The 107,045-nt window shown below is 57.3% G+C and carries 84 protein-coding genes and 2 pseudogenes (1 of these 86 only partly in view); 50 read left to right on the forward strand and 36 right to left on the reverse strand.

Going from position 1 to position 107,045, the window contains the following annotated elements:
* On the reverse strand, nt 1-92 hold the start of the coding sequence (ald, locus tag AB5Y83_RS14245; protein WP_058059143.1) for an alanine dehydrogenase. 1,024 nt of this gene lie to the left of the window's left edge; 92 of the gene's 1,116 nt are visible here — the first part of the coding sequence; its start codon is at nt 90-92; its stop codon lies beyond the left edge, outside the window.
* A gap of 150 nt (nt 93-242) precedes the next feature.
* Here ald and lrp point away from each other — a divergent pair, with 150 nt between their 5' ends.
* The 5 genes from lrp to serS all read left to right on the forward strand — a co-directional run bounded on the left by lrp (nt 243) and on the right by serS (nt 7,158).
* Nucleotides 243-734, forward strand: coding sequence for a leucine-responsive transcriptional regulator Lrp (lrp, locus tag AB5Y83_RS14250; protein WP_005300047.1), 492 nt, complete (start codon nt 243-245; stop codon nt 732-734).
* 202 nt (nt 735-936) lie between these two features.
* Nucleotides 937-3,453 carry a DNA translocase FtsK gene (locus AB5Y83_RS14255; protein WP_236322370.1) on the forward strand — a complete coding sequence of 839 codons (2,517 nt, stop codon included), beginning with the start codon at nt 937-939 and terminating at the stop codon, nt 3,451-3,453.
* 80 nt (nt 3,454-3,533) lie between these two features.
* On the forward strand, nt 3,534-4,142 hold the full coding sequence (lolA, locus tag AB5Y83_RS14260; RefSeq protein ID WP_041202312.1) for an outer membrane lipoprotein chaperone LolA: 609 nt from the start codon (nt 3,534-3,536) through the stop codon (nt 4,140-4,142).
* Nucleotides 4,143-4,218: 76 nt separating this feature from the next.
* Nucleotides 4,219-5,556 (forward strand): replication-associated recombination protein A, encoded by a 1,338-nt coding sequence (locus AB5Y83_RS14265; protein ID WP_021230553.1) that lies wholly within the window; start codon nt 4,219-4,221, stop codon nt 5,554-5,556.
* Between the two features lie 306 nt (nt 5,557-5,862).
* Nucleotides 5,863-7,158: a serine--tRNA ligase gene (gene serS / locus AB5Y83_RS14270; protein ID WP_368175381.1), complete on the forward strand. Its 1,296-nt coding sequence runs from the start codon at nt 5,863-5,865 to the stop codon at nt 7,156-7,158.
* Between the two features lie 2 nt (nt 7,159-7,160).
* Here the strand turns inward: serS and AB5Y83_RS14275 are convergent, their stop codons facing one another.
* Nucleotides 7,161-7,337 (reverse strand): hypothetical protein, encoded by a 177-nt coding sequence (locus AB5Y83_RS14275; RefSeq protein ID WP_155395816.1) that lies wholly within the window; start codon nt 7,335-7,337, stop codon nt 7,161-7,163.
* An 8-nt stretch (nt 7,338-7,345) separates the two neighbouring features.
* On the opposite strand from AB5Y83_RS14275, the gene AB5Y83_RS14280 reads away from it, so the two are divergent.
* The 9 genes from AB5Y83_RS14280 to AB5Y83_RS14320 all read left to right on the forward strand — a co-directional run bounded on the left by AB5Y83_RS14280 (nt 7,346) and on the right by AB5Y83_RS14320 (nt 15,505).
* The gene (locus tag AB5Y83_RS14280; protein WP_005337086.1) at nt 7,346-7,834 is read left to right on the forward strand and encodes a CvpA family protein; all 489 of its coding nucleotides are present in this window, start codon (nt 7,346-7,348) and stop codon (nt 7,832-7,834) included.
* A 21-nt stretch (nt 7,835-7,855) separates the two neighbouring features.
* A complete protein-coding gene (gene purF / locus AB5Y83_RS14285) occupies nt 7,856-9,376 on the forward strand; it encodes an amidophosphoribosyltransferase (protein WP_005351229.1) in 1,521 nt (506 codons plus the stop codon).
* A gap of 218 nt (nt 9,377-9,594) precedes the next feature.
* Nucleotides 9,595-10,353 (forward strand): tRNA-(ms[2]io[6]A)-hydroxylase, encoded by a 759-nt coding sequence (gene miaE / locus AB5Y83_RS14290; protein ID WP_005346385.1) that lies wholly within the window; start codon nt 9,595-9,597, stop codon nt 10,351-10,353.
* 303 nt (nt 10,354-10,656) lie between these two features.
* Nucleotides 10,657-11,301, forward strand: a complete 645-nt coding sequence (gene adk / locus AB5Y83_RS14295; protein WP_005337083.1) for an adenylate kinase — start codon at nt 10,657-10,659, stop codon at nt 11,299-11,301.
* Nucleotides 11,302-11,399: 98 nt separating this feature from the next.
* Nucleotides 11,400-12,374, forward strand: a complete 975-nt coding sequence (gene hemH / locus AB5Y83_RS14300) for a ferrochelatase (protein WP_279487818.1) — start codon at nt 11,400-11,402, stop codon at nt 12,372-12,374.
* Between the two features lie 34 nt (nt 12,375-12,408).
* On the forward strand, nt 12,409-12,801 hold the full coding sequence (locus tag AB5Y83_RS14305) for an MAPEG family protein (RefSeq protein ID WP_064338136.1): 393 nt from the start codon (nt 12,409-12,411) through the stop codon (nt 12,799-12,801).
* Nucleotides 12,802-12,987: 186 nt separating this feature from the next.
* Nucleotides 12,988-14,292, forward strand: coding sequence for an inosine/guanosine kinase (locus tag AB5Y83_RS14310; RefSeq protein WP_005337079.1), 1,305 nt, complete (start codon nt 12,988-12,990; stop codon nt 14,290-14,292).
* Nucleotides 14,293-14,472: 180 nt separating this feature from the next.
* Nucleotides 14,473-14,835, forward strand: coding sequence for a DUF2750 domain-containing protein (locus AB5Y83_RS14315; RefSeq protein ID WP_005337077.1), 363 nt, complete (start codon nt 14,473-14,475; stop codon nt 14,833-14,835).
* A gap of 175 nt (nt 14,836-15,010) precedes the next feature.
* The gene (locus AB5Y83_RS14320) at nt 15,011-15,505 is read left to right on the forward strand and encodes a hypothetical protein (RefSeq protein ID WP_042055706.1); all 495 of its coding nucleotides are present in this window, start codon (nt 15,011-15,013) and stop codon (nt 15,503-15,505) included.
* Here AB5Y83_RS14320 and AB5Y83_RS14325 read toward each other — a convergent pair.
* A complete protein-coding gene (locus AB5Y83_RS14325; protein WP_227273520.1) occupies nt 15,468-17,108 on the reverse strand; it encodes an EAL domain-containing protein in 1,641 nt (546 codons plus the stop codon). The genes AB5Y83_RS14320 and AB5Y83_RS14325 overlap by 38 nt on opposite strands.
* A 189-nt stretch (nt 17,109-17,297) precedes the next feature.
* On the opposite strand from AB5Y83_RS14325, the gene glgC reads away from it, so the two are divergent.
* Nucleotides 17,298-18,572, forward strand: coding sequence for a glucose-1-phosphate adenylyltransferase (gene glgC / locus AB5Y83_RS14330; protein ID WP_064338134.1), 1,275 nt, complete (start codon nt 17,298-17,300; stop codon nt 18,570-18,572).
* An 84-nt stretch (nt 18,573-18,656) separates the two neighbouring features.
* Here the strand turns inward: glgC and AB5Y83_RS14335 are convergent, their stop codons facing one another.
* Nucleotides 18,657-20,654 carry a hypothetical protein gene (locus AB5Y83_RS14335; protein WP_368175382.1) on the reverse strand — a complete coding sequence of 666 codons (1,998 nt, stop codon included), beginning with the start codon at nt 20,652-20,654 and terminating at the stop codon, nt 18,657-18,659.
* Between the two features lie 195 nt (nt 20,655-20,849).
* Complete coding sequence (locus AB5Y83_RS14340) at nt 20,850-21,401, reverse strand: lipoprotein (protein ID WP_005337065.1); 552 nt, start codon at nt 21,399-21,401, stop codon at nt 20,850-20,852.
* Between the two features lie 241 nt (nt 21,402-21,642).
* Here AB5Y83_RS14340 and AB5Y83_RS14345 point away from each other — a divergent pair, with 241 nt between their 5' ends.
* Entirely contained in the window at nt 21,643-22,413 is a 771-nt protein-coding gene (locus AB5Y83_RS14345) for a hypothetical protein (protein WP_368175383.1), read from the forward strand.
* Nucleotides 22,414-22,425: 12 nt separating this feature from the next.
* Here AB5Y83_RS14345 and AB5Y83_RS14350 read toward each other — a convergent pair whose 3' ends face one another.
* The 3 genes from AB5Y83_RS14350 to AB5Y83_RS14360 form a co-directional block, all read right to left on the reverse strand.
* On the reverse strand, nt 22,426-22,887 hold the full coding sequence (locus AB5Y83_RS14350; protein WP_042023947.1) for a DUF2919 domain-containing protein: 462 nt from the start codon (nt 22,885-22,887) through the stop codon (nt 22,426-22,428).
* A 148-nt stretch (nt 22,888-23,035) separates the two neighbouring features.
* Complete coding sequence (gene corA, locus AB5Y83_RS14355; protein WP_005337059.1) at nt 23,036-23,983, reverse strand: magnesium/cobalt transporter CorA; 948 nt, start codon at nt 23,981-23,983, stop codon at nt 23,036-23,038.
* A gap of 293 nt (nt 23,984-24,276) precedes the next feature.
* Complete coding sequence (locus AB5Y83_RS14360; RefSeq protein WP_368175384.1) at nt 24,277-25,920, reverse strand: electron transfer flavoprotein-ubiquinone oxidoreductase; 1,644 nt, start codon at nt 25,918-25,920, stop codon at nt 24,277-24,279.
* A gap of 169 nt (nt 25,921-26,089) precedes the next feature.
* On the opposite strand from AB5Y83_RS14360, the gene AB5Y83_RS14365 reads away from it, so the two are divergent.
* From AB5Y83_RS14365 to aroG, 5 genes are all read left to right on the forward strand, one after another.
* Entirely contained in the window at nt 26,090-26,842 is a 753-nt protein-coding gene (locus AB5Y83_RS14365; protein ID WP_069553891.1) for an electron transfer flavoprotein subunit beta/FixA family protein, read from the forward strand.
* Nucleotides 26,839-27,765 carry an electron transfer flavoprotein subunit alpha/FixB family protein gene (locus AB5Y83_RS14370; protein ID WP_069527231.1) on the forward strand — a complete coding sequence of 309 codons (927 nt, stop codon included), beginning with the start codon at nt 26,839-26,841 and terminating at the stop codon, nt 27,763-27,765. Before AB5Y83_RS14365 ends, AB5Y83_RS14370 begins: the two co-directional genes overlap by 4 nt.
* 225 nt (nt 27,766-27,990) lie before the next feature.
* Nucleotides 27,991-29,079 (forward strand): 3-phosphoserine/phosphohydroxythreonine transaminase, encoded by a 1,089-nt coding sequence (gene serC, locus AB5Y83_RS14375; RefSeq protein WP_368175385.1) that lies wholly within the window; start codon nt 27,991-27,993, stop codon nt 29,077-29,079.
* Nucleotides 29,080-29,306: 227 nt separating this feature from the next.
* Nucleotides 29,307-30,590: a 3-phosphoshikimate 1-carboxyvinyltransferase gene (gene aroA, locus AB5Y83_RS14380; RefSeq protein WP_368175386.1), complete on the forward strand. Its 1,284-nt coding sequence runs from the start codon at nt 29,307-29,309 to the stop codon at nt 30,588-30,590.
* A 220-nt stretch (nt 30,591-30,810) separates the two neighbouring features.
* On the forward strand, nt 30,811-31,866 hold the full coding sequence (gene aroG, locus AB5Y83_RS14385) for a 3-deoxy-7-phosphoheptulonate synthase AroG (RefSeq protein WP_335839793.1): 1,056 nt from the start codon (nt 30,811-30,813) through the stop codon (nt 31,864-31,866).
* 126 nt (nt 31,867-31,992) lie between these two features.
* On the opposite strand, the gene AB5Y83_RS14390 is transcribed toward aroG, so the two are convergent.
* A complete protein-coding gene (locus AB5Y83_RS14390; RefSeq protein WP_005351270.1) occupies nt 31,993-33,588 on the reverse strand; it encodes a methyl-accepting chemotaxis protein in 1,596 nt (531 codons plus the stop codon).
* Nucleotides 33,589-33,844: 256 nt separating this feature from the next.
* Between AB5Y83_RS14390 and hutW the strand changes: the two genes are divergently transcribed.
* Nucleotides 33,845-35,206, forward strand: a complete 1,362-nt coding sequence (hutW, locus tag AB5Y83_RS14395) for a heme anaerobic degradation radical SAM methyltransferase ChuW/HutW (RefSeq protein WP_368175387.1) — start codon at nt 33,845-33,847, stop codon at nt 35,204-35,206.
* Nucleotides 35,207-35,306: 100 nt separating this feature from the next.
* Here hutW and AB5Y83_RS14400 read toward each other — a convergent pair whose 3' ends face one another.
* Together AB5Y83_RS14400 and AB5Y83_RS14405 are read right to left on the reverse strand one after the other, a co-directional pair.
* A complete protein-coding gene (locus AB5Y83_RS14400; protein WP_021230569.1) occupies nt 35,307-36,710 on the reverse strand; it encodes a DEAD/DEAH box helicase in 1,404 nt (467 codons plus the stop codon).
* A 182-nt stretch (nt 36,711-36,892) separates the two neighbouring features.
* Nucleotides 36,893-37,369: a glutathione peroxidase gene (locus tag AB5Y83_RS14405; protein WP_278166715.1), complete on the reverse strand. Its 477-nt coding sequence runs from the start codon at nt 37,367-37,369 to the stop codon at nt 36,893-36,895.
* 350 nt (nt 37,370-37,719) lie between these two features.
* Between AB5Y83_RS14405 and AB5Y83_RS14410 the strand changes: the two genes are divergently transcribed.
* Nucleotides 37,720-38,328, forward strand: coding sequence for a 2OG-Fe(II) oxygenase (locus tag AB5Y83_RS14410; protein WP_362783778.1), 609 nt, complete (start codon nt 37,720-37,722; stop codon nt 38,326-38,328).
* 204 nt (nt 38,329-38,532) lie between these two features.
* Entirely contained in the window at nt 38,533-39,522 is a 990-nt protein-coding gene (locus AB5Y83_RS14415) for a D-alanine--D-alanine ligase (RefSeq protein ID WP_368175388.1), read from the forward strand.
* Nucleotides 39,523-39,691: 169 nt separating this feature from the next.
* On the opposite strand, the gene mngB is transcribed toward AB5Y83_RS14415, so the two are convergent.
* Together mngB and mngA are read right to left on the reverse strand one after the other, a co-directional pair.
* Nucleotides 39,692-42,346 carry a mannosylglycerate hydrolase gene (mngB, locus tag AB5Y83_RS14420; RefSeq protein ID WP_368175389.1) on the reverse strand — a complete coding sequence of 885 codons (2,655 nt, stop codon included), beginning with the start codon at nt 42,344-42,346 and terminating at the stop codon, nt 39,692-39,694.
* Nucleotides 42,347-42,432: 86 nt separating this feature from the next.
* Entirely contained in the window at nt 42,433-44,379 is a 1,947-nt protein-coding gene (mngA, locus tag AB5Y83_RS14425; protein ID WP_368175390.1) for a PTS 2-O-a-mannosyl-D-glycerate transporter subunit IIABC, read from the reverse strand.
* 247 nt (nt 44,380-44,626) lie between these two features.
* On the opposite strand from mngA, the gene AB5Y83_RS14430 reads away from it, so the two are divergent.
* Nucleotides 44,627-45,346 carry a GntR family transcriptional regulator gene (locus tag AB5Y83_RS14430; RefSeq protein WP_043851054.1) on the forward strand — a complete coding sequence of 240 codons (720 nt, stop codon included), beginning with the start codon at nt 44,627-44,629 and terminating at the stop codon, nt 45,344-45,346.
* A gap of 116 nt (nt 45,347-45,462) precedes the next feature.
* Here AB5Y83_RS14430 and xseA read toward each other — a convergent pair whose 3' ends face one another.
* Nucleotides 45,463-46,842, reverse strand: coding sequence for an exodeoxyribonuclease VII large subunit (xseA, locus tag AB5Y83_RS14435; protein ID WP_368175391.1), 1,380 nt, complete (start codon nt 46,840-46,842; stop codon nt 45,463-45,465).
* A 289-nt stretch (nt 46,843-47,131) separates the two neighbouring features.
* On the opposite strand from xseA, the gene AB5Y83_RS14440 reads away from it, so the two are divergent.
* From AB5Y83_RS14440 to AB5Y83_RS14460, 5 genes are all read left to right on the forward strand, one after another.
* Nucleotides 47,132-47,683 carry a cytochrome b gene (locus AB5Y83_RS14440; protein ID WP_368175392.1) on the forward strand — a complete coding sequence of 184 codons (552 nt, stop codon included), beginning with the start codon at nt 47,132-47,134 and terminating at the stop codon, nt 47,681-47,683.
* A gap of 443 nt (nt 47,684-48,126) precedes the next feature.
* Nucleotides 48,127-49,590, forward strand: a complete 1,464-nt coding sequence (gene guaB / locus AB5Y83_RS14445; RefSeq protein ID WP_005360033.1) for an IMP dehydrogenase — start codon at nt 48,127-48,129, stop codon at nt 49,588-49,590.
* Nucleotides 49,591-49,674: 84 nt separating this feature from the next.
* On the forward strand, nt 49,675-51,264 hold the full coding sequence (guaA, locus tag AB5Y83_RS14450) for a glutamine-hydrolyzing GMP synthase (protein ID WP_033115210.1): 1,590 nt from the start codon (nt 49,675-49,677) through the stop codon (nt 51,262-51,264).
* A gap of 379 nt (nt 51,265-51,643) precedes the next feature.
* Entirely contained in the window at nt 51,644-51,916 is a 273-nt protein-coding gene (locus AB5Y83_RS14455) for a hypothetical protein (RefSeq protein ID WP_005337011.1), read from the forward strand.
* 569 nt (nt 51,917-52,485) lie between these two features.
* On the forward strand, nt 52,486-56,310 hold the full coding sequence (locus AB5Y83_RS14460; RefSeq protein WP_368175393.1) for a hypothetical protein: 3,825 nt from the start codon (nt 52,486-52,488) through the stop codon (nt 56,308-56,310).
* Nucleotides 56,311-56,727: 417 nt separating this feature from the next.
* Here the strand turns inward: AB5Y83_RS14460 and AB5Y83_RS14465 are convergent, their stop codons facing one another.
* Both AB5Y83_RS14465 and AB5Y83_RS14470 read right to left on the reverse strand, forming a co-directional pair.
* Nucleotides 56,728-57,555, reverse strand: coding sequence for a bifunctional transcriptional activator/DNA repair enzyme AdaA (locus AB5Y83_RS14465; protein WP_368175394.1), 828 nt, complete (start codon nt 57,553-57,555; stop codon nt 56,728-56,730).
* Between the two features lie 51 nt (nt 57,556-57,606).
* Entirely contained in the window at nt 57,607-58,371 is a 765-nt protein-coding gene (locus AB5Y83_RS14470; protein ID WP_368175395.1) for an SDR family oxidoreductase, read from the reverse strand.
* A gap of 319 nt (nt 58,372-58,690) precedes the next feature.
* Here AB5Y83_RS14470 and AB5Y83_RS14475 point away from each other — a divergent pair, with 319 nt between their 5' ends.
* Together AB5Y83_RS14475 and AB5Y83_RS14480 are read left to right on the forward strand one after the other, a co-directional pair.
* On the forward strand, nt 58,691-60,061 hold the full coding sequence (locus AB5Y83_RS14475; protein ID WP_111900064.1) for a leucine-rich repeat-containing protein kinase family protein: 1,371 nt from the start codon (nt 58,691-58,693) through the stop codon (nt 60,059-60,061).
* 283 nt (nt 60,062-60,344) lie between these two features.
* The gene (locus tag AB5Y83_RS14480; protein WP_111900065.1) at nt 60,345-60,992 is read left to right on the forward strand and encodes a thiopurine S-methyltransferase; all 648 of its coding nucleotides are present in this window, start codon (nt 60,345-60,347) and stop codon (nt 60,990-60,992) included.
* A 331-nt stretch (nt 60,993-61,323) separates the two neighbouring features.
* Here AB5Y83_RS14480 and AB5Y83_RS14485 read toward each other — a convergent pair whose 3' ends face one another.
* Entirely contained in the window at nt 61,324-64,110 is a 2,787-nt protein-coding gene (locus AB5Y83_RS14485) for an insulinase family protein (protein WP_368175396.1), read from the reverse strand.
* Nucleotides 64,111-64,272: 162 nt separating this feature from the next.
* On the opposite strand from AB5Y83_RS14485, the gene sixA reads away from it, so the two are divergent.
* From sixA to AB5Y83_RS14500, 3 genes are all read left to right on the forward strand, one after another.
* Complete coding sequence (sixA, locus tag AB5Y83_RS14490; RefSeq protein WP_021230584.1) at nt 64,273-64,740, forward strand: phosphohistidine phosphatase SixA; 468 nt, start codon at nt 64,273-64,275, stop codon at nt 64,738-64,740.
* Between the two features lie 133 nt (nt 64,741-64,873).
* Nucleotides 64,874-65,080 (forward strand): DUF1107 domain-containing protein, encoded by a 207-nt coding sequence (locus AB5Y83_RS14495; protein WP_005336998.1) that lies wholly within the window; start codon nt 64,874-64,876, stop codon nt 65,078-65,080.
* A gap of 164 nt (nt 65,081-65,244) precedes the next feature.
* Nucleotides 65,245-66,162 (forward strand): DMT family transporter, encoded by a 918-nt coding sequence (locus AB5Y83_RS14500; protein WP_107683106.1) that lies wholly within the window; start codon nt 65,245-65,247, stop codon nt 66,160-66,162.
* Between the two features lie 104 nt (nt 66,163-66,266).
* Here AB5Y83_RS14500 and AB5Y83_RS14505 read toward each other — a convergent pair whose 3' ends face one another.
* Nucleotides 66,267-67,883 carry a peptide ABC transporter substrate-binding protein gene (locus AB5Y83_RS14505; RefSeq protein WP_368174443.1) on the reverse strand — a complete coding sequence of 539 codons (1,617 nt, stop codon included), beginning with the start codon at nt 67,881-67,883 and terminating at the stop codon, nt 66,267-66,269.
* Between the two features lie 382 nt (nt 67,884-68,265).
* Between AB5Y83_RS14505 and fbp the strand changes: the two genes are divergently transcribed.
* On the forward strand, nt 68,266-69,300 hold the full coding sequence (gene fbp / locus AB5Y83_RS14510) for a class 1 fructose-bisphosphatase (RefSeq protein ID WP_005336993.1): 1,035 nt from the start codon (nt 68,266-68,268) through the stop codon (nt 69,298-69,300).
* A 241-nt stretch (nt 69,301-69,541) separates the two neighbouring features.
* Here the strand turns inward: fbp and mfd are convergent, their stop codons facing one another.
* Both mfd and AB5Y83_RS14520 read right to left on the reverse strand, forming a co-directional pair.
* Nucleotides 69,542-73,009 carry a transcription-repair coupling factor gene (gene mfd, locus AB5Y83_RS14515; protein ID WP_368175409.1) on the reverse strand — a complete coding sequence of 1,156 codons (3,468 nt, stop codon included), beginning with the start codon at nt 73,007-73,009 and terminating at the stop codon, nt 69,542-69,544.
* Nucleotides 73,010-73,065: 56 nt separating this feature from the next.
* Complete coding sequence (locus AB5Y83_RS14520) at nt 73,066-73,641, reverse strand: hypothetical protein (protein WP_064336238.1); 576 nt, start codon at nt 73,639-73,641, stop codon at nt 73,066-73,068.
* A gap of 76 nt (nt 73,642-73,717) precedes the next feature.
* On the opposite strand from AB5Y83_RS14520, the gene AB5Y83_RS14525 reads away from it, so the two are divergent.
* The 3 genes from AB5Y83_RS14525 to lolE all read left to right on the forward strand — a co-directional run bounded on the left by AB5Y83_RS14525 (nt 73,718) and on the right by lolE (nt 76,990).
* The gene (locus AB5Y83_RS14525; RefSeq protein WP_368175397.1) at nt 73,718-74,953 is read left to right on the forward strand and encodes a lipoprotein-releasing ABC transporter permease subunit; all 1,236 of its coding nucleotides are present in this window, start codon (nt 73,718-73,720) and stop codon (nt 74,951-74,953) included.
* Between the two features lie 97 nt (nt 74,954-75,050).
* Nucleotides 75,051-75,749: a lipoprotein-releasing ABC transporter ATP-binding protein LolD gene (lolD, locus tag AB5Y83_RS14530; RefSeq protein ID WP_368175398.1), complete on the forward strand. Its 699-nt coding sequence runs from the start codon at nt 75,051-75,053 to the stop codon at nt 75,747-75,749.
* On the forward strand, nt 75,749-76,990 hold the full coding sequence (gene lolE / locus AB5Y83_RS14535) for a lipoprotein-releasing ABC transporter permease subunit LolE (RefSeq protein ID WP_005360064.1): 1,242 nt from the start codon (nt 75,749-75,751) through the stop codon (nt 76,988-76,990). The genes lolD and lolE overlap by 1 nt, the downstream gene beginning before the upstream one ends.
* A gap of 88 nt (nt 76,991-77,078) precedes the next feature.
* Here lolE and yfbR read toward each other — a convergent pair whose 3' ends face one another.
* Nucleotides 77,079-77,669: a 5'-deoxynucleotidase gene (gene yfbR, locus AB5Y83_RS14540; RefSeq protein WP_151286560.1), complete on the reverse strand. Its 591-nt coding sequence runs from the start codon at nt 77,667-77,669 to the stop codon at nt 77,079-77,081.
* A 92-nt stretch (nt 77,670-77,761) separates the two neighbouring features.
* The gene (locus AB5Y83_RS14545) at nt 77,762-78,196 is read right to left on the reverse strand and encodes a YccF domain-containing protein (RefSeq protein ID WP_158110079.1); all 435 of its coding nucleotides are present in this window, start codon (nt 78,194-78,196) and stop codon (nt 77,762-77,764) included.
* 441 nt (nt 78,197-78,637) lie between these two features.
* On the opposite strand from AB5Y83_RS14545, the gene tig reads away from it, so the two are divergent.
* From tig to ppiD, 6 genes are all read left to right on the forward strand, one after another.
* Nucleotides 78,638-79,948 carry a trigger factor gene (gene tig / locus AB5Y83_RS14550; RefSeq protein ID WP_005345092.1) on the forward strand — a complete coding sequence of 437 codons (1,311 nt, stop codon included), beginning with the start codon at nt 78,638-78,640 and terminating at the stop codon, nt 79,946-79,948.
* Between the two features lie 86 nt (nt 79,949-80,034).
* Nucleotides 80,035-80,658: an ATP-dependent Clp endopeptidase proteolytic subunit ClpP gene (gene clpP / locus AB5Y83_RS14555; protein WP_005336979.1), complete on the forward strand. Its 624-nt coding sequence runs from the start codon at nt 80,035-80,037 to the stop codon at nt 80,656-80,658.
* A 70-nt stretch (nt 80,659-80,728) separates the two neighbouring features.
* The gene (gene clpX / locus AB5Y83_RS14560) at nt 80,729-82,003 is read left to right on the forward strand and encodes an ATP-dependent protease ATP-binding subunit ClpX (protein WP_005336977.1); all 1,275 of its coding nucleotides are present in this window, start codon (nt 80,729-80,731) and stop codon (nt 82,001-82,003) included.
* Nucleotides 82,004-82,144: 141 nt separating this feature from the next.
* Nucleotides 82,145-84,499, forward strand: a complete 2,355-nt coding sequence (lon, locus tag AB5Y83_RS14565; RefSeq protein ID WP_005336976.1) for an endopeptidase La — start codon at nt 82,145-82,147, stop codon at nt 84,497-84,499.
* 240 nt (nt 84,500-84,739) lie between these two features.
* A complete protein-coding gene (gene hupB / locus AB5Y83_RS14570; protein WP_005315375.1) occupies nt 84,740-85,012 on the forward strand; it encodes a nucleoid-associated protein HU-beta in 273 nt (90 codons plus the stop codon).
* Nucleotides 85,013-85,162: 150 nt separating this feature from the next.
* Entirely contained in the window at nt 85,163-87,076 is a 1,914-nt protein-coding gene (ppiD, locus tag AB5Y83_RS14575) for a peptidylprolyl isomerase (RefSeq protein WP_368175399.1), read from the forward strand.
* Nucleotides 87,077-87,266: 190 nt separating this feature from the next.
* Here ppiD and AB5Y83_RS14580 read toward each other — a convergent pair whose 3' ends face one another.
* From AB5Y83_RS14580 to AB5Y83_RS14600, 5 genes are all read right to left on the reverse strand, one after another.
* Entirely contained in the window at nt 87,267-88,859 is a 1,593-nt protein-coding gene (locus tag AB5Y83_RS14580) for an ABC-F family ATPase (RefSeq protein ID WP_005351341.1), read from the reverse strand.
* Nucleotides 88,860-89,026: 167 nt separating this feature from the next.
* Nucleotides 89,027-90,679, reverse strand: a complete 1,653-nt coding sequence (locus tag AB5Y83_RS14585) for a cation acetate symporter (protein ID WP_335848737.1) — start codon at nt 90,677-90,679, stop codon at nt 89,027-89,029.
* Entirely contained in the window at nt 90,676-90,987 is a 312-nt protein-coding gene (locus tag AB5Y83_RS14590) for a DUF485 domain-containing protein (RefSeq protein WP_040068110.1), read from the reverse strand. Before AB5Y83_RS14590 ends, AB5Y83_RS14585 begins: the two co-directional genes overlap by 4 nt.
* Nucleotides 90,988-91,092: 105 nt before the next feature.
* Nucleotides 91,093-91,719, reverse strand: coding sequence for a 3'-5' exonuclease (locus AB5Y83_RS14595; RefSeq protein WP_368175400.1), 627 nt, complete (start codon nt 91,717-91,719; stop codon nt 91,093-91,095).
* A gap of 2 nt (nt 91,720-91,721) precedes the next feature.
* Nucleotides 91,722-93,509: a putative nucleotidyltransferase substrate binding domain-containing protein gene (locus AB5Y83_RS14600; RefSeq protein ID WP_368175401.1), complete on the reverse strand. Its 1,788-nt coding sequence runs from the start codon at nt 93,507-93,509 to the stop codon at nt 91,722-91,724.
* Between the two features lie 168 nt (nt 93,510-93,677).
* On the opposite strand from AB5Y83_RS14600, the gene AB5Y83_RS14605 reads away from it, so the two are divergent.
* Nucleotides 93,678-94,484, forward strand: a complete 807-nt coding sequence (locus AB5Y83_RS14605) for a crotonase/enoyl-CoA hydratase family protein (RefSeq protein WP_368175402.1) — start codon at nt 93,678-93,680, stop codon at nt 94,482-94,484.
* Nucleotides 94,485-94,502: 18 nt separating this feature from the next.
* Nucleotides 94,503-95,029, forward strand: a pseudogene (locus tag AB5Y83_RS14610) (phage portal protein); the annotation flags it as partial.
* Nucleotides 95,030-95,275: 246 nt separating this feature from the next.
* Here AB5Y83_RS14610 and AB5Y83_RS14615 read toward each other — a convergent pair.
* The 5 genes and pseudogenes from AB5Y83_RS14615 to AB5Y83_RS14635 form a co-directional block, all read right to left on the reverse strand.
* Complete coding sequence (locus AB5Y83_RS14615; RefSeq protein ID WP_368175403.1) at nt 95,276-96,268, reverse strand: hypothetical protein; 993 nt, start codon at nt 96,266-96,268, stop codon at nt 95,276-95,278.
* A 220-nt stretch (nt 96,269-96,488) separates the two neighbouring features.
* Complete coding sequence (locus AB5Y83_RS14620; protein ID WP_368175404.1) at nt 96,489-96,965, reverse strand: hypothetical protein; 477 nt, start codon at nt 96,963-96,965, stop codon at nt 96,489-96,491.
* A gap of 49 nt (nt 96,966-97,014) precedes the next feature.
* Nucleotides 97,015-97,875: a hypothetical protein gene (locus tag AB5Y83_RS14625; protein WP_368175405.1), complete on the reverse strand. Its 861-nt coding sequence runs from the start codon at nt 97,873-97,875 to the stop codon at nt 97,015-97,017.
* Between the two features lie 209 nt (nt 97,876-98,084).
* Nucleotides 98,085-99,341: pseudogene (locus AB5Y83_RS14630) on the reverse strand (replication endonuclease); the annotation flags it as partial.
* A 289-nt stretch (nt 99,342-99,630) separates the two neighbouring features.
* A complete protein-coding gene (locus AB5Y83_RS14635; protein ID WP_005336959.1) occupies nt 99,631-101,130 on the reverse strand; it encodes a sodium:alanine symporter family protein in 1,500 nt (499 codons plus the stop codon).
* A gap of 348 nt (nt 101,131-101,478) precedes the next feature.
* On the opposite strand from AB5Y83_RS14635, the gene AB5Y83_RS14640 reads away from it, so the two are divergent.
* Together AB5Y83_RS14640 and AB5Y83_RS14645 are read left to right on the forward strand one after the other, a co-directional pair.
* Nucleotides 101,479-101,916 (forward strand): GNAT family N-acetyltransferase, encoded by a 438-nt coding sequence (locus tag AB5Y83_RS14640; protein WP_103252200.1) that lies wholly within the window; start codon nt 101,479-101,481, stop codon nt 101,914-101,916.
* Between the two features lie 76 nt (nt 101,917-101,992).
* A complete protein-coding gene (locus AB5Y83_RS14645) occupies nt 101,993-102,754 on the forward strand; it encodes a zinc-dependent peptidase (protein ID WP_368175410.1) in 762 nt (253 codons plus the stop codon).
* Nucleotides 102,755-102,953: 199 nt separating this feature from the next.
* Here AB5Y83_RS14645 and AB5Y83_RS14650 read toward each other — a convergent pair whose 3' ends face one another.
* The 4 genes from AB5Y83_RS14650 to AB5Y83_RS14665 all read right to left on the reverse strand — a co-directional run bounded on the left by AB5Y83_RS14650 (nt 102,954) and on the right by AB5Y83_RS14665 (nt 106,328).
* Nucleotides 102,954-103,853 (reverse strand): alpha/beta hydrolase, encoded by a 900-nt coding sequence (locus tag AB5Y83_RS14650; RefSeq protein WP_069527295.1) that lies wholly within the window; start codon nt 103,851-103,853, stop codon nt 102,954-102,956.
* 36 nt (nt 103,854-103,889) lie between these two features.
* Nucleotides 103,890-104,723, reverse strand: a complete 834-nt coding sequence (locus AB5Y83_RS14655) for a LysR family transcriptional regulator (protein ID WP_368175406.1) — start codon at nt 104,721-104,723, stop codon at nt 103,890-103,892.
* A gap of 170 nt (nt 104,724-104,893) precedes the next feature.
* Nucleotides 104,894-105,928, reverse strand: coding sequence for an alpha/beta hydrolase (locus AB5Y83_RS14660; protein WP_110303841.1), 1,035 nt, complete (start codon nt 105,926-105,928; stop codon nt 104,894-104,896).
* A gap of 34 nt (nt 105,929-105,962) precedes the next feature.
* Nucleotides 105,963-106,328, reverse strand: a complete 366-nt coding sequence (locus tag AB5Y83_RS14665) for a DUF6506 family protein (RefSeq protein ID WP_263717277.1) — start codon at nt 106,326-106,328, stop codon at nt 105,963-105,965.
* A 185-nt stretch (nt 106,329-106,513) separates the two neighbouring features.
* On the opposite strand from AB5Y83_RS14665, the gene deoC reads away from it, so the two are divergent.
* A partial coding sequence (gene deoC, locus AB5Y83_RS14670) for a deoxyribose-phosphate aldolase (protein WP_368175407.1) occupies nt 106,514-107,045 on the forward strand: 532 nt, incomplete at its 3' end.

Here is a 107,045-nt window from a genome sequence, read left to right on the forward strand (position 1 = left end):
TGGTTTCGTGCTGTCAGTTCACGTACACTGGCCGGAACCATGCCTACGCGGTATTCATGGTTTTTTATCTCTTTAGGTACACCGATAATCATGCTATCCCTCGTCTATAGATTGGTGTTTCATGTTGCCAAAATGTTAACCAACATTTGCGCCTAGTATATTCAGGTATTGACAGGATTTGTGACCATAATTATAAAATGACTGGTGATTCTTACCAAAAAATAGCCAAAGGATGGAATAAAATGATGGAAGCTAAGAGTCGGCTAAAGGATTTGGACAGGATTGACCGCAACATTCTTAATGAACTGCAAAAGGATGGCAGGATTTCGAATGTTGAGTTGTCCAAGCGAGTTGGCCTGAGTCCTACACCGTGTCTGGAACGGGTTCGTCGCCTCGAGCGACAAGGTTATATCGAAGGATATGCCGCTATTCTGAACCCTCATTATCTGGACGCATCTCTGCTGGTGTTTGTAGAGATAACCCTCAATCGCGGGGCGCCTGATGTGTTTGAACAGTTCAACAAGGCTGTTCAGGTGCTCGAAGAGATCCAGGAGTGTCATCTGGTTTCCGGTGACTTCGACTATCTGCTCAAGACCCGAGTCAGCGACATGTCGGCTTACCGCCGTCTGTTGGGGGAAACCCTGTTGCGTCTGCCCGGTGTCAATGACACCCGCACCTATGTGGTGATGGAAGAGGTCAAGCAGAGCAGTCGTCTGGTGATCAGCACCCGATAAAGCAGGTTATGCCGTGGTATCTTTTCCATATGAGACACCATGACAGTCAGAAACGAGCGGCCGGTCCGCTCGTTTCTTCTTGTAAAGATAATTGCAAATATGGCCCCGTCCCATCAGGCTCTGGCTGACAATCGATGGGCTTTTCGGGGATACTAGGCCCCCTTATTTCCTGCATTACATGTTTTCAGAAAGGAGCCGGAGTTTGGCCGATAAAAAGCTGTTTACTCCTTTATCAGGTACACAACGGATCTTCGAAGCCGTCTTGATCGCCATCACCCTGATGGCTGCTTATCTTCTGCTTGCCCTGTTGTCCTATCATCCCGCTGATCCCGGCTGGTCCCAGACCTCCTGGCAAGGGGAGGTGAAGAACCTCGCCGGTAGTGCCGGTGCCTGGCTCGCCGACATCACCATGTTTACCTTTGGTGCCTTCTCCTATCTGGTGCCGCCGCTGGTGGTACTGCTGGGCTGGAGTCTCTTCTGGCGCCCGAGCCGTCTGCTCGATGTGGATTACCTCACCCTGGGGGTGCGGATCATCGGCTTTATCCTGACTGTGCTCGGCATGTCGGCCATTGCCAGCATGAACTTCAACGATATGCAGAACTTCTCCGCCGGTGGTCTGGTGGGGGATGTAATAGCCTCCGCGGTGGTGCCGCTGTTTGGCGGCGTCGGGGCCAACCTGATGCTGCTCTGCTTCGTGGCAACCGGCATCACCCTGTTTACCGGCTGGTCCTGGCTCACCATCGTCGAGCAGATCGGCGCGGCCTGTACCGGTTCTGTCAGTGCTGTTTACCACTTCCCGACCACCCTCGGCCGCTGGCTGACCGGTGGCTGGCGTCAACCCCGCAACGAGGGGCCGGATCCCTTGCTGGAAGGCGGGGTAGGGGCCATCGCGTTTGATGACGAGGAAGATGAGCCGCACACCAGCTGGACGCGCAAGCCCAAGGGCAAGAACCAGAAGGCTGCCTCCGAAGAGTGGCTGCCGGAACTCGACGACGATACCTTCGAGTTCGACCCACAGTTTGATGATGAAGATGATGAGCCGGCTCCGGCTGCCAAGCCGAAACGTGCGGTGGCGGCCGCCAATGGTCGCCGCCAGCCGGTACTGGCTGTGGCCGATGACGATGATGAGGACGATCTGGATCTGCCCTGGGCCGAAGGGGACGACGAGGTCGCCGCGCCGGTAGCCGTCGCACCAACCAAGCCCAAGCGTCGTCCGCAGTCAACAATGCCGCCGTTGCCGAGTATCGAGCTGCTCGACCGTCCACCCGCCAAGACCCAGATGATGAGCAAGGATGAGCTGGATCGCATGGGGCGTCTGGTGGAGGCCAAGCTTGCCGACTACAACGTGCAGGCCAAGGTGGTGGGTGTCTATCCGGGCCCGGTCATTACCCGTTTCGAGCTGGATCTGGCGCCGGGCATGAAGGCGAGCAAGATCACCAACCTCTCGCGCGATCTGGCCCGTTCCCTCTCTGCCAGCAGCGTGCGGGTGGTTGAGGTGATCCCGGGTAAGACCTATGTCGGTATCGAGCTGCCCAACCGGGTGCGTCAGACCGTTTACCTGCGCGAAACCCTCGACTGCGATGCCTTCCGCGATAGCCGCAACCCGCTCACCATGGGCCTGGGTCAGGACATCGCAGGGGAGCCGGTGGTGGTGAACCTGGCCAAGATGCCGCACCTCCTGGTGGCCGGTACCACAGGTTCCGGTAAGTCGGTGGGGGTCAACACCATGATCATCTCGATGCTCTACAAGTCATCCCCCGATGATCTGCGCTTTATCATGATCGACCCCAAGATGCTGGAACTCTCGGTCTACGAAGGGATCCCGCATCTGCTGACCGAGGTGGTGACCGACATGAAGGACGCCGCCAACGCCCTGCGCTGGTGTGTGGGCGAGATGGAACGCCGTTACAAGCTGATGTCGGCAGTCGGGGTGCGCAACCTCAAGGGCTACAACGACAAGGTGCTGGCCGCCATCGAGGAGGGGGAACCCCTGCTGGATCCGTTGTGGCGCCCGGGTGACTCCATGGATCAGATGCCGCCGGAGCTGGAGAAACTGCCCCACATCGTGGTGGTGGTGGACGAGTTTGCCGACATGATGATGATCGTCGGCAAGAAGGTGGAAGAGCTGATCGCCCGGATCGCCCAGAAGGCGAGGGCCGCCGGTATTCACCTTATTCTGGCGACCCAGCGTCCGTCGGTGGATGTCATTACCGGTCTTATCAAGGCCAACATCCCGACCCGTATTTCGTTCCAGGTGTCGAGCAAGATCGACTCGCGCACCATCATCGATCAGGGCGGCGCCGAATCTCTGCTCGGTATGGGCGATATGCTCTACATGCCGGCCGGTACCTCCAACCCGACCCGGGTACACGGTGCGTTTGTCGATGACCATGAAGTGCACAAGGTGGTGGCAGACTGGAAACTGCGCGGCGAGCCGAACTACATCGAGGAGATCCTCTCCGGTGAGTCGGGTGGCGAAGGTGGCAGCGGCGAATATGGCGGTGGTGGCGATGAAGAGCTGGACCCCCTGTTCGACGAAGCGGTCGCTTTTGTGGTGGAGTCCCGCCGTGGCTCGACCTCCAGCGTCCAGCGCAAGTTCAAGATTGGTTACAACCGGGCAGCCCGTCTCATCGAGCAGATGGAGAATCAGGGCATCGTCAGCTCACCGGGTGGCAATGGTCAGCGCGACGTGCTGGCACCGCCGCCGGTGCGGGACTAAGCCTCACCGTTTCATACTATCCCTGGCCATGCCCTCCGCGGGCGTGGCCTTTTATCGAGAGCGTCTTTATGAAGAGCGTGATGAAAAAACAACTGTTGATGGGTACCGTGCTGCTGATGGCCAGCAGCCAGGTGTGGGCCGATGCGGCCAGCGATCTCAAACAGAAGCTGGCGGGTGTCAGCCTCTTCTCCGCCAAATTTGCCCAGACCGTCTATGACAGCAAGGGCAAGGAGCTGCAAAAGGCCAGCGGCGATCTGCTGGTGCAGCGGCCAAACCGTTTCAACTGGCACACCACCTCGCCGGACGAGAGCCTGATCGTGGCCGATGGTCAGGATGTCTGGGTCTATGATCCCTTCGTCGAGCAGGTGACCGCCCTCAAGCTGAAAGATGCGGTGCTCAACACCCCCTTTATTCTGATCGCTGGCAATGACGACAAGTTCTGGAAGAATTATGACGTGACCCAGCAGGGGGATGTCTACACCGTCACCAGCCGTAACAAGGATGAGCTGATTGCATCCTTCCGTGTCACCTTCGACAGACAAGACAACATCAGTCGTTTCGATGTGAAAGAGGCGCAAGGGCAGTGGAGTGAATTCACCCTGAGCAGCTTCAACCGCAAGCCGGTGCTCAAGGGCAACGAATTTGTTTTCAAGATCCCGAAGGGGGTCGAGCTGGACGACCAGCGCTAATGAGCAAGCTGTCGTTGGATTGCTCGCCACTGCGCCAGTCAAAGGCGAGTGGCGTGACGTTGGGTGGTCAATACAGATGAGCAACTTGTCGCTGGATTTCTCATCGGACTTTCGTCCGCTGGCGGCCCGGATGCGGCCGCAAAACCTCGACCAGTATATCGGTCAGCAACATATCCTGGGGGCTGACAAGCCCCTGCGCAAAGCGATCCTGGCGGGTCACTGTCACTCCATGATCCTGTGGGGGCCGCCCGGTACCGGCAAGACCACGCTGGCGGAGTTGATGGCTCACTACTGCCAGGCGGAAGTGGAGCGACTCTCTGCGGTCACCTCCGGTATCAAGGAGATCCGCGCCGCCATCGACAAGGCGAAGGAGAACAGCTGGCGCGGGGTGCGTACCATCCTCTTCGTGGATGAAGTGCACCGCTTCAACAAGAGCCAGCAGGATGTGTTCCTGCCTCACATCGAAGATGGCACCATCACCTTTATCGGTGCCACCACCGAAAACCCCTCGTTCGAACTCAACAACGCACTGCTCTCCCGGGCCCGGGTCTATCTGCTCAAGCGACTGGAGGAGAGCGATATTCTCGCCATGCTCGATCAGGCGATGACCGATCCCCGTGGTCTCAATGATCCGGCACTCACCTTCGCCCCCGGCGTCAAAGAAGCTCTGGCCAAGGCGGTGGATGGGGACGGCCGCAAGTCCCTCAACTATCTGGAGCTGTTGGCCGACATGGCCGAAACCGACAGCACAGGGGCGCGGGTGATCGACAGTGCCCTGCTCGCTGCCGTGGTGGGGGAGCACGTGGCCCGCTTCGACAAGGGGGGCGATCACTTCTACGACCTCATCTCGGCGGTGCACAAATCCATTCGCGGCTCGGCGCCGGATGCGGCGCTCTACTGGTATGCCCGTATGGTGAGCGCCGGTTGCGATCCCCTCTATATCGCCCGCCGCTTGCTGGCGATTGCCTCGGAAGATGTGGGCAATGCCGATCCGCGCGCCATGCAGGTCGCCCTGTCGGCTTGGGATTGTTTCCATCGGATTGGTCCGGCGGAAGGGGAGCGGGCCATCGCCCAGGCGATCGTCTATCTCGCCTGCGCCCCGAAAAGCAATGCGGTCTATACCGCCTGGAAGGCGGCGCTTCATGATGCCAAAAACCTCCCTGACTTCGAGGTGCCGGTACACCTGCGCAATGCGCCGACCAAATTGATGAGCGATCTGGGCTATGGCGCCGAGTATCGCTACGCCCATGACGAGCCGGGCGCCTATGCTGCGGGCGAGCAGTATTTCCCGCCCGAGCTGGCGGGCAAGCAGTACTACCAGCCCACCGATCGCGGCCTTGAAAAGCAGATTGGCCAGAAGCTCGATTACCTCCATGAACTGGACAGGCAAAGTCCGCAGCAACGGGGCAAATAGCCCCTTTGTTACCTCGCATGGCTGAAAATTGGTCAGGCGTTTGAATATGCAGGACGGTTTGCGTGCCAAAGTCGGTAAAAACGACACAAATAGTCCCTGTTCGGGCGGGGGGGCGGTCTGCTACACTGCCCGTCTGACCCCGCTTGTCTTGGCCTTGCGCCATCTTCTTGATCTCGAAGGCCTGATTGTTGAGGCCCGATTCTGAAGACGATTGGGGTGCGCCAACCGATGTTAACTTCCGGATCTGTTTCCCAGCCCGTCATGACGACTCAGGCCCAGATCCCATTTTAAAAAAGTAGGTAAACCATGCTGGATCCCAAATATCTGCGCAGCGATATCGAAGAGGCTGCCGCTCGTCTGGCGACACGTGGCTACGTTCTGGACGTAGCGGCTGTCAACGCTCTGGAAGAGAAACGCAAGGATCTGCAGTCCCGTACCCAGGAGCTGCAGGCCGAGCGCAACGCCCGCTCCAAATCCATCGGTGAAGCTGCCCGTCGTGGTGAAGATGTTGCCCCGCTCAAGGCCGAAGTGACCAAGATCAACGACGAGCTGGAAACCAGCAAGGTCGAGCTGGATGCCCTGCTGGCCCAGCTGAAAGCCATTGCCGACGCCATCCCCAACCTGCCGAGCGAGACCACGCCGGTGGGTCGTGACGAGAACGACAACGTGGAAGTGCGCCGTTGGGGGACCCCGCGCGAGTTCAGCTTCCCGGTACGCGATCACATCGATCTGGGCGAAGCGGCCAAGGGCGTTGACTTCAAGAATGGCGTCAAACTCTCCGGTACCCGTTTTGTGGTGATGAAGGGTCAGATTGCCCGTCTGCACCGTGCCCTGGCTCAGTTCATGCTGGATCTGCACACCCAGCAGCACGGTTACACCGAGTGCTACGTGCCCTATCTGGTGAACCCGGACAGCCTCTATGGCACCGGCCAGTTGCCGAAATTTGCTCAGGACCTGTTCAATACCGGTATCGAAGGTGAAGGGGAAGAAGAGGGCAAGCTGCGCAAGTTCTCCCTGATCCCGACCTCCGAAGTGCCGCTCACCAACATGGCCCGTGACGAGATCTTTGACGTGCAAGAGCTGCCGATCAAGATGACCGCCCACAGCCCCTGCTTCCGCTCTGAAGCCGGTTCCTACGGTCGTGATACCCGTGGCCTCATCCGTATGCACCAGTTCGACAAAGTCGAAATGGTTCAGCTGGTTCACCCGGAGAAATCCTGGGATGCACTTGAAGAGATGGTCGGTCACGCCGAGAAGGTGCTGCAACTGCTGGAGCTGCCATATCGCGTGATGGCGCTCTCTACCGGTGACATGGGCTTCTGCGCCTCCAAGACCTACGATCTGGAAGTGTGGCTGCCGGCCCAGAACACCTATCGCGAGATCTCCTCTGTATCCAACTGCACCGACTTCCAGGCGCGCCGCATGCAGGCTCGCGTGCGTATCGACGGCAAGCCGCAGCTGCTGCACACCCTGAACGGCTCCGGTCTGGCAGTGGGTCGTACCCTGGTTGCAGTGATGGAGAACTACCAGCAGGAAGATGGCCGCATCGCCATCCCGGCTGCGCTGCAATCCTACATGGGTGGCCTGACCCACATCGGGTAAGTTCACGCCGCAGACCACAACGCCATGGCATTGCCATGGCGTTGTGCATTCTGGCGCCGATCAACCGTTTTAGTGCTGAAAAAATGCGGCTTTTCGGCGTCGCTTTGAACAGTTAACACATTTTTATCAAGCAATGCGCAATCGTTTTTGTTAGACTGCGCCGCAATTTCGCAGGACATCTTTTTCTATGGTCTGGATTGATTACGCCATCATCGGCATCGTCGGTTTCTCTGCTCTCATCAGCCTGGTGCGCGGCTTCGTCAAGGAGGCCATGTCTCTTGTCACCTGGTTCGTCGCCTTCTTTATTGCCAGCCATTTCTATCCCGATCTCGCCGTCTATTTCACCTCCTTCTCCGACGCGCTGGTTCGCAACGGTCTGGCCATCGCGGCGCTGTTTGTGGCGACTTTGATCCTCGGCAGCGTGGTCAACTATGTGGTGGGCCTGTTGGTGGACAAGACGGGTCTCTCCGGTACCGATCGGGTGCTGGGGGTCTGCTTCGGTGCAATTCGCGGGGTGCTGATCGTCAGTGCCCTGCTTTTTTTCATGGATACCTTCACCAGCCTCTCCCAGAGCGACTGGTGGGTGGCGTCCAAGCTGGTGCCGGAGTTCAAGCCGGTGATCCAGTGGTTTTTCGGGTTCATGTTGAACTCATCCAGTTTTCTTAAACAGGTATAGTGACTTCGAGGTAGCAAAGACATGTGTGGTATTGTCGGTATAGTTGGCACCACCCCCGTCAATCAGGCCCTCTACGACGCCTTGACGGTGTTGCAGCACAGGGGACAGGATGCCGCCGGGATCGTGACCATTGATAGTGGAAACTTCCGGCAACGCAAGGCCAATGGCCTGGTGAAGGACGTGTTTGAAGTGCGCCACATGCAGCGTTTGCAAGGGAACATCGGCATAGGTCATGTCAGATATCCCACCGCAGGTAGCTCAAGTGCCGCTGAAGCCCAACCTTTTTATGTGAACTCACCCTACGGCATGGTGCTGGCCCATAACGGCAACCTCACCAACGCCAAGGAGCTCAAGGAGCAGCAGTTCAAGGTCGCCCGTCGCCACATCAACACCACCTCCGACTCGGAAGTGTTGCTGAACGTGCTGGCTCACGAGCTGGATCGCTGTGACAAGATGGCCCTGCGTCCCGAAGATATCTTCGCCGCGGTGCGCAGAACCCATCAGCAGATCCGCGGCGCTTATGCGGTGGTCTCGCTGGTGATCGGTCATGGTCTCATCGGTTTTCGCGATCCCAACGGCATTCGCCCACTGATCCTCGGTCGTCGTCAGGACGAGCAGGGCCAGGTGGAGTACATGCTCGCCTCCGAGAGCGTGGCGCTCGACGCCATCGGTTTCGAGACGGTGCGGGATATTGCGCCGGGTGAAGCCATCTACATCACCGAGCAGGGCCAGCTCTTCTCCGAGCAGTGTGCGGAGAACCCGCAGATGAGCTCCTGCATCTTCGAATACGTCTACTTCGCTCGTCCCGATTCGTGCATCGACAAGGTCTCGGTCTACGCCGCCCGCCTCAACATGGGTCGCAAGCTGGGTCAGAAGATTGCCCGCGAGTGGGAAGATCTCGACGTCGATGTGGTTATCCCCATCCCCGAGACCTCCTGTGACGTGGCGCTGGAGATCGCTCACACCCTGGATCTGCCATACCGTCAGGGCTTCGTGAAGAACCGCTACATCGGTCGTACCTTCATCATGCCGGGCCAGACCCAGCGCAAGAAGTCGGTGCGTCGCAAACTCAACGCCATCAGCTCCGAATTCAAGGGCAAAAAGGTGTTGCTGGTGGATGATTCCATCGTGCGTGGTACCACGTCCGAGCAGATCATCCAGATGGCCCGTGAAGCGGGGGCAGCCAAGGTCTACTTCGCCTCGGCGGCGCCGGAAATTCGTTTCCCCAACGTCTATGGCATCGATATGCCCACCGCCAACGAGCTGATCGCCCACGGCCGTGAAGTGGAAGAGGTGTGCAAGCTGATTGGCGCTGACGGTCTGATTTTCCAGGATCTGGAAGATCTGGAAGCCGCCGTGCGGGAGATCAACCCGGATCTGCGTCACTTCGAGACCTCGGTCTTCAATGGCCACTACGTCACCTCCGACGTGGACCAGTCCTATCTGGATCACCTCAACGCCCTGCGCAACGATGACACCAAAGCGGTGCGTGAATGGCAGGAAGGCACCAGCAATCTGGAAATTTTTAACGAAGGCAGTTAAACGTTTGCGGTTTTGCCGGATGGGATAGCGAGATGGGGGCCAGTGGCCCCCATTGTCGTTTCTACCTTGCACCGGCAGAAGGGGTAGGGGGTATCTGTTTGAAAAACATCCGTTTATCTTGCCGGATATGGGCATGGCCAGCAGGATCCGCTAGCATAGGCGGCAACATATATGACCGATACGCTTTTAACCGGCGTGTTTAACAAACGAGAGTTTAGATGGATGATCTGTTAGCCCCTGTGCGCCAGTTTTTGCAGTGCGAGACCCCGGATGAGTGGGTGGAGATGGCGCGGGATCCGGCCCGTTTACCGACCCTGCTCATCGATCACGCCAACTGCGAGACCAAGGCCGCACTTACTGCCCACAGTCTGGTGCGCCGCTACTGCCTGCCCAAGGGCAAGCGCCATCTGCTACCCAAGCTGGAGTTTTATCGCGAGCTGGATGCCATTCCGGAGAAGGCCGAGATCCTGGGCAAACGCAGCATGGGAGAGTCTGATCGCACCGTCTTTGCCGAGCTGGAACGCAATCCGCTGCTGTTTCCCATGGTGCGGCTCATTCAGGAGGAGCTGCACCACTTCGAGCAGGTGCTGGAGATCATGCAGGCCCGCGGCATCGAATACGGGCCGGTGACGGCCTCCCGCTATGCCCGTCAGTTGATGCAGCATGTGCGCACCCATGAGCCGGCCACCATAGTCGACAAGATGATCATCGGCGCCTATATCGAGGCCCGCTCCTGCGAGCGCTTTGCCAAGCTGGCCCCCCATCTGGACGAGGAGTTGAGCCGCTTCTATGTCTCTTTGCTGCGCTCCGAAGCGCGTCACTATCAGGATTACCTGAGCCTGGCCGAACAGTACGCAGGGGAGGATATCAGCGAGCGGGTAGCCTTCTTTGGCAAGCTGGAAGCCGAGCTTATCTGCTCGCCGGATCCGCAGTTCAGGTTTCATAGCGGCCTGCCTGTCACATCTGACAGTTGTTGACGCACAGGGGGCAAACTACTATTGCCCTGTTCCTACTACGAGCGACAAGTAGTTACTTTTGAGCGCAATTCCCGGCCCTGAGCCGGGATCTTTTTTTCTGTCGTACCTCCTTCCTGCTTTTGGCGCTCTATGCTGAATCCCTGGCTATTTTTGCGTCTTCCCCTTGCGATGAAATCCTGTTCGATCAGCCGGTTATTGTGGTGATAAAGTGCTCATTCAGGTGGCTCACCCTTGTAGAAACGGGCGAAACCGTGTACTTTTTTGCCTTCGCAAGATTTGAATAACCAATCAATAGGAGCGTGTATGCGCATTGTTCTGTTGGGGGCTCCGGGCGCCGGCAAAGGTACCCAGGCTCAGTTCATCATGGAAAAACACGGTATTCCCCAGATCTCCACCGGCGATATGCTGCGTGCGGCGATCAAAGCGGGCACCGAGCTCGGTCTGAAAGCCAAAGCTGTGATGGACGCAGGTCAGCTGGTCTCTGACGACATCATCATCGGTCTGGTCAAAGAGCGCATCGCTCAGCCGGACTGCGCCAAAGGCTTCCTGTTGGACGGTTTCCCGCGCACCATTCCCCAGGCGCAAGCCATGAAGGACGCCGGTGTCGTGGTTGATTTCGTGCTGGAGTTCGATGTGCCGGACGAAGAGATCGTCAAGCGTATGAGCGGCCGTCGCGTTCACTCCGGCTCCGGCCGTACCTACCACGTGGTGTTCAACCCGCCGAAAGTGGAAGGCAAGGATGACGTGACCGGTGAAGATCTGGTGATCCGCGCCGACGACGAAGAGACCACAGTACGCAAGCGTCTGGATGTATATCATCAGCAGACCGCGCCGCTGATCGGTTTCTACGGCAAAGAGGCGGAAGCGGGCCACACCCGTTACGTCAAGATCGACGGCACCCAGCCGGTTGATCTGGTCAGCAAGCAGCTTGCCACCATTCTGGGCTGATCTTTGCTGCCGGCACTGTTTCCCGTGCCATCAGATAAATAAAGAGAAGGGCCCTGTCGGGCCCTTTTTGCATAATGACAGATAGACAGGAAGCCAACGTGACCACGAAAACCGGAATATTGCTGGTCAATCTGGGTACCCCAGCCGCACCGACCACCGCTGCCGTCAAAGCGTTCCTCAGCCAGTTCCTGCACGATCCCCGTGTGGTGGACCTGCCCCGTTACCTCTGGTGCCCGCTGCTCCACTTCATCATCTTGCCGACGCGCTCGCCCAAAGTGGCCAAGCTCTATCAGCAGGTGTGGACCGAGCAGGGCTCGCCGCTGATGGTGATCAGCAAGCAGCAGCGCACCGCACTGGAGCAGGAGCTCAAGCGGGAGGGGGTTGAGGTGCCGGTGGAACTGGCGATGACCTATGGTTCCCCGTCAGTGAATGATGGCTGGCAGGCGCTCAAGGCCAAAGGGGTCAACCGGGTGATCCTGTTGCCGCTCTATCCGCAATATTCGGTCAGTACCACCGCCTCGGTCTTCGATGCCTGGGGCAAGGCGATGAAGAGAGAACGCAATCTGCCGGTGGTACGGCTTATTCGTGATTATCACGCCCATCCCGAATACATTCAGGCGCTGGCCATGAGCGTGCGCCGTCACTGGGAGCAGCACGGTCAGGGCGATCACCTGCTGATGTCGTTCCACGGTATTCCCGAGCGCTACGAGAACGAAGGGGACCCCTATGGTCACCAGTGTCGCCATACCGCCAGCTTGCTGGCCGAGGCGCTCGGGCTGGAGGCCGGGCAGTGGACGGCCAGTTTCCAGTCCCGCTTTGGCAAGGAGGAGTGGCTCAAGCCCTACACAGACGTGACTATCGCTGGCCTGCCGGCCGCCGGGGTCAAGCGACTCGATGTGATTTGCCCTGCCTTTGCGGCCGACTGCCTCGAAACCCTCGAGGAAATTCAGGTACAGAATCGGGAGATCTTCATGGAGGCCGGTGGCGAGCGGTTTGAATATATTCCGGCCCTCAACAGCGATCAGGCCCACATCAGGATGATGGTCTCGCTCATCTGCCGCGAATTGGCATGAGTGACCGGCAGTCAGTAAAACAAGGAGTCGAGTCATGGTACATATCACGCTTATATACGCAGGCCTGCTGGGGCTGCTGTTTTTGGGGCTATCTTTCTGGGTGGTCAGACGTCGTGCCCAGTTCGGGGTGATGATAGGGCAGGGGGAAGCCCCCGAGCTGCTGGCGGCGATCCGGGCCCACGGTAATTTTGCCGAGTATGTGCCGCTGACCCTGCTGCTGATGGCGCTGTGCGAGCTATCCGGTGCCGGTGCGCTCTGGCTGCATGCCGGTGGCGCCATGCTGCTGGTCGGTCGCATCCTGCATGCCATCGGCATCCAGATCCCCAAAGCCCCCAATGTGCCCCGTTTTCTGGGCACCTTGCTGTTCTGGCTAGCCCTCGGCCTCTTCTCGCTGCTGGCCCTGTTGCAGGGGATGGCGGCCGCCTGAAAACAGGCGCTTTTTTATGCTATGGAACCACCCCGGGCAGGGTGGTTTTTTTATGGTGAAAAGGCAAACGTTTTTCCTTGCAAGCCTTGTCTATACTGACTCCATTATTTAAACAGGGCGACTTTTCGGGGCGGCGGATTGTGTTAAAATCCCGCCCCTCTTTCCCCCAGAGCACAGAACATTGCCATGAAATTTCCCGGTCAGCGCAAGTCCAAACACTACTTCCCTGTCGACAGACGCGATCCCCTGGTTCCGCAAAATCCCCTGTTAACCGAACTGGGCAAAGCCTACGTGGTCGGGATTGATCAGACCCTGGTTGATATTGAAGCCCATGTGGATGAAGACTTTCTGACCCGTTATGGTCTGAGCAAGGGGCACTCCGTCGTTATCAATGACGATGTAGCCGAACGGATTTATGACGAGCTCAAGGCCAACAACATGGTGGTGAGCGAGTTTGCCGGTGGCACCATTGGCAACACGGTACACAACTACTCGGTACTGGCCGACTCCCACTCCATCCTGCTGGGTGTGATGAGTCAGGATATTCGTATCGGCTGCTACGCCTACCGTTATCTGTGCAACACCTCTTCCCGCGTCAATCTGGACTATCTGCAGCCGGTGGATGGCCCCATCGGTCGTTGCTTCACCTTCATCACCGAGTGCGGCGAGCGCAGCTTCGGCATCAACGCCGGCAAGATGAACCAGCTGGATGTGCAGCACATTCCGGAGGATGTGATCAAAGGGGCGTCTGCCCTGGTGATCACCGCCTATCTGGTGCGTGGTGACGATGGTGATCCGATGAAAGAGGCGGCCATGACCGCGGTGCGTTATGCCCGCGAGGCCGGTATTCCCGTGGTGCTGACCCTGGGCACCCGTTTCGTCATCGACGAAAACCCCCAGTGGTGGCGCGACTTCATTGCCGAAAACGTGACTGTGCTTGCGATGAACGAAGACGAAGGTGAAGCCCTGACCGGTATCGCTGATCCGCTGGGTGCTGCCGACAAGGCGCTCGACTGGGCCGACATGGTGCTCTGTACTGCTGGCCCCATTGGCCTCTACATGGCGAGTTATACCGACGAGGACTACAAGCGCGAGACCACTCATACCCTGTTGCCGGGCGTTATCCCCGAGTTCAACATGTATGAGTTCAGCCGCCCGATGGCCCGCGCCAAGTGCCGTAAACCGGCCCGCATCTACTCCCACATCTCCCCGTATATGGGGGGCCCGGAGAAGATCAAGAACACCAACGGGGCAGGGGATGGCGCGCTTTCCGCCGTGCTGCACGACATGGTGGCCAACTCCTATCACCGGATGAATGTGCCCAACTCCGCCAAGCACATCTCCGAGTTCCTGACCTACTCCTCACTGGCCCAGGTGTGCAAATACGCCAACCGCGTCAGCTACGAGGTGTTGGCCCAGAGCAGCCCCCGTCTCTCCCGCGGTTTGCCTGAGAAAGAGGACAGCCTGGAAGAGGTTTACTGGGAGCGTTGATCTCCTGAATCTGCAAGACGCCTCCATCGGGAGGCGTTTTTGCAGGCAAATGGGGGTTATCCCGGCTTTTTTCCCGGAATAACCCCAATATGCTTGAGTCCATGTCACTTTTACGACACCATTTGGCCATCGTATTGTCGCCCGACAATGCCGCAGCACCCGAAAGAAAGAGAGAATCCCATGAGCATGCTTAACGACAACCTTGACGCCAATTTCCAACTGTTTATCGAACAAGTCCGCGAGTCGGGTCAGGTGTGGGGTCTGCGCTATGGGGAAGACTGGGTCGTCTGCCGCTCCGCCGAATTTGAAGATGCCGACGTGATGCCGCTCTGGTCTGCCGAAGAGGATGCCCGTCTGCACTGTGTTGACGAGTGGGCCGATTACGAGCCGGAAGTGATCGATCTGGAAGAGTTTCTCGATATCTGGATCAACGATCTGGATGAAGACGATGTACTGGTCGGCCCGAACTGGAACGCCGATCTGGAAGGCCAAGAGCTCGAACCCATCGAGCTGGCCAAGGCACTGGTTGAACTGGACGCCTGAAAGCGCCTCCATTGATGGCCTGAACGCACAGGCCATCGGGACAAAGACCGGCATCCGTGAGGGGGCCGGTCTTTTTTATGGTCGAATGGCCCGATTGATGAGTTAAAAGCCGATTTGCCTTTGCACCTGTCAGGGGGATGGTCCATCATCAACCTTTTGCCAAGGGAGGAGCGCCATGTTTGTATTCGACGTAACGGGAGCTGCGGGTGAGAAGGCCAGCATTCGGGTGCAGGCGCTGGATTGGGCGCAAGCCGGGCCTGTGACCTTCCAGTGTGATGATGATCAGCTGGCGGTCGTACTCCTGAGTGGTTGTCGTTGCGATGCGGTGGGCTTTTTCAACCTGTTGGCGGGGTGTAAACCCCTCTATATCGAGCAGTGGCTCAGCTATCTGCAAGAGAGCGGTCGCATTGGCAAGTGGAGTCACCAGACCGAGAGTCCCGCCGATGGGGACTATCTGGCCAGAGCCGGTCTGGAGCACGATGAGCTCAATACCCTGCTTGGCCAGGTCTATCAGGTGGCGGGGTTCAATCGCCTGCAAATCAACCGTTACCTCAAGAACCGCCACAACCCCACCACACTGGCGACCCGTTACGATCAGAAAGAGCTGGAGCGCTATCGCCAGCTCAATGACATCATTCTGACCCTTTTGAAGCTGAAGCATCCTCAGTAAAGAGCCCCAGCTGGCTGATATCCGGTCGCAGCGGTTGCGGCCGGGCGATCAGATAGCCCTGCAAGCCATCCACGTACATCCCCTGCAGCAGCTGTTTCTGGCCAAGCTGTTCCACCCCCTCTGCAATCACCTGACACCCCATCCGATGCGATACATCGACGATCATCCGCACGAACTGCTGGTTGGTCTGATCCTGCTCCAGCCCGGTGATCAGGGCAGGATCGAGCTTGATGTAGTCGGGCTTGAGCTCGCGAAACAGGGTAAAGGAGCCGATCCCCTTGCCGAAATTGGCGATGGCCGAGCGGCTGCCGTTGCGGCGCAGCAGTTCAAACACCCGCTTGGCGCCGGTCAGGTTGCGTTCCAGATGCTCTTCATCCAGTTCGAACACCAGATTGGCGCTGGTATTAGGATCTTTGAGCAGCTGGCGGTCAAGCCAGATCAGGAAGGCGCTGTTTTGCAGCAAGTTGGGAGAGAGATTGATCCCCCAGCGACTCTGGTTGGCACCAAAGGCCCGGTACTGGCGCATGATGTGGGTAATGACCAGCTGCTCCAGCCGCATCACCATATCCAGCCGCTGGGCCATGGCAAATAGGGTGTCGGTGGGCAGGGCGGTGCCGTCATTGCCGCTGAAGCGGGTGTAGATCTCGTTGTAAGCCAGCATGCTGCGGTGCAGGGGCTGGATCGGCTGGTAGGTAAAGCTGAGTCGCTCCTGCGCCAGCACGTCGGTCAGCACGTCGCGCCAGTGGTGTTGGCCCTGCAGATCGGAGGCGCTGTCATCTTGCTGGATGGCCCAGCCGTTGATGGTTTCGGTCTGGGCGCGAGCCAGTGCCAGATCCGCTCTGGCCAGCACGGCTTCAATTTTCTGGCCGCTGCTGAGCTTGGTCAGCCCCGAGTAACCGGTGCTCTCCAGCTCGTGCTGATCCTGATAGTGATCGAAGGCTACCTTCAAATCCTGCCCCAGCAGATGGGGAGGAATATTGGCCACCGGTTGCACCAGCACGGCAAAATCGGCCCCCGAAATGCGGTAGACCTGATTGCCTGGGAAGCGGCTTACCACCCGCTTGATGAGAGCGGCCATGTCCTTGATGTAGGCATCACCAGACTGGAAGCCGCGCTGGGCGTTGATCTTGCCAAGCTCGGTGGCACGGATCAGCACCAGGGTCGCGGTCTGGGTGTCCTGATCCCGCTGCAGCAACTCGGTCATGTCGCGGCGAAATGCATGACGGTTGAGTAGCTGGGTCAGCTCGTCGGTGGTGGCCAGGTTGCTGAGCTCGGTCAGCTGGCGATGGGCGCTCTGCTCGGCGCTTTCGAACTGTTCCAGCAGCTGTTGCAGCACCTCCTGGGAGGCGGGCTCATCGAGTTGTGAGGGATCCCGCCCTCTGATCGCCTTGACCCAGGTGAGCTCCTGATGCTGGAGCATGCCATCCATGGTGCGGATGGCCAGCATCAACAGCAGGATCATGCCAAGCAGTGTGGTGGCCAGAATAATGGCCAAAGTGAGCGGTGTGCTCTGAAGGGCCAACCAAACTGCTTGCAGGAGCAGCAGGGGTATGGTCACTATGGTGGCGATCAGAAAGAGGGTACGTCCGAGCTTGTGAACCATCTTGTCATCCTTGAAGTGGCTGCTTTGTGGGGGAATTTTAACCAAGCTGGCGGAGCAAAGCATGCTATTCCTCGCAACTCGGTGAAAAGGGTCAATTGAGATCGGTTAAATGTGAGTGAAACCACTTTCACAGGTGCCGAAACAGGCGAAGATGAGTTGAAAATAGATCAAACAAGGCAGAGGTAAATCATGTTGTTAGAGCCCGAAAATAGTGCCAAAGCACGACAATTATTGAACCAGAGTATGGCACTGGTGCTGGCGGGTGGACGTGGTAGTCGCCTGAAGCAGTTGACTGACAACCGCGCCAAGCCTGCCGTCCATTTCGGTGGCAAATTCCGGATCATTGATTTTGTGCTCTCCAACTGTATCAACTCGGGGATCCGCCGCGTTGGTGTAGTCACCCAATACAAATCTCACAGCCTGCTGCGTCACCTGCAATCGGGCTGGTCCTTCCTGCGTTACCAGATGAACGAATTCATCGACCTGCTCCCTGCCCAGCAACGGGTGGACGAGGTGCACTGGTATCGCGGTACCGCCGATGCCATCTATCAGAACGTCGATATCATCCGTGACTACGGCCCCAAATACCTGGTGGTGCTGGCGGGGGATCACATCTACAAGATGGATTACGCCGCCATGCTGCTCGACCACGTGCGCCTTGGCGCCAAGGTGACTGTGGCTTGTATCGAGGTGCCGCGGGCCGAGGCATCCGCCTTCGGGATCATGGATATCGACGAGCAGCGCAAGATCCGCGCCTTCGTCGAAAAACCGGCCAATCCGCCCGCCATGCCAGGTTGCGAAGATCGCTCGCTGGCCTCCATGGGGATCTATATCTTCGAGGCGGAGTACCTCTACCAACTGCTGGAGGAGGATATTCACAATCAGGACTCCAAACACGACTTCGGGATGGATGTGATCCCCCGCATCGTGGAGGAGGGGATGGCATTTGCTCACCCCTTCAACATGTCCTGTGTCGGGGCGCGCGAGGGGCAAAAGCCCTACTGGCGTGACGTGGGTACGCTGGACTCTTTCTGGGAAGCGAACATGGATCTCGCCTCCGTGCTGCCCGAGCTCGATATCTACGATCAGAACTGGCCCATCTGGACCAGCCAGACCCTGACGCCACCGGCCAAGTTCGTGCAGGATCGCAACGGTCAGCATGGCATGACCATCAACTCCATGTTCTCGGGCGGTACCATCGTCAGCGGGTCGTTTGTGCTCAACTCGGTGCTCTTTACCAATGTGCGGGTGCACTCCTTCTGCACCCTGGATCAGGCCATCATCTTCCCCGGGGTCGAGATTGGCGCCGGTTGCCGTCTGCGCCGGGTGGTGGTGGACAAGGGTTGTGTGCTGCCCGATGGGCTGGTGGTGGGCGAGAATGCCGATGAGGATAGCCGCCGCTTCTACCGCTCCGAGCAGGGGATTGTGCTGGTGACCAAGGAGATGCTGGACAAGCTGGCTTGAGGAAGGCCCTTGAAACTGTATCAGACGCTGTAATGCAAAGGGAGCCAAACTGGCTCCCTTTTTCATGCTGGTGAATGGCGAGGATTATTCGCTAACCACCGCTTTGGCGGCCATCACCATGGCGGTGCCGTGCTTGCCACCGGCAGCGGTCACTTGCGGTACGCCATCTTCATCGGTGTCGCTGCCGGCACCTTCGATGATGTTCTCGCCGGAGTCACCGATCCACTCGGCCATCTGCATGCCACCGTTGACGGTGCCACGGAACCAGCTGACGTACTGACCGGTCAGCTTGGCCAGCTCCAGCTCGGGCGCCTTCTCGGCCCCTTCGTTGCGCAGGTTCAGCATGGCAGAGCGCAGGGCGCCGGAGATGGCAGCTTGGGTCCAGGGGGTGTATTCACCCTGTTTACCCGCCAGCCAGGTGCCCGCCTTGGCATTGAAGTAGGCCTTGTCGGCAGCGATAAACAGCTCGCGGGCGGCAGTGCGGTACTTGGCATCGGAGGTAGCGAGGAAGGCGGCGGTCAGACCACGGATGGCGGCGAACTGCGCATCGATGGAGTGGCCGGCATCGAGCTTGCCACCCAGGGTGATGCCGTCATGCACCAGACCATTTTTGCCCTTGAGGTTGGCAAGGATGAAATCGGCCTGCTTGCGGATAAGCTCAAGCGCTTGCTGACCCTGCTTGGTCTTGAGGTTCAGCTCGCCATTGTCACCGGCGGCGTAACCGACCGGCAGTGCATCCTGAGCGCGCTGGAAGATCTGCAGGGCGACCAGTGCGTAAGCGGCGTCAAAGGTGGTGACGTGCTTGCTCTGTTTGCCTGCCTGCCAGCTATCCACCAGAGTGCCAGCCTTGGTATCAAAGTGCAGGGCTGCCAGGTTCTTGAAGGTGAGGTTGGAGAGATTGATCGCCAGCGAGAAGGCATCGTTGCCCGCGACCGCTTTGCCCAGGTCATTGGTCTTGTTGGCTGCCGGTGCGGCGGCAAACGGCGCACCGTCAAACACGGCGTGGAAGGCCGGGTTCTGGTTGGTGTTGGCGCTGCGCTGATCGCTGAAGGCATAGAACTCGGAGAGTGGCCACAGCATCATCCAGGCATCGCGCAGTTGGGCGGAGCCATCCACCACCTCCAGCTTGCCGATGGCACCGGCATCGTTGTTGCTGGTTTCGGTCACTTTCACCTGATGGGGGAAGTAGACAACGCCCTTGGCCGGATCGTACTGCGGGGTGATCTTGACGCCCAGTTGCTTGCCGTCGAAGCCAAGCTGGTTCTGCATGATGGCCAGCTTGTCGATGGATTGCTCGGTCAGCATCATGCCGTTGAAACCATCGGCGGCAGAGACGCCCAGCTTGTGCTTGCCATCCTGATCCATGGTGGCGGAGGCGGCTTCTACCTCTTCATCGGTCTCGGCCACGTGCATGCCGCCGAGGAAGTCTTGCGACCACATCACCTCTTTGAGCAGGATACCGCCCACGGCTGCGGGCACCAGCAGATTGTCGCTGCCGCTCCAGCGCAGGGTGCTGTAGTCACGGAAGTAGGCTGGCACCTGGGTCTTGACGGTTTTCCCGGTCCCTTTGGCGGTCTTGATGGTGATCTGATCGCCATTGACCGGGGTGGCGTTGACGGCCTGGGCAAACTCCGGATTGGCGGAGGCGTAGGGCAGGGAGAGGGGATACATGCCCTGCGGCACTTCATCAGCCGGGAAGCCAACGGCGTCGGCCATGGCCAGCACCCGTTGCCCCAGAGAGGCCATGGTGCCGCCACGGGCCAGGTTTTGCGGCCCGTTCACCAGATGCGGGCCCATGCCGGATTGGTAGTTGAGGGCGTACATCGCCTCTTCGGAGTATTCGTAGGATTCGATGCCGGCAGCGAAGTCGAACGGGGTCGGCTCATCGGCACGGTTGGCATCCAGCACGTCCAGATCCAGCCCCAGCGCTTCGGCCAGCGGCTCACCGGAGAGCTCGAATTCGGTATAGGCCAGCATGTTGGCGGCGGTATTGAATATCTTGTCTTCGACTTTGACGGCAGCGTGTGCGGCGCCGCTGATCAGTGCGCAGGCGATCGCCTGAACCAGTACGGTTTTTCTCATGTCCCTTCTCACCATTGGTTTTATTATTGACGCTTCTCATGACGAATCTAAATGAGAATGGTCTGCATTATGCTGTGTTGGCGGGGACTTGAGAAGTAAAAAACCGCCCCATTCGGCTGCACGTTAAACCGGATGTGCGCTGTCGAAAAGGACGGTTATCTGTTTATTGCGCTGAAAGTGCCAGTGTGGCGGGGATCAGAGTAGCTTGAACGGGATGACCAGACGGCCTGGCTCTACCTTGAGGGCTTCGACCTTCTCCTTGATCCTGGCTTCGTTCTTGCGGCTGCTGTCGAGGCGGTAGACCGGGGTCTGCGACAGGAACAGGGAGAGCGACTGATTGAAGGTGGGCAGCAGCGGGGTGAGGGCGGCCCCGATATCGGCCGGCTCGGTCTTGACCGAGACCAGCTCAAGGTCGCGCAGATAGATGGCGCCCTGATCGGCCACATAGTCCGGGCGTGCACTCAGGGCAAAGCGGATCTTCATCTGCTGGCTGCCAAGGGGGCTGCTCACCTGCAGGTCGCCAGCAGCGTCCAGCTCGATGCGATCTGCTTGTTTGCGGCCTATACGGCTCTGCATCTCATCCAGACGGATCTTGCTCGACATGATGCCGGGGATCCCCAGCTGTTTTTCAAAAGAGACTTGATCTTTGAGGTACTGGTTGATTTCGGCCTCGCTGACGTTGTACTGGGTCAGGGAGCAGGCCCCCAGCAGCAGGGCGAGGGGGAGTAACAACAACTGTTTCAACATGATGGATTCCGCTTGGGCAACTATGATGGCGCTATCTTACGCGATAACGGGCGTGGAATGAGAGCCTCATACCGTGGGAAATCACGGAGTTGCTGCATTCCCGATTGTTTTTTGGCAACCGCCGGGTTCATCATCGACGAGTGAGCGGAATAGGGCTGAGCTGTTGGCTGCGGGCGCAGGTCTACGCCTGAGCAGAGAGAGAACAGAGAGCGAGAAGAGCACAGAGAACGAGGAGAGCGTAATGGTTCGGATGGGCAAGGTTGACCGCAGGGCGCTGCTGTGGCTTGGCTGCATGATGGGACTCTGGAGCCCGTCGCTGTGGGCCGAGGTGAAGGTGATCCCGGTCTTCGAGGCGCAGGCGGCGGTGCAGACCCTCAAGGAGATCTATCCCCAGCTTGGGGTGAGTGCCATGGGTAATCAGCTGGTGCTGAGCGGGACGCCAGCCCAGCTGCAGGAGGCCGAAGCCACGCTGGCGCAGATCAACCAGCCGCCGCAAAGTCTGCTTATCGAGTGGCGGGTCGATGGTGTCGCCAGCGGTCAGCAACTGGGGGGCTCAATCAGTCGCGACGAGGCCAAGCGGCAGTGGCTGCTCGATGGCAACGCCCGGCAGTACCAGCGCAGCCAGAACGACAGCTGGCAGGTGCGCGGGCTGTCGGGCCGTCCCGTGCTGCTGCAGATGGGCTCCTATCAGCCGGTCACCTTCTATCAGTGGAACGGGGGCGCCGTGGTGGGGATGATGCCGCTGGTGAACGGCCTCTATGCCACGGCCACCTTGATTGGCGATCGGGTGCAGATTGCGCTGAGCAGCGAACAGGCGAGGCTGGATCAGGGCACCATCAATCGTGGCCAGAGTGCCACCGAGGTGAGCGGGGCCCCGGGCCAGTGGCTGACGGTGGGGGAGCTCTCGACCAGCTCAGCGGATCAGGGGAGTAGCCTCGGCACCCAGCTACAGGGCGGGCGAGGCAGCCAGAGCGAGCGCCAGACCCTGCAGATCCGGGTCACTCGTCAATAGGTGTCAGCCCCGTCAGTGGGGCTGATCTGCGGCATATTCCCGTAGCTGGCGACTGCGCAGCAGATACCAGAGCGCCCAGAGGCTGGCGACCAGCACCAGTGCGGTGGGCCAGCTGAATGACCACTTCTGCAGATTGAGGCTGTGCAACTGCATCAGCAGACCGCTGACGGCAGAGCAGAGCAGCAGCAGCGGGCTGTGGCGCCGGAGTCTGGCGCGAATGCTCTGGGTCTGCTGATAGGTGCCGCCGCAGGCGAGCAACGCCAGCATGGCGGGCACGTCGGTCAGCAGGCTGATGTAGAGGGTGATCTTGTCCGGATAGAAGAGGGTCAGGATCTCGCTGCCGCTCTCGCGGGTGACCCCTGCCATCAAAAATAACCAGACCGAGCGGGTCAGCAACAGGGCGATGGGCCAGAACCAGAGGGGCGGGCGCAACTGGCCGTGATCGTCATATCGGTGTTCGGGGTAGAGGGTCATGGTTGCCCGTTATCCACTTGAATTGAGTGATGGAGGGGATATGGGGCGACGAAGCGCCCTTTGCAAGGTGTTGGGCGGGGCGCAAATTAATCGGGGGGCCATGCCCCCCAATCGGTTTCTTCAGATATCGCAGCGCGCGTCGGCGGCGTTACAGCCAGCCTTTGCGCTTGAAGAAGAGGCCGGTGCCGAGCGATGACATCACCATCAGCACCAGTGACATGGGATAACCATACTCCCAGGCGAGCTCCGGCATGCGGCCGAAGTTCATGCCGTAGATACTGGCGATCAGGGTCGGCGGCAGGAAGATCACGGCGGCTACCGAGAAGATCTTGATCACCTTGTTCTGCTCCAGATTGGTCACCCCCATGGAGGCCTCCAGCTGGAAGTTGATCTTGTCGAACAGGAACTGGGTGTGGGGCAACAGGGATTCCACGTCGTGCAGCATCTCGTCGATCCACTTGTTCTGCTCAAGGCTCATGCGCTGGCGCAGGCTGCGTTTGAGGAAACGCAGGGCGCGGCGGGTATCGTGCAGAGAGAGACGGATCTGGCCGTTGGCCTCTTCCTGTGCCATCAACTCTTTCAGCATGGGGTTGATCTGATCCGGCTCGAAGATCTGATCGGCGGTGTTTTCCAAGGTCTTGTAACCATCTTCGATAAGGTCGGAGAGGTACTCCACCTTGAGGTTCTGCACCTCCAGCAGGATGTCGAGGGCATCCTCCACCTCCAGCCGATCCTGGCGCATATAGTGACGCAGCAGGCGCACCAGCCCGATGTCATCTTCACGAATGCTGATCAGCAGGTTGTTGCGCAGGGTAAAGGAGACGTGGACACCCTTGGTGTCACGACCGATCCGCTGGGGAAACAGGGAGTGAATGTGCAGACCATCGGTATCCCAGTAAAAACGGGCGGATGCTTCGATGTCGTCGAGCTCTTCCTTGTCGGGGACCTCTTCCAGGAACAGGCCCGTCAACCATTCTCGCTCTGCCGTGTCCGGCTTGTAGGCATCCAGCCAGACCGTGTTGTCAGGTACTATGTCGTCAGGCCCGAGCGTGACTATGTCCAGCACCTTGTTGTTGAGAATGTAGGCGGTGATCATCTGTCCCCCCTTAAAAAGTCATGGGTAATCAGGGATGGTTGCACAGGTCATGCGGCCTTAGATCGCTGCAGAAGGCGATCCCGTGGATAAGCAGATCGGGCCGATGGAAAACCTGAATGCGGCGAACTATACAGGGGCGGGCCGCGCTTGTCAGGGGCTATTCATCAGGGATTCAGCCTGTTTGTTCAAAAAAACAGCGAGGTCGGATCACCTGAGCGGCTATGCGGGGTAGAACCCAGCCTTTGGCTGGAGGAGGGCTAGCTGGGGCTGCTTGTTGCCGCTGCCCCGCTTCATCACATATTCGGATAATTGGGCCCGGATCCCCCCTGTGGCGGCGTCCAGATAATGTTTTGACTGGGGTCCTTGATATCGCAGGTTTTGCAGTGGATGCAGTTGGCGGCGTTGATCTGCAGTTTGGCCGCGCCTTCCATTTCAAGCACTTCAAACACCCCTGCCGGGCAGTAGCGTTGGGCGGGTTCTGCCCAGGTGGGCAGATTGACCTCGACCGGAATGCGCTCGTCCTGCAGCTTGAGGTGGCAAGGCTGATCCTCGTCGTGACTGGTGTTGGCCAGATACACAGACGAGAGTTTGTCAAAGCTCAGTCTGCCATCGGGTTTGGGGTAATGGATGGGCTCGCAGCGGCTGGCCACGCGCAGCTGACGGTAGTCGTGAGCCTTATCGAGCAGCTTGAAGGGCGAGTTTGCGCCAAACAGCCGTTGCTCCAGCCAGTTGAAGGCACCGCCCAACCAGGGACCATAGCGATGAAGAGCCGCGCCGAAGTTGCGCGCCGCCTTGAGTTCTCGGGCCAGCCAGCTCTGTTGCAGCTCGTCGCCATACTGGGCCAGATCCCGGCCCCCTTCATCGCCACCTCGCAGGGCCATCGCGACGGTTTTTGCCGCCAGCATGCCGGACTTCATGGCGGTGTGGATCCCCTTGATGCGGGAAAAGTCGAGGGTGCCCGCATCGCAGCCGATCAGCAGGCCGCCCGGGAAGTGCATGCGGGGCAGGGCGTGCCAGCCCCCCTTGGTGATGGCGCGGGCGCCATAGCTGATGCGCTCCCCATCTTGCAACACGCCGGCGATAAGCGGGTGATGTTTGAGGCGCTGGAATTCGTCAAACGGGCTGAGCCAGGGATTCTGGTAGTTGAGATCGACAATCAGCCCGACCGCCACCTGATCCCCCTCCATGTGATAGAGATAGAAACCGCCGTGACTATTGCCGCCCCCCTGCTTGCCAAGGGGCCAGCCACTGCCGTGCAGCACCTTTCCCGGGTTGCCCCGACCTGCTGGCAGTTGCCACAGCTCCTTGAAGCCGATGGCATAGTGCTGGGGCTGGGCAGGGCTTGCCAGATTGAATGTGGCGATCAGCTGCTTGCCGAGATGACCGCGGGCCCCCTCGGCAAAGAAGGTGTAGCGGCCGAGCAGCGCCATGCCGGGCACATGATCTGCTTTCGGATTGCCCGCCCGATCCAGCCCCAGATCGCCGGTGATCACCCCCTTGACCCGGCCCGCTTCCATGATAAGTTCGCTGGCGGTAAATCCCGGGTATATTTCGACTCCCAGTTTTTCCGCCTGTTGGCCAAGCCAGCGGCAGAGGTTGCCGAGGCTGACGATGTGACAGCCCTCATTGTGCATCCGGGGTGGCACCGCCCAGGCGGGGAGTTGCAGAGAGTGTTGCTCGCTTTGCAGCAGATGAACCTGATCGTCGCTGACCGGCACGCCGAGCGGCGCTTGCTGCCAGCCATCCGGCAGCAGCTCTTGCAAGGCGACGGGATCAAACAGGGCGCCAGAGAGCAGATGGGCGCCAATTTCCGCCCCTTTCTCCAGCAGACAGACAGAGAGAGTGGCATCCTGCTGTTTCAGGGCGATGGCTGCACTGAGCCCCGCCGGACCGCCGCCGACGATGACGACATCAAATTCCATTGCTTCCCGTTCCATCTTGCCTCTGCGCTCTGGTTGGCCTAGGGTAATGCTGGTAGTTTACGTAAACGTAAAGCAGTTGTAAGCAAAACTGAGCAAGAAAAAGCAAAAAATCAGGGAAGAGCGTACTGCAACAAACGCAGAGGCACACTAATGAATTCAATCCAAAGAGACGAGGCATGACCCCATGAAGCTGCTGGTCGCGATCAAACGGGTAGTCGACTACAACGTCAAGATCCGGGTGAAGGGAGACGGCTCCGACGTGGAGCTCGCCAATGTGAAGATGGGGATCAACCCCTTTTGTGAAATTGCGGTGGAGGAGGGGGTCAGGCTGCGGGAAGCCGGGGTTGCCAGCGAGCTGGTGGTGGTGACCTTTGGCCCTGACGCTGCCGCCGAGCAACTGCGCCATGGGCTGGCGCTGGGGGCGGATCGGGCGCTGCATTATGTCACCGATGAGACGCTCACCCCGCTGACTGTCGCCCGCGCCTTGCACAAGGTGTGTGAGCAGGAGCAGCCGGATCTGGTGCTGCTCGGCAAGCAGTCCATCGATTCAGACAACAATCAGGTGGCCCAGATGCTGGCTGCCCTCAATGATTGGCCGCTGGCGACCTGCGCGTCCGCCCTTAAGGTGGAAGCGGGAGAGCTGCTGGTGACTCGCGAAATCGACGGTGGCCTCGAGACCCTGGGCATGCCGTTGCCTGCGGTGGTAAGCGCCGATCTGCGTTTGAATGAACCGCGCTTTGCTTCGCTGCCCAACATCATGAAGGCCAAGCGCAAGCCGCTTGATAGCGCTCCGTTCTCGACACTCGCCGTTGAGGTGGCCAACCAGACCCGTTTGCTCGGGGTGATGGCGCCGCCAGCCCGCAGCGCCGGGATCAAGGTGGGCTCGGTGGACGAGCTGGTGGACAAACTCAAACACGAAGCGAAGGTGCTGCCATGAGCGTGCTGATCATTGCCGAACATCATCAGGGCCATCTGGCCGACAACGTGGCACAACTGGTCACCGCCGCCGGATCCATCGGCGGTCAGGTTGACCTGCTGTTGCTGGGTCAGGGGCTGACCGAGGCGGGTGAACAGGCGGCTGCCCTTGGCGGTGTCGACAAGGTGTTGCTTGCCGAACATCCCCGCTTGGCCGACGGGCTGCTGGATGGGGTGGACAAGCTGCTGGCCAGCTGGTGCGAAGGTTACAGCCACTGCCTGATGGCGGCGAGTGCCATGGGCAAGGCGCTGCTGCCACCGGTGGCGGCCCGGCTCGGGGTGGAGATGCTCTCCGAGGTGACGGCTATCGAGAGCAGCGACACCTTCCTGCGCCCCATCTATGCGGGCAATGCCATTGCCAGAGTGGTGAGCTCGGCGCCCGTCAAAGTGATGACGGTGCGGGCTACCGCGTTTGCCAAGACGGCGACGGGCGGACAGGCTCTTATCGAGCACTTGGCCGTGCCCGAATTCGCTGGTCGTACCCGGTTGGTCGAGCGCCGCGCGGTGCGCTCCAGCAGGCCCGAACTGACCGCCGCCCGGGTGGTGGTCTCCGGTGGCCGGGCACTGGGCTCCAAGGCGCAGTTTGCTTTGATAGAAGCGCTGGCCGACAAGCTGGGCGGCGCCGTGGGGGCATCGCGAGCCGCCGTTGATGCAGGATATGTCGCCAACGATCTGCAGGTGGGGCAGACCGGCAAGGTGGTGGCGCCCGAGCTCTATATCGCGGTCGGTATTTCGGGCGCCATCCAGCATCTGGCGGGGATGAAGGAGTCGAAGGTGATTGTGGCCATCAACAAGGACAGCGATGCCCCCATCTTTCAGGTGGCGGACTACGGGCTGGTGGGGGATCTCTTCACTCTGCTGCCGGAGCTCACCGCCAAACTGTAAATTTGTCAGAAATGGCCGAGCTGTGGTCGTTTATGCGCTCTGCCCGCCATTTCTGTGCATGTTCCCTGCAAGCCCTGACCCGTTCAGGGCTTTTTCTACTGCAAGGGGGATGCAGAGTGACGGTAAAAGGTTGAGCCAGCTCCCAAAAAGCCTTTGATCCGCTGGCTGCTCTTGTGTAAAACCTGACAAGTCATCGATTACTCTCATCCACTCACGGAAAGCGTCATGAGCAAACAGATTTACAACTTCTGCGCCGGCCCCGCCATGCTGCCGGTTGAAGTCATGGAGCGCGCCCAGCGCGAATTTTGTAATTTTCAGGGGCTGGGAGCCTCGGTCATGGAGCTTTCCCATCGCGGCAAGCCCTACATGGCGGTTGCCGAGAAGGCCGAAGCGGATCTGCGCGAGCTGCTGGCGGTGCCGGACAACTACAAGGTGCTCTTCATGCACGGCGGCGGCCGCGGTCAGTTCTCCGCCGTGCCCATGAACCTGCTGGGCGGCGCCAACAAGAAAGCGGACTTCCTGCTGACCGGTGTCTGGTCCCAGAGCGCGGTGGATGAAGCCAAAAAGTATGGCGATATTCAGACCTTCCAGGGGGTTGCCAAGAACGAGCAGGGGATCTCTCACCTGTTGTCGACCCCGGCGTTTCGCGCCGATGCGGCCTATGTTCACTACTGCCCGAACGAAACCATTGACGGCATCGAGATGTTCGACATCCCGGCCACCGGCGAGGTGCCGCTGGTGGCGGATCTCTCCTCCACCATTCTCTCCCGTCCTCTCGACGTGAGCCGCTTTGGCATCATCTATGCCGGTGCCCAGAAGAATATCGGGCCGTCCGGGCTTGCCATCGCCATCGTGCGCGATGATCTGCTGGATCAGGCGAGAGCCGATGTGCCCTCGATTTTTGACTACAAGCTCACTGCCAAGAACGACTCCATGTTCAACACCCCGCCCACCTACGCCTGGTATCTGGCCGGTCTGGTGTTCGAGTGGTTGAAAGAACAGGGTGGCCTCGAGGCGATGGAAGCGCGCAACAAGGAGAAGGCAGACTTCCTCTATGACTATCTCGATCAGTCGAGCTTCTACGGCAATCAGGTGGATGTCAGCTGCCGTTCGCGGATGAACATCCCGTTCCAGCTGGAAAATGCCGAGCTGGACAAGCAGTTCCTGGCAGAATCGGAAGCGGCCGGCCTGCTGGCCCTCAAAGGGCACCGCATCGTCGGTGGCATGCGCGCCAGCATCTACAACGCCATGCCGCTGGAGGGAGTGAAGGCCCTGGTGAGCTTTATGGATGGCTTTGCCAAGCGCCACGGCTGAAAAGAGAGTACTCACATGCTTGCTGGCGGCCTCTCGTGACAACCCGTGAGCCGCTTCCAGCTATTGCAGTGATTCAAGACGCCGGGGATACTCCGGCGTCTTTTTTTCAACAGAACCAGCGCGCTGGCGTTTGCCGTGCGATTTCCCCTGAAAGTGCCCTTGCCGAGCGGGACGCAGGCTGTTAACGTCCGGACAGGCGTTTATTTTTGAGATAGCACAGGAAGTCTATGAATTCGTTGCGTTTGGAACCCATTTCTCGTGTAGTCGGTGAGGTCAATCTGCCCGGCTCCAAGAGTGTCTCTAACCGTGCGCTGCTGTTGGCGGCGCTGGCTCGTGGCACCACCCGTCTGACCAACCTGCTCGACAGCGATGACATTCGTCATATGCTGGCTGCGCTGACCCAGCTCGGGGTCAAGTACAAGCTCTCCGCCGACAAGACCGAGTGTACCGTGCAGGGCCTGGGCCGCAGCTTTGCGGTAAAAGAGCCGGTCAATCTGTTCCTTGGCAACGCCGGTACCGCCATGCGACCGCTGTGCGCCGCGCTATGCCTAGGCTCCGGTGAATATACTCTGGGCGGCGAGCCGCGCATGGAAGAGCGTCCCATCGGCCATCTGGTGGATGCCCTGCGTGAAGCGGGAGCCCATATCCAGTACTTGAAACACGATGGTTATCCGCCGCTGGTGGTGGATGCCAAGGGGCTGTGGGGCGGCGATGTGCACGTCGATGGCTCCGTCTCCAGCCAGTTCCTGACAGCGTTTTTGATGGCGGCGCCGATGGCGGCCGGTGATACCCGGATCCACATCAAGGGAGAGCTGGTCTCCAAGCCCTACATCGACATCACCCTGCACATCATGAAGCAGTTCGGGGTGGTCATCGAGCACGACAACTACAAGCTGTTCTACATCAAGGGCAACCAGACCTACATCAGTCCGGGTGACTTTCTGGTGGAAGGAGATGCCTCCAGCGCCTCTTACTTCCTCGCGGCGGGTGCCATCAAGGGCAAGGTACGGGTCACCGGTATCGGCAAGCACAGCATTCAGGGTGATATTCACTTCGCCGATGTGCTGGAGAAGATGGGCGCGCGCATCACCTGGGGCGATGATTTCATCGAAGCGGAGCAGGCACAGTTGCACGGAGTGGATATGGACATGAACCATATTCCCGATGCGGCCATGACCATCGCCGTTGCCGCGCTGTTTGCCGAGGGGCTGACCTCCATTCGCAATATCTACAACTGGCGGGTGAAAGAGACCGATCGTCTGCACGCCATGGCGACCGAGCTGCGCAAGCTGGGCGTCGAAGTGGAGGAGGGGCATGACTTCATCACCGTGACCCCGCCGACCCAGCTCAAGCATGCCGAGATCGATACCTACAACGATCACCGTATCGCCATGTGCTTCTCGCTGGTGGCGCTGTCGGATACACCGGTCACCATCAATGATCCCAAGTGCACGTCGAAGACCTTCCCGGATTACTTCGACAAGCTGGCTAGTATCAGCCAGCGTGGCTGATCACTGACAAACCCGTCATCACCGACACTTCGGGCCCGCGCTGAGCGGGCCTTTTTGCCTTCCTCACCAGTATCGTCATTTCGCTTAGCATCATTTCAATAACTTGCAAGATTGCCATATAAAATAGTTTTGTGATTGCTGTAATTTCCTATTTACACATGCGCGGTCGCGGGCTATGTTGAGATTTCCTAATCGCAGTCATCTAGCAGGAAGCCTTGTCATGCAGCATCAAACCGACGACGTTCGTATCAGTGAAATCAAAGAGTTATTACCCCCGGTTGCGGTGCTTGAGAAGTTTCCGGCTACCGAGGTGGCCTCGTCCACCGTTTTTGAATCCCGTCAGGCAATTCACAATATCCTGGCCGGCGAAGATGATCGTCTGCTGGTGGTGATTGGTCCTTGCTCCATCCATGATCCGGTTGCCGCGCTGGAGTACGGCAAGCGCCTCAAGGCGCTGCGCGACGAGCTGAAAGATCAGCTGGAGATCGTGATGCGGGTCTACTTCGAAAAACCGCGCACCACAGTGGGCTGGAAGGGGCTGATCAACGATCCGTACCTCGACAACAGCTGCAAGATCAACGACGGTCTGCGCATTGGTCGCAAGCTGTTGCTGGATCTCAACGACATGGGGCTGCCGACTGCCTCCGAGTTCCTCGACATGATCACCCCGCAATATGTGGCGGATCTGATGAGCTGGGGCGCTATCGGTGCCCGTACCACCGAATCCCAGGTACACCGCGAGCTGGCCTCCGGTCTCTCCTGCCCGGTGGGCTTCAAGAACGGCACTGACGGCACCATCAAGGTCGCCATCGATGCCATCGGGGCGGCCAGTGCGCCGCACCACTTCCTGTCGGTCACCAAATACGGTCACTCCGCTATTGTGGCGACCCGTGGCAATCCGGATTGTCACATCATCCTGCGTGGTGGTCGTGAGCCGAACTACAGCGCGGCCCATGTCAGCGAAGTTGTGAAGGGGCTGGAGAAGGCCGGTCTGCCACAGAAGGTGATGATCGACTTTAGTCATGCCAACAGCAGCAAGCAGTTCAAGAACCAGATGGTGGTGGCCGAGGATGTGGCCAGCCAACTGCGTGCCGGTAGCAAGGCGGTGTTTGGTGTGATGGTGGAGAGCCATCTGGTAGAAGGCCGTCAGGATCTGGTGGAAGGGTGTGAACTCACCGTCGGCCAGAGCATCACCGATGCCTGTATCGGTTGGGCCGATACCGAAGTGCTGCTGCGCAACCTGGCGGATGCCGTCGCAACCCGCAACGCCCGCTAAAGTTATCCCGGCGGCGTAGTTAATAGTCAGCGCACCGCTGGAACAGCAACGCTGCCGTTCGGCCATATCGAATCCATAAAGCAAAAGCGCGACCCTCGGGTCGCGCTTTGTCGTTGGTGAAGTGGATTACCAGCGGTAGGTTTTCAGCAGCGCCTCCAGTTTCTGACACTGCTCCACCAACTGGATGCTGGCGAGGTTGGCGGCGTGCGCCTGACCCAGGGTGTCGTTAGAGGTGTTGCGAATATCGCTTACCGAACTGTCTACCTCATGGCAGACCCTGTCCTGTTCTTCGGCCGACTGTGCCATCTGGGCGTTGAGGTCGTTGATGCGGGCGATGCGCTCGATGATGTTCTGCATGGCTGCCAGGGTCGCTTCGGTCTTGCTGATGCTCTCATCGGCTTTGCTTTTTGCATCCCCGATCACCGTAACTGCGCTCTGGGCCTCATTTTGCAGGGCAGCGATCATCTGGGAGATCTCTTCGCTGGCGGCGCGGCTGCGGTTGGAGAGGGCTCGTACTTCATCGGCCACCACCGCAAAGCCACGGCCTTGCTCACCTGCCCGGGCCGCTTCAATCGCAGCGTTGAGGGCCAGCAGGTTGGTCTGATCGGCAATCCCCTTGATCACCTCGAGCACACCGTCAACCGCCAGGCAGCGGCTGTCGAGTTGCTGGATCACCTGGTCCACCCGATCAATTTCTGCCGACATCTCGCCCATATCGGTGATGGAGTGCTGGGCGAGGCGACTGGTGTCAGCGGCATCCTGATTGGTGAGAGCGGAGAGCTCGGCGCTGTGGCGGGCATGTTCGCGCACCTCATGAGAGCTGGCGGCCAGCTCGCTGACGGCGGCGGCGACCTGGGTGGTCATCCCCTCTTGTTGACGGGCCGAGTTTTCGGTCTGGGTCGCCACCTGACGGATCTGGTTTGACTCCTGATAGAGCTGGTGGGTTGCCCCTTCCACCTCCTGCAGGCTGTGGCGGAAGCCCTGCACCATGTCATTGACGGCGCGGGTCATCTGGCCCAGTTCATCCCGGCTGTGATTGACCAGGGGGAGGGCGAGGTCGCGCTCTTTGGCCATCCGGATCATGGTGAGCTGCAGCTGGCGCAGAGGGTGTTTCACGTAACGTTGCAATACCCACCAGAGCAAGCCGAAGCCGAGGCTGAAGACGGCGGCCAAGCTGCCGCTCAGGATCAGGTTGTTGTGGCGGATCTCGCCGAAGGTGTGGCTGAGGTCATAACTGATCCGTACTGCCCCCATCACGGTCCCTTCATTGACCTGGTGACAGGTGAGGCACTGGGTGCCGCGATACTCCTTGTAGGCTTTGAACGGTTTGATCAGGGTGAGCCGGTTGCCCTGCTGCTCCAGAATGGCTTCGCCCTGATTGATGGCTCGCTCATCGAGGGGATCCTGCACTTTCTGATCCGGATGACCCGGGCCAAACAGGTTGCTTACTGCTGGTGCGCGCACCAGACGGGCCTCAACGATGCCCGCTTCACTCTTGAGTTTGGTCTGCACTATCTGCCGGTTGGCCATGCCACCTGTCATCATCAGCACGTTCACCTGATCCATATAGGTGTTGGCCATGCTCTCAACTTTCTCCTCTGCCAGCCGGATGGCGAGATCCCGTTGCAGCCAGGCGGAGAGTTCGAAGCAGAGGCCAAAGGTGGTGCTGATGACCAGCGCAAGAGGGAGGAATATTTTCCAGTTCAAGGAGAGGTTATGCATTTTGGGCAAGTTCCATGCGCTTGGTGTTGTTATGTGATCCCGTATCATCTTGATCGTAGACGAAGAAACGGCGGGAGATGGTTCTCTATCGGCACACGATAACCACTCTTGAGTAAATAATCTGTTAAGCAGATCGGTAATGCTGGTTGCCAAAATGCCTTTCGGGAGGGGGGCTGCTCCTCGGGTTGATCCAGAACAAACTGCTAGTAACGATAATCGTTATCATTGTCATTATTTGCTGATAATAGTGACCATCATGAATCTGACCCCTTCCATGACCGGTATTGCCACGCCGGATCCCCTCAAGTTTGCTTTTAGCGCCAAGACCTCGGCTCACGCCAGTCGGGGAGGGATGCGCCCCTTCCCGCTGGATGAGGCTGGCTGGCAGAGCTGGTGGCAGCGAGAGAGTGAAGCTGAGGAGCGCGCCCTTTACATCCATTTTCCGTTTTGCCGAAAGCGCTGCAGCTTCTGCAATTTCTTTGAAAATGGCGCCAACCCGGCGCGGATCAACCGCTATGTCAACGCCTTGTGCGCCTCCCTTGCGCAGGCGGCTGACACCCCGCTGGCGCAGAGCATGCCGTTTTCAGCCGTCTATGTGGGGGGCGGTACGCCGACCGACATGAGCGCCGACGAGCTGGCCATGCTGGCAGCCGTGATCCGCCGTTTTCCGCTGGCGGCGGATGCCGAGGTGACACTGGAGGGGCGCCTCAACGGCTTTGATGATGAGAAATGGCAGGTTGCGCTGGCGGGGGGCTTCAACCGTTTCTCATTCGGGGTGCAAAGCTTTGATACCCGGGTGCGTCAGCAGGCGGCCCGTTTCGATGACAGGGAGACGCTGCTGACCCGTCTGGGTGAGCTGACCCGGGATGATGCGGCTGTGATCGTGGCGGATCTCATCTTTGGTCTGCCCGGTCAGGATGATGCCGTGTGGCAGCAGGATATCCGCGATGTGATGGCGAGCGGTGTACACGGGGTCGATCTCTACCAGCTCATCGCCATGCAGGGCACCAATCTGGAGCGGGCGCAGGAGAAGGGCACCCTGGATTGGCTCGCCGATGGCCAGCAGCGGGCCGCCATGTATGCCTATGGCGGAGCGCAACTGGAAGCCCACGGCTGGGAGCGTCTATCTTGCAGCCACTGGCGGCGCAGTCCGGCCGAGCAGAGTCGCTATAACCAGATGGCCAAGCGCGGTGCGGAGATCCTCCCTTTTGGTGCCGGTGCGGGGGGCAGTATTCTTGGTCACGGCTTGATGTATGGGCGGGATCTGGCCCCCTGGCACGACGCGCTGGCCAGTGGCAAGCGGGCGCCCGGGATGGTGATGGGACGCAATCCCAATGCAAGGATGGACGGTCTGCTGCGTGGCGCCCTCGACAGTGGCGTGCTGGCGCTGGATCGTCTGCCAGCGCCTTTGCTGACCCATCTGATGCCGCTTTTTGCCGCCTGGCAGCAGCACGGGCTGGCCGAGATCGAGAATGCACGGTTGCAACTCACCCTCGCCGGACGCTTCTGGAACGTCAATATGCAGGCTGGCTTGTTCGAGTTCTTGCAGCTCAATCCGCTCGATGGTTCAGCGCCGCCTAGCCATGGTACTGCCGCGGTACGCCATTCGCTGGTTTGAGCCCGAGCGGAGCATTTGCACGACTCCGTGCGATCCATAACGAAAGAGGGAGCCTTGCAGGCTCCCTCTTTTGGCTTGGCAATTAGCGTCGCGCGCGAGCTTACTCGTCGCTGCTCTCCTGATAGCTGTCGCGCATTGCTTTGGGCAAGCGGCGCATCGGTGCAAAGCCGATATCCTCGCCCACCACTTCGCGCTTGCGGGACTTGTTTTGAGGAGACTGGGCGGGATTTTTGCTGGCGTCACCCTTGGCTTTGCCCTTGCCCGCGGCTGGCTTGCCCTTGGCATTGCTGCTCTTGGCGTTGGCATGACCGCGAGCCCGAGGCGGGTTCTGCACCGGCTTGCTGCCCGGCAGAGTCTGGCGACTCGGCTTGCCGCTTGGCTCATACCCTTCCAGGATCTCCACGGTCAGGGATTGGCCGATCAGGGCTTCGATCGCCTTGAGCTGACCCAGCTCGTCCTGACTGACCAGCGAGATGGCCTCGCCGCCACGACCGGCGCGGCCGGTGCGGCCGATACGGTGGATGTAATCCTCCGCCATCTGGGGCAGTTCAAAGTTGATCACGTAGGGCAGTTGATCGATGTCCAGACCGCGGGCGGCGATATCGGTCGCCACCAGCACCCGCACCTCGCCACTGCGAAAATCGGCCAGCGCCCGGTTGCGGGCTCCCTGGCTCTTGTCACCATGGATCGCCACGGTATTGAGACCATCTTTTTGCATCTGCTGGGCGAGGCGGTCGGCGATCTGCTTGGTGCGGACAAACACCAGCACCCGCTGCCAGTTGCCACGGCCAATCATGTGGGAGAGCAGCTCGCGGCGGCGTTCCCGATCCACCTGAATGATGCGCTGGGTCACCTGCTCGGCGGCAGTATTGCTGGGGTCCACCTCGATCAGGGTGGGGTCGTTCAGCAGATCGTCCGCCAGCGCCTTGATGTCGTTTGAGAAGGTGGCAGAGAAGAGCAGGGTCTGACGCTCTGCAGGCAGCGCCTTCATGATGCGGCGGATGTCGACGATAAAGCCCATGTCGAGCATGCGATCCGCTTCATCCAGCACCAGCACTTCCAGCTGGCTCAGGGTCAGGGCGCCCTGGGTCAGCAGATCCAGCAGACGGCCCGGGGTGGCGACCAGAATGTCCACACCCAGCTTGATGGCGTCCAGATTGGGCTTGATGCTGACACCGCCATAGGCGATCAGAGTCTTGAACGGCAGGTGGTGGGCATACTTGATGATGCTCTCGCCAACCTGGGCCGCCAGTTCGCGGGTCGGGGTCAGTACCAGTGCGCGCACCTGACGACGGCCACGACCGTGGTTGGCCAGCAGACGCTGCAACATCGGCAGGGTGAAACCGGCCGTTTTGCCTGTGCCTGTCTGAGCGCCGCCGAGCACATCCTGACCGGCCAGAATGGCCGGAATCGCTTGCTGCTGGATGGGGGTTGGCTGTTCGTAACCCAGCTCCTTGACGGCCCGCAGAATATGCGGAGACAGACCCAGTTCGTTGAATGACATGTTCGAGAGAAACTCCTGAGATGAGCCTTTGGCTCAACGGGCAGCCAGCATGTTGGGGCCAGCCACGATATGGAAAAGATAGTGGGGCCGTAATATAGCAAAAGAGCGGCCGCTGCGCAGTAGCTGTCGCACCGGCCGCCATACAATCGTTCAACGCAGTGGCGTAAAACGGTGCGGGAGCATCAGAGCATCTCGCGGATCTGCTCGGCCAGACTCTCCGGTTTGGCCTGGGGGGCAAAGCGTTCCACCACGTTGCCATCGCGGTCGATCAGGAACTTGGTGAAGTTCCATTTGACGTTTTCCAGCCCAAGAAAGCCCGGTTTCTGTTGCTTGAGCCACTGGTAGAAGGGGTGGGCATGCTCACCGTTGACATCGCACTTGGCCATGATGGGGAAGGTGACCGGATAGTCGAGGGAGCAGAAGCGGGCGATCTCGTCCGCATCCCCCGGCTCCTGCTGACCGAACTGGTTGCAGGGGAAGCCCAAAATCACCAGCCCCTTGGGGCCTAGCTCCCGATAGAGCGTTTCCAGCCCTTCATATTGGGGAGTAAAGCCGCAGCGACTGGCCACATTGACCACCAGCACCACCTTGCCCGCCAGTTGAGCCAGCGGGTAGGGGGTACCATCCAGTCGTTGCAAAGTGAGATCGGGCAGAGGCATGAGAAGATCCTTTCGTGGGTGATGCGCGGGTTGTGCCGTGAGTAGTTCGGTCGGTGACAGAGACAAGCGCCGGATGAACAGCAACATGGCGATGCGGATACGGTATCGGCTGGCTCTTGGCACCGCAAGGAGGCCGCGGCGCCTCCTCGTCCCGATTGCAAGGGCCATCACAGTTTCGACAGCCAATACGCTCTTTGGCAGGGCGGGATCACAACTGGCGACAAAAATGCGGGGAGGTGGGCAGCAACTCGCGTATTGATGTTAGGACTTCTCAAGAGAAGCAAACCGGTTTGTGACTTTGCCGGTAAGTCGCTACAAAGCGCCCTCTTTCCACTCATTGTGAGCCAATCTTGGACTATCAAGCTGCCATGGATGCCATTTACACCCGGGGATGGGTGATAGTGGATGATTTTTTGACTGCCGCCGAGGTGGATGCCCTCAAAGCCTGTTTGCCAGGCGAATGGCAACCGGCCGGGATCGGTCGTGACGCCCTGCACCAGGGCAATCCCGATATTCGCCGTGACCAGATCCACTGGCTGGAGCCCTCCCTCGGTGCGCCGGTGGCTGACTACCTCGCCCGGATGGAGTCCCTGCGTCTTGCCGCCAACCGGATGCTGATGCTGGGATTGTTCGACTACGAGGCCCACTTCGCCCGCTATCGCAGCGGGGATTTTTACGCCACCCATCGGGATGCCTTTGCCGGTCGATCCAACCGCCGTCTTACCACCGTGTTTTACCTCAACAACGACTGGCTGCCCGAAGCGGGTGGAGTGCTGCGCGTGTATGACGACAAGGAGCAGTTCCTGATGGATGTGAGCCCCAAGGGGGGGCGGCTGGTCATGTTTCTCTCCGAGGAGTTTCCCCACGAGGTACTGCCTGCCAATCGTGAGCGCTACAGCATTGCCGGCTGGTTTCGGGTCAATGGCAACGGCATGGGAAGGGTCGATCCCCCGCGCTGAGGGGCAATGTGTCCCGATTTTGACACAGGGGAGACTTTTCACTGCAAGAAGTGGGGTCATGGGTCTCCCATCAGCTGACAAGGGTTGATCTCCCTTGCTACACTGGCGCGCACTTATGTTCGTATCTGGCTTCGTCCGGTTTTTATGGTGGTTGGCTTATCAAATGGTCATGACGAGGCCGCTTTTCCCAAGGGATCACATCTAATGAAGAACATGCATGTCTTGCTGCTGTGCGGCGGCGGTGGCTCCGAGCACGAGGTTTCTCTGCGCAGCGCCAATTTCCTCGAGCAACAACTGGGCCTTCTGCCCGGTGTCGAAGTGACCCGCGTCGAGATGTTCGCCGATCGCTGGCTCAGTGCCGATGGCCGCGAGTGCAAGCTGGGGCTCGACAAGCTGCTTTCGTTTGACAGCGTGGCCCGTCCGGTGGATTACGTGGTGCCCTGCATCCACGGCTACCCGGGTGAGACCGGCGATCTGCAATCCTTCCTCGAACTGGCCGGATTGCCTTATCTCGGTTGCGATGCCGAGGCGAGCAAGATCTGCTTCAACAAGATCAGCACCAAGCTGTGGCTCTCCGCCATCGGCATTCCCAACACCCCGTACCTGTTCCTGACCGAGCAAAATGAGGCGGCGCTGGCCGAGGCCAAAGCTGCGCTGGCCAAGTGGGGCAAGGTCTTTATCAAGGCGGCCTCCCAGGGTTCTTCCGTTGGCTGCTACTCCGCCAGCAACGAAGCGGATCTGGTAAAGGGCATTGCCGATGCCTTCGGTTACTCCGAACAGGTTCTGATCGAGAAAGCAGTCAAGCCGCGTGAGCTGGAAGTGGCGGTTTACCAGTATGGTGACGAGCTGGTGGCGACGTATCCGGGCGAGATCTGCGTGCCGCAGGACAAGTTCTACACCTATGAAGAGAAGTACAGCAGCGCCAGCCATACCGAGACCGCACTGCGTGCCGAAGGGCTGACCCAGGCGCAGGCCGATGCGATCCACGAGTACGCCCTCAAGGCGTTCCGTCAGCTGAAACTGACCCATCTCTCGCGCATCGACTTCTTCCTGACCGAGGAGGGGGAGATCCTGCTGAATGAAATCAACACCTTCCCGGGCATGACCTCCATCTCCATGTTCCCGAAACTGCTGGAGCATCACGGTCACCGCTTCGCTAACTACCTTGAGCAGATCCTGCGCAAGGCCAGCTAAGCGCGCGCTCCCGCTCGCGGGATGAAGCAGAACCCAATAAAAATCCCCGCCAATTGGCGGGGATTTTTTTATGTCTTTATCAAGCGGGGCAGGCCAGCTTGAAGGGATAAACAGGCGGGGAGGGGATGACTCTTCCCCGCCTGTTGCTACCTGTGGGTGTTATCGGCGGTTAGCCGCGAGCCACCCGAAAGCGCACGCTGCGGGAGTGGCACGGCGCCAGCTCGCCAAACTCGCCAGCGGTCAGTTCAAGGGGCAGGGGATGTTCGTCCATCCGCACCGCTTGCCAGTCGTTCAGGGCGTGTTCGCAGCTCACTTTGCCACCCTTCAGCACAGCCTGCTCGCTCGGGTTGTAGACCCGGATCACCAGCGCCTCTTCATCCTCGGCTTTTTTCAGGGCACTCAGCACCGGACCGGAGGGATCCATGGCGAGCAGACTGAAGTGGAGCGGGGTGGTGAAGCTCGCCTTGTTGAGCTTCATGGCATCGAACGGGATCTTGTTGTAGCAGCGCACCGGAGTGAGGTAGCTGCGCGCCGCCTGCATCACGTTGGCGCTGATGTGATCACCGGCAAACGCCAGCAGGCTGAAACGGCAGCTGAGTTTGCCACGCACCTGGGAGTCCGGGGTCGGCAGCTTGATGCCGGAGGGGCGACCCGGGCGCAGCAGCAGCTCCTCTTTACCGAGTACGCCGACCCCGCGAAGCAGGGTGAGTGCCAGGGTGTCGCACTGCTCGCCGATCACTTCAAACTCGCGCAGACCGTCACTCAGCACCGCCAGCCCCTGCTTGCCATCTTGCAGGGCGACGAAGTTCATCAGTTGCCAGACCGGAATGGGGGCCTCTTTCCACCCCTCCGCTTCCCAGTTCGCCATGGCGCTGTCGCGGGTGGGGCGGGTGATGCAGCCAAACTGGTTGTCAGAGACCACTGTATCGCTCGGGAAGGGGGTGGGGATCAGCACCCGTACCCGGTGATCATCGGCCTGATTGTCGAGCTCCAGCTCGATGTCGATGCGCGGACTCTGATGCGCCAACGTGATGCGGCAGGTGACATCAAGGTGGCCGCTGCACTGGCGGTTGGCCCGCTCGGCGAGGTTGGCCGGCAAGGCCATACGCAGTTTGAGCGTAGCGATGCTCTGCCACGCCTGATGGGTAACCTCGCGGGTCACCGCAAACTCGGTGGAGTAGCGCAACCACTCGTCCCGCGATGGCGAGTAGTCATACTCGTCGCCATCATCGGAGCCCTCTTCGAGCGTGAGCACCTGATCGAAGGTGGTGCCGCGCAGCTTGTCCAGGATCTGCAGGGTGCCGTTGTCATTGAGGGCGATGCGGTAAAAATCGTTCTCCAGCAGCTCGCCGCTGGCCGTCACCGGTTGCTCCACTCCCGGCTGGTTGCCCTCGATATGCAGAGTGCAGTAGCCCATGGCCGGCAGCGGATGGCAGAGCTGGATGTCGTACTCCATAAAGGGGTCGTAGTTGCCGTAGTGAACGATTTGTCTGTCCACCAGACCCGGGTCAATCTCGCGCTTGGCGCGGATGAAGTAGGGCACCGGTTGGCCCGCCTCATCGCGCAGGGCAAAGGATTGGGCGCGAATGCGGATGCTGGTATTGATCACCTCCTGACGGGGGAAGGGCATCAGGTTGAACAGGCAGAGCTTGTCGGCAACCTGTACCCCGTCTTCGCACAGTGCCACCGGCATGTTGTCGACAATCTTGCGCATGTAGAAGCGGATCAGGTTCTCGGCCATGTCGTCGGCCAGAATGAAGCGGGTCATCACCTCCTGATGCACCTTGTCGCTGCAGCAGCAGCCGATGCTGTCATGGGCGTGGTTCTTCATGATCTCCTTCCACATCTTCTCCAAAAGCCCGTGGTGGTACTCAAAGCCGAGCGCCCAGGCGATGCTTGCCAGCGGCTCGAGGATGTTGACGATCTTGTTCTCGATGGCGGCATGGGCCAGCTTGATGTCCATCCGGGTGGAGGAGATGGTGCGGTGTACCCGCATGTATTTGCCGTCGTTGAACTCCCCTTTGAGGGTGGCCAGCTGATCGCGGCACGCCTCGATGCGCTCGAAGACCTGCTCGAAGCGGCTCATGTGAAATTCACGCTGGGGGTAGATCTCCCGCAGCTTGTCGATGATGGCGAAGATGTTCTGTTGCAGCGGCATCTGGTCGTGGCCGTTGGGCAGCAGGATATCCTGGGTCACCGAGGCCTTCTCCAGCACCTCGAAGTAGGATTCGAGCCGCTTGCGCAGGCCCGCCTCGTCTTCCGGCAGGTACTTGCCGATGGCGTAGCCGAGCGGCAGTACCTGGGCGGTCACCTCGCTGCCATCGTTGCTTTGCCAGAGGAACTCGGTCTTGTCGGTGCCGTGGCGCTCGGAGCAGCCGCGCCAGAACATGGCCCGCTCGATCCCGAAGCCGTTGAAGATGTGGGGCAGTTGGGAGGACATGCCGAACGAGTCGGGCAGATAACCGATCTTCATCGGCTCGCCAAGGCTCAGGCAGTCGCGCATCCCGTAGAGCAGATTGCGCAGGATGGACTCGCCGCTCACCTGCATGGTGTCGGTCTGGGTGTACCAGGGGCCGATGATGAGCTTGCCCGATTCCACCAGCGCCTTCACCCGGGCCTTGTTCTCGGGCTGGATGGCGAAGTAATCCTCCAGCACCGCGGTCTGGCCATCTAGCACATAGAACTTGTAGTCGGGGTCGGATTCAAGCCGCGCCAGGATCTCCGCCATATTGTTGACCAGCAGGATGCGGGACTCCTCGGTGGTAAAGTACCACTCCCGATCCCAGTGCATGTGCGGCGTGATGTGAACTCGTGAAACTGTCATGACAATGATCCTTTGCTGACGCACGACGGCCCTTGCCTGCCGTGCGGAAAAATAGTCTGTTGAAAAAGTGGTGGTGAAGATGAGCCTTACTCTGCGGCGACCACCTGATAGGTGCCGCGCTGCATGGCGTGACGGCGCCAGCCGATCAGCACCACAGTGGAGATAAGGGTGCCCACCATCGCCGCACCGAGCCAGACGGCGGCCGCCATCAGGGCGCCGTGGCCGCCATCGTGGAGCAGGAACAGGGAGAAGATGCCGGCCCCCGGGGTGGAGAGACCAATCCCCATGGCACCCACCATGGCGCCGGTGACCACCGAGCCTGCGAGGAAGGAGCCGATCACCCGGATCGGATCTTCGATGGCCATCGGAATGGCGCCCTCGGTGATCCCTGCCAGCCCCAGCAGCCAGGTGGACTTGCCGGTCTCGATCTCGAAGGTCTGGAACAGGCGCGGCGCCAGCAGGGTGGAGAAGGTGACGGTAAAGGCCGAGACCATCTTGACCGCGCCGAAGATGGCGTAGGGGCCGTAGACCCCGTTGGCCATGGCGCCGAGGCAGAAGGCGTAGGCCGCCTTGTTGACCGGGCCACCCAAGTCAAACGAGCACATAAAGCCGAGCAAGGCGCCCAGTACCAGCGCATTGGTGCCGGAGAGGCCGTTGAGCCACTCGGTGAGGCTGTTGTTGAGCCAGGCTACCGGCTGGCCGATGACAAACAGCATCAGGCTGCCCGCCACCAGGGTGCCGATCACCGGATAGAGGTAAAAGGTGAGAAAGCCGTTGAAGTTGGGGCTGAGGCGCACATGCTGCTTGACCCAGCGCATCAGGTAACCGGCGATCAGGCCACCGACCACACCGCCGAGAAAACCGGAGCCAATCATGTTGGCGGCCAGTCCCGCCGCAAAGCCCGGGCCCAGCGCCGGTTTGTCTGCCAGCGAGTAGGCGGTATAGGCCGCCAGCACCGGCACCATCAGGGTGCCCAGCATGCCACCGCCCAGCTTGCGGTACATCCAGAGCCAGGAGTTCTCGGTATCAAATAGATGTTGCAGGCCGAAGATCTGGGCCAGCAGCACAGAGACGGCGAGCACGGTACCGCCTGCCACGATCAGCGGTACGGCAAAGGAGATACCGCTCAGCAGCGCCTGCTTGAGCTCGGTCTTGAGGGTCACCTTTTTGCTGGTCGGCGCATCGCTCTGGCCGGGGTTGGGCGTCGGGGCGGTGCGACCGGCCTTGGCCGCTTCCAGTGCCTCATTCAGGATCCGCTCTGCATGGCGGATGGGCTCGGCCACCGGCGTCTCGATCCGGGGGATGCCGGCAAAACGCTCCTGCTCCTTGATGGCCACCTCGGCGGCGAAGATGCAGGCCACCGCAGCATCGAGCGCCTCTTGCGGCAGGTGATCCTCGATGCCGTTGGCACCCTGCTTCTCGACCAGTACCCGAATACCCAGCTTGCGCCCCGCCTTTTCCAGATACTCGGCAGCCATATAGGTGTGGGCGATCCCCGCCGGGCAGGCAGTGACACAGACCACAGTAGGTTGATTTGTATCTAAGTTGTCTTCTTTTGCTGGTTGCTGACCGCAATCCCCTTCGCCATCGAGCAGCGCCATCAGCTGCTCGGCACTTTGGGCCGCCAGCACCGCCTCGCGGGTATCGTCATCAACCAAAGCGGTAGTGAGGGTGGTGAGTAGCTGCATATGGGTAGAGCCCGCCTGATCGGTCGGGATCGCCAGCATGAAGATCAGGTTGACCGGCTCGGGGCCGTCGATCCCCTCCCAGCCCAGCTCCTCGCTCAGGGTGGCGACGGCAAAGGCCGCTTCGCGCACCGCATCGCACTTGCCGTGGGGCACTGCCAGCCCTTCGCCAAGGGCGGTGGGGCCCTGCGCCTCGCGGGCCATGACCGCGGCCAGAAAGGCGGCCTTGTCGTGCAGCTTGCCGGCCTGATCGAGCCGATCAGCCAGGGCATGAATGGCCGCATCCCGATCGGCAAACCGGGTTTGCAGCGTGATGAGATGGGGGCCGGTAAGACTGGTCAGATTCATGATGATCCTCTGTCAGGTTGGCTTGCCAGCAAGCCGTCATGGTGAAAGTGACAGCGATGCTAACAAACCGGCCGACTGATTTTTGTGAGTGGTATCATACAATTCAATATTTGTATTGCTTTTGTATTGCTTGGTCAAGGTGATTTGTTAGGTCAAATGAGGCTGAGCCGTTTTGTCTGCCGGGTAACTGGGGTAGAATGACGCCTCTTCCATTTATCATGGCGCAGAGCCGACGAGGTGGCCTTTCGTGTCGAAAAAACCTATGTATCGCCAGATAGCCGACACCATCCAGCAGTGGATTGCGCAAGGGGAGCTGGCCCCCGGCGATGCTCTGCCCACCGAAGCCGAGCTGCGCGAGCAGTTCGGGGTGAGCCGGGTGACGGTGCGTCAGGCCCTCAAGCAGCTGACCGAACTCAACGTCATCGAGAGCATTCAGGGCAGCGGTAGCTATGTGCGGCAGGAGAAGGTGAACTACGACATCTATCAGCTCACCAGCCTCTACGAGAAGGTGACCGATCCGGCGGCCGAGACCCACAGCGACATTCTCGCTTTCGAGGTGATCAAGGCAAGCAGCGAACTGGCCGAGCGGCTCAATCTGGTGGAGGGGGCGCTGGTCTACTACGTCAAGCGGGTGCGCTTTATTCGCCAGATCGCGGTAACGCTGGAGGAGACCTGGATGCCGCTCGCTCTCTTCCCCGACCTCAGCTATGCGGTGATGCAGGGCTCCAAGTACCACTACATCGAAGAGGTGAAGCAGCTGGTGATTGACCGCAGCGAGCAGGAGATCATTCCGGTGCTCCCCTCGGCGCAGGTTGTGGAGGCGCTCGGTATCGATCCTGCCAAGCCCATTATCGAGAAGGTCTCCCGTGGCTTCTTGCAAGATGGCACCGTGTTCGAGTTCAGTCGCAACTTCTTCAAGAGCGATGACTACAAGTTCACCCTGGTCGCCCGCCGCGCCAAGGGGTGAGCGGGCGGCTGCACCCGATATAAAAAAGGCCACCACCTTGTTTGCGGTGGTGGCCTTTGTTTTTGGCTGATTGCCGGGCTGAATGGCAGATTGGCTGGTGGTTTGATGCAGCCGATCTACTGTGCGGCGTCTTTGATAACTTCCTCGACCCGCACCTGCAAGCTCCCTTGTGCCAGGGTGGTGACGAGCTGATCGCCACTGTTGACCTGATCGGCGCGGCTGATGACGTCGCCACGCGCAGTGCGGGTGATGGAGTAGCCGCGCCCCAGAGTGGCGAGCGGGCTCACCCCGTCGAGGCGGGCGGTGAGCATGGCGAGGCGGTGACTGGCAAGGTCTTGCCGCTTGGCAATCAGGGCATAGAGTCGTTCCTCGGCCAGCTGGTGGCGGCGCTTGCCAGCTGCCAAGAGGCGCTCCGGACTTTTGCCCTGCAGGCGCAGCTCAAGGTTGGCGAGGCGCCGCTCTCCCTGATGCAGCCGCTGGCGCAATAGCTGCTGCAAACGGGTGGAGAGCTCGTCGAGGCGCTGGGACTGCTGCTCCAGCCGCCGTTTCGGATCCTGATGGTCGAGCCGTTTTTGCAGCAGGATGAAATCGTGGCGGGCGGCGGTCTGCTGGCGGTTCATCGCCTGCAGCAGTTGCTGCTTGAGGTGAACCAGACGCTGGGCACGGGCGCTCTGATCCGGCGCCACCAGCTCGGCGGCAGCCGACGGGGTAGGGGCGCGCAAGTCGGCGGCAAAGTCGCTGATGGTGACATCCACCTCGTGGCCCACCGCGCTCACCACAGGTATGGCTGAGTGGGCAATGGCGCGGGCCACCGCCTCTTCGTTAAAGCACCAGAGATCTTCGAGGGAGCCGCCACCACGGCCAACGATCAGCACATCCACCTCGGCGCGCTGGTTCGCTTTGGCGATCGCCGCGACGATCTGGCTGATGGCGGTGCTTCCCTGTACCTGAGTTGGGTAGATAAAGACCGGCAGATCCGGCGCACGCCGTTTAAGCACCGTCAGCATATCGTGCAGGGCGGCGCCGGTGGCGGAGGTGACAAGGCCCACCGCCCGCGGTTCACGGGGTAGCGGCCGCTTGCGGCTTTCGTCAAACAGCCCCTCGGCGCCGAGGCGGCGCTTGAGCTCTTCAAAACGCAAGGCCAATACGCCGTCTCCTGCAGGCTGCATCGACTCGATGATCAGCTGGTAGTCACCGCGCGGCTCATAGAGGGAGACCCGCGCCTGCACCAGCACCTGCATGCCATCCTGCGGGCGGAAGGCCACCCGCCGGTTGTTGCCCTTGAACATGGCGCAGCGCACTTGCGCCGACATGTCCTTGAGGGAGAAATACCAGTGGCCGGAGCTTGGCATCGCCAGATTGGAGAGCTCGCCGGTCAGCCACACCAGCCCCAGATCCTGCTCCAGGATCATGCGCACGGCGCTGTTGAGGCGGGTGACGGTAAAGACCTGCTGTTCGCGGCCGTTTGCCGCACTGGATGGGGTAAATCGGTTCAATGGCGTACCTGTGGTCTGCCCCGGCGGAGCCGGGATAAAACGATGGCCGCTATCTTAACCCGAAACAGGGGGAGGGCGCTAAGCAGGAGGCGTCAGCAGCAGAAAAGCAAGATTGGAAACGCTGCCGTTTATCCGGGCAGGCAGTATGGCTCCCGACAAAGCTCTCGCGTTTGCCCGCATCTGGCCAAGTCGCGGCTTGCCTCGACGCCGTTGATATCTCTTGTCTCGCTGATATTCACGGCGCCACCATCTTGACCAGCGTTCACTCGCCCCCTGTTTGGAGTAGCTTATGAATCCCTCAATCCACTTAAGTTTGACGACCCGTTTGCTGCACTGGTCGGTTGCCTTGCTGATGATTGGCCTGACCCTTGTGGGTTATCTGATGGTTAAATTTGAAATATGGGATCTCTATGCCCTGCATAAATCTCTGGGGGTGATTGCACTGATCTTGATCCTGCCCCGCGCCATTCTCCGCCTTGTTAAAGGGTGGCCTGAGCCTGTGCGTCAATATCCTGTTTACGAGGCATTGGCAGCCAGGGCGATCCACTGGGGTTTGCTGATTTCAACGCTGCTTATTCCGGTGTCCGGTCTCTGTTATTCCGCAGCGGCTGGCCGAGGTGTCGCGATATTTGGCTGGTCTATTATTCCGATGAATCCAGATATCCATGATCCGGCCAATGTAATTCCACTCAGTGAATCCGTTCGGGATATTGCTCACACAATCCATATTTATTTGCCATATGTCATGCTGGCATTTTTGCTGGTGCACATTGTCGGGGCATTGAAACATCATCTGCTGGATAAAGATAATACCTTGCTGCGGATGGTGGGGCGAAAATAATAAAGAGAGACACCCTTTGTTGTGCCGGGAAATATATATTGGCAGCAGGTGAAATTTATTATCCAGACCGAGCAAGGGACATTGAGAAGAGAATGATACCGGTGCGAGTGGTCGCCGCGAGGGCAAGAGACAATACAAGGACACAAGACAGGGGAGGGGGGTCAGAGGCCGCTTGCCCCCTGAGCCCTTGTCGATCATCCCGTTGCATGGGGGTTGCGCTGTGTCGGCACCTACCGGTTTTGCATAAATCACCGGCTAGCCAACTCTTTTTCCCCGAAATGGCGCTTTTCGTACTGATAATCTTGGTTTTTTGGCGTTTTGGCCGCCTAAAAGAGGGCTATGCCATAAAAAATTCAAAAAACTTCTTTACCAGTGACCAATGCGTGAGTAAACTTCGTCGGCAATATTTTACACTCCCACTTCCTCAACGGTGAGATATTGCCATGCTCAGGATTGCCAAAGAAGCGTTAACCTTCGACGATGTACTGTTGGTTCCCGCCCACTCCGAAGTTCTTCCCAATACTGCCGATCTGCGTACCAAGCTGACCTCCGCCATCAGCTTGAATATCCCGATGATCTCCGCTGCCATGGACACAGTGACCGAAGCCCGTCTGGCTATCGCACTGGCCCAGGAAGGCGGTATCGGCTTTATCCACAAGAACATGTCCATCGAGCAGCAGGCTGCCGAAGTGCGCAAGGTCAAGAAGTACGAGAGCGGCGTGGTCACTGACCCCGTCACCGTGCGCCCTGACATGACCATTGCCCAAATCAAGGAGCTGAGCCACAAGAATGGCTTCGCCGGTTACCCCGTGGTGACTGACGGCAATCAGCTGGTCGGTATCATCACCGGCCGTGACGTGCGCTTCGTGATTGACCTCTCCCAGACCGTTGAACAGATCATGACCCAGAAAGATCGTCTGGTCACCGTGCGTGAAGGGGCCCCTCGTGAAGAGGTGGTTGCCCTGATGCAAAAGCACCGTATCGAAAAAGTGCTGGTGGTGAACGCCGATTTCAAACTCAAGGGCATGATCACCGTTAAAGATTTCCAGAAAGCCGAGCGCAAGCCCCACGCCTGTAAAGATGACAAGGGTCGTCTGCGGGTCGGTGCTGCGGTTGGTGCCGGTGCCGGCAACGAAGAGCGCGTCGCCGCGCTGGTGGAAGCCGGTGTTGACGTGCTGCTGATCGACTCCTCCCACGGCCACTCCCAGGGCGTGCTGGATCGCATCAAGGCCACTCGCGACGCCTATCCGGATCTTCAGATCATCGGTGGCAACGTGGCGACCGCCGCGGGCGCCAAGGCGCTGGCAGCTGCCGGTGTCAACGCCGTCAAGGTCGGTATCGGCCCGGGCTCGATCTGTACTACCCGTATCGTGACCGGCGTGGGCGTGCCCCAGATCACTGCCATCTCCGACGCCGTTGACGCGCTGGAAGGCACCGGTATTCCGGTGATTGCCGATGGCGGTATCCGCTTCTCCGGCGACATTGCCAAGGCCATTGCCGCGGGCGCCAGCTGCGTCATGGTGGGCTCCATGTTCGCCGGTACTGAAGAAGCGCCGGGCGAGATCGAGCTCTATCAGGGTCGCTCCTTCAAATCCTACCGTGGCATGGGTTCCCTGGGCGCCATGTCCAAAGGCTCCAGCGACCGCTACTTCCAGACCGACAACGCCGCCGACAAGCTGGTGCCGGAAGGCATCGAAGGCCGCGTGCCGTACAAGGGGCGCCTCAAAGAGATCATCCACCAGCAGATGGGCGGCCTGCGCTCCTCCATGGGCCTGACCGGCAGCGCCACCATCGACGACATGCGCACCAAGGCAGAGTTCGTGCGCATCTCCGGCGCCGGGATGAAAGAGTCCCACGTCCACGATGTGACCATTACCAAAGAAGCCCCCAACTATCGGATGGGCTGATAAAACGGGGCCCTGCGCCCCGTTTTTCCACCCTTTTTTTATCCCGTGCCCTTTGTGACAACATCAGCCTGATGCAGGAATAAAATGACTAAAGACATTCACCAGCACCGTATCCTTATCCTCGACTTCGGTTCCCAGTACACCCAGCTGATCGCCCGCCGCGTGCGCGAAATCGGCGTCTACTGCGAACTGTGGGCCTGGGACGTAACCGAAGAGCAGATCCGCGAATTTAATCCGAGCGGCATCATCCTCTCCGGCGGCCCCGAGTCCGTGACCGAAGCAGGCAGCCCGCGCGCCCCCGAGTATGTGTTCAACGCCGGTGTCCCTGTGTTCGGTATCTGCTACGGCATGCAGACCATGGCCGAGCAGCTGGGTGGCAAGGTGCAATCCTCTACCGAGCGTGAATTCGGTTACGCCAAGGTGGAAGTGCTGGGCGAAGCTGGCAAGAGCAGCGCCCTCTTGCGCAATATCGAAGATGCCATCGCCGACAACGGCAATGCCCTGCTGGATGTCTGGATGAGCCACGGTGACAAGGTCACCACCATTCCGGCCGACTTCACCACCATCGCCCAGACCCCGACCTGCCCCCACGCGGCCATGGCCAATGAAGCCAAGCGCTTCTACGGCGTGCAGTTCCACCCGGAAGTGACCCACACCCGTCAGGGTGCCCGCATGCTGGAGCACTTCGTCAAAGACATCTGCGGCTGCGAATGCCTCTGGACCCCGGCCACCATCATCGACGACGCCGTTGCCCGCATCCGCGAGCAGGTGGGTGACGATGAAGTGATCCTCGGCCTCTCCGGCGGTGTCGACTCCTCCGTGGTTGCCATGCTGGTGCACCGCGCCATCGGCGATCGCCTGACCTGCGTCTTCGTCGACAACGGTCTGCTGCGTCTGAACGAAGGCGAGCAGGTGATGGAGATGTTTGGTGACCACTTTGGTCTGAACATCATCAAGGTTGAAGCCGAAGATCGCTTCCTCTCTGCCCTGGCCGGTGTTGACGAGCCGGAAGCCAAGCGCAAGATCATCGGCCGCGTCTTCGTTGAAGTGTTTGATGATGAAGCGAAAAAGCTGAAAAACGCCAAGTGGCTGGCGCAAGGCACCATCTATCCGGACGTTATCGAATCCGCTGCCAGCAAGACCGGCAAGGCCCACGTCATCAAGTCTCACCACAACGTCGGCGGCCTGCCGGAAGAGATGAAGATGGGTCTGGTCGAGCCGCTGCGCGAGCTGTTCAAAGACGAAGTGCGCCGCGTTGGTCTGGAGCTGGGTCTGCCTTACGACATGCTCTACCGTCACCCGTTCCCGGGCCCGGGTCTGGGCGTGCGCGTCCTTGGCGAAGTGAAGAAAGAGTACTGCGATATTCTGCGCCGCGCCGATGCGGTCTTTATCGAAGAGCTGCGCAAAGCCGACCTCTACAACCAGGTCAGCCAGGCGTTCGCCGTCTTCCTGCCGGTGCGCTCCGTTGGCGTGATGGGCGATGGTCGCAAATATGACTGGGTCATTGCGCTTCGCGCCGTCGAGACCATCGACTTTATGACCGCCCACTGGGCTCACCTGCCGTACGACTTCCTCGGTCACGTATCGAACCGCATCATCAACGAGATCAATGGTATCTCCCGCGTGGTGTACGACGTATCCGGCAAGCCGCCCGCAACCATCGAATGGGAATAAGCGGCTCGCGCCCTTCTGCCCTTCGAGCATAAAAATGCAAAAAGACGCCCTTGAGGCGTCTTTTCTTTTCTCAATCGTTTGCGCAGCACATCTTCTTTTTTCGAGCAGCTTTTTCGCCACCTTGCCCCTGTCATATGTGACAGGGGCATTTTTGCCATCCCGCACTAGGCTCTCTCATGCCAATTGAGCCCGCTGTCAACAGCGGCTCGTGGCTGGGGGGAGGGCTGATCCAGTTGCAGATAGCTGCGCAAATTTGCCCATCGTCATCGCGCCAACCGGCAGTGATGACACCCCGGTGGAGACCGGAAACCACTTGAATCAACGGGGCGCAGCCCGAACGGCCAAACGAGTCGGGATCATAGAGCACGGAGAGTTTGATATGTCAGAACAAGCAGTGTTGGTGGGTGGATGGACCGCATATCACAAGCTGACCGCCGAGGATCAGGCGGTATTTGATCAGGCGCTGAAAGGATTTGTCGGGGTGCAGTACGTACCCTTTGAAGTCTCCACCCAGGTGGTGGCTGGCACCAACTACCGCTTCAAGTGCAAGAGCACTGTGCCGCTTGCCAAACCGATCCATGGTGAAGCCGTGGTGCAGATCTTCAAATCACTGGACGGGGATGCCCATATCACCTCCATTACCCCGATCTGATTGGGTTGCGGAGCAAGACGGGGAGGGTAATAGCATCCAAACTGTTTGCTCCTAATCCTGAAAATATGAAAGACGCCTTAGGGCGTCTTTTCTTTATCTACGATCCCGCACCTCTGGTATACGGTCAGCATTGTTACTTATTGATTAATTTGTTGATCTTGCTCAGGAAACTATCATCATCCGCTTTTGCTTATCTGCCTTGCTCGCTAGGATAGTCGTATAGAGTGGTCTCTTTGGCGCCATCTATGAGCCAAGCCAAGTACATTGCGTGGGTTAAAAGCAGCCAAACTAGGGGTTGTCGTGCGGTAGTGTTGCTGTTATTGGGGTACGCCGCGAGTATGTTGAACGCCAGTGGGGACCGCAGTGGATGGAAGCGAATGCGGCCAGATGTCAGTGACAGTTTGGTAATATTATGATTTAAAATGAATTTTTGAGGTAGTTATGAAGATGAAGCGGAGTTATACGGCAGATACTGTTGTTGAATTAGTACCGCCTTCCATCTAATCACTGTTATACGCTCTTTCAATATTACTAATATCAATTTTCAATATAGGGACTTTTGAAACCTAATGAGATTTTTTGAACTTGAACCTTCTGATATTTCAAATCTCAATGATGCTGATCTAAGAGAATTGGTCGCTAGGTTGTGTGAAGCGGAATTGATTCGCCAAGAAATTCAGACATCTTGTGTTCTGTGGGGTGGAGCGCAAGAGGCTGCTGACGGTGGTCTCGATGTTCGAGTTGTCGATGCTATCCCTTTATTAAAGCCAGGCTTTGTAAGTCGTGAAAATACTGGTTTTCAAGTAAAGAAAAACAGTATGAGTAAAGCGGCCTGCAAAAATGAAATGCTTGATAAAGGAACGATAAAAACGGTTATAGGGGACCTCTTAGAAAAAAAAGGCGCTTATATAATTGTTAGTGGCAAAGATGATTGTTCTGACAAAATGCTATCAGAACGTCTTATGGGAATGAAATCTGCGCTCGAAGGCTTACCAGATAGCGAAGATCTTCTCCTTGACTTTTATGGTAGGGATCGGCTCAGCGCATGGTTGAGACAATTTCCTGAGGTTGCCTTGTGGGTTCGCTCTAGACTAGGCAAGCCATTATCCGGATGGCGACCGTTTGGGAGATGGACTTCCACCCCTGTCGATAAAGATGATGAGTTTTTGCTCGACGAACACCCTTGCGTCATCGATATGAATTCACATCATAAGAAGCCTATAGCCATTTTGGATGGAATCAGGCTTGTGCGTGAAAGATTACAAAGATCTGGCTCGGTGGTACGAATAACTGGCCTGTCAGGAGTCGGAAAAACACGCTTTGCTCAGGCACTTTTTGAAAGTGATGTATGCGATAACTCTCTGCCGAGAGCGAATGTAATATATGCAGATCTTGGTGATGACTTAACTCCAACAGCATCTGAGCTTGTCTCGTACTTGATAGCTAATGATTTTTCAAGTTATTTGGTGTTGGATAACTGCCCACCGGATGTTCATAGAAAACTGCAAAAGCAGGTTTCGTCAAATCAAGCAAAGTTGAGTCTTCTTACTATCGAATATGATATTTCGGATGACCGCCCAGAAGAAACAGAAGTAATACACATCGAACCATCAAGCGAGGAGACTGTCTCTAAACTTATTCAAAAGAGGTTTCCGTCTCTAGGGCGTGTTAATGCCGATAAAGTTGCAGAGTTTTCCGGAGGGAATGCACGTGTTGCGATCGCATTGGCGAGTCGAGTGGGTGCAGATGAGACCTTGGCAAATTTTACTGATGAAGACTTGTTCCAGAGGCTCTTCAATCAAAGAAAAGGGACAACCGAAAGTTTGCTTGAAAGCGCAGAGGTTCTATCCCTGGTTTATTCGTTCAATGTTTCCCCGAATGAGTTTAATGATGAATTGAGCGCTCTTTCTAGAATTGGCGGATTTGAACGTGACAGGTTGAATCGCAATCATGCAGAGCTATTGCGGAGGCAGTTATCGCAAAAGCGGGGAAACTGGCGAGCAGTGCTCCCGCATGCTGTAGCTAACCGTCTCGCACGGCGAGCTCTTCAGAACATCGATCCTGATAAAATTAATGCTGAGTTGTTAAAGGCTGAAAATTTTCGTTTGTTCAAGTCATGCGCTCATCGACTAGGATATATGCATGACTTTGAAGCTGCTAGAAATCTCGCTCATACGTGGATGAAGGTTGATGGGCCATTTCACAACATTGCACAGTGCAATGCTGACCTGCTTACGGCATTAACTCATATCGCGCCAGTGTTTCCAGATGTAGTTTTAACTGCTATAGAGAATGCCTCGGAAGTTCAAGATTTCTGCTCACGAAACAATCAAAACTTTTCTACGTTCGTTCGGTTACTTAGGAAAATAGCATATGACGACCAGTACTTCGACCGTGCTGCTGGACTAATTCTACGTTTTGCGGAAACAGAAAAAGCTGGCGAGAACAACAATAGTATCGCTAATCAATTGGCGAGCCTCTTTTCATTATACCTCTCTGGGACACAGGCTACTCCAGCGCGAAGACATTCTTTTGTGAATAGAATGCTAAATTCTGGCTGCTTGAGGTACCTTGAGATTGCGCAGGAAATTCTTCGGTCTGCGTTTGAGGCTTCTCATTGGAGCTCATTTGGAGAGTTTGATTTTGGCGCTCGCAGCAGGGACTTTGGGTGGGAGCCTACAACGAATAAAGAGAAATTAGACTGGTACGTAGGTTATATTGAGTTGTTAGTGCCGTTTTTAGACTCGGAAAATGAACCCATTTGTAATTGGGCAAAGGCAATACTAGCAAACCATTTTGTAGGACTATGGAGCTATGCTGGCTGCTTTGACATTCTCGAAAACATAGTTCGCAAATATGGCGCTGGCGGTAAATGGCCAGATATGTGGATGGCCATTAAGCGGACAATCCATTACAACGGGAAAGAACACACACCTGAACTATTCAAAAGGATTGAAGCGCTTGAGCATTTAACCGCACCAGCTGACCCCTATTTCGAAATCGAGGCATACGCTCTGACTAGCACATGGGAGCACGTAGAAATTAGAGGTGGGGATTATACTGAAAATTCTGAAAAAATTCGTCAGAAGATAGAAAAACTTGGTGAGCTTGCGTCATCTGAACCTGATTACCTTGAAAGATTGGCGCCAAGGTTATGGGAAAAACATATTGATGCGCTTTGGTCATTCGGCAAAGGGTTGGCCAAAGGTTCATCAGACCAAGCTTTAACGTTTGATACGCTTGTCCGTCTGATGCAAAAGCAAGAGCTAGAAGTGGTACAACCTATCCTCTTTCGCGGTTTTATTGCTGGCGTTCATGCCGGTGATCCTGGCTTGTCTCGGAAGCTCCTAGAGTCTGTATTAAATGTGCCGGAGCTTAAGCAGTATTTTGTTGATATTTTGTCTGCAACGCCGATAGCCCCTTGGGGTACAAAAAAGCTTATTGAGCTGGCGAAATCTGGTGAACTAGATGCATGGAGGTTTCAACAGATAAGTTACGGTCGAGTTCATGAATCCATTTCTGATGATGATTTATCAGAATTACTTGCTGCACTTAATGATTTAGCTGATGGGATATTTTCAACCATTCAAATTTTGAGCATGCGATTCTTTACTGAAAAGGTGAGCAACTACAGTCCTAGCGATGACCTACGATCCGTTGGAAGGCTGGCTATTTTGAAACTGTTATCAATGCACAGGGATGAGATTAACAGGCGACAGCTGCATGGAATTGACCGTGTTATTGAAGTGTGTTTATCAGGCTCAGCACCGGAGAATGATATTCGCGATATTATCAACTTGCTTTGCGATGGCGTTGAGACGCATCGCTTATATGGCTTCGAATTAGAGACTGTCATAGCCTATCTGGTGAAAAATCATCCTGAACTTGTATTGGATAGAGTGTTGATAGATAGTGAGAATAGCGAACGACTTATTTATTTGCTTTTCAAGGATAGGGTTAATAGCAGTAGCTCGCCATTAAACTTAACGCCTATAGAGCGCGTGCTGAGTTGGTGTAATGGAAATCAAGATAGGATACATAAAGTAGCAAGTGCCGTTTCGGCATACACATCCTTGGACAAGGAATCACAACCACTAGACAATCCAAAGAAAGTAATTCTCAGTCATCACATTACATCACTTTTAGATGCCGCAGAGAATAAAGTCGCGATAGTTGAAACTATTTTTTCCAGGTCTTTTCCCTGTGGGTGGTCAGGATCACTTGCCGATATTCTTGAAGTTCGTTCGGAGGCATTCTCAGAGCTATTAACTCATATGACACCTGAGGTACGAGAGGTAGCTAAGACCAAGCTTTCCCTTCTAAATCGGGCTATCAGAGAGAATAGGGAGAGTGAGGCCGAGGAGTACAACCGGCGGGAGCAAAGATTTGAGTAGTTATTTTTCCTCTTGTCGGGGGGGGGGATAACAAAGCTCTGCTGTCGGAAAATTTTTACGCAGTGCTCCAAAATTACCGCAGAGCATGGCGTGAGAGACACCTGTGATGGGCTGTACCGTTGGGTGCAATGAAATTGCACCTCTACTTTTGTTCCTAATACACTGCACACACGCCGCTCTGAAAACGGTGCAATGCGCTGTGCTTATTGCACCCTACGTCTCTTCGTCAATTCGCTGGGGTGGTGTTGCTAAGCGCCATGCCCCGCCAAAGCAACAAAAGGGGCGATCTGCGCCCCAATTCTGCTCATGCCCCCGTTTTATATCGCCGCCCGCTTGTCTGGCGCTGCCTGATTATCTGCTGACTCACTACCAAGATTCCTGTTCTCCTCATTAGGCCGAGCAGAATAAAGGCCACCTTCACTCATACCTCGCCGCTTCCCAGGCGTGGATCGCCTGTTTACGGGTCTCGCCCCAGTGATAGCCGCCGAGTTTGCCGTTTTGCTGGATGACCCGGTGGCAGGGGATCATCAAGGCGACGGGGTTGGCGCCCACCGCCAGCCCCACGGCGCGGGCGGCTTTGGGATTGCCGACGGCGCTTGCCACCTGGGCGTAGCTCACCACCTTGGCGGGCGGGATCTGCAGCAGCGCCCGCCAGACGCTGATCTGAAAGTTGGTGCCGCTCACGTACAAGGAGATGGGGCGATCCGGTGCCTTGCTGCCATCGAACATGGTGTTGATGACCCCTTGGGTGCGTGATGGCGCCTCCCTAAGCTCTGCCTCGGGCCAGTTATGGGCGAGGGCGGCCAGCGGCACCTCTGGGGCCTTGTCATCGAGAAACGAGAAGTTGCACACCCCCCGTGGTGTCAGGGCGACGAATGCCTGACCGAAGGGGGTGTCATGCACCCCGTGATCGATAACCAGCCCGGCCCCGCGCTGCTTGTACTCGCCCGGCGTCACCGCTTCGAGCTGCACGAAGTGATCGTAGAGCCGCGAGCCGCTGCTAAGGCCCAGGGTATCGGCCACCTCAAGCAGCGGGCGCGACTCCTGCAACAGCGCCTTGGCCCGCTCCAGGGTCAGCACCTGCAGATAGCGTTTGGGCGTCACTCCGGCCCAGCGGCTGAACAGCCGCTGGAAGTGAAAGGGACTTAAGTGCACGTGCGCCGCTATCTCGTCCAGAGTGGGCTGGCGCTCCACCTGACTTGCGATAAAACGGATAGCATCGGCGATGCGGGCGTAATCAGACATAAGGCGCTCTCACGATAAGGTTGCGGTCGCAGGGTGTGGGGGGCGACAAGGTCATGTGCGACAAATTGATACCCCACCATCGGCCAGCAGCGCAATGCCGGTGGTAAAGCTGGATGCATCGGACGCGAGATAAAGGGCCGAACGGGCGATCTCCTCCGGTTGGGCCAGCCGTTTGAGGGCATGCATATTCTGCACAAAGGCGAGGCTCTCTGGCGTATTGGCAAAAGCCCGCCCCATGGGTGTGTCGGTACCCCCCGGCAGCAGGGCGTTGACCCGCACCCCTTGTGCCCCATACTCGGCAGCCAGCACCCGGGTCAGGCCAATGAGGCCCGCCTTGCTCGCCGCATAGGCCGCCATGCCGGGCAGCCCTAGGGTGTGGCCGACGAAGGTAGAGGTAAAAATAAGCGAGCCGCCGCCACGCGCCAGCATGGCGGGGATCTGGTACTTGGCTCCCACAAAGGCGCTGGTGAGGTTGGTATCCAGCGTTTCCTGCCACTGCGTCAGCTCAAGCTCCTCTACGCTGCCCGGCGTGCCTGTGGTACCTGCGTTGTTGAAGGCGATATCGAGCCCGCCGAAACGGGTTAACGCGAGATCAACAAGAGCGCGGGCGTAAGTCTCGCTTTTCACATCTCCCGCCAGACTCACCGCCTGGCCCCCCTCATGGCGGATCTCATCCACCAGCAGATCCAGCTCGGGCTGGCGGCGGGCGCCGATGACGACGCTGGCCCCTTCGCGGGCAAACAGGATGGCGCTGGCGCGGCCGATGCCGGAGCTGGCGCCGGTGATGATGGCGACCTTGTTGGACAGTAATGACATGGCAGTTCCCTCGCAGGTGTGTTGTGCGCCAAATCAGTGGGGCACAGGGTTGGCTGTGGGTTGGAACCCCAATAGGTTCCAACCGACTTGGGTTTGGCCCCCACTATGGCAACCACTCCTCGCTGGAACGACCCGAATCTTGCTCTCTTTCTCTCTAACTTGTTTTGCTACATGTCGATACAGGCCTTCGTGGCAACAAAAGGGGCGAACTGCGCCCCGAATTCTTTATAATGCCCCCCTTTAAAACCGCCGGACCCAGGTTCGGCGCGCTGATGGCTGGCTACACCATCAGACAGATCATCAGGATTGAGAAACGGTTATGCATACTCTGGAACAGCTGCGCGCAGGTGAACTGTGCGGTGCCCGCCATCTGAAACTATCTGAAAACCTGACGGAGTTCCCCCTCGAGATTTTGAGCCTGAAAGAGACGCTGGAGGTGCTGGATCTCACCGGCAACCAGCTGAGCGCGCTCCCTGACGAGCTGGCCGGGTTTGGCAAACTGCGCATCATCTTCTGCTCCGAGAACCGCTTTACCGAGCTGCCCGAGGTGCTGGGGCGCTGTCCGGCGCTCACCATGGTGGGCTTTAAGGCCAACCAGATCGTCACAGTTTCGGCCAAGGCGCTGCCTGCGGGGTTGCGCTGGCTGATCCTGACCGATAACGCAATTGAGCACCTGCCCGATGAGCTGGGCCAGTGCGATGCCCTGCAAAAGCTGATGCTGGCGGGCAACCGCTTGCGCGAGCTGCCGGCCAGCCTTGCCAACTGCCGTAATCTGGAGTTGTTGCGTATCGCTGCCAACCGCATCGAACGCTTCCCCGAGTGGCTGCTCTCGCTGCCGCGCCTTTCCTGGCTTGCCTACTCCGGCAACCCCTTTAGCGAAGGGGCGGAGGCGCGCGCCATCGATGATGCCCATGTCACGCCTCTTGCCTGGGAGACGCTGGCGCTGGGCGAGCTGCTGGGGCAGGGAGCATCTGGCGTTATCCATCGCGCCACCCTTGTGGGTAATCCTGCTGATGAAGTGACTCAGGCGAGCGGCAGAGGTGATGGCAGTCAGGTGGCGGTCAAGCTGTTCAAGGGGGCGGTGACCAGCGACGGGTTGCCCCGCTGCGAGATGGCGGCGTCGCTGGCGGCGGGCACTCATCCCAACCTTATCAAGGTGATAGGCAAGGTGGCGGATCACCCCTCCGGCATTCCGGCGCTGGTGATGGAGCTGATCGACCCGGCCTTTGCCAATCTGGCCGGGCCGCCGAGCCTGGACTCCTGCACCCGGGATGTCTATCCCGAGGGGCTGCATCTGAGTGTGCCGGATGTGCTGGCGATGGCCCACGGCATCGCCTCGGTGGCGGGCCATCTGCACCGCGCGGGCATCATGCACGGGGACCTCTACGGCCACAATATTCTGTTTTCCCGTGGGTCTGACGCGCCGGCTCGCGCCCTGCTGGGGGATTTTGGTGCCGCTTCCTTGTATGAGCGCAGCAACCGCGAGCGGGCCGTGGGCCTTGAGCGTTTGGAAGTGCGCGCCTTTGGTTGTCTGCTGGAGGAGCTGTTGGCCCATTGCGATACGCAAGACTCACCGCTCGATGGGTTGCATCAACTCAAAGCGGCCTGCCTCTCGGAACTCCCCGCCGATCGTCCCGATTTTGCTTATATCGAGCGTCAGCTGGCGGCTGCTCGTGCCACGCTGTCGTGATTTTTCTGGCGTTGGCAGGCACGTTTTGGCCTGCTAGCGTCATTCCCTTTATTCATTCATCGCCATACACCCATGACGTTTTTGCATGGGTTGGTATACCTCTGCCCGTCATAAGCACAGCCAATTGCGAATATTGCGACAGCGAGGCGCAGAGCAAGGGAAGGTTCTGTCATTCGCCCGATAACACGCAGAGGCTGCGCGGCAAAAAGGGGAGGGCAGAGGGTTGCGCGGTGCCGGTTAAGTTGTGATATTGAGGCATCTTTAGTACAGAAGGGTAATAACGATGGAAGCTGCGTTTTGGCATCAGCGTTGGGAAGAGAACCGGATTGGCTTTCATCAGGCGGACTTCAACCACTGGCTGCAATCCTGGTGGTCGGCCCAGCAAGCGGACGAGCCGGTGCTGGTTCCCCTGTGCGGCAAGTCCCGCGACATGCTCTGGCTGAGCGCTCAGGGCCATCCGGTCGACGGTTTCGAGTTATCCAGCCTTGCCGTCAGCCAGTTCTTCAGTGAAAACCAGCTTGCCTCCACCGTGAGCGAAGTGGGCCCTTATCAGTGCCATCAAGTGGACAGCCTGCGCATCTTTCAGGGGGATTTTTTTGCCGCTCCCGAGTTGGGTCGCCGTTACCGACTGGTCTATGACCGTGCGGCGCTGATCGCCCTGCCGACCGCGATGCGCCGCCAGTATGCAGCCCTGATCAGTTCGCTGGTCGAGACTGGTGGCCAGATCCTGCTGGTGACCCTCGAATATCAGCCTGAACAGCAGAGTCAGCCCCCCTTCTCGGTGGGTGAGATGGAGGTGCGAGCCCTGTTCGAGCGCGATTTTCGTATCGAGGTGCTGGGGCGCGCCGCCGAGGTGGATCACCCACGGGTGCTGTCGGGTCAGCTCTCCTACTTCGATGAGGTGGCCTACCGGCTGGTTCGCCGGGGTTAACGGGCAGCTAACGGGCGGCCAAAGGGTGATCTGCGCCGACAAATCGTCGGGCTGTGCGCTCTTCGCTACCTCCTTTGACGTAGATCAACGTGACTGACGGGGGGAGTGCCTAATATGAGGCTGTTTCTCAATCACTGTTGGCATTGCAAAGCGAGTATCGGGTCTTTCCCGCTTGCTGATCAGCAACTCAGTGTCTGATTTTCACGCTCATGTTCACTTTTGGCGGCTCTGGTCGCAATTGTTATGGTTTTTCCAGCCGACCCTGATGGGTCGGCTTTTTATTGCCTGCGATTTACCGTGGGCAGGAAAAACGGGGGATGTCGAGGCCTGATCAGGCCTCGAAGGTGGCGGCATTGAGCCGAAATGCCCGTGGATCGTCGATAAACTGGCCGGTGATCCGCTCGTCATGTTCGTGCCCCTGACCATAGCTGCAGAGGATCAGTCGATCGGAGGTGCGCGAGCGCAGCTGGGTGATAAAGCGCACCAGATCGGCGCGACTCAACTTGCCTACCTCGTCGCAGACCCGTTCCCGCTGATCGAACCCCAGATCCTTGTTGCCGATGCTGACCCACAGCCGCTGGCCGCGACTGCGCAGGTTGGCATCCCGCTCGCTCAGCTGGGCTTGCAGCCCCGCCTTGCTCTCCTGCCACTGCTGCTCGGTAAATTCGAGCATGGCGAGCGGGAAGAGGTCGATAAACTCCTCCACTGCATCGAGCAGGATCTGCGGCCCCGCCACCGGCGACTGGATATAGAAGATCAGCCCCGGGTGGCGATTGAGAGGCAGGTTGCCAGCACCCACCACATACCCCAGTTGCTGGCGGGTGCGCAGTTCATGGAAGAAGGTGGAGGACATGATGTGGTTCGCCAGAGTGAAGCAGGCGAGATCCCGCGCCCGGGTGGTACGGGACTGGTAGTAGACCAGCAGTGCTGAGTCTTCGTGATCGCAACCCTGTTCGCGAATAAGGGTGCCCCTGTCCTGAATGGAGATGAGCGGACGACGGGTCTCGCCGCTCGGCTTGCTGCTGGTGCCATTGATATCGCTCAGGTGACGCTCCATCAGGGCGGCCAGCTCCAGCGCTTCGGCGGCAGTCCAGTCGCCATGCACCAGTGCCTCGACATGCACCTCGCCAAACAGCTGGGCCACGAAGCCGGGCATCTCCTCCAGCTCGACGGTGCGCAGGTGGCGCAGCAACTGCTCGAACGGCGGGTTGTTCGGTTGCAGCAAACTGGTGAGCTGGTTAAAGAGCTGGGAAATGGGGCGCGCCTTGGACTGGTTATCCCAGTTGCGAATGAGCTGCTCCTTGATCTCGGCGAAGCGACCCGGATCCGGATACCCCAGGGTGCGGTTGCCGAGGATCATGTCGAGCAACAGCGGCTGCTTGTCGGCAAAGCCGCTCAGGTTGATGGTAAAGCCCCCCTGATGGGCATAGATCTGATAGCCCAGCCCCGCCAGCTCCGCCGGATAGGTGAGGGCGTTGAGGTGGTCGGCCAACAGCTCCACGGCGAGGCGCGCCATGGCTATATTGCGCGGATTTTTGACCGCATGTTCGCTGTCGATGGAGATATAGAGATTGCCCTTGGGCACGCTGAACAGGTGCTCATGGAGGTGCCAGAGGCGAAAACCGGGGCGATCGATAAGGCAGGCGGGCATGTCGGCGGCAAGCTCGGGCGTGCGCGGATCGAGCCTACTGCTGATAAAGGGGTTGGGTTTGGGCAGCGCCAGCGCCGGCGCCGGCTCGCTCTGTTGCCAGCGAATTTTCTCGGCCTCGGTAATGGTCGCCACGCTATAGGGGGTCTGATACCAGCGGGCCAGCCGATCGGTCGCCACTTCCGGCGCAGTGATGGTGATTCGCAGGTTGTGCGGGGTGAGTTTGGCGAGGAAGCGGCGGATCAGCCCCTCGTCATATTCGCGCATCATGTAGTCGCCGTAGAGCAGATCCTCTGGTTTGTAGCTAAAGAGGTTGAGCACCAGCCCCGACACCGTATCGAGGGGGCGGCCGCGCTCCTGAAAGCGAAACGCCGATTCGAGCACGGTCCGTTTTTCGTCATAGCGCCAGCTCTGCAGCCCTTCGCGGCCAATCAGTTTCAGATAGCCAAACAGGGCGGCGAGGATGTCGTCCACATGTTCAAGGCCCAGAGGAGTGAGGCCAAAGTTGACGCCAAAATCCTTGAAGTTGGCGCCGCTGATGCCACCGCCCGCCGAGAGCTGATTGACCCAGCCTCTCGCCTTGAGCAGGGAGAGCAGGCTGCCATCCCCCTCATAACCAATCAGATGGCTCAGGAAGGTGAGGGGCTTTTTGTCGTAAAACTCGTCCACATTGGGCAAGGGGAAGCTGAGCGACAGCTTGCGGGTCTCCTTGACCGGATTGATGTGGATACGCACGCCGAGATCGTCGAGCCGGTAGAGTGGCATGGTGAGGGTCGGGGTTCCCAAATTGCGATTCAAAATGGGAGCAAAGTAGCGACAGCACCACTGCAACTGGATATCGATGGATTCCGGCGAGATCATCACCAACGCCATGCGATCCGCGCTGTAGTGGCTTTCGTAAAAACGGATAAGGTCGGAGCGCAGATCCCGCCCCGGCAGATCGGCCAGGGTATCGAGGTTGCCCACCGAGAACTTGGAGAAGGGGTGCGCCGGGTTGACCGTCTCTTTATGCACCTGATAGCTGCGGCGCATGTCGTCCTGCAGCTTGAGGCGATACTCGGAGTCGACCGCGTTGCGCTCCTTGTCCACCCACTCCGGATCAAAGGTGGGGCAGATAAAGAACTGGGAGAAGCGATCCAGCCCCGCTTCGAAGAAGCCGTTGTCGATCTCGAAGAAGAAGTTGGTGAACTCGGTGCCGGTCCAGGCGTTGTTGCTGCCGCCATGACGGCTCATAAATTGCTGGTACTCACCAGGCTTGGGGTAGGTGCAGGTGCCGAGAAACAGCATGTGCTCGAGAAAATGGGCCATTCCCTGCCGGTCGGCGGGGTCGTCAAAATGGCCGGTATTGACCGCCAGTGAGGCGGCGGATTTGTCGGTGTCGGGATCACAAATCAACAAGACCCTGAGCCGGTTGGCCAGCTCCAGAAAATGGTATTGCCGATGGTCATTGGGACTGGCATATGGGCTCATTGGCGTGTGACTCACGTTGGATTTATTTGAATTTAAACATGATTATCGACCCCGCTATCCCGTCAGGCAAACCCTTTTCTGAGAGGTAGCGCAATTGTTTCCACACCCGTGGCGGGGTAAGATCCCCCGGCTATCAAAACAGGCCCGTTGGGCGAGGTTGTAATGAAGATCTATATCATGCGTCATGGCCAGGCTGGCATGAATGCGAAAACAGATGAACAGCGTCCATTGACCGAGCAGGGTATTGAAGAGTCTATCCAGATGGCCCGCTGGCTGGCGCCTCAGCTGATTGGCCCGCTGGATCGGGTGATCCACAGCAACTATCTGCGGGCACGCCAGACCTGGCAAGCCATATGCAGTGAATTACCTGACGCAGCAGCCGTTGAAGAGAGTGGCGACATTACCCCTTACGGTGATCCCGCTTTCGTGGCCAGCTACCTCACCACTTTGGCTGAACAACATGACCAGATCCTGATGGTCAGCCATCTGCCGCTGGTGGGTTATCTGGTGCAAAGCCTCTGCCCGGCAGCAGGAGCACCCATGTTCGCCACCTCGGGGATCGCTTGTATCGAGTGGCACGATGGCAAAGGAGCCTTGCTCTGGCTCGAAGGGCCGCATACAATAGGCTAAAAGTTAATAAAAAGTTATAGATTGAATTTTTTGGGAAGAGATGGGCGAGTTTTCCGGATTTTTATAAATATTTTACGGAATTAATTCGCAGAAGCTGCTGTCATACGGATACAACTGCAAGAGGTTGCAAACGATGAGAGTGTTCAAGAAGTACCTGCCACTGATGGTGGCAAAGCATGTCAAAACCTTCTTTAAAGGTCGGATTTACATCCATGGTCGGGGGCGGTTTGATTTCCAATCCGGTTTGTTGCTGATGCCGAATCCGGCGGATATTCCCCATCGCCAGACAGTCACCGAGGTCAACGAGCTGATCTCCAGACTGCACATGGATGCCGCGTGATGCGCTTCTGAACCTGTTTCTGCACTGATATGCCCGCACTTTTGCGGGCATATTTGTTTCTGGCTACTGGCGTTCACCATGTGGCTGTTCAGGCCCACACCTTTGTTTCTCTCCCATCGCCCCCTATACTGGCCCGCTGTTGTCTCTTCGGTCTGGATCCGCTCATGCCCCTTGCCTTTCTGTTTCCCTTCTCCTGCATTGCCATCTGGGCTGGCAATGGCATCGTCAGCAAACTGGCGGTTGGTGTGTTGTCCCCGGCGGCCTTGGCCTGGTCGCGCTGGGTGGTGGCTGCGTTGGTATTAAGCCCGTTTCTGGCCCGTCGGGTATGGCGTGCGCGTGCCCGCATTCGTGCCGGTTTTTGGCAGATCGCCATGCTGGCTTCGCTGGGCATGGTGCTCAACCAGACTTTTGGGTACTACGCGGCGCAAACTCTGGGAGCCACCGAGATGGGGTTGATGATGGGACTGACGCCGCTGCTGACCGTGCTGTTCAGCATCTGGCTGCTGCGTGAGCGGCCCACTTGGGGCGCCGTGCTGGGGGCGCTGCTTTCCATCCTTGGCTTGTCTATCTTGCTGGGGCAGGGGGATCCGACCCGGCTGTTTACCCAAGGCATTCATATCGGCTCTGTCTATATGCTGATTTCGGCCGGTACTTATGCCCTTTACAGCGTGCTGCTCAAGAAGTGGGATCTGGGGCTCGACAACTGGTCGCTGCTCTACGGTCAGGTGATCTGCAGTGTGGTGATCCTGACCCCCTTCTTTTTGCTGGTGGATGGCCAGTGGCCGGATGGGCGTGCCCTGTGGCTGATCCTCTATGCCGGTATCCCCACTTCGGCGCTCTCGCCCTGGCTCTGGATGCAGGGTATCGCCCTGCTCGGTGCCAACCGTACCGCCATCTTTATGAACCTGCTGCCGGTGATGACGGCTGGCCTTGCCATCACCCTGCTGGGTGAGCGGTTGACCAGCTATCACCTGATCGGGGGTGGGTTGACCCTGCTGGGGGTCTTGCTGGCACAGCTCTTGGTGCGTCCGGTGGTGATGGGGCGCCGTCGGGTAGTGCTGGCTCCTTGTCCCGAAGAGTAATCTTGCGTGAAGGTGTAAGTAGGCCCAATGGCCCGCTTGGCCGCCAATGAAAAGCGCCTGCAGCAATGCAGGCGCTTTTTTATGGTCACATCTTGCCGAGCCGGTTACTGGGCAACCAGATAGAGCTCCTTGCTGTAGACCACATCCTGCGGGTTAAGGTGGGGGTAGCCTTTCACGAAAGGCTTGAGCAACCTGGATTTGACCGAGAAATAGATGGGGGCGATGGGGGCATCCGCATCAATGAGCGCTTCTGCCTGTTGATACAGGGCATTGCGTTCAGCGGGATCCAGCGAGTCGTGGGCCTTGGCCAGCAGGGCGTCGTACTCCTTGTTGAACCACTTGCCGCTGTTGGCACTGCTGCTGGAGGTCATGATATCGAGGAAGGTGGAGGCGTCGTTATAATCCCCGTTCCAGCCATAGCGGCTAACGCCAAAATCCCCCTCGTTGAGTGCCGAGACCATGGTCTTCCACTCCATGTTGTTGAGGGTGGCAGTGACCCCCAGGTTGTGTTTCCACATGGAGGAGACGGCCAGCGCAATCTTTTTGTGGCTCTCGTTGGTGTTGTAGAGAATGTCCACGGTGAGTGGCTTGTCCGGACCATAACCCGCTTCGGCCAACAGGGCTTTGGCTTGCTTGATCCGCTCCTCTTTGCTCTGCAGCTGGCTGGCCGGTTTTTTCAATTCAAAACCGTCCACAATGGGGGGCGTGAAGCTATATGCGGCAATTTGTCCCTGCCCCAGGATCTTGTCGGTGATGGTCTCCCGGTCGATGGCGAGCGAGAGCGCCTTGCGTACTTTCGGGTCATCGAACGGTTTGCGCTGGGTATTGAAGACATAGTAATAGCTGGCCAGCGTGGGGACGCTGACCAGTTCTTCCGGGCTCTTGCTCTTGAGCTGCTTGTACTGCTCCAGCGGATAAGTGGTGTAGTGCAGTTCACCGGTGCGATAGCGGTTGTAGGCGGCGGTTTCGGAGACGATCTCCAGATAGATCACCTTGTTCAGGACGGTGTGCTGGTTGTTCCAGTAGTGGGTATTGCGCTCGGCACTCAGCCGCTCGTTGGGGGTCCACTCCTTGAGTACAAAGGCACCGTTGGAGACGATATTGCCCGGTTTGACCCAATCCTTTCCGAATTTTTCAATGGTGGCCTTGGGGGCCGGGAACGTGGTGTAGTGGGCCAGCGTCTTCAGGAAGAAGGGGACCGGATTTTTCAGGGTGACTTGCAGGGTGTGGTCATCGAGCGCTTTGATCCCGAGTTCTGACGGGCTCTTCTTGCCCTGTGTCACCTCCCTTGCATTGACCACTCCGGTCAACTCGATAAACCAGGCGTAGTTGGAGGCCGTCTTGGGATCGGCCGCCCGTTGCCAGCCGTAGACATAATCGGCGGCGGTGACCGGTTCACCGTTTGACCACTTGGCCTCGGGCCTCAGCTTGAAGGTGTAGACGGTACCTGTCTTGTCGACCTCGTAGCTGACGGCGCCTGCTGGTTTGATCTTGCCTGTATTATCCAGCTCATAGAGCCCTTCAAACAGATCGTTGACGATGGCACTACCGGCGGTCTCTTCTACCAGCTGGGGGTCGATGGTGGTGGGTTCGGTGCCGATATTGGTCACGTAGATTTGTTGGGCATCCGGCAGCAGCTTGGTACCGGCAGGCACCTGGGCAGCCCAGGCGGGAAGGGCAAACAGTCCGGCTACCATGCCGGCAATGAGAGTCTTGTTCATTGATAATCCTTGAGTTTTATTTGCTTCCAAAGCGAAATCAGTGTGCTGGATTGGCGATCGGATCTCAAGAGGCAATGGCTGAGGGAACGGCAGGCCCATCAGACTCCATTTTTAATGGCCCAAGGCCAGTCAGCTCATGGCTTGCAGCAGGTTATTGCCACGAATTAAGGGGCTGAAAGTTATCGATTGAAACCGAATAAAACGCGCCTTTTACCATAACGTGAAGCAAAATAGCCTATTTAATAGGCCGCTTAATTCGCTGCAAAAACAAAAAACAGACGTTACATTAGGTTACAAATCAAGGCCGCCGGTGATCGGCATTTTTTTTGCCGATGCCTGCAAACGTTTTCAATGCCAACGGATGCGATCTAAAGGAACAAAAATGCGAAACATGATCACCATGGGTGAGTTCATCGTCAAAAAGCAGGCGGATTATCCTACCGCGACCGGCGAGCTGACCTCGTTGCTCAGCTCGATCCGCCTTGCTGCCAAGGTGGTGAACCGGGAGATCAACAAGGCGGGACTGGCGGATATCATCGGTTCCATGGGCGCTGAAAACGTACAGGGCGAGGTGCAGCAGAAGCTGGATGTCTACGCCAACGAACGCTTCAAGGCGGCGCTGGAAGCGCGCGGCGAGGTGTGCGGCATGGCCTCGGAAGAGGAAGAGGACTTCGTGGCCTTTGACTCACCGCTCTCCAAAAACTCCAAGTATGTGGTGCTGATCGACCCGCTCGATGGCTCCTCCAATATCGACGTCAACGTCTCGGTCGGAACCATCTTCTCCATCTACCGCCGTTTGAGCCCGCAAGGTTCGCCGGTGACCCTGGAGGACTTCCTGCAACCGGGCAACCGTCAGGTCGCCGCCGGTTATGTGGTCTACGGCTCATCTACCATGCTGGTCTACACCACCGGCTTTGGCGTCAACGGTTTTACCTACGACCCCTCCATCGGTTGCTTCTGCCTCTCCCACGAGAACATCCGCATTCCGGAAGAGGGCAAGATCTACTCCATCAACGAGGGCAACTACATCAAGTTCCCGGACGGGGTGAAGAAGTACCTGAAATATTGTCAGGAGCGCGACGAAGCGACCCACAGACCCTACACCTCCCGCTATATCGGCTCCCTGGTCTCTGATTTCCATCGCAACCTGCTCAAGGGCGGCATCTACATCTATCCGTCCGGCACCAACTCGCCGAACGGCAAGCTGCGCCTGCTCTATGAGTGCAACCCGATGGCGTTTCTCGTGGAGCAGGCCGGTGGCAAGGCCTCCGACGGTTTTGGCCGCATCATGGATATCCAGCCCACTGCGCTGCACCAGCGTACCCCTTACTTTGTTGGCTCGACCAAGATGGTAGAGCGCGCCGAGGCCTTTATGCGCGAGTTCTCCGCCCATGAGGATCCAGCCAACCAGGGCTGATCGTCAGAGGTGTAGGTTGGTGCTGAGCGCAGCGAAGCCCAACATTTACCGATGCGATTCCCTCTCCCCCAGGGATAGGGCAGGGTGAGGGGAATGGTTTTCACTGCCCCCCCCTCATCCCCGACCCTTCTCCCACAAGGGGAGACGCTAGTCACCAGCCAACATAAACAAAACGGGAGCCAATGTGGCTCCCGTTTTAGTTGGCATTATCTCTCTGGCTCGCCGCCAGCGTTGCAGAGACTCACAGGCTGTTGTTGGCCAGATCAGCCAGCAAACCATCCACCAGTTTCAGGCGCATGGCGCGATCTTGGGTCGGCACCTGGAAGCGCAGCCGGGTCGGCCCGTCCATCTTGTAGACCCGTGGCTGGCTGGAGAGCAGTTTGACCAGATAGGCCGGATTGACCTTGGTCTCCTGAGTGAAGTCGAGATAGCCGCCGCGCTCGCTCATCTCCACCCGGCGAATGCCAAGGGCGGTGGCACGCTGACGGAAGGCTGCCAGCTCCAGCAGGGTTTTGGTCGCCTCTGGCAAGAGGCCAAAGCGGTCGATCAGCTCCACTTTGAGCTCGCGCAGCTCCTGCTCGTCCGCCGCACTGGCGATCCGCTTGTACATGGAGAGGCGCATATTGACGTCCGGAATATAGTCATCCGGCAGCAGTGCAGGCAGGCGCAGCTCCACCTCGGTGTGCTGGCTCATCAGCTGCTCCAGCGACGGCTCCTTGCCATTTTTCAGCGCCTCGACCGCCTGCTCCAGCATCTCCATGTAGAGGGTGAAGCCGACCGATTCGATCTGGCCGCTCTGATCGTCGCCGAGCAGTTCGCCCGCGCCACGGATCTCCAGATCGTGGGTCGCCAGCGCAAAACCGGCGCCGAGATCTTCGAGCGAGGCGATCGCCTCCAGCCGCTTGGCCGCATCCTTGGTCATCAGCTTGGGATGGGGGGTGAGCAGGTAGGCGTAGGCCTGATGGTGGGAGCGGCCAACCCGGCCCCGCAGCTGGTGCAACTGGGCCAGACCGAGATGATCCGCCCGATCCATGATGATGGTGTTGGCGCTCGGAACGTCGATACCGGTCTCGATAATGGTGGTGCAAACCAGCAGGTTGAAGCGCTGGTGGTAGAAGTCAGACATGATCCGCTCAAGGTCACGTTCGCGCATCTGGCCGTGGGCGATGCCGATGCGGGCCTCTGGCACCAGCTCCGCCAGGTCGGCGGCGCACTTCTCGATACTCTCCACGTCGTTGTGCAGGTAGTAGACCTGGCCGCCACGTTTGAGTTCACGCAGCACCGCCTCGCGTACCACCGCCGGTTCGTGCTGGCGTACGAAGGTCTTGATGGCGAGTCGCTTGGCGGGCGGGGTGGCGATGATGGAGAGATCCCGCATGCCGGACATCGCCATGTTGAGGGTGCGCGGAATAGGGGTGGCGGTGAGAGTGAGGATATCCACATTGGCCCTCAGAGCCTTGATCTTCTCCTTCTGGCGCACCCCGAATCTGTGCTCCTCATCGACGATGAGCAGTCCCAGATCCTTGAAGGTGAGTTCGGAGCCGAGCAGCTTGTGGGTGCCGATGATGATGTCCACTTTGCCTTCGGCCAATTCCTTCATCACAGCGCTCTGCTCCTTGGCGGAGCGGAAGCGGCTCAGCACCTCGACCCGCACCGGCCAGTTGGCGAAGCGGTCGCGGAAGTTGTCGTAGTGCTGTTGCGCCAGCAGGGTGGTGGGCACCAGCACGGCGACCTGTTTGCCGCCATGCACGGCCACAAATGCCGCCCGCATCGCCACTTCGGTCTTGCCGAAACCCACGTCGCCGCACACCAGTCGGTCCATGCTCTTGGCCTGACACATGTCCCCCAGCACCGCATTGATGGCGTTGAGCTGATCGTCGGTCTCCTCGAATGGGAAGCTTGCAGCAAATTGGCGATAGGCCTCTTTGTCGTGCTTGAAGGCAAAACCGGCGCGAGCGGCGCGATGAGCGTAGACATCCAGCAACTCGGCTGCCACGTCGCGCACCTTCTCCGCCGCCTTGCGTCGCGCCTTGCTCCAGGCCTCACCGCCGAGCTTGTGGCTGGGCGGGTTATCAGAGCCGGTGTAGCGGCTGATAAGGTGCAAACTGGTGACCGGCACGAACAGCTTGTCGCCGCCGGCATATTCGAGGGTCAAAAACTCGGTGGGCAGACCACCGGCGTCGATGGTTTCGAGCCCCAGATAGCGGCCGACCCCGTGATCCAGATGAACCACTGGCTGACCCTGGGTCAGCTCGCCCAGGTTTCTGATCACCGCATCGGAGCTTAAGTTTTTGCTCTTCTCCCGCGCCCGCTTGCTGCGCACCTTGCCGCCCAGCAGTTCAGTCTCGGTGATCAGCGCCAATGGATCCTGACCGGCCTCCTGCCACAGGAAGCCACGTTCAAGCGGTGCCACCAGCAGGCCGTGACGATCCTGGCTTGCCATAAAGGCGTCGAGGGAGGGGAACTCTTTGGGTTGCAGCGAGATACGCGCAAGCAGATCGCCGAGCACCTCCCGCCGTCCTTCGGACTCCACCGCAAACAGGGTGCGCCCGGCAAAACCTTGCAGGAACTGGTTGAGCGCCAGCAGGGGTTGTTCCTTGCTGTGATCGAGTTGCAGATCCGGCAGCGCCGAGATAGGCAGATCGTGCTGACCTGCATCGCCCGCAGTGGCGGCCTCTTGCAGCCGCACCGCACCATATTGGCCCAGAGAGGCAAAGAGCTGCTCCACCGGCAGATAGAGCTGGGCCGGGGGTAGCAGTGGGCGGGTGTTGTCCCAGCGTCTGTCTTCATAGCGCTGGCCAATGTCGTTCCAGAAGCGCTGGGCGGCGGGGTAGATATCCCCCACGGTGAGCAGCAGGGTCTCTTCCGGTAGGTAGTCAAACAGGCTGGCGGTCTGGTTGAAGAAGAGCGGCAGATAATACTCGATGCCGGCGGGCCAGCGCCCCTTGCTCACCTCCTGATAGACGGAACCCTCGGCCCGCGACAGCTCGAACTGCTCGCGGAACTGGCCGCGAAACAGTTCGATGGCTGCCTCGTCGGTGGGGTATTCCCGGGCGGGCAGCAGGCTGACCGTCACGACCGGTTCGCTGGAGCGCTGGGTTTCGGGATCGAACGGGCGGATGGAGTCCACTTCATCGTCGAAGAAGTCGATGCGATAGGGGCTGCTACTGCCCATGGGGAAGAGATCGAGCAGGGAGCCGCGGGCGGCAAATTCGCCATGTTCCAGCACCTGATCCACCGCCACGTAACCCGCCTCGGCCAGGCGGCCGCGCAGCTGTTGCAGGTTGAGGCGCTGACCGGCCTTCACCATCAGGCTGTATTTGTCGAGATAGACCCGAGGGGCGCAGCGCAACATCAGGGTGGAGATGGGGACAATCAATACCCCCTTGCTCATCTGCGGCAGCTTGTAGAGGGTCTCGAGCCGCTGGGAGATGATGTCCTGATGGGGAGAGAAGGTGTCGTAGGGCAGGGTCTCCCAATCGGGGAACAGCAATACGGGGGCGGACTGATCGGCTAGCTGCTTGTCTGCCAGCAAATAGTGCAGCTCCTGTTCAAGGCGCAGGGCGCTCGGGGTATCGGCGGTGATAAGCAGTACCGGCCCCTTGGCTTCATTGGTGAGACGGGCTGCAATCAGCGAGAGGCTGCTGCCGACCAGCTGGCCGAGCGTGATCTTTTGGCCCGCTTTGGCGGGCAAGGCGGGGAGTGTCATTGGCATGATTCGATTCTTTTAACGTTGACGTTATCTATCGCTGACGTTTGCTCTGGTTAGCGCTGACGTTCTTGGGCGCGCAGCTTGAGCTGCTTCGATTGCACGTGGAGGCTGGCACGAACCAGCAGTTCACGGTCATCTTCGCGGATCCGCACATAGTCGAGCTGCACATGGGTGCCATGTTCACCGCCGTCAAGCTGTTTGACCTGGCCATAGCAGTAGATGGCGGCCGCCTCTTCCCGCAGGAAGATCTTGAGACGCACGATCTGGTGCAGGTGCGGCGCATCCCCGTGACCATGATAGGGGTGCAGGTAGGTGAGCTGGCCAGCCCCGAAGCGCAGGGTGTGAAAGCGCTGCTCCGGATGGTCCTGCAGGGAGAGCACATAGCCCATGATCATGTCGATCTTGCGGGACTGCTGATTGACGATCTCGATCAGATCGTGCATCGACTCGTTCTGGTTGCGCAGCAGGCGAGTGGTCACCAGATCGATGGAGGTAATGGCCGAAGAGATCCGAAAGGGCTCCGGCAGCTCAGCGTCCAGCTCCTCCAGCGAGGGGAGATGGAAGTCGGCCGGCATGGGGATCACATTGACCGGCGTGGCATGAGTGACGCTGAAGAACTGTTCCTGCATGGAGGCTATCCCTTGTTGTCATGGACGGTTTCCCTTTATTATCCGGTATCTTATTTTGTTGGCAACGTACATATCCTTGAAGACCGGACTTTTTCAGCCCCTTTCGCTGGCCATCGGCCTGCGTTATGCAGGCTCGAAGCGCAGCAATCGCTTCGTCTCATTTATCTCCCTGTTCTCTACCTTTGGCATCGCCATCGGGGTCGCCGCCCTGATGGTGGTCATTTCGGTGATGAACGGTTTCGAAGGGCAGCTCAAAGGGCGCATCCTCGGGGTGATCCCCCATGTGGTGGTGACCAATCAGGCTGGCCGCATTGATGCCGACCCGCAAGGCTTGCCGGATCTGGCCAAATTACCCCATGTGGTCGCCTCGGCCCCCATGCTCGACAGCGAAGGGATGCTGCAAAGTCCCGGCCAGCTGACCGGGGTGAGTGTGCAGGGCATCGATCCTGCGAAGTGGCCCAAGGATGACATCCTGCACTCCCAGATGCTGGGGGGGCGCCTCGATACCCTGCAGGCCGGCCACTACCGCATCGTGCTGGGGCAGGGGGTTGCGCGTCGCCTCAATGTATCCATCGGCGATCAGGTTCGCCTGCTCCTGACCGAGGGGACCCGCTTCACTCCGTTTGGCCGGGTACCGGCCCAGCGCCTCTTTACCGTCTCCGGTATCTTCGGGGTCGGCGCCGATGTGGATAACCAGATTGCGCTGATCGCCCTGGGGGATGCCCAGCGGCTGCTGCGCCTGCCGACAGAAACCGTCGGTGGCATTCGCCTCTGGCTCGATGATCCCTTTGCGGCCGATGAGGTGATCAAGACACCGTTGCCGGATGGCTTGATATGGCAGGATTGGCGCCGCGAGCGGGGCGAGCTGTTCCAGGCGGTTGCCATGGAAAAACGGATGATGGGGTTGATGCTGGTGCTGATCATCGCCGTTGCGACCTTCAACATTCTCTCCGCGCTGGTGATGGTAGTAACGGACAAGGAGGGCGAAGTGGCCATCCTGCGCACCATGGGCATGAGTGAATCGGGGATCGTCAAAATCTTCATGGTGCTTGGCGCTTCCAGCGGGGTGATTGGTGCCCTGTTTGGCGGGCTGGCTGGCCTGGCGCTCTCCTTGGGTCTCAACCCCCTGCTCAATGCGGTGGGGCTCAACCTCTATATGGCGGCGGGCGGCAGTGGCCTGCCGGTCATCGTCGAGCCGGCTCAGGTCATCACCATTTTGCTGGGCGCCGTGCTGCTGAGTTTCAGTGCCACCCTCTATCCGGCGGCCCGCGCCGCACGGGTGAAACCGGCCGAGGCGCTGCGTTATGAGTAATGCCGTGAATAATACATCTTCTGTTGTTACCTCCGGTGCGAGTACCGGCGTTGTTACTGGTGCCTCTGTGGTCACTGGCGTAAGTGGAGCCCCTGTTATGAATGAATCCGTATCCCGTGAACCTCTGCTGCGCTGCCAGGCGCTCAACCATGTCTATAAAGAGGGGGAGCTGGAGACTCAGGTGCTCAAGGGGATCGATCTCTGTGTCGCACCCGGCGAAATGCTGGCGGTAGTGGGGAGCTCGGGCTCCGGCAAGACTACTCTGCTGCATCTGATGGGGGCGCTCGACAACCCCTCCAGCGGCGCCGTGCTGTTCAAGGGTGAGGATATCCATCATTGGGACAGCCGCACCCAGGCCCGTTTTCGCAACCGCGAGCTGGGCTTTGTCTACCAGTTCCACCACCTGCTCTCCGAGTTCAGTGCGCTGGAAAATGCCGCCATGCCGCTGCTGATCGCAGGTGAGTCGGTGGCGGTCGCTACCGAGAAGGCGACCCGGATGCTGGGACGGGTAGGGCTCTCCCATCGTCTCAACCACAGACCGTCCGAGCTCTCCGGTGGCGAACGTCAGCGGGTGGCGATCGCCCGGGCGCTGGTCAACGAACCTAGTCTGGTATTGGCGGACGAACCCACCGGCAATCTGGATCACGCCAGTGCCACCGCGGTGTATGAACTGCTGTGTGAACTGAATCGTGAACTGGGCACTGCGTTTGTGGTGGTGACTCACGACTTGAGCCTGGCGGCCAAGCTCCATCGCCGGGTGACCTTGGTGAGCGGCGTGATGGCGGAGGTTGCCTGATGTTCAAACCGCTGCCCCTCTTTCTGGGCCTGCGTTACAGCCGCTCCCGCCGTCGCAACGGGTTTATCGCCTTTATTTCTGCCTCTTCCCTGATCGGTATCGCCCTCGGGGTGATGGCGCTGATCCTGGGCCTCTCCGCCATGAACGGTTTCGAGCGGGAGCTTAAAGATCGGGTGCTCTCGGTCGTGCCGCAAGGTGAGCTGGACGCCGTCGAGCGGCCGCTGCCGGATTGGCCTCGTCTGCGTGACTACCTGCTGGCCCAGCCGGGCGTCGAGGCCGCTGCGCCGGTCATTCGCCTCAATGGCCTGCTGGAGCACGGCTCCGCCCTCAAGGGGGTGCAACTGCGCGCTGTATTGCCGGAGCTGGAAGCCAATTTGTCGGATGCGGGCAAATACATGACGGGCCGCGGCCTGCGTGAGCTGCAACCGGGTGAGCGTGGGGTGATCCTTGGCAAGACCATTGCCGACAAACTGGGAGTCAAGGTCGGGGACACTCTTGGCTTGTTGTTGCCACAAGGGGGTGATCAGACCGGGATCAAGAATCCCCGGCGCGAAGCCCTGACCGTGGTGGGGCTGCTGGAGATCGGCGGTCAGCTAGACGGTCTGCTCGGCTTTATGCATCTGGCTGATGCGCAAGCGATCACCGGTATGGGCAGCGATGTGGAGGGCTTTAGCCTGCGGGTGAGCGATGTGCTCAAGGCGCAATCCATCACGGTAGCCGCCGCACAGCAGTTCCCCCATCATGTTTACATCCGTAGCTGGATGAACAGCCAGGGCTACCTCTATCAGGACATCCAGATGGTGCGTACCGTCATGTATGTGGTGATGCTGATGGTGGTGGCCGTCGCCTGCTTCAATATCGTCTCCACTCTGGTGATGGCGGTGAACGAGAAGCGCAGCGAGATCGCCATCCTGAAGACCATGGGGGCGAGCCCCGGCCAGATCCGGCTTACCTTCGTCATTCAGGGCATGGTCAACGGCGTGGCCGGTGCGCTGCTTGGCGCCCTGCTGGGCGGGCTGCTTTCGAGCAAGCTGACCCAGATCCTGAGCGTTGTCGAAAAGCTCATCGGCCATCGCTTCCTCAATCCGGATATCTACTTTATCGACTTCTTGCCGACCGAGTTGCATATGCAGGACCTGCTCATCGTGACGGGCGCCGCCATCCTGATGAGTCTGGTGGCGACCCTCTATCCCGCCTGGCGGGCGAGCGGTCTGGTACCGTCCCGCGAGCTGGGTCACTGATGCGTTGCATCTAATGCGCAATAAAGAACGAAGGGCACCGCCGGTGCAAACCGGCGGGCCCTTCAGTTTTCTAGTCATGTAGACTGGCTTAGTGAGCGTTAAGCTCATCGAGCGGCAGGGAGAAGCTGGCCACGAAGGTGTCGATAAAGTAGCGCATCTCATCGCTCATCCGGGCTGCCAGCATGGCTTCAAGGCGCTTGCGAGCCGGTTCGAACTCCCGGTTGCCCGCGTTGATCTCCTCCAGACACTTGGTATAGGCGCAGAGGGTGTCGGCATCCTTGACCAGTCTGGCCAGCTCCTCATCCTGCATAGCCGAGTCGAGCAGCGGGCGAAAATCCTCCACCAGCTCCGGCGGCAGCATGCCAAGCAGACGCTGTTCGGCGGCCAGCTCTATCTTCTTGTACTCGCGGGCAATTTCGGGGTTGAAGTATTTGACCGGGGTGGGCAGATCGCCGGTCAGCACCTCACTGCTGTCGTGATAGAGGGCCATCACCGCGGCACGGTCGGCATTCACGCTGCCGCCAAACAGTCGGTTTTTGATAATGCCGAGGGCATGGGCCACCATGGCGACCTGCAGGCTGTGTTCGGCAATGTTTTCCGGCTGGATGTTGCGCATCAGGGGCCAGCGATAGATGAGTTTCATGCGGGCGAGATTGGCGAAAAAGTGGCTGGGTAACATGATGGCCTCAACAAAAGAGAATAGAAAAGGGCAGACCCTAGTCTGCCCTTTTTTTCGTTGCAGGGCAGCGTCTGCCCGCGCATTTCCCGCCGTTAGCGGATATAGCGGCCCGATTCCGCCTCCTGATTGGTCACGATCATCTGGCCAATGGGCGCCAGACTGATGAGTGCCAGCTTGAGGTGCTGGATACCAAACGGGATACCGATAATGGTCACGAAGCAGGCCAGTGCGGAAGCGATGTGGCCGATGGCCAGCCAGACACCGATCAGCACGAACCAGAGAATATTGCCAATCAGCCCCAGAGTGCCGGTGCCGATATCACTCTGGCCGGTCATGGTCTTGCGATTGACCGCCTGCTTGCCAAACGGGAAGAAGGTAAAGGTGCCGATCACGAAGCAGGCACGTCCCCAGGGGATGCCGACCAGCGAGATAAAGCAGACAAGACCGGCCAGCCACCAGGCTAGGCCCATAAAGATACCTCCCAGTACAAACCAGAGCAGATTGAACAAGAAGCGGAAAAAGGCCATGTGAGTGACTCCAGATCATCAATTTGGTTGTCACCATAACGAGGGAGGGGTAGGGACGCAATGGTTGATTGGCTCAATCGCCATTTGGCTGGTCAAATTGAGTCGCCGCCCGCAACGGTGGGCTGTTTTTCGGCGAAAGATGGGCAATAAAGCGGCGTTCGGATGAAAAAAGGTGAGCAAACGCAAAATTATTGCCATCGGATAGTTGAAGTCTGGCACCTCTCTCCCCATATAAAGGGCAGTTTTGCACGAATTGTGCTTGCACACCGCTCAATGTGGGGGATGTGTGGCTCGACTCGACCAAAGTGCGCCGCTATAATGCCGCGTCATATTTTCTCATCACAAAGACATATCGTTGTCTTTATAAACAGGAAGACTCCGGGCTTTGCCCAGGGGCAATAAAGGGTCAGCACACAGTGCTGAGTTGAACGAGGTAGAAGAATGCAAGTTTCTGTAGAGACAACCCAGGGTCTGGAACGCCGTCTTACCATCACTGTACCGGCCGCTACCGTAGACGCCGCTGTGCGTAAAGAATTGAATGGCCTGGCCAAAACTCGTCGCATCGACGGTTTCCGTCCTGGCAAGGCTCCGGTTGCCATCATCAAGAAGATGTTCGGCGCCATGGCTCACGCCCGCGTTGCTGATGAAATGATGCAGAGCAACTTCATCAAAGCCATCATCGAAAACAAACTGAGCCCGGCCGGTGCCCCGACCATGGATCCGAAAGAGATCAAAGAAGGTCAGGATTTCGAATTCACCGCCACTTTCGAAGTGTATCCGGAGTTCGAAGTTGCAGGTCTCGAGACCATCAAGGTCGAGAAGCCGGTTGCTACCGTGAAGGATGAAGATCTGGCCAACATGATCGACACCCTGCGCAAGCAGCACGCTACCTGGGCTGATGCCGATGTTGCCGCTGCCAATGGCATGCGTGTGACCATGGACTTCGTCGGTTCCATCGACGGTGAAGAGTTCGACGGCGGCAAAGCTGAAGGCTTCAACCTGGTGCTGGGCGCTGGCCGTATGATCCCGGGCTTCGAAGACGCCATCCTGGGCAAGAAAGCGGGCGACGAGTTCACCATCGAAGTGACCTTCCCGGCTGACTACCACGCTGAAAACCTGAAAGGCAAAGAAGCCAAGTTCGCTTCCAAGCTGATCAAGGTTGAAGAGCAGATCCTGCCTGAGCTGACCGAAGAGTTCGTGAAGCGTTTCGGTATCGAAAGCGGTTCTGTTGAAGAGCTGAAAGCCGAAGTGCGCAAGAACATGGAGCGCGAACTGGCTCAAGCCCTGAAAAACAGCGTGAAAGAGCAGGTTCTGAACGGTCTGGTTGAAGCCAACCAAATCGACCTGCCGAAAGCAGCTGTTGCTCAAGAGATCGACGCACTGCGTCAGCAGGCTCTGCAGCGCTTCGGTGGCTTCCAGGGCGGCAACGCTCCCGAGCTGCCGGCTGAACTGTTCCAGGCTCAAGCCGAGCGTCGTGTACGCGTAGGCCTGCTGCTGGGTGACGTGATCCGTACCAACGAGATCAAGGCTGACGATGCCCGTGTAAACAGCATCATCGAGTCCATGGCGACTGCCTACGAAGATCCGAAGGAAGTGATCGAGTACTACCAGAAGAACGAACAGATGCTGAACGGCGTTCGTAACCTGGCAGTAGAAGATCAAGCTATCGACCTGATCCTCTCCAAAGCGCAAGTGACCGAAAAAGAAGTTGCCTTTGACGAAGTGATCAACAAGTCTGGCGCCGCTGCCTAAGAACATTTGACTTAAGGTCAAGACTGTTAAGTATAATGGCTCGTGTGATCTCCACTCGGGCCATTTTATTTTAGGGACAATGCCTTATGTACAAGAACTATAACGATATGACCGATTCTCCCAGCAATGCGCTGGTCCCCATCGTGGTCGAACAGACTGCCAAGGGTGAACGTTCCTACGATATTTACTCCCGTCTGCTGAAAGAGCGGGTGATCTTCCTGACTGGTCAGGTTGAAGATCACATGGCCAATCTGGTGGTTGCCCAGCTGCTGTTCCTCGAGTCCGAGAATCCGGACAAGGACATCTATATCTACATCAACTCGCCGGGTGGTTCGGTGACTGCGGGCATGTCCATCTACGACACCATGCAGTTCATCAAGCCGGATGTCAGCACCGTCTGCATGGGGCAGGCCTGTTCCATGGGTGCCTTCCTGCTGGCCGGTGGCGCCAAGGGCAAGCGTTTCTGCCTGCCTAACGCCCGTGTGATGATCCACCAGCCGCTGGGTGGCTTCCAGGGGCAGGCATCTGATATCCAGATCCACGCCCAGGAGATCCTGAAGATTAAAAATACCCTGAACGAGCGCCTGGCGTTCCACACCGGTCAGGACATGGCTACTATCGAGCGTGACACCGATCGTGACAACTTCATGTCCGCCGAGCAGGCTGTGGCCTATGGTCTGGTAGACGGTGTCCTGAGCCAGCGTAGCTGAGCAGGGTGTCCCGGTCTGTTGTAAACTCAACAGGCCGATCCATCCTCTATTGATAAAACGAGGTTGCTGAATGACAGAAAAACGCAAGGGTGAGGGCGATAAGCTGCTCTACTGCTCTTTTTGCGGCAAAAGCCAGCATGAAGTGCGCAAGCTGATCGCTGGCCCTTCCGTCTACATATGCGATGAGTGTGTCGAGCTGTGCAACGACATCATCCGCGAAGAGATCCGCGAGATCTCTCCCAAGCGCGATGGTAACGAGCTGCCGACCCCTCATCAGATCCGCGCTCATCTCGATGACTATGTGATCGGGCAGGAGTACGCCAAGAAGGTGTTGGCCGTTGCCGTCTACAACCACTACAAGCGTCTGCGCAACAGCGGCGAAAACAGTGGTGTGGAGCTCGGCAAATCCAACATCCTGCTGATTGGCCCGACCGGTAGCGGTAAAACCCTGCTGGCCGAGACTCTGGCTCGTCTGCTGGATGTGCCGTTCACCATGGCCGATGCGACCACCCTGACCGAAGCCGGTTATGTGGGCGAGGACGTGGAGAACATCATCCAGAAGCTGCTGCAAAAGTGCGACTACGACGTAGAGAAGGCCCAGCGTGGCATCGTCTATATCGACGAGATCGACAAGATCTCCCGCAAGTCGGACAACCCCTCCATCACCCGCGATGTCTCCGGGGAAGGGGTACAGCAGGCACTGCTCAAGCTGATCGAAGGGACCATTGCTTCCGTGCCGCCGCAAGGTGGTCGCAAGCATCCGCAGCAGGAGTTCTTGCAGGTTGATACCTCCAAGATCCTCTTTATCTGTGGCGGTGCCTTTGCCGGTCTGGACAAGGTGATCGAGCAGCGTTCCGTGAAGGGAACCGGTATCGGTTTTGGCGCCGAGGTGAAATCCAAGGATGCCAAGGCCACCCTGAGCGAAACCTTCGCCAAGGTGGAGCCGGAAGATCTGATCAAATATGGTCTGATCCCCGAGTTCATCGGTCGTCTGCCGGTGGTCGCGACCCTGACCGAGCTGGACGAGTCTGCCCTTATCCAGATCCTGAAAGAGCCGAAAAACGCGCTGACCAAACAGTACGCGGCGTTGTTCGATCTGGAAGGGGTCGAGCTGGAGTTCCGTGACGACGCGCTCAACGCCATTGCTCGCAAGGCGATGGAGCGTAAAACTGGTGCTCGTGGTCTGCGTTCCATTGTGGAAGCCGTTCTGCTGGATACCATGTATGACCTGCCTTCTCTGGAAGGGGTCAGCAAGGTGGTGATCGACGAGACCGTGATCAAAGGGGACTCTGCGCCCTTGATGATCTACGAGAATCCCGAGACTCAGGCTGCTGCATCAGAGTAAATGTCTGATTTTTAATCAAATGGAAGGGGCTTTTTGCCCCTTTCATGCTTTTTACGGTTTCGGCGATTGAATCTCATCTCAGCGCCCCCATATACTCAGCCAAGCGCTTTGCCAACGGTATAACAAGCCGAGAGGACATATATGAACCTAGAGCGTTCAGAACGCATCGAGATTCCCGTCCTGCCTCTTCGTGACGTGGTGGTTTATCCCCACATGGTCATTCCACTCTTTGTGGGGCGGGAAAAATCCATTCGCTGTCTGGAAGCGGCCATGGAGCAGGACAAGAAAGTTCTGCTGGTGGCCCAGAAGGATGCGTCAACCGATGAGCCGACTGTGGAGGAGATCTTCACCGTCGGGACAGTGGCCAATATTCTGCAGATGCTCAAGCTGCCGGACGGCACCGTCAAGGTGCTGGTAGAGGGTGGGCAGCGTGCCCGCCTGGAGCGGATGATCGACGACAAGGATTTCTTTGTCTGCGAGGCTCAGTACATCCCCTCCCAAGCTATTGAGGAGAAGGATCAGGAAGTACTGGTTCGCTCCGCCATCGGCCAGTTTGAAGGCTATATCAAGCTCAACAAGAAGATCCCGCCCGAGGTACTGACCTCGATCTCGGCGATCGACGATGCTGCGCGTCTGGCTGACACCATGGCGGCCCACATGCCGCTCAAGCTGGAAGACAAGCAGAAGGTGCTGGAGATCGTCTCGGTTTCCGAGCGCATCGAATTCCTGATGGCGATGATGGAGTCGGAAATTGACCTGCTGCAGGTCGAGAAGCGCATCCGTACTCGCGTCAAGAAGCAGATGGAAAAGAGCCAGCGCGAGTATTACCTCAACGAGCAGATGAAGGCCATCCAGAAAGAGCTGGGTGAGCTGGAAGATAGCCCGGATGAGTTCGAAGCCCTTAATCGCAAGATTGAAGAGGCTGGCATGCCGGAAGATGCCCGTGAAAAGGCCCAGGCCGAGCTTGCCAAGCTGAAGATGATGTCTCCCATGTCTGCCGAGGCAACAGTGGTTCGCAGCTATGTGGACTGGATGGTACAGGTGCCGTGGAAGGCGCGCTCCAAGGTCAAAAAAGACCTTGGCAAGGCGCAAGAGGTGCTGGATGCCGATCACTATGGCCTCGAGAAGGTCAAGGATCGCATCCTCGAATATCTGGCGGTACAGGCACGGGTGAACAAGCTCAAGGGCCCCATCCTCTGTCTGGTTGGGCCTCCCGGTGTGGGCAAGACCTCGCTGGGCCAATCCATCGCCAAGGCGACAGGCCGCAAATATGTGCGGATGGCCTTGGGTGGGGTGCGTGACGAAGCGGAGATCCGCGGTCACCGCCGTACCTATATCGGTTCCATGCCCGGCAAACTCATCCAGAAGATGGCGAAAGTCGGCGTGAAGAACCCGCTGTTCCTGCTCGACGAGATCGACAAGATGAGCTCGGACATGCGCGGCGATCCCGCATCCGCCTTGCTGGAAGTGCTTGATCCGGAACAGAACAACAGCTTCAACGATCACTACCTGGAAGTGGATTATGACCTGTCGGACGTCATGTTCGTGGCCACCTCCAACTCCATGAACATCCCGGGCCCCTTGCTGGACCGGATGGAAGTGATCCGTCTCTCCGGTTACACCGAAGATGAGAAGCTCAACATTGCCAAGCAGCATCTGGTTGCCAAGCAGATCCAGCGCAACGGCCTGAAAGAGTCCGAGATCACCATCGAAGATTCTGCCCTGGTCGGAGTGATCCGCTACTACACCCGCGAGGCGGGTGTGCGGAGTCTGGAGCGCGAGATCTCCAAGATTTGTCGCAAGGCGGTCAAGCGCATCCTGCTGGACAAGAGCATCAAACATGTTCAGGTCAATCAGGAGAACCTCAAGGAGTTCCTCGGGGTGCAGCGTTTCGATTACGGCAAGGCCACCGACCAGAACCAGGTGGGTCAGGTGTGTGGTCTGGCGTGGACCGAAGTGGGGGGCGATCTGCTCACCATCGAGACCACCAACATGCCGGGCAAGGGCAAGCTCACTTATACCGGTTCCCTCGGTGACGTGATGCAGGAGTCCATCCAGGCGGCCATGACGGTCGTACGGGCCCGTGCCGAGAAGCTGCGCATCAACGCCGACTTCTACGAGAAGCGCGATATCCACGTGCACGTACCGGAAGGGGCCACCCCGAAAGATGGTCCGAGCGCCGGTATCGCCATGTGTACCGCCCTGGTCTCCAGCTTGACCGGTAATCCGGTTCGTGCTGATGTGGCGATGACAGGGGAGATCACCTTGCGCGGCGAAGTACTGCCCATCGGTGGTCTCAAGGAGAAGTTGCTGGCAGCCCATCGTGGCGGCATCAAGCGAGTGCTTATTCCGAAAGAGAACGAGCGTGACCTCGAGGAGATCCCGGCAAACGTCAAACAAGACCTTGAAATTTATCCGGTTCGCTGGATTGACGAGGTGCTGGAATTGGCGTTGCAGGACAATCCACAGGGGTTTGAGCGCGTTTCTGTCGTGTAAATGTTGATGCGCCGCAAATTTGGCGCATTCGGCGGGTGGTTAAGGCTTGCATGCGCCCGATAACGGAAGTAGCCTTGACCACCGATCGGGTACTCGTGATGAGTCGCAATGCGTTGTGTGGCGCGGGTTTGCGCCAGATTGTCACTTGCAACTGATCAGGAGGCTTGCTATAAAACCTCCACTTGTTGTGGCCAGGGAAATCAGCGCCGCAGCGGTGTTTGATAAAAGGGGAATATAAGAGTGAATAAATCTCAACTGATTGACAAGATTGCAGACGGTGCCGATATCTCCAAAGCTGCCGCTGGCCGTGCGTTGGATGCCTTCATTGATGCTGTTGGTGAAGCGCTGAAAGAGGGTGACCAGGTTGCTCTGGTTGGTTTCGGTACTTTCGCTGTACGCGAGCGTGCTGCCCGTTCAGGCCGTAACCCGCAGACTGGCGCGACCATCGAAATCGCTGCTGGTAAAGTTCCTGCCTTCAAAGCCGGTAAGGCCCTGAAAGACGCTGTTAACTAAGTCGGTCGCTGATATCCGTCGGCTACCGTCCTTGGTCGCAGACCAGACAAGTTAGAGAGTCTTCTCTCATACTGATTGACCAAGGCGCATCGCAATCGGTGCGCCTTTTTATTGTTTACGCCCATCGAGTTCGGGAGCATAAGTACAAACATGATGTTGGATAAACTACGCGAAGGGGCGCAGGGCAAGGTAGCCAAGGTTATCTTGGGCCTGATCATCCTCTCCTTTGCCTTGGCTGGTGTAGGTAGTTACCTGAACGGCCCGGCCCGTACCGCCCCCGCCACCGTCAATGGCACCGAGATCAGTGCTGCGGCACTGGAAAATGCCTACCGTAACGAGCGCGCCCGCATGGAATCCCAGATGGGAGAGGCATTCAGCCAGCTGGCCGCGAACCCCGATTACATGAAACAGTTCCGCCGCGGTGTGCTGGATCGGCTGATCGATCAGGCGCTGCTGGACAGTAAGGCCCGTGAACTGGGTCTGCGCATCAGTGACGAACAGATCAAGCAAGCCATCGTGGCCATGCCGGAGTTTGCCGAGAACGGCAAGTTCAACAATGACCGCTATCTGCAGCTGATCCGTCGTGCCGGCATGACTCCCGAAATGTTCCGTGACTCCCTGCGTCAGGACATGGTGCGTCAACAGTTGATGAGCGCTCTGCTGGGCACCGAATTCTCCCTCAAGGGTGAAGCGGAGCAGCTCGACAAGCTCTACAACCAGACTCGCGATCTGCGTCTGGTGCGTCTGGCTGCCGCCAACTACATGGCTGATGTTCAGGTCTCCGACAACGAGCTGGAGCAGTACTACAAGACCAATGGCGCCCGTTTCATGAACGACGAGCAGGTCAAGGTCGACTATCTGCTGCTGGACGCTGCCAACCTCGCCAAGGATATCAAGGTCACCGAGCAGGATGCCCAGGATTACTACGATCAGCACCAGGATCTGTTCCAGCGTGCCGAACGTCGCCACGTGGCTCACATCCTGATCCCGTTTGGCAAGGATGAGAAAGCGGCCGAGCAGAAAGCAGAAGCCGTGCTGGCCAAAGCCAAGGCGGGCAATGATTTCGCTGCGCTGGCCAAGGCTGACTCTTCCGATACCTTCTCTGCCAAAAAAGGCGGCGAGCTGGACTGGTTCGAGAAAGGGGTGATGGATCCGGCCTTCGAGAAAGCCGCGTTCTCCCTGAACAAGGCCGGCGATCTCTCCACCGTGGTGAAGAGCCCGTTCGGTTTCCACATCATCAAGCTGCTGGGGGTTGAAGCAGCCCAGACCAAGCCGTTTGCCGATGTGAAAGAAGAGACCATCACTCGTCTGCAAGCTGACAAGGCCAAGGAGAAGTTCTTTGCCGAGCAGCAGAAGATGGCTGACAACAGCTTCGAAAACCCGGACTCGCTGGATCTGACCGCTGATGCCATGGGGATGAAGGTTCAATCTTCCGATTTCTTCACCCAGGCGACTGCTCCGGCTCCGCTGAACGATCCCAAGGTGCTCTCCGTGGCATTCTCCGAGCAGCTGCGCGATGACAATACCAACTCCGACGTGATCGAACTGGCTGACGGCAAGGCGCTGGTGCTGCACATCACTGGTCACAAGCCCAAAGCGGTCAAGCCGCTGGCCGAGGTGAAAGAGCAGGTGATTGCCGCCATCAAGCATGACAAGGCCAGTGAAGTGGCTCGTGGCAAGGCCCAGGGTCTGCTGGACAAGCTGAAGGTCGGTGAGAGCATCACCGCCGATCTGACTGCACTCGGTCTGAAAGTGGAGACCCACAAAGGGGTTGCCCGCTTCGATCGCGAGCTGGATCAGAACCTGATTGCCCAGGCGTTCACACTGCCCCATCCGATCGACGGCAAGCCGAGCGTGGCTCTGGTTGCCGAGACCAATGGCGACCGCGTTGTGGTTGCGCTGGACAAGGTCAACGTCCCTGCCGCCGCATCCGGCATGGCTGCCATGCTGCAAGCTCAGCTGGGTCAGGGCAAAGCTCAGGTGGATTACAAGTCTCTGATCGACGAGCTGCGCAAAGCGGCCAAGATCGAGTACTTCACCAGTGTGGAAGCGACCGTCGAGTAATCGGCACTGCGCAATCCATTGAAAACGGCTCCTTGATGGAGCCGTTTTTTTATCTGTGGGCAAGAGGGGGGGAGACTCAAGCTCTGTGCTCTTCGTGTAGTCACACCGCAGCTATACGTTCTGATACGGGATATAAAAAAACCGGCACCTGAGTGCCGGTTTTGCATTGCGCACTTGCGCAGGAGCGGGGTTATACCACGCCCTGGGTGCGCAGGTAATCCTCGTAGGTGCCGCCGAAGTCGCGGATACCATCTTCGCTCAGCTCGAGGATGCGGGTCGCCAGAGAGGAGACGAATTCGCGGTCGTGGGAGACGAAGATCAGGGTACCCTTGTACATCTCGAGAGCCAGGTTCAAGGATTCGATAGATTCCATGTCCAGGTGGTTGGTCGGCTCATCCATGATCAGGATGTTGGGACGCTGCATCATCAGCTTGCCAAACAGCATGCGACCCTGTTCACCACCGGAGAGCACCTTGACCGGCTTCTTGATGTCGTCCTGGGAGAAGAGCAGACGGCCCAGTACGGAGCGTACAGCCTGCTCGTCTTCGTTCTCCTGTTTCCACTGGGCCATCCAGTCGAACACGTTGAGATCAGTGTCGAAATCTTCGGCGTGATCCTGAGCGTAGTAACCGATCTGGGCGTTTTCGGACCACTTGATGGTGCCGGTATCCGGTGCCAGATCCCCGACCAGCGTCTTGATCAGGGTCGATTTACCGATACCGTTGGTACCCAGAATGGCGACCTTCTCACCCACTTCCAGCATCATGTTCAGGCCCTTGAACAGGGGCGCCTCGCCATAACCTTTGGACAGGCCTTCGATCTCCAGAATGTTGCGGTAGAGCTTCTTCTCCTGCTCGAAGCGGATGAAGGGGTTCTGACGGCTGGAGACCTTCACTTCCTCAATCTTGATCTTGTCGATCTGCTTGAGGCGGGAGGTCGCCTGGCTGGACTTGGAGGCGTTGGCACTGAAACGGGAGACGAAGGATTGCAGATCGGCGATCTGGGCCTTCTTCTTGGCGTTGTCGGCCAGCAGACGCTCGCGCGCCTGAGTGGCGGCCAGCATGTAGTCATCGTAGTTGCCCGGATAAACGCGCAGCTCACCGTAGTCCAGATCCGCCATGTGGGTACAGACGGAGTTAAGGAAGTGACGGTCGTGAGAGATGATGATCATGGTGCTTTCACGTTCGTTGAGCACCTGTTCCAGCCAGCGAATGGTGTTGATATCCAGGTTGTTGGTCGGCTCGTCCAGCAGCAGGATGTCAGGGTTGGAGAAGAGCGCCTGTGCCAGCAGCACCCGCAGTTTCCAGCCCGGGGCCACTTCGCTCATCGGGCCGTTGTGTTGCTCGATGGGAATACCGGCACCCAGCAGCAGTTCACCTGCGCGGGACTCGGCGGTATAGCCGTCATACTCGGCGACCAGACCTTCCAGCTCGGCGGCCTTCATGTAGTCGTCGTCGGTGGCTTCTAGGTTGGCGTAGATGGCATCGCGCTCGGCGATGGCCGCCCACAGCTCGGTGTGACCCATCATGACTACGTCCAGTACGCGCATATCTTCGTAGGCGAACTGATCCTGACGCAGCTTACCGATGCGCTCGTTGACGTCCAGGCTCACATTACCGCCAGTGGGCTCCAGATCACCGCCGAGGATCTTCATAAAGGTGGACTTGCCACAGCCGTTGGCGCCGATAAGGCCATAGCGGTTGCCGCCGCCAAACTTGACGTTGATGTTCTCAAACAGCGGCTTGGCGCCGAACTGCATGGTGATGTTGTTGCTACTTAACAAGGTATGTGTCCCGATTGGTCTGTCAAATGGCGCGCATTATGGCACAGATCCCCCGAAAGTTTTAGCGAGAAGTGTGATCTTGATCGGGGCAAGCGGGGCGTGCAGCCGATTGATGGGCAATAAAAAAAGCCGGCATGAAGCCGGCTTGGAAGTATGAACTTGATCTGTTAGTGGGAGGTGGCGCCAGAGGCACCCAGCCCGGTTTGGGAGCGAACGAACTGCGGCAGGAACTTGGCGTGTTCGTCGGCGGCGTTCTGGGAGCTGTCGGTGATGGAGAAGAACCAGATCCCGACGAAGGCCAACCCCATGGAGAAGAGGGCAGGGTATTCGTAGGGGAAGATGGCCTGGGCATGGCCCAGCACTTTCACCCACACGGTCGGGCCCAGGATCATCAGGGTTACGGCGCTCACCAGCCCCAGCCAGCCACCGTAAACGGCGCCACGGGTGGTCAGGCGTGACCAGAACATGGAGAGGAACAGTACCGGGAAGTTGCAGCTGGCGGCGATGGAGAAGGCCAGACCCACCATGAAGGCGATGTTCTGCTTCTCGAACAGGATCCCCAGACCAATGGCAACCACACCCAGCACCAGAGTCGTCATCTTGGAGACACGCAGTTCATCGGTCTCGTTGGCCTTGCCCTTCTTCAACACGCTGGCATAGAGGTCATGGGAGACCGCAGAGGCACCGGCCAGGGTCAATCCGGCAACTACCGCCAGAATGGTGGCAAATGCCACGGCGGAGATGAAGCCGAGGAACAGGCTGCCACCGACCGCATTGGCCAGATGTACTGCCGCCATGTTGGTGCCGCCCAGCAGGGCGCCGGTGGCGTCCTTGAAGGCCGGGTTGGTGCTCACCAGCAAGATGGCGCCAAAGCCAATGATGAAGGTGAGGATGTAGAAGTAGCCGATAAAGCCGGTGGCGTAGAACACCGATTTACGTGCCTCTTTGGCATCGCTTACGGTGAAGAAACGCATCAGGATATGGGGGAGACCGGCGGTACCGAACATCAATGCCAGACCGAGCGAGATGGCGGAGATGGGGTCAGCAACCAGGCCACCCGGGCTCATGATGGCGATCCCTTTCTCGTGCACCTTGACCGCTTCGCTAAACAGGGCACCGATATCGAAGTTGACAGATTTCATGACCATGATGGCCATGAAGCTGGCACCGGAGAGCAGCATCACTGCCTTGATGATCTGCACCCAGGTGGTGGCCAGCATGCCGCCAAACAGCACGTAGAGCACCATCAGGATACCGACCAGCACCACGGCCACATGGTATTGCAGGCCAAACAGCAGCTCGATCAGTTTGCCGGCACCGACCATCTGGGCGATCAGGTAGAGGGCGACCACCACCAGCGAACCACAGGCGGAGAGGGTACGCACTTCAGTCTGCTTGAGGCGGTAGGAGGCGACATCGGCGAAGGTGTACTTGCCGAGATTGCGCAGCCGTTCGGCGATCAGGAACAGAATGATGGGCCAGCCCACCAGAAAGCCGATGGAGTAGATGAGGCCGTCATAGCCGGAGGTGTAGACCAGCGCGGAGATCCCGAGGAAGGAGGCGGCGGACATATAGTCACCGGCGATGGCCAGACCGTTCTGGAAGCCGGTGATACGGCCACCGGCCGCATAGTAGTCGGAAGCCGAGCGGTTGCGCTTGGAGGCCCAGTAGGTGATGAACAGGGTAGCGGCCACAAACACCAGAAACATCACGATGGCGGCGACATTAAGGGGCTGACGCTCCACGGCGCCAGAGATTGCATCGGCCGCCAGCAGGGGAGAGGAGGCCAGTGAGGTCAACAGCAGCAACTTGCCTTTCATGATTGCACCCCTTTGAGGATCTTCTGGTTCAGTTCATCAAACTCGCCGTTGGCGCGAAAGACATAGACGCCGGTCAACACGAAGGAGGAGAGGATCAATCCTACCCCGACAGGAATGCCGCGAGTAATGGTCGACCCTTCGCTCAGGGGGGTGCCGAGCCAACCGGGGGCAAAGGCGATGAGCAGAATAAACGCCAGGTAGAGTCCCAGCATCAGAGCCGAGAGGGCCCAGGCAAAACGCTGGCGCTTGGCGACCAGCTCCTGGAAGTTGGGATCTTGCTGGATCCTCAGATAGCTTTGCTGTTCCATTGCAGTTCTCCATGACATGAGTGTCAGCGGTGGATGGGGTAACCCCGACGAGCAGGCAATCTGCTCATGTAAGCAAAATGTGAATTAAATGTTATTTATCGACAATTAGACTTTGGGATAAGCCAGCGGCGAGCCGCAGGTCAGGCGCAGGTAGATGAGCGCGGCCGTGGTGGCATCGGCAAGGGCATCGTGGGCGGGCAGGGATGGTAGTTCAAGGTGGCTACAGATGGAACTCAAGTGGAGGTCAATGGCCGCATCGGGGTAGCGGCGATAGAGGTGGTCGTGATAGAGCTGGCTCACCTCGATCCCTCGCTGGGGCAGGGTCAATCCCCACAATTTCTGGCAGGCGAGATTGAGAATGCGCAGGTCGTAGGCGATGTGATAGCCCACCAGTTCGCGCGGGCCGATATAGTCGAGTAGCAGGCGCAGCGCGGCTTCCAGCTCCATCCCCTGTTGCAGATCCTGATGGCGCAGACCGTGGATCACCACAGATTGGCTGGTCAGGCTGGCCGGTGGCTGTACCTTGATGGCGAGGGCCTCGCCGGTCAGCAGCCGGTTACCCTGAATGCGCACCGCCCCGATGGAGACGATCTCGGCCTGCTCGGGATCGAGACTGGTGGTCTCGAAATCGAGGGCGATCCGTTCATCTTCCGGTGGGGTGGCAAAGAGTGGCGCGAACTCGCCCGTTCGGAACGCACGGCCATACCAGTAGCGTCGAACGCGGTTCAACATGGCTATTGTCTCAGACGAAAGTGCAAGGTGAGCCACTGCTGGAACTTTTTCACCTGATGCAGCGCCTGGCGCAACAGATCCCGCTCGCTGTGGCTGAGCTCGCTTGTCTGCACCCGACTACCGCTCCCCTTGAGCTGGCTGCGCAGCCTAAGCCGGATAAAGAGCCGGAACGCCTCTGCCAGATTGCTGCCATAGTCGGTACTGAGCCGATCGGCGGCCACCAGTGCGTCGATACGCCCCAGGGTTGAAGTCTCCAGAATGCCTGCCTCAAGGGCCAACATGCGGATACCGTGAACCAGCGGGAACAGGCCGCCCCGCTTCAGATCCAGCCCTTCCGGTGGCTGCTCCAGCCTGCCAAACAGGGTGAGCGGCGCGTGAAAGGCCACCGCCGGTCGCACCATCTCCGCCAGCAGATCCCGTCTGTCCGCCAACTGCTCGCGCAGCGCTCTGGCAACCGGCAGATGGAGCTGACGATCCCCCGCGATGGGATGAGCATCGGCCAGGGTGGCGAGCCAGAGCAGCTCATCCTCCTTTGCCGTGGTGCAGGCGCTGGCAATGGCGCTTTGCCACTCGCTGCCTGTTTTTACCCAGGCCGGATTATTCACCATCACCTGCCCGGGGCAGAGGGGGTAGCCGAGGCGCTCCAGCAGGGCGCTGAATTCGGCCAGATCGGCTGCCTGGGTGGGCCATGCCAGCCCCTCTGGCAGGATCAGGGCGTTGTCCTGATCGGTTTTGAGGATCTGCTCGCCACGCCCCTCCGAGCCCAGCATCAACAGGCAGACTCTATCCTGCACCTCGGGGGGGATCACCAGCGCAAAGGCTTTGGCGATCAGCTGTTCATTGATGGTGGCGATCAGCTTCATCAAAAAGGCGGTGTGGATCCCCTGGGCAAACAGCGAGCGGGTCAGTTGTTGCTGCTCGCGGGCGACCGCCTCCAGCGCCGGCAGGCTGTCGGCGCGGGCAATGCGCAGGGTCAGCACGTGGGAGTGGGTAGAGAAGAGCCCCAGCACCTGGGTCAGTTGCAGGATCCCCGCCACCTCGTTGCCACGCCACACCACCAGTCGCTTGATGCGATGGCGGGTCATCAGCAGCAGGGCATCAAACAGATAGCTCTCCAGCGGCAGACCAATCAAGGGCGTGGGGGTCAGCACAGAGAGGGGCGCCGTCAGCGGCAATCCCTTGAGGGTCAGGGCGTGGAGCAAGGTCTTGCGGGTTGCCAGCGTGAGGGAGCCGTCGTGGGCCGGGTAGAGCAGACAATCGGTCCCCTTGCTCACCATGGCTTCGGTCGCTGCGAGCAGTGACAGCTTGCTGTCGACGATAAGCGGTGCCTGCAGGTGACCCGGTTCGATGCGGGTCAGGATAAACTCCGCCAGATTCTTCTGCCCCAGTTGTTCGCGTTGCTCCTGCTGGCGCTGGCGCTCGGCCAGATTGGCGGTGAAGTAGCTGGCAAACTGCGGATCCTGCTCACAGAGCGCCAGAAAGGTGTGGCGAGGAATGAGCTGACAAAGGCTATCTTCCAGCGCGGTGAAGCGGTGGCGGCAGCGGCCATCAAACTGGGCGCGCACATCGAACAGATCATCGACCCCGTAATCACCAAACTGGTGGTGAGGAGCAGACTCTTCCACCGCCCCCTTGATGATGAGATAGAGGCCGGGAGGCTCGTCCCCCTCCTTGAGCAGCAGATCCCCGGCCCGAAAATAGCAGAGCGAAAGGTGGCGTGAGAGTCGCTCGCGCGCCTCTTCGTCCAGTCGGTCGAACGGTGGTCTGGCAAAATTGAACAGGGTTGACATGACAGCGTCCTCTGCTGGCTTGCGGCACTCATGCAGCTCCCAGTGTGACAAAGGGAGGGGGAGGCGACCAGCCGACTTTAGTCTCAGCTGTACCGCCTGTTCACACTCTGATAACGTGGTGGTATGACCAGTGAGTCAGTTTCAGGGATCAAGGAGAGGACAAGGGAGATGGAAAAACCAAGGGTCAAGTGCGAGATCCACGACGGGATTGCCGACGTGATGCTGACGCGGGGGGATAAACTCAATGCGTTGGACCGCGCCATGTTCAGCGCCATCGATGAAACACTAACGCAACTCGCCCGGCACAAGGGGTTGCGGGCGGTGATCCTGCACGGCGAGGGGCGGGCCTTCTGCGCCGGGCTGGATGTGAAATCCATGCTGAGACAGCCGGTGGCGGCGCTCGATATTCTCAAGCGTGAAGCAGACGAAGCGACCAATCTGGCCCAGCGGGTCGCCTATGGCTGGCATCAGCTGCCTGTGCCGGTGATTGCGGTGACCCAGGGAGTCTGTTTTGGCGGTGGCTTGCAGATTGCGCTCGGGGCCGATTTTCGCTTCAGCACCCCCGATTGCCGCTTCTCGGTGATGGAGATCAAGTGGGGCATCATCCCCGACATGAGTGGCAGTGTCACCATGCGTAACCTGATGGGGCTGGATACTGCCATGGAGTTGGCTATGAGCGGGCGTGAACTGGATGCCGTCGAGGCCAAAGCTCTCGGGATGGTGAGCCGTGTTTGCGCCGATCCGCTGGTGGAGGCGCGGGAGTTTGCCCGCACCCTTATCACCAAGTCGCCGGATGCACTGGCGGGGATCAAGCAGCTCTACAGTCAGGCCTGGGCCCGCAGCGATGAGGCGATGCTCAAAGAGGAGACCCGCTTGCAAAAGCAGATCCTGGGGCGACCCAATCAGTGGCGGGCCACCCTTAACAGCCTGTTTCGCTGGCGGCTGTCTTTCGGGCCGCGCCGCAATCCGCTCTGACTGCGAGCTGCACGAGCGATCTACGGTCTGCCCGACTACTTGGGTGGCCTGCAGTCGGCTTTGCTTAACCAGGATGCCACCCTGTTTCGGCGCAAATACTTCCTCAACGGCGCCCACATGGGCTTCATCTTCTACGCCACCGACCCGAACATGGACGACGATACCGAGGAAGAGATGAAGGAGATGATCGCCAGCAGCAAGGGGGTGGGGAATTTTCGCTCCATGTTCGTGAACATCCCGGACGGCAAGCCCGATGGCATCAAGTTGATCCCGGTGGGGGATATCGCCACCAAGGACGAGTTCGCCGCCATCAAGGGGATCACCGCCCAGGATGTACTGACCTCTCACCGCTTCCCGGCGGCGCTGGCCGGTATCATTCCAACTAATGGCGGGGGAGGGCTCGGGGATCCCGAGAAGTACGATGCGACTTATGCCCGCAACGAGGTGCTGCCGCTGTGCGAACTTATCCAGGATGCCATCAACAGCGCGGGACTCCCGTCTCCCTGCGGGTCGATTTTCGGGAGAATATCGGTTCAACTGTATAAACAAACAGTGTTTGCTGTGGCAAGATAGGCTGTTGATTTGGATAGAAAAGGGGGCGTAATGCGGGTTTATTGCAAAGTGTGTGGCCAGCGGGGCCGCATTACCAAGACCACCAACCAGCTAGTGCTCAGCTTGATGGGGTCGCTGACGCCTGAGGGGCGGCAGTTGGTACTGAAAGGATTGGGGGCGCAATAGTGCCCCTAGTTGTTATTCTGAATTGAATCGACATGGTCTCGGTACTAATTAGATCACTTGCAGGAACTCGTTTTGCTGACGCGGAAAGCAACCCAAATAGGCTCAACTTGGGGATTTCCCATTTTTAACGATGGCGCAACAGGGTCAAATGCAGCGTTAACTAACCCTTGAGGATAACTCTCTTTGGTGGATAGTCTTACAATTGGGTAATAGCCAACTCGCAGGATGGGGCTGTGTATTTCGGATGTTCGATATTGCGACGTTAAACTAAATGTGTGATTCATTATCAGATCATCTTCTCTATTTATTTTTGTATATATATCAGCAAATGTTTCGACAGCGTTAATACCTAAAGTAACCAATCCAACGCCAGACATTGTAAATGTGGCACCTGTCATGGCTTTAAGAGCAGCGCTGTGAATACTGATGTTTTTTGATTCGTCCGGAAGATGTGTTGATAATTTTTTGGTTTGATTAGTCATGTCTGACTTGAGGTTGTCAGCTTCTTTTTCATCCAACTCAACCATGCTTAGGTGAAATACTATGTCACCTCCCTCATATTTTCTTGGACCGTAGATGGGCACATTTTCAAATGAGAGCGGGCGGTGAGATAGTTGGCCTACAGTGGATAAAACATTGTATTCTGCGCTTGAGGGATAACGATCTTCTGGTTTCTTATTTATGTTTGTGCTGTCCATTCTCTCATAAACGGCTATTGCTAGCGTAATTTCACTACGGGGGGTTGAGGATAAAGCTTTCTCCAAGCTATCTTCAAAAGTCTGATTAATATATCCGCCGACTAAGTCGACCACAATGCAGTCATCCTTTAATACCTTAGTCTGGTTAGCGTTGGAAGGCACTATATTAGGATTTTGTATCGGCTGTCTTGCGCTTCCATTCCTGAGTTCATACGTCGCCTCCGTAGTGGTTAATGGTGGGATGTAACCTACAACACTATTAGATTCAAATCGATTGGCCGTACCACTAAAAATGCTGCAACCTGATAAAGATGTCATAAGTAATGTGGCAATTGGAATTTTTTTCATGATTAAAACCCCTTGGTACCTTAGCTTTAAATATGATTGTTAAACAAAAGCAGATAAGCAGTAGTGTTGAATTGTTAACAGTGTATTCATTTAGAAATTGAAGATAGTATTGATTTTTTTATAGGTCAAGCTGGGGGAATGATATTTCATGTCAGTAGTTATGGGCTTACTGGGACTGTGCATTTAGAACTGAGAAGTTAATTCTATCACGAGCAGTAGCTTATAGGTTGCACAAAACTAGTTTGATAGATTTAACCCGTGGATCATTTAATATTGATCCATTCACGGTCAGGATGTGAGCATTCACATGCTTCCGGTATGATGCATATTCACCCACAACTTCATGGGGGATCAGCAGTGCTTCGATAATGTTGAAATACTCGTCATAAATTACGGCGGCTAGCGCATCAAAATCTTTATTTTTATAATTTCTAATAGCGCTAAGCTGGCGCGATCTTTTTGTAGACGTAACGCGTCGCCCCTTGATCTGTATGCGCACACCATCTTTACTGATTCCGTCATATCCAGCCTTAGAGTTTGCTTGAAGATCAAGCTTCAGGGCCTTTGCAACTAGCCATTCTGTATAATCGCCGACAGGATTATTTTGGGTTCTAACGACGCCTCTTGCATTAAGCTCATTTGTTGCAGATGACTGGAGTTGAAGAAGTTCTTTGTTGGTAAGGTCACTTAGTCGCACTTGCTTTCCTGTTCAGCTAATACTGATGTTGATAGATTTTATGATTTTTTTAAATTTCATTTTCCATGAATATTTTCAAAAAATGCCTATTGAATTCGGTGCCAATACCATGTTGAACAGCTGCGCGCATTAGAACTTTATTTAAATTTTCCATGTATGGCAGAATCTTATCGTACCAATCAACTATTAAATATTTTTTGTGAGCATTAATATACTCTGTAATCTGAGGCTTTATGCTATCTGGAACATTTATCATAAGAGCATTGTACGCAACAACAACCTCATTCATATGCATATAGATGGACTGAACCCTCAGATATGATCTATATGTAAAGTCATTTCTAATATTTGATATTTCAAAATCGAGAACATTTCTTTCACTAGATTTAATGAGGAAGTAGTCTACCGCATCGGCAAGGTCTAACATCGTTTTTCCATTATTTAATGTACCATTTTCCTTACTAAATTCTTCCAACTCATTTATGATAAAATCTCGCCTTTGGCACACGTATTCGGAGATGTTGTTAAGCTTAACTTCGATATACTCTAATGTTTGAAAAATTTGGCTTGATTCTAATGACTTCGCTTGGCTTTCACTCGCAGCACGCATATCCTTTATTTCTAGATATTGCAGGTTTAAATCACGATTTTGAAGCAAGACTGTTACGATTAACCATAAAAACGCTAGCGCACCAGACAAACCAGCGATCGCATCACCTATTTCGTTTATGTCCTTAGACAAAAGTTCTTTCGAATTTGCTAATAATATAAAGCACAAGATAAGCAATGCTGTAAAATAGCTTGGATATAATAACAATGGTTTTGTTTGTTTATTTATTTTTATAAACTTCAAACATATCCATTTAAGAGCCCTTTTGGGATTTCTTTTGGTTATACTCAAAATTTTCAAAGCTTGCTCCATGTATGTAAAATAGTTGGTGGTGATTATGTTTGCTTGCTATTAGCATGTGTATATCTACTTCTATGTAAGTGTTTATAACATCTGCGTTCATTACAGAAAAATCACCTTGAAATCATAATATTACCAATATATATCAATTGTCTATGTGTGCTCATTTGGAGCCGCAAATCTTTTGTCGCGGGTAGTTTTCTTGTTATTCATGCCCACTCCTCGCTGTAGTCGTTCTGTTCTTGCATCCATTCCGGGGTGTCCAGTCCCTCCAGTACCCGCCACATCTCTGACTGATAGGGCTGGGGCAGCATCTCGATCCAGCTGTGCGCCCCAGTGTGGCCTTGTGCCTGGTAGACCTTGCCGCACAGTTCGACCAGCATTGGCCAGTCTTGGTCGCCTTCCGGTACCGCGTACTCATCCGGCAGACCTTGTTCGTCAGGCAGCAAGCCTTCTAGTTGCCAATCCGGCTCGCTTGGGAGCGCTCGGCTCGACTGCACCTGCCCGTTCTCCAGCCAAAGGGTGAAACCGTCCACCTTTACGCTGGCCCCAGCCCGCAAACGGTCTATAGAGAAGGGTGACAACCCCCATTGTTCCCTCATGATCTGGTCTGTGAAGGCATCAGGATCTGGCCGCGTACAGTTATTGTCAGATCTCCAAGGTGCCGGGCTGTCGCCCGTCTTAACCCCAACCCCCCTCGCTGCAGCCTCGGCGGCTTTCCTGGCTTCATGGGTACCGGCAGGCACAATTTCCCACCCTTGCAGGCGGGTTTTGATGCCAAGGCGAGCGGAGGTAATGCCCATCAGGCGTTTGATGTCTTCGCCATAGCTGTTGGCCTGCTCCTCAATGAGGTGGGCCAGCTTGATGGGGTGTTCGGCACGGGTCGCCAGTGCGCCACCCATGGCGTGTAGGTAACAGCGAAAGATGCCGTTATCTGCGGCAAAGCGAGCCGCCTCAAATCGCGGGTCTTGCAGCACGGGCTTGGGTGGCCCAACCAGATCGGCATGCTTCTTGGCATTGCTGATGCGGCGCAGCTCGCGCCATACCCCGACCGGAGCGCCTCCGATCTGCTGGAAGGTGCGAATGCCCCACCAACTGGCCCAGGCCACGGCATGCAGGGCGCCCTCATCGGCGGCGGTGCCAGCCTCTTCGTCATCGTCCAGGTAGGCGCCGTCGATGTTCTTGGCAATGTATTTGGCGATATAGCCCGCGGCATCCCCCTTGGCCGGGTCTATCTCTTTCCAGTCAAAGCGGGGAGTAAAGTTGGTAAAGGGTGGGCAGCCCTTGATATCCCGTACCAGCTCTTCGTGGTCATCGGTCAGGGCATAGCGTTGCAGGATGCCGATCACCCAGTTGCGATCTTCCGAGCGCATAAATAGCAGCAGGTGCCAGTGCGGGGTGCCGTCGTGGTGAGCCTCGCACACGCGAAATCCATAAACGGGGGCGTTCCACTGTTTGAGGGCGGCCACTTGATATTTCATCAGACGATGACATACGCCCACTTTGTACCGGATTATCTCAATGACGCGGTCCGCTTTAATCCGTTGGAAAACCATCTTCAACCCGCTTGATCTTCCCTGAGAATGGGCAGAAAGAAGTGTCCACATTTTGCCAATTTTGGTGTCTTTTTACGTCCAAAAGTGTCCCCTTGTGTGGCACTTAACTCCTTGGTTTGAATGTACCTTTTTGAAATTAAATAAATAAAAATGGCAGCCGAAGCTGCCATTTTTTATTGATGTATTATGTCGTTTTGATTCAGGAGGTCTTGCGATCCTGATCCGGCTCGAACTGATGGCCCGATTTCTCCAGCTCCAGGTTCTCTTCGGAGCGTTTGCCCACCCAGTAGTCGGCGTTCTTGATGCCGAGCTTCTCCGGGTGGAATACGGGGTCAATACCTTGTGCCTGCTGCGCTTCATAATCCTTCAGACAGGTGAAGGCGGTTTTTTGCAGCAGCAGGATGGCGATGATGTTGAGCCATGCCATCAGGCCGACCCCGATATCACCCATGCCCCACGCCAGATCCGCCGTCTTGACGGTGCCGTAGACAGTGGCAGCCATCAGCGCAATCTTCAGCAAGAAGGTGAGCCAGGGGCGATTAATCTTGCGGTTGATGTAGGCGATGTTGGTTTCGGCGATGTAGTAGTAGGCAACAATAGTGGTGAACGCGAAGAAGAACAGCGCGATTGCCACGAAAATGCTGCCAAAGCCCGGCATCATGCTCTCCATGGCGGTTTGCACATAGCCCGGGCCGGCAGCGATACCGGCAATACCCGTGTAGATGGCGGCGCCGTCCGGCCCTTGTACGTTATAGAGACCGGTGATCAGCAGCATAAAGCCGGTGGCGGAGCAGACGAAAAGGGTGTCGATATAGACGGAGAACGCCTGCACCAGACCTTGCTTGGCCGGGTGACTCACTGCCGCCGCAGAGGAGGCGTGCGGTCCTGTACCCTGACCCGCTTCGTTGGAGTAGACCCCGCGTTTTACCCCCCACATGATGGCCAGACCCAGAATGGCACCGAAACCGGCATCCAGACCGAAGGCGCTTTTCCAGATCAGCAGGATCACGCCCGGTAGCTGGCCGATATTGAGGGCGATGATGACACAAGCCACGATGATGTAGCCCAGCGCCATAAAGGGCACCACGGTACTGGCGAAGCTGGCGATACGCTTGACGCCGCCGAAGATAATAAAGCCGAGCAGCAGCGCCAGACCGGCGGCGGTGACGTTCGGATCAATATTAAAGGCGGTCTGCAGGCTGGAGCCGATGGAGTTGGCCTGTACGCCCGGCAGCAGCACGCCGCATGCGAAGACGGTAGCGATGGCGAAGGTCCAGGCGTACCACTTCATGCCAAGCCCTTTCTCGATATAGAAGGCCGGGCCGCCGCGGTATTCACCATTGATCTTCTCTTTGTAAACCTGACCCAGGGTGGACTCCACGAAAGCAGAGCTGGCGCCGAGGAAGGCGACCATCCACATCCAGAACAGGGCGCCCGGGCCACCGAAGGTGATGGCGGTGGCCACACCGGCGATGTTACCGGTACCCACGCGACCGGCCAGGGTCATGGCCAGCGCCTGGAAGGAGGAGACACCGGCATCGGTGCTCTTGCCATCAAACATCAGGCGCACCATCTCTTTGATATGACGCAGTTGCAAAAAACGGGTGCGCAGGGAGAAGTAAAGACCGACCCCCAGACACAGGTAGATGAGCGCAGGGCTCCAGATTACACCATTGATGGCATTGACGATTTCATTCATGTACAACAACTCCTTTGTTGTGTTTGTGGCGCTGTCTTGGCGAGATCTTGGCCTCGCTCTCTGTCACTGTTTTCGGCCCTGTTTGTTAACAATCCAGTTAACAAATGAGCGCGAGATTGAGGGGTTAAGCAGAGCGCAAACACGCGCCATGCATGGCTTGTAACATATCGAGTTGTATCGGTGCTTCCCAGCGAAAAATGTTGTCTTGTTGCAAATTTGTGAATTGACAAGGGTGGGGGGATAATGGCAGGCAGCGTTTTCTATGAGTAAAGATGAGATCCTCCTTGTTGATCTGCGCCGGACAATGTGACGGGCGTAACACAATGGAAAGCAAACATGAGGCCAACAATGAAAAATGACCCTGAGACGTTGACGATCCGTCCCCCTGAGGCCGACGACGGGAGCGCCATCGCCCACCTGTTCACCCAATTGGGGTATCCTGCCGAAGGCGCTGACGTGACGGCGCGCCTGTTGGCGCCGGATCCCGCGAGCGTTGTGCTGCTCGCCTCCCAGGGCGACAAGGTGGTCGGCGTGCTGGTGTGGCACAAGCTGGCACCGCTGCATGTTGCACCAGCTTGGGGCCTGATCTCGGCGCTGGTTGTCGATGAAGGGGCAAGAGGGGCGGGAGTGGGCGCAGCCCTGCTCAAGGGCGCCGAAGCGATGGCGCGGGCCGCAGGTTGCGCCCAGCTGGAACTCTCCAGCAGTCTCAAACGCGAGGCGGCCCACCGTTTCTATCTGGCGCAGGATTATCAGGAGCGGCCGAAACGGTTCGTCAAACTGCTGTAACCTATTTTTTGCATCAAAAGAAGGAGTAGGCGTGCTGGGATGGTTCAAATGGCTGGGTGGTCGCCCGCAAACGCCCATGAGTGAGGATGAGTTGGCGCTGTGGCGTCAGGCGCTGGCGGCAGTGCCCATCTTGCAAGGGCTCAGCGACACCGAGCAGACGACGCTTATCGGCTTGGGGCAACAGCTACTCAAGCGCAAGACCCTGACCCTGATCGGGGTAGAGCTCAGCCGCCGTCAACAGGCGGTGCTGGCGCTGCAGGCGGCGTTGCCCATCTTGCACCTTGGCCTTGACTGGTATCGCGGCTTTCACGAAGTCATCATTATTCCCGAGCCCGTCACCCGGCGCCAGGAGGTGCAGGATGAGTTCGGGCTGGTGAGCGAGTTTGAAGAGGAGAACGCCGGTGAATCCTGGCCACAAGGGCCATTGGTGCTGGCCTGGAGCGAACTGCAGCAGGATGGCGACTGGGACGGCTTTAATCTGGTGATCCACGAGTTGGCTCACAAGCTCGATATGCTGGGCGGTGAGGCGGACGGTGCGCCGCCGTTGCCGGGGCCGATGAGCAGCCAGCTCTGGCAGCAGGCCTTTCAGGCCGCCTTCGATGCGCTCTGCCAGCAGCTTGATCGGGACGAGGTAACCGCTATCGATCCCTATGCGGCCGAACATCCTGCCGAGTTTTTTGCCGTCAGCTGCGAATGTTTCTTTACCGATCCGCTGCGGCTGCAGCAGGTCTATCCCGCGGTATACCGGCAACTGAGCCAGTTCTTTAGCCAGGATCCCGCGCAGCGTTTTCCCGCGACCCGCTTGCTGGCGGGGGAGGGAGGTTACGGAGTTCTGTGACATCAATGCACAACAAAAATGGTAAAACAGTGGAAATGCTTAATTGTGGTCAGTGTTAAATTAAATACGAAAATCCAAAACTGACGAGCTTTATATTTAACGTAAATGTTATTTAAACACACAGCCAATACCGGTGTTAGTCCGGTATTGGCAAAGTATCAGAGAATAAAAATAGGGGGGTTATTTCATGTTCGATATGCTATGAACGATAAAATGCTATCAGTTTATCGATTGCTCTTTCAACAAATATGCTTTTGTCATAGAGATCAATGTGGTTGGCGCCACCTATTTCGAATAGTTCTTTAGGCTCACTTGCTTCTTTATACATTTGTTCACTCTCATTTTTAGAGCCTGCTAACTCACCAATTATCATGAGTAGTGGCGTTGGCGCTAAAAATTTCGCGTTATCTAGCGCTGAAAATGTCAATAGCTTCTCATAGCTCCATGGTAAAAATTTACTCTCATACTTTCCTTTTATTCCCCGGTCTGTCATATAATATTCATAAAACTCTTGAAATAGTTTCGGCATGTCAGGCGTGCAGTTTTCTGGCGCATGCGGTAAATATGAAATCGCCTCACCATTTACAAATTGTAATCTAGCATTATTTACTGATGAGAGTAATTCATCTAAATTCTTTTGAGAGAATAAGCTGCGATAAAAACCTCGATGATCGAAGTACGCATTTACGGTTGCAACTTTTGATATTCTTCTATCGGTAACAGCTGTATGTGATAAGTATCCTCCGCCGGAGCAGATTCCTAAACCAAAAATTGATTTTTTATCAACTATATCTAATGTTGATAAGTAGGTAACTGCTGCAGAAATATCTTCTGACTTATTATATGGATTTTCATAGAATCTGGGTTCACCTTCACTGTCACCAAAAGTTGCATGATCAAATGTCAGGCAAATAAAACCATGTGCAGATAATCGCTGAGCATACTCATCAACAGTTTGCTCTTTAACACCGGCTTGAGGTGGGACAAGAAGAATCGTAGATCGTACTTCATTATCCACAATGTTGTCAGGTTGATATAGATATCCAATTAGTTTGTTTTCTTGGCTATAAAAACTGATTTTTGATTTGATTGTTATCATAGCTTTCCCTATTTTATATTGAATTTATGTGAATTATTAAAAGTTTTCTATAGAAATTAATTTTGCATCGCTTCGTATTTTTTTTAGTACTGGGTTTATCGCTTGATGGGATGGCATACATAGCCCTACGCTTCGACCTCTAATGGGGAGATTAATATCAAAAACGTTTATGTCTGATACTTTTTCAACTAGTCCCATAGGAAGGAAGCAACTACCTAAACCCGCAAGAGCTAACAAAAAAGCCTGTTCCTTTGTTTCTGCTGTAGACACAATGTTCAATGCAATCTTCTTTGATGATATTAATCCGAGCACTTCTTGGTGAACTTCACAACTGGGGCACTCTATAAAATCTAAGTGATAAAAATCTTCGATTTTACTTGGTGCTGAAATGTTCTCTTTTGTAACAAAAACAAACTTCTCTTCCCATAACGGGATAAATAGATCAGTATCATTTTTGTCTTTTTCGAATCCAATTCTGCAATCAGATTTATCTGATGAGGTCAAAATAAAATGGCAATTAGGTGTCAAACGTTCTAAATGAGAAAGTGTTGTCGCAGTTTTATATTTACTGATGGAGTTGCAGACCCCAACACTTATTTTAGGTGTTGTTGCCTTTGACATGAATAAAGTTGAGATTGTAGCGCTGTCATTCACAAGACGCTTTGCGTGAGGATATAACTCGTGGGCACTGTTAAGTGGTTGAACTCCCTTTTTATCTCGTAAAAAAAGATCGTTGCCAAGTAGTTCCTCAAGTTGTTTCAATGCGGCAGATATAGATGGCTGCGTAATGTGACATTTTTCCGCAGCAAGAGTTAAGTTTTTTTCTTCATAGATAGCTATAAACAAACGTAACAGTCTAATATCAACCATATTTCCCTCCACTTTATTAACGATAGAGTACATTGCATGGTGTCATTAATAAAATACCGTTTGCCAATGATACCCATAGCCTTAGGCTATAGAAAAAAGAACCTCCCAAACAATTCATCTGAGAGGTTCTAAAAACAACGACTTAGTTAGGGCAATGGTACTATATGTAGTTAAAAAATAGTCTTTTTATAAAATTCATCCAGTTTTATAACAGCCTGATTAACATACTTATCTTGGTCATACAGGTCAAAGTGACCAGCACCTTTGATGGTAAAAAGTGTGGCATCAATTTTTTTCTGTTTTGCACGTTCCACAGCAATTTTACTAAATGGAGCAGACAATGCCTCTGACCCAATGATCGCCATAAATGGCTTTCCTTCAAGTAATTCAATGTGTTCAGTTGGGTTAAATGCATATCTTGAATCTAATGAGATAGCTGCTCTCTTGGGGGTGTATGTTGCTACGGCACCACCGCGCTTGCTATTTCGGTAGTAATCTGCAGCTTGATCCCAGAATTCACCAAGACCAGAACCTGCAGCAGGGATCCCATCTACATAGAGTACCTCACCGGTTTCAAAGTATTTTTGACGAGCATCACTAGCCCATTTAATTTGCTGTTGATATTGCTTAACAGGGGAGCCGTTGAGCATGTTTGCATATTGAGTTGCACCACCCATGCCATAATCAGTGAAGTCAATAAAAGCGCTAACAACAGCTAGCGATTTTACTCGTGAATCTTGATAGGCAGTTTGAAGACCGTAACCAGCACCAGAACATAATCCTAGTTCAGCAACTCGCTCATCATCAACACCTGGAATAGAACGGATGAAGCTAATTGCATTTTTAATATCTTCCACTTTCATCGGAGCATTTTCCATGCCTCGAGGCATACCACCACTTTCACCATATGTTCTGTGGTCAAATGCTAAAGTGACATAACCCTTCTCAGCCATTTTTTTTGCGTAAATTCCGGCGGTTTGCTCTTTTACGCCACTGGCTGGAGTTATCACCACGATAGCAGGGTACTTTTTAGCCGGATTAAAATCCTTAGGCAAGAATAAATTTCCTGAAATTCTTGTGTTTTCACTTAGGAAATTTACTTTATTAATACCGGGTTGGAGTTCATAGTTGATATCCGCAAATGAATTGAATGATGCAATTGCGGAAAGGCCAAACATGAATGCTGAAATTGTTTTTAGTTTCATTTTTCTTTTCTCTTGGTTAATGAAAACATACTGTTTAACTGAATAAAACATCACCACTGACATTATCAAGGCATGGGTGTATATCAAATCTTACAACACCTACCTGCATGCGCCCCAAGCATTGTTCTTTAACTTTTGCAACACCGACATGTCCAAATCCTGCACATAGCTCTATAGCTCTGATACCTTCTGAATATAAATCATCAAGCTGTAAGCATGCTTCTTGATAGCTAGATACTGCTATTGTTTTAACATGAACGCTATCTGTTTTAACCCATTGAAAATCAAGTTCTGGATTGACATTAGGAGCTAGGAAAATGAAAGCTGCTTTGAAACAAGACATGTAAACTCCGTATAGTGATATGTTATGTTTAAATTCATCGTATTTCTGGCCTAACATTCCCTCCTTTCTTTATCATTGCCCTTTAAATGTGGCATTGATAAACACGAATCTGCAACAGTCAGTGTCTATGACCATTATTTGATTAGACTATTTGCCATGCCTTAAATTTTAGATAAGGATGATGATTGTTTTATTAAGTTAATAAATCCGAATTGGAGAGTAGAATGACTGAGGAGAACAGAATGACTGATCTGAAAGTGGCCGCTCAGCGCGCCCTGAACCTGATGGACCTGACCACCCTGAACGACGACGATACCGATCAGAAGGTGATCGACCTGTGCCATAAGGCCAAGTCACCGGCTGGCCTGACCGCCGCCGTCTGCATCTACCCCCGTTTTATCCCTATCGCTCGCAAGACCCTGCGTGAGATCGGCGCTGCCGACGTACGCATTGCGACCGTGACCAACTTCCCGCACGGCAACGACGACATCGAGATCGCCGTGGCCGAAACCCGTGCCGCAGTCGCCTACGGTGCTGACGAAGTGGACGTGGTGTTCCCGTACCGCGCCTTCATGGCTGGTAATGAACAGATCGGTTTTGATCTGGTCAAAGCCTGTAAAGAGGCCTGCGCTGCCAACGTGCTGCTGAAAGTGATCATCGAAACCGGCGAGCTGAAAGAAGAGGCGCTGATCCGTCGCGCTTCCGAAATCTGTATCGATGCCGGTGCCGACTTCATCAAGACCTCCACCGGCAAGGTGCCGGTCAATGCGACCC

It is taken from the genome of Aeromonas sp. R5-4 (assembly GCF_040908215.1).
GTDB classification, from domain to species: Bacteria; Pseudomonadota; Gammaproteobacteria; order Enterobacterales; family Aeromonadaceae; genus Aeromonas; species Aeromonas veronii.

Bases quoted from the DNA above. Each gene is read 5' to 3' on its own strand.
- lrp (WP_005300047.1), top strand. From the start codon at position 243: ATGATGGAAGCTAAGAGTCGGCTAAAGGATTTGGACAGGATTGACCGC.
- lolA (WP_041202312.1), top strand. From the start codon at position 3,534: ATGAAAAAACAACTGTTGATGGGTACCGTGCTGCTGATGGCCAGCAGC.
- AB5Y83_RS14265 (WP_021230553.1), top strand. From the start codon at position 4,219: ATGAGCAACTTGTCGCTGGATTTCTCATCGGACTTTCGTCCGCTGGCG.
- serS (WP_368175381.1), top strand. From the start codon at position 5,863: ATGCTGGATCCCAAATATCTGCGCAGCGATATCGAAGAGGCTGCCGCT.
- AB5Y83_RS14275 (WP_155395816.1), bottom strand. From the start codon at position 7,337: ATGTCCTGCGAAATTGCGGCGCAGTCTAACAAAAACGATTGCGCATTG.
- AB5Y83_RS14280 (WP_005337086.1), top strand. From the start codon at position 7,346: ATGGTCTGGATTGATTACGCCATCATCGGCATCGTCGGTTTCTCTGCT.
- purF (WP_005351229.1), top strand. From the start codon at position 7,856: ATGTGTGGTATTGTCGGTATAGTTGGCACCACCCCCGTCAATCAGGCC.
- miaE (WP_005346385.1), top strand. From the start codon at position 9,595: ATGGATGATCTGTTAGCCCCTGTGCGCCAGTTTTTGCAGTGCGAGACC.
- adk (WP_005337083.1), top strand. From the start codon at position 10,657: ATGCGCATTGTTCTGTTGGGGGCTCCGGGCGCCGGCAAAGGTACCCAG.
- AB5Y83_RS14305 (WP_064338136.1), top strand. From the start codon at position 12,409: ATGGTACATATCACGCTTATATACGCAGGCCTGCTGGGGCTGCTGTTT.
- AB5Y83_RS14310 (WP_005337079.1), top strand. From the start codon at position 12,988: ATGAAATTTCCCGGTCAGCGCAAGTCCAAACACTACTTCCCTGTCGAC.
- AB5Y83_RS14315 (WP_005337077.1), top strand. From the start codon at position 14,473: ATGAGCATGCTTAACGACAACCTTGACGCCAATTTCCAACTGTTTATC.
- AB5Y83_RS14320 (WP_042055706.1), top strand. From the start codon at position 15,011: ATGTTTGTATTCGACGTAACGGGAGCTGCGGGTGAGAAGGCCAGCATT.
- AB5Y83_RS14325 (WP_227273520.1), bottom strand. From the start codon at position 17,108: ATGGTTCACAAGCTCGGACGTACCCTCTTTCTGATCGCCACCATAGTG.
- glgC (WP_064338134.1), top strand. From the start codon at position 17,298: ATGTTGTTAGAGCCCGAAAATAGTGCCAAAGCACGACAATTATTGAAC.
- AB5Y83_RS14335 (WP_368175382.1), bottom strand. From the start codon at position 20,654: ATGAGAAAAACCGTACTGGTTCAGGCGATCGCCTGCGCACTGATCAGC.
- AB5Y83_RS14340 (WP_005337065.1), bottom strand. From the start codon at position 21,401: ATGTTGAAACAGTTGTTGTTACTCCCCCTCGCCCTGCTGCTGGGGGCC.
- AB5Y83_RS14345 (WP_368175383.1), top strand. From the start codon at position 21,643: ATGGTTCGGATGGGCAAGGTTGACCGCAGGGCGCTGCTGTGGCTTGGC.
- AB5Y83_RS14350 (WP_042023947.1), bottom strand. From the start codon at position 22,887: ATGACCCTCTACCCCGAACACCGATATGACGATCACGGCCAGTTGCGC.
- corA (WP_005337059.1), bottom strand. From the start codon at position 23,983: ATGATCACCGCCTACATTCTCAACAACAAGGTGCTGGACATAGTCACG.
- AB5Y83_RS14360 (WP_368175384.1), bottom strand. From the start codon at position 25,920: ATGGAACGGGAAGCAATGGAATTTGATGTCGTCATCGTCGGCGGCGGT.
- AB5Y83_RS14365 (WP_069553891.1), top strand. From the start codon at position 26,090: ATGAAGCTGCTGGTCGCGATCAAACGGGTAGTCGACTACAACGTCAAG.
- AB5Y83_RS14370 (WP_069527231.1), top strand. From the start codon at position 26,839: ATGAGCGTGCTGATCATTGCCGAACATCATCAGGGCCATCTGGCCGAC.
- serC (WP_368175385.1), top strand. From the start codon at position 27,991: ATGAGCAAACAGATTTACAACTTCTGCGCCGGCCCCGCCATGCTGCCG.
- aroA (WP_368175386.1), top strand. From the start codon at position 29,307: ATGAATTCGTTGCGTTTGGAACCCATTTCTCGTGTAGTCGGTGAGGTC.
- aroG (WP_335839793.1), top strand. From the start codon at position 30,811: ATGCAGCATCAAACCGACGACGTTCGTATCAGTGAAATCAAAGAGTTA.
- AB5Y83_RS14390 (WP_005351270.1), bottom strand. From the start codon at position 33,588: ATGCATAACCTCTCCTTGAACTGGAAAATATTCCTCCCTCTTGCGCTG.
- hutW (WP_368175387.1), top strand. From the start codon at position 33,845: ATGAATCTGACCCCTTCCATGACCGGTATTGCCACGCCGGATCCCCTC.
- AB5Y83_RS14400 (WP_021230569.1), bottom strand. From the start codon at position 36,710: ATGTCATTCAACGAACTGGGTCTGTCTCCGCATATTCTGCGGGCCGTC.
- AB5Y83_RS14405 (WP_278166715.1), bottom strand. From the start codon at position 37,369: ATGCCTCTGCCCGATCTCACTTTGCAACGACTGGATGGTACCCCCTAC.
- AB5Y83_RS14415 (WP_368175388.1), top strand. From the start codon at position 38,533: ATGAAGAACATGCATGTCTTGCTGCTGTGCGGCGGCGGTGGCTCCGAG.
- mngB (WP_368175389.1), bottom strand. From the start codon at position 42,346: ATGACAGTTTCACGAGTTCACATCACGCCGCACATGCACTGGGATCGG.
- mngA (WP_368175390.1), bottom strand. From the start codon at position 44,379: ATGAATCTGACCAGTCTTACCGGCCCCCATCTCATCACGCTGCAAACC.
- AB5Y83_RS14440 (WP_368175392.1), top strand. From the start codon at position 47,132: ATGAATCCCTCAATCCACTTAAGTTTGACGACCCGTTTGCTGCACTGG.
- guaB (WP_005360033.1), top strand. From the start codon at position 48,127: ATGCTCAGGATTGCCAAAGAAGCGTTAACCTTCGACGATGTACTGTTG.
- guaA (WP_033115210.1), top strand. From the start codon at position 49,675: ATGACTAAAGACATTCACCAGCACCGTATCCTTATCCTCGACTTCGGT.
- AB5Y83_RS14455 (WP_005337011.1), top strand. From the start codon at position 51,644: ATGTCAGAACAAGCAGTGTTGGTGGGTGGATGGACCGCATATCACAAG.
- AB5Y83_RS14460 (WP_368175393.1), top strand. From the start codon at position 52,486: ATGAGATTTTTTGAACTTGAACCTTCTGATATTTCAAATCTCAATGAT.
- AB5Y83_RS14465 (WP_368175394.1), bottom strand. From the start codon at position 57,555: ATGTCTGATTACGCCCGCATCGCCGATGCTATCCGTTTTATCGCAAGT.
- AB5Y83_RS14470 (WP_368175395.1), bottom strand. From the start codon at position 58,371: ATGTCATTACTGTCCAACAAGGTCGCCATCATCACCGGCGCCAGCTCC.
- AB5Y83_RS14475 (WP_111900064.1), top strand. From the start codon at position 58,691: ATGCATACTCTGGAACAGCTGCGCGCAGGTGAACTGTGCGGTGCCCGC.
- AB5Y83_RS14480 (WP_111900065.1), top strand. From the start codon at position 60,345: ATGGAAGCTGCGTTTTGGCATCAGCGTTGGGAAGAGAACCGGATTGGC.
- AB5Y83_RS14485 (WP_368175396.1), bottom strand. From the start codon at position 64,110: ATGAGCCCATATGCCAGTCCCAATGACCATCGGCAATACCATTTTCTG.
- sixA (WP_021230584.1), top strand. From the start codon at position 64,273: ATGAAGATCTATATCATGCGTCATGGCCAGGCTGGCATGAATGCGAAA.
- AB5Y83_RS14495 (WP_005336998.1), top strand. From the start codon at position 64,874: ATGAGAGTGTTCAAGAAGTACCTGCCACTGATGGTGGCAAAGCATGTC.
- AB5Y83_RS14500 (WP_107683106.1), top strand. From the start codon at position 65,245: ATGCCCCTTGCCTTTCTGTTTCCCTTCTCCTGCATTGCCATCTGGGCT.
- AB5Y83_RS14505 (WP_368174443.1), bottom strand. From the start codon at position 67,883: ATGAACAAGACTCTCATTGCCGGCATGGTAGCCGGACTGTTTGCCCTT.
- fbp (WP_005336993.1), top strand. From the start codon at position 68,266: ATGCGAAACATGATCACCATGGGTGAGTTCATCGTCAAAAAGCAGGCG.
- mfd (WP_368175409.1), bottom strand. From the start codon at position 73,009: ATGACACTCCCCGCCTTGCCCGCCAAAGCGGGCCAAAAGATCACGCTC.
- AB5Y83_RS14520 (WP_064336238.1), bottom strand. From the start codon at position 73,641: ATGCAGGAACAGTTCTTCAGCGTCACTCATGCCACGCCGGTCAATGTG.
- lolD (WP_368175398.1), top strand. From the start codon at position 75,051: ATGAATGAATCCGTATCCCGTGAACCTCTGCTGCGCTGCCAGGCGCTC.
- lolE (WP_005360064.1), top strand. From the start codon at position 75,749: ATGTTCAAACCGCTGCCCCTCTTTCTGGGCCTGCGTTACAGCCGCTCC.
- yfbR (WP_151286560.1), bottom strand. From the start codon at position 77,669: ATGTTACCCAGCCACTTTTTCGCCAATCTCGCCCGCATGAAACTCATC.
- AB5Y83_RS14545 (WP_158110079.1), bottom strand. From the start codon at position 78,196: ATGGCCTTTTTCCGCTTCTTGTTCAATCTGCTCTGGTTTGTACTGGGA.
- tig (WP_005345092.1), top strand. From the start codon at position 78,638: ATGCAAGTTTCTGTAGAGACAACCCAGGGTCTGGAACGCCGTCTTACC.
- clpP (WP_005336979.1), top strand. From the start codon at position 80,035: ATGTACAAGAACTATAACGATATGACCGATTCTCCCAGCAATGCGCTG.
- clpX (WP_005336977.1), top strand. From the start codon at position 80,729: ATGACAGAAAAACGCAAGGGTGAGGGCGATAAGCTGCTCTACTGCTCT.
- lon (WP_005336976.1), top strand. From the start codon at position 82,145: ATGAACCTAGAGCGTTCAGAACGCATCGAGATTCCCGTCCTGCCTCTT.
- ppiD (WP_368175399.1), top strand. From the start codon at position 85,163: ATGATGTTGGATAAACTACGCGAAGGGGCGCAGGGCAAGGTAGCCAAG.
- AB5Y83_RS14585 (WP_335848737.1), bottom strand. From the start codon at position 90,679: ATGAAAGGCAAGTTGCTGCTGTTGACCTCACTGGCCTCCTCTCCCCTG.
- AB5Y83_RS14590 (WP_040068110.1), bottom strand. From the start codon at position 90,987: ATGGAACAGCAAAGCTATCTGAGGATCCAGCAAGATCCCAACTTCCAG.
- AB5Y83_RS14595 (WP_368175400.1), bottom strand. From the start codon at position 91,719: ATGTTGAACCGCGTTCGACGCTACTGGTATGGCCGTGCGTTCCGAACG.
- AB5Y83_RS14600 (WP_368175401.1), bottom strand. From the start codon at position 93,509: ATGTCAACCCTGTTCAATTTTGCCAGACCACCGTTCGACCGACTGGAC.
- AB5Y83_RS14605 (WP_368175402.1), top strand. From the start codon at position 93,678: ATGGAAAAACCAAGGGTCAAGTGCGAGATCCACGACGGGATTGCCGAC.
- AB5Y83_RS14615 (WP_368175403.1), bottom strand. From the start codon at position 96,268: ATGAAAAAAATTCCAATTGCCACATTACTTATGACATCTTTATCAGGT.
- AB5Y83_RS14635 (WP_005336959.1), bottom strand. From the start codon at position 101,130: ATGAATGAAATCGTCAATGCCATCAATGGTGTAATCTGGAGCCCTGCG.
- AB5Y83_RS14640 (WP_103252200.1), top strand. From the start codon at position 101,479: ATGAAAAATGACCCTGAGACGTTGACGATCCGTCCCCCTGAGGCCGAC.
- AB5Y83_RS14645 (WP_368175410.1), top strand. From the start codon at position 101,993: ATGAGTGAGGATGAGTTGGCGCTGTGGCGTCAGGCGCTGGCGGCAGTG.
- AB5Y83_RS14650 (WP_069527295.1), bottom strand. From the start codon at position 103,853: ATGATAACAATCAAATCAAAAATCAGTTTTTATAGCCAAGAAAACAAA.
- AB5Y83_RS14655 (WP_368175406.1), bottom strand. From the start codon at position 104,723: ATGGTTGATATTAGACTGTTACGTTTGTTTATAGCTATCTATGAAGAA.
- AB5Y83_RS14660 (WP_110303841.1), bottom strand. From the start codon at position 105,928: ATGAAACTAAAAACAATTTCAGCATTCATGTTTGGCCTTTCCGCAATT.
- AB5Y83_RS14665 (WP_263717277.1), bottom strand. From the start codon at position 106,328: ATGTTAGGCCAGAAATACGATGAATTTAAACATAACATATCACTATAC.